This is a genomic window from Streptomyces qaidamensis (assembly GCF_001611795.1).
GTDB lineage: Bacteria > Actinomycetota > Actinomycetes > Streptomycetales > Streptomycetaceae > Streptomyces > Streptomyces qaidamensis.
Genome location: NZ_CP015098.1, coordinates 8,261,906 through 8,377,248, shown reverse-complemented (window position 1 = coordinate 8,377,248; position 115,343 = coordinate 8,261,906). Strand labels below are relative to the sequence as shown.

General features: G+C 68.5%; 92 protein-coding genes and 7 pseudogenes (2 of these 99 running past the window's edge). 47 read left to right on the top strand and 52 right to left on the bottom strand.

The genetic code is table 11. The features are described from left to right. From A4E84_RS36695 to A4E84_RS36675, 5 genes are all read right to left on the bottom strand, one after another. A protein-coding gene (locus tag A4E84_RS36695; RefSeq protein WP_062930677.1) for a carbohydrate ABC transporter permease crosses the window boundary here: on the bottom strand, positions 1-474 show its 5' portion. It extends 438 nt beyond the left edge of the window; 474 of the gene's 912 nt are visible here — the first part of the coding sequence; it begins with the start codon at positions 472-474; its stop codon lies off the left edge, out of view. Positions 475-505: 31 nt separating this feature from the next. Then, positions 506-2,566 (bottom strand): beta-galactosidase, encoded by a 2,061-nt coding sequence (locus tag A4E84_RS36690; RefSeq protein WP_062930676.1) that lies wholly within the window; start codon positions 2,564-2,566, stop codon positions 506-508. 58 nt (positions 2,567-2,624) lie between these two features. Beyond that, positions 2,625-3,947, bottom strand: a complete 1,323-nt coding sequence (locus A4E84_RS36685) for an ABC transporter substrate-binding protein (RefSeq protein ID WP_062930675.1) — start codon at positions 3,945-3,947, stop codon at positions 2,625-2,627. 549 nt (positions 3,948-4,496) lie between these two features. Continuing rightward, positions 4,497-5,525: a LacI family DNA-binding transcriptional regulator gene (locus tag A4E84_RS36680; RefSeq protein WP_062931774.1), complete on the bottom strand. Its 1,029-nt coding sequence runs from the start codon at positions 5,523-5,525 to the stop codon at positions 4,497-4,499. A gap of 273 nt (positions 5,526-5,798) precedes the next feature. Beyond that, the gene (locus A4E84_RS36675; RefSeq protein WP_159029665.1) at positions 5,799-7,598 is read right to left on the bottom strand and encodes an RICIN domain-containing protein; all 1,800 of its coding nucleotides are present in this window, start codon (positions 7,596-7,598) and stop codon (positions 5,799-5,801) included. 469 nt (positions 7,599-8,067) lie between these two features. On the opposite strand from A4E84_RS36675, the gene A4E84_RS36670 reads away from it, so the two are divergent. From A4E84_RS36670 to A4E84_RS45005, 7 genes and pseudogenes are all read left to right on the top strand, one after another. After that, positions 8,068-10,068, top strand: coding sequence for an RICIN domain-containing protein (locus tag A4E84_RS36670; RefSeq protein ID WP_079129266.1), 2,001 nt, complete (start codon positions 8,068-8,070; stop codon positions 10,066-10,068). An 89-nt stretch (positions 10,069-10,157) separates the two neighbouring features. Then, positions 10,158-11,873, top strand: coding sequence for a substrate-binding domain-containing protein (locus A4E84_RS36665; RefSeq protein WP_107308433.1), 1,716 nt, complete (start codon positions 10,158-10,160; stop codon positions 11,871-11,873). A 270-nt stretch (positions 11,874-12,143) separates the two neighbouring features. Beyond that, complete coding sequence (locus tag A4E84_RS36660) at positions 12,144-13,271, top strand: Gfo/Idh/MocA family protein (protein WP_062930672.1); 1,128 nt, start codon at positions 12,144-12,146, stop codon at positions 13,269-13,271. Next, the gene (locus tag A4E84_RS36655) at positions 13,264-14,187 is read left to right on the top strand and encodes a DUF6807 domain-containing protein (protein WP_062930671.1); all 924 of its coding nucleotides are present in this window, start codon (positions 13,264-13,266) and stop codon (positions 14,185-14,187) included. The genes A4E84_RS36660 and A4E84_RS36655 overlap by 8 nt, the downstream gene beginning before the upstream one ends. Continuing rightward, the gene (locus A4E84_RS36650) at positions 14,184-14,927 is read left to right on the top strand and encodes a cupin domain-containing protein (RefSeq protein WP_062930670.1); all 744 of its coding nucleotides are present in this window, start codon (positions 14,184-14,186) and stop codon (positions 14,925-14,927) included. Before A4E84_RS36655 ends, A4E84_RS36650 begins: the two co-directional genes overlap by 4 nt. 109 nt (positions 14,928-15,036) lie before the next feature. Next, complete coding sequence (locus A4E84_RS36645; RefSeq protein ID WP_063827536.1) at positions 15,037-16,527, top strand: glycoside hydrolase family 43 protein; 1,491 nt, start codon at positions 15,037-15,039, stop codon at positions 16,525-16,527. A gap of 473 nt (positions 16,528-17,000) precedes the next feature. Further along, positions 17,001-17,285, top strand: a pseudogene (locus A4E84_RS45005) (VOC family protein); the annotation flags it as partial. Between the two features lie 182 nt (positions 17,286-17,467). Here A4E84_RS45005 and A4E84_RS36640 read toward each other — a convergent pair. Next, positions 17,468-20,068 (bottom strand): cellulosome protein, encoded by a 2,601-nt coding sequence (locus A4E84_RS36640; RefSeq protein WP_062930669.1) that lies wholly within the window; start codon positions 20,066-20,068, stop codon positions 17,468-17,470. 43 nt (positions 20,069-20,111) lie between these two features. On the opposite strand from A4E84_RS36640, the gene A4E84_RS45000 reads away from it, so the two are divergent. Further along, positions 20,112-21,317 (top strand): TroA family protein, encoded by a 1,206-nt coding sequence (locus A4E84_RS45000; RefSeq protein ID WP_237305059.1) that lies wholly within the window; start codon positions 20,112-20,114, stop codon positions 21,315-21,317. On the opposite strand, the gene A4E84_RS36630 is transcribed toward A4E84_RS45000, so the two are convergent. Next, positions 21,307-22,488, bottom strand: a complete 1,182-nt coding sequence (locus A4E84_RS36630; RefSeq protein WP_159029664.1) for a TolB-like translocation protein — start codon at positions 22,486-22,488, stop codon at positions 21,307-21,309. The genes A4E84_RS45000 and A4E84_RS36630 overlap by 11 nt on opposite strands. A gap of 116 nt (positions 22,489-22,604) precedes the next feature. On the opposite strand from A4E84_RS36630, the gene A4E84_RS36625 reads away from it, so the two are divergent. After that, positions 22,605-23,192 (top strand): TetR/AcrR family transcriptional regulator, encoded by a 588-nt coding sequence (locus tag A4E84_RS36625; RefSeq protein ID WP_063827595.1) that lies wholly within the window; start codon positions 22,605-22,607, stop codon positions 23,190-23,192. A 431-nt stretch (positions 23,193-23,623) separates the two neighbouring features. On the opposite strand, the gene A4E84_RS36620 is transcribed toward A4E84_RS36625, so the two are convergent. Next, the gene (locus A4E84_RS36620) at positions 23,624-24,490 is read right to left on the bottom strand and encodes a GNAT family N-acetyltransferase (RefSeq protein WP_062930666.1); all 867 of its coding nucleotides are present in this window, start codon (positions 24,488-24,490) and stop codon (positions 23,624-23,626) included. 252 nt (positions 24,491-24,742) lie between these two features. Beyond that, positions 24,743-24,906: pseudogene (locus A4E84_RS44995) on the bottom strand (pirin family protein); the annotation flags it as partial. 460 nt (positions 24,907-25,366) lie between these two features. Here A4E84_RS44995 and A4E84_RS43145 point away from each other — a divergent pair. The 5 genes from A4E84_RS43145 (at position 25,367) to A4E84_RS36600 (ending at position 29,499) form a co-directional block, all read left to right on the top strand. Beyond that, on the top strand, positions 25,367-25,504 hold the full coding sequence (locus A4E84_RS43145; RefSeq protein ID WP_159029663.1) for a hypothetical protein: 138 nt from the start codon (positions 25,367-25,369) through the stop codon (positions 25,502-25,504). Positions 25,505-26,005: 501 nt separating this feature from the next. After that, complete coding sequence (locus A4E84_RS36615) at positions 26,006-26,647, top strand: ABC transporter ATP-binding protein (RefSeq protein ID WP_062931771.1); 642 nt, start codon at positions 26,006-26,008, stop codon at positions 26,645-26,647. 29 nt (positions 26,648-26,676) lie between these two features. Beyond that, positions 26,677-27,459 carry an ABC transporter permease gene (locus A4E84_RS36610; protein ID WP_159029662.1) on the top strand — a complete coding sequence of 261 codons (783 nt, stop codon included), beginning with the start codon at positions 26,677-26,679 and terminating at the stop codon, positions 27,457-27,459. 172 nt (positions 27,460-27,631) lie between these two features. After that, on the top strand, positions 27,632-28,213 hold the full coding sequence (locus tag A4E84_RS36605; protein WP_237305058.1) for a hypothetical protein: 582 nt from the start codon (positions 27,632-27,634) through the stop codon (positions 28,211-28,213). A gap of 5 nt (positions 28,214-28,218) precedes the next feature. Further along, positions 28,219-29,499: a wax ester/triacylglycerol synthase domain-containing protein gene (locus A4E84_RS36600; RefSeq protein WP_159029661.1), complete on the top strand. Its 1,281-nt coding sequence runs from the start codon at positions 28,219-28,221 to the stop codon at positions 29,497-29,499. 17 nt (positions 29,500-29,516) lie between these two features. Here A4E84_RS36600 and A4E84_RS36595 read toward each other — a convergent pair whose 3' ends face one another. From A4E84_RS36595 to A4E84_RS36585, 3 genes are all read right to left on the bottom strand, one after another. Beyond that, entirely contained in the window at positions 29,517-30,587 is a 1,071-nt protein-coding gene (locus A4E84_RS36595) for a polyprenyl synthetase family protein (protein WP_062930662.1), read from the bottom strand. Between the two features lie 91 nt (positions 30,588-30,678). Then, positions 30,679-31,755, bottom strand: a complete 1,077-nt coding sequence (locus tag A4E84_RS36590) for a polyprenyl synthetase family protein (RefSeq protein WP_062930661.1) — start codon at positions 31,753-31,755, stop codon at positions 30,679-30,681. Positions 31,756-32,015: 260 nt separating this feature from the next. Further along, entirely contained in the window at positions 32,016-33,479 is a 1,464-nt protein-coding gene (locus A4E84_RS36585) for a flavin-containing monooxygenase (protein ID WP_079129263.1), read from the bottom strand. A gap of 265 nt (positions 33,480-33,744) precedes the next feature. Between A4E84_RS36585 and A4E84_RS36580 the strand changes: the two genes are divergently transcribed. Beyond that, positions 33,745-34,203, top strand: a complete 459-nt coding sequence (locus A4E84_RS36580; protein ID WP_062930659.1) for a hypothetical protein — start codon at positions 33,745-33,747, stop codon at positions 34,201-34,203. A gap of 24 nt (positions 34,204-34,227) precedes the next feature. On the opposite strand, the pseudogene A4E84_RS43985 reads toward A4E84_RS36580, so the two are convergent. The 8 genes and pseudogenes from A4E84_RS43985 to A4E84_RS36540 all read right to left on the bottom strand — a co-directional run. Next, positions 34,228-34,414 (bottom strand): annotated as a pseudogene (locus A4E84_RS43985) (IS256 family transposase); the annotation flags it as partial. A 281-nt stretch (positions 34,415-34,695) separates the two neighbouring features. Next, a complete protein-coding gene (locus A4E84_RS36575; protein WP_062930658.1) occupies positions 34,696-35,709 on the bottom strand; it encodes a zinc-binding dehydrogenase in 1,014 nt (337 codons plus the stop codon). A 311-nt stretch (positions 35,710-36,020) separates the two neighbouring features. Beyond that, on the bottom strand, positions 36,021-37,052 hold the full coding sequence (locus A4E84_RS36570) for an NADP-dependent oxidoreductase (RefSeq protein WP_062930657.1): 1,032 nt from the start codon (positions 37,050-37,052) through the stop codon (positions 36,021-36,023). A 359-nt stretch (positions 37,053-37,411) separates the two neighbouring features. Further along, positions 37,412-38,983 carry a class I adenylate-forming enzyme family protein gene (locus tag A4E84_RS36560; protein ID WP_062930655.1) on the bottom strand — a complete coding sequence of 524 codons (1,572 nt, stop codon included), beginning with the start codon at positions 38,981-38,983 and terminating at the stop codon, positions 37,412-37,414. Between the two features lie 28 nt (positions 38,984-39,011). Beyond that, positions 39,012-40,319 (bottom strand): acyl-CoA dehydrogenase family protein, encoded by a 1,308-nt coding sequence (locus A4E84_RS36555; RefSeq protein ID WP_062930654.1) that lies wholly within the window; start codon positions 40,317-40,319, stop codon positions 39,012-39,014. A 17-nt stretch (positions 40,320-40,336) separates the two neighbouring features. Then, positions 40,337-41,185 carry an enoyl-CoA hydratase/isomerase family protein gene (locus A4E84_RS36550; protein ID WP_062930653.1) on the bottom strand — a complete coding sequence of 283 codons (849 nt, stop codon included), beginning with the start codon at positions 41,183-41,185 and terminating at the stop codon, positions 40,337-40,339. A 37-nt stretch (positions 41,186-41,222) separates the two neighbouring features. Further along, positions 41,223-42,449 (bottom strand): thiolase family protein, encoded by a 1,227-nt coding sequence (locus A4E84_RS36545; protein ID WP_079129262.1) that lies wholly within the window; start codon positions 42,447-42,449, stop codon positions 41,223-41,225. Then, positions 42,446-43,564, bottom strand: coding sequence for a saccharopine dehydrogenase family protein (locus tag A4E84_RS36540; protein WP_062930652.1), 1,119 nt, complete (start codon positions 43,562-43,564; stop codon positions 42,446-42,448). The genes A4E84_RS36545 and A4E84_RS36540 overlap by 4 nt, the downstream gene beginning before the upstream one ends. Before the next feature lie 226 nt (positions 43,565-43,790). Here A4E84_RS36540 and A4E84_RS36535 point away from each other — a divergent pair, with 226 nt between their 5' ends. Continuing rightward, positions 43,791-44,786, top strand: a complete 996-nt coding sequence (locus tag A4E84_RS36535) for a helix-turn-helix domain-containing protein (protein ID WP_237305057.1) — start codon at positions 43,791-43,793, stop codon at positions 44,784-44,786. Positions 44,787-45,188: 402 nt separating this feature from the next. Here A4E84_RS36535 and A4E84_RS36530 read toward each other — a convergent pair whose 3' ends face one another. After that, positions 45,189-45,653, bottom strand: a complete 465-nt coding sequence (locus A4E84_RS36530; protein ID WP_062930651.1) for a MarR family winged helix-turn-helix transcriptional regulator — start codon at positions 45,651-45,653, stop codon at positions 45,189-45,191. Between the two features lie 156 nt (positions 45,654-45,809). Here A4E84_RS36530 and A4E84_RS36525 point away from each other — a divergent pair, with 156 nt between their 5' ends. The 3 genes from A4E84_RS36525 (at position 45,810) to A4E84_RS36515 (ending at position 48,898) form a co-directional block, all read left to right on the top strand. Continuing rightward, positions 45,810-46,754 (top strand): NmrA/HSCARG family protein, encoded by a 945-nt coding sequence (locus tag A4E84_RS36525; protein ID WP_062930650.1) that lies wholly within the window; start codon positions 45,810-45,812, stop codon positions 46,752-46,754. A 212-nt stretch (positions 46,755-46,966) separates the two neighbouring features. Further along, positions 46,967-47,347 (top strand): DoxX family protein, encoded by a 381-nt coding sequence (locus A4E84_RS36520; protein WP_062930649.1) that lies wholly within the window; start codon positions 46,967-46,969, stop codon positions 47,345-47,347. A gap of 642 nt (positions 47,348-47,989) precedes the next feature. Then, a complete protein-coding gene (locus A4E84_RS36515) occupies positions 47,990-48,898 on the top strand; it encodes a pirin family protein (protein ID WP_062930648.1) in 909 nt (302 codons plus the stop codon). On the opposite strand, the gene A4E84_RS36510 is transcribed toward A4E84_RS36515, so the two are convergent. After that, entirely contained in the window at positions 48,819-49,343 is a 525-nt protein-coding gene (locus A4E84_RS36510; protein WP_062930647.1) for a DNA repair ATPase, read from the bottom strand. The genes A4E84_RS36515 and A4E84_RS36510 overlap by 80 nt on opposite strands. 152 nt (positions 49,344-49,495) lie before the next feature. Further along, complete coding sequence (locus tag A4E84_RS36505) at positions 49,496-50,716, bottom strand: PucR family transcriptional regulator (protein WP_159029660.1); 1,221 nt, start codon at positions 50,714-50,716, stop codon at positions 49,496-49,498. 220 nt (positions 50,717-50,936) lie between these two features. On the opposite strand from A4E84_RS36505, the pseudogene A4E84_RS36500 reads away from it, so the two are divergent. Next, a pseudogene (locus A4E84_RS36500) lies at positions 50,937-51,986 on the top strand (IS1380 family transposase); the annotation flags it as partial. A 465-nt stretch (positions 51,987-52,451) separates the two neighbouring features. Here A4E84_RS36500 and A4E84_RS36495 read toward each other — a convergent pair. Together A4E84_RS36495 and A4E84_RS36490 are read right to left on the bottom strand one after the other, a co-directional pair. Beyond that, positions 52,452-53,969: a long-chain-fatty-acid--CoA ligase gene (locus A4E84_RS36495; RefSeq protein ID WP_062930645.1), complete on the bottom strand. Its 1,518-nt coding sequence runs from the start codon at positions 53,967-53,969 to the stop codon at positions 52,452-52,454. A gap of 102 nt (positions 53,970-54,071) precedes the next feature. Further along, on the bottom strand, positions 54,072-54,983 hold the full coding sequence (locus A4E84_RS36490; protein ID WP_062930644.1) for an SMP-30/gluconolactonase/LRE family protein: 912 nt from the start codon (positions 54,981-54,983) through the stop codon (positions 54,072-54,074). Between the two features lie 206 nt (positions 54,984-55,189). Here A4E84_RS36490 and A4E84_RS36485 point away from each other — a divergent pair, with 206 nt between their 5' ends. Beyond that, positions 55,190-56,377: a PucR family transcriptional regulator gene (locus A4E84_RS36485; protein WP_159029659.1), complete on the top strand. Its 1,188-nt coding sequence runs from the start codon at positions 55,190-55,192 to the stop codon at positions 56,375-56,377. A 615-nt stretch (positions 56,378-56,992) separates the two neighbouring features. Here the strand turns inward: A4E84_RS36485 and A4E84_RS36480 are convergent. Next, positions 56,993-57,436 (bottom strand): nuclear transport factor 2 family protein, encoded by a 444-nt coding sequence (locus tag A4E84_RS36480; protein ID WP_079129260.1) that lies wholly within the window; start codon positions 57,434-57,436, stop codon positions 56,993-56,995. Positions 57,437-58,145: 709 nt separating this feature from the next. Here A4E84_RS36480 and A4E84_RS36475 point away from each other — a divergent pair. Together A4E84_RS36475 and A4E84_RS36470 are read left to right on the top strand one after the other, a co-directional pair. Next, on the top strand, positions 58,146-59,078 hold the full coding sequence (locus tag A4E84_RS36475) for an alpha/beta hydrolase (RefSeq protein WP_062930641.1): 933 nt from the start codon (positions 58,146-58,148) through the stop codon (positions 59,076-59,078). A 17-nt stretch (positions 59,079-59,095) separates the two neighbouring features. After that, positions 59,096-60,478: an amidohydrolase family protein gene (locus A4E84_RS36470; protein WP_062930640.1), complete on the top strand. Its 1,383-nt coding sequence runs from the start codon at positions 59,096-59,098 to the stop codon at positions 60,476-60,478. Between the two features lie 221 nt (positions 60,479-60,699). Here the strand turns inward: A4E84_RS36470 and A4E84_RS36465 are convergent, their stop codons facing one another. Beyond that, a complete protein-coding gene (locus A4E84_RS36465; protein ID WP_237305056.1) occupies positions 60,700-61,362 on the bottom strand; it encodes a helix-turn-helix domain-containing protein in 663 nt (220 codons plus the stop codon). 71 nt (positions 61,363-61,433) lie between these two features. Between A4E84_RS36465 and A4E84_RS36460 the strand changes: the two genes are divergently transcribed. Further along, entirely contained in the window at positions 61,434-62,219 is a 786-nt protein-coding gene (locus A4E84_RS36460) for an IclR family transcriptional regulator (protein WP_062930638.1), read from the top strand. 63 nt (positions 62,220-62,282) lie between these two features. Here the strand turns inward: A4E84_RS36460 and dmpG are convergent, their stop codons facing one another. The 5 genes from dmpG to A4E84_RS36435 are packed head-to-tail and all read right to left on the bottom strand — an operon-like array spanning position 62,283 to position 66,994. Beyond that, positions 62,283-63,305, bottom strand: coding sequence for a 4-hydroxy-2-oxovalerate aldolase (gene dmpG, locus A4E84_RS36455; RefSeq protein WP_062930637.1), 1,023 nt, complete (start codon positions 63,303-63,305; stop codon positions 62,283-62,285). Next, entirely contained in the window at positions 63,302-64,246 is a 945-nt protein-coding gene (locus A4E84_RS36450; protein WP_062931768.1) for an acetaldehyde dehydrogenase (acetylating), read from the bottom strand. The genes dmpG and A4E84_RS36450 overlap by 4 nt, the downstream gene beginning before the upstream one ends. Before the next feature lie 5 nt (positions 64,247-64,251). After that, positions 64,252-65,055, bottom strand: a complete 804-nt coding sequence (locus tag A4E84_RS36445) for a 2-keto-4-pentenoate hydratase (RefSeq protein WP_079129259.1) — start codon at positions 65,053-65,055, stop codon at positions 64,252-64,254. Continuing rightward, positions 65,052-65,999, bottom strand: a complete 948-nt coding sequence (locus A4E84_RS36440) for a 3-carboxyethylcatechol 2,3-dioxygenase (RefSeq protein WP_062930636.1) — start codon at positions 65,997-65,999, stop codon at positions 65,052-65,054. The genes A4E84_RS36445 and A4E84_RS36440 overlap by 4 nt, the downstream gene beginning before the upstream one ends. Beyond that, a complete protein-coding gene (locus A4E84_RS36435) occupies positions 65,996-66,994 on the bottom strand; it encodes a zinc-binding dehydrogenase (protein ID WP_062930635.1) in 999 nt (332 codons plus the stop codon). The genes A4E84_RS36440 and A4E84_RS36435 overlap by 4 nt, the downstream gene beginning before the upstream one ends. A 101-nt stretch (positions 66,995-67,095) precedes the next feature. Between A4E84_RS36435 and A4E84_RS36430 the strand changes: the two genes are divergently transcribed. The 10 genes from A4E84_RS36430 to A4E84_RS43795 all read left to right on the top strand — a co-directional run bounded on the left by A4E84_RS36430 (position 67,096) and on the right by A4E84_RS43795 (position 75,326). Then, on the top strand, positions 67,096-68,448 hold the full coding sequence (locus A4E84_RS36430; RefSeq protein ID WP_079129258.1) for an SRPBCC family protein: 1,353 nt from the start codon (positions 67,096-67,098) through the stop codon (positions 68,446-68,448). Continuing rightward, positions 68,445-68,786: a non-heme iron oxygenase ferredoxin subunit gene (locus A4E84_RS36425; protein WP_062930634.1), complete on the top strand. Its 342-nt coding sequence runs from the start codon at positions 68,445-68,447 to the stop codon at positions 68,784-68,786. Before A4E84_RS36430 ends, A4E84_RS36425 begins: the two co-directional genes overlap by 4 nt. Beyond that, complete coding sequence (locus tag A4E84_RS36420) at positions 68,783-69,979, top strand: NAD(P)/FAD-dependent oxidoreductase (protein ID WP_062930633.1); 1,197 nt, start codon at positions 68,783-68,785, stop codon at positions 69,977-69,979. The genes A4E84_RS36425 and A4E84_RS36420 overlap by 4 nt, the downstream gene beginning before the upstream one ends. A 59-nt stretch (positions 69,980-70,038) precedes the next feature. Further along, positions 70,039-70,614: a 3-phenylpropionate/cinnamic acid dioxygenase subunit beta gene (locus A4E84_RS42615; RefSeq protein ID WP_062930632.1), complete on the top strand. Its 576-nt coding sequence runs from the start codon at positions 70,039-70,041 to the stop codon at positions 70,612-70,614. Between the two features lie 12 nt (positions 70,615-70,626). Further along, on the top strand, positions 70,627-71,484 hold the full coding sequence (locus A4E84_RS42610) for an alpha/beta fold hydrolase (RefSeq protein WP_062930631.1): 858 nt from the start codon (positions 70,627-70,629) through the stop codon (positions 71,482-71,484). Further along, positions 71,481-72,317 (top strand): SDR family NAD(P)-dependent oxidoreductase, encoded by an 837-nt coding sequence (locus A4E84_RS36405; protein ID WP_062930630.1) that lies wholly within the window; start codon positions 71,481-71,483, stop codon positions 72,315-72,317. Before A4E84_RS42610 ends, A4E84_RS36405 begins: the two co-directional genes overlap by 4 nt. A 48-nt stretch (positions 72,318-72,365) precedes the next feature. Next, entirely contained in the window at positions 72,366-73,964 is a 1,599-nt protein-coding gene (locus A4E84_RS36400; RefSeq protein WP_237305055.1) for an acyl-CoA synthetase, read from the top strand. A 2-nt stretch (positions 73,965-73,966) separates the two neighbouring features. Then, on the top strand, positions 73,967-74,425 hold the full coding sequence (locus A4E84_RS36395) for a hypothetical protein (protein ID WP_062930629.1): 459 nt from the start codon (positions 73,967-73,969) through the stop codon (positions 74,423-74,425). Positions 74,426-74,584: 159 nt separating this feature from the next. Further along, complete coding sequence (locus tag A4E84_RS36390) at positions 74,585-74,965, top strand: MarR family winged helix-turn-helix transcriptional regulator (protein WP_213084220.1); 381 nt, start codon at positions 74,585-74,587, stop codon at positions 74,963-74,965. Positions 74,966-74,996: 31 nt separating this feature from the next. After that, positions 74,997-75,326, top strand: coding sequence for a hypothetical protein (locus A4E84_RS43795; protein WP_079129257.1), 330 nt, complete (start codon positions 74,997-74,999; stop codon positions 75,324-75,326). Positions 75,327-75,393: 67 nt separating this feature from the next. Here the strand turns inward: A4E84_RS43795 and A4E84_RS36380 are convergent, their stop codons facing one another. After that, positions 75,394-76,734: a carboxylesterase/lipase family protein gene (locus A4E84_RS36380; protein ID WP_079129256.1), complete on the bottom strand. Its 1,341-nt coding sequence runs from the start codon at positions 76,732-76,734 to the stop codon at positions 75,394-75,396. A gap of 104 nt (positions 76,735-76,838) precedes the next feature. Here A4E84_RS36380 and A4E84_RS36375 point away from each other — a divergent pair, with 104 nt between their 5' ends. Beyond that, entirely contained in the window at positions 76,839-77,456 is a 618-nt protein-coding gene (locus A4E84_RS36375; RefSeq protein ID WP_062930626.1) for a TetR/AcrR family transcriptional regulator, read from the top strand. Between the two features lie 415 nt (positions 77,457-77,871). Here the strand turns inward: A4E84_RS36375 and A4E84_RS36370 are convergent, their stop codons facing one another. Then, entirely contained in the window at positions 77,872-78,519 is a 648-nt protein-coding gene (locus A4E84_RS36370; protein ID WP_062930625.1) for a response regulator, read from the bottom strand. Then, positions 78,510-79,763, bottom strand: coding sequence for a sensor histidine kinase (locus A4E84_RS36365; RefSeq protein WP_062930624.1), 1,254 nt, complete (start codon positions 79,761-79,763; stop codon positions 78,510-78,512). The genes A4E84_RS36370 and A4E84_RS36365 overlap by 10 nt, the downstream gene beginning before the upstream one ends. Positions 79,764-80,224: 461 nt before the next feature. Between A4E84_RS36365 and A4E84_RS36360 the strand changes: the two genes are divergently transcribed. From A4E84_RS36360 to A4E84_RS43140, 3 genes are all read left to right on the top strand, one after another. Beyond that, complete coding sequence (locus tag A4E84_RS36360) at positions 80,225-81,169, top strand: ATP-binding cassette domain-containing protein (protein ID WP_062930623.1); 945 nt, start codon at positions 80,225-80,227, stop codon at positions 81,167-81,169. Then, positions 81,162-81,947: an ABC transporter permease gene (locus tag A4E84_RS36355; RefSeq protein ID WP_062930622.1), complete on the top strand. Its 786-nt coding sequence runs from the start codon at positions 81,162-81,164 to the stop codon at positions 81,945-81,947. The genes A4E84_RS36360 and A4E84_RS36355 overlap by 8 nt, the downstream gene beginning before the upstream one ends. A 243-nt stretch (positions 81,948-82,190) precedes the next feature. Further along, positions 82,191-82,781: a hypothetical protein gene (locus A4E84_RS43140; RefSeq protein WP_159029658.1), complete on the top strand. Its 591-nt coding sequence runs from the start codon at positions 82,191-82,193 to the stop codon at positions 82,779-82,781. On the opposite strand, the gene A4E84_RS45915 is transcribed toward A4E84_RS43140, so the two are convergent. Next, positions 82,739-83,125: a transposase family protein gene (locus A4E84_RS45915; protein WP_418082277.1), complete on the bottom strand. Its 387-nt coding sequence runs from the start codon at positions 83,123-83,125 to the stop codon at positions 82,739-82,741. The genes A4E84_RS43140 and A4E84_RS45915 overlap by 43 nt on opposite strands. Positions 83,126-83,709: 584 nt before the next feature. On the opposite strand from A4E84_RS45915, the gene A4E84_RS36350 reads away from it, so the two are divergent. Next, a complete protein-coding gene (locus A4E84_RS36350) occupies positions 83,710-84,162 on the top strand; it encodes a hypothetical protein (protein ID WP_062930621.1) in 453 nt (150 codons plus the stop codon). Between the two features lie 131 nt (positions 84,163-84,293). On the opposite strand, the gene A4E84_RS36345 is transcribed toward A4E84_RS36350, so the two are convergent. Further along, a complete protein-coding gene (locus A4E84_RS36345) occupies positions 84,294-85,322 on the bottom strand; it encodes a LacI family DNA-binding transcriptional regulator (RefSeq protein WP_335340848.1) in 1,029 nt (342 codons plus the stop codon). A 263-nt stretch (positions 85,323-85,585) separates the two neighbouring features. Between A4E84_RS36345 and A4E84_RS45555 the strand changes: the two are divergent. The 5 genes and pseudogenes from A4E84_RS45555 to A4E84_RS36325 form a co-directional block, all read left to right on the top strand. Continuing rightward, positions 85,586-85,951: pseudogene (locus A4E84_RS45555) on the top strand (rhamnogalacturonan endolyase family protein); the annotation flags it as partial. Positions 85,952-86,198: 247 nt separating this feature from the next. Next, a complete protein-coding gene (locus A4E84_RS44985) occupies positions 86,199-87,083 on the top strand; it encodes a rhamnogalacturonan lyase family protein (RefSeq protein WP_062930619.1) in 885 nt (294 codons plus the stop codon). Positions 87,084-87,426: 343 nt separating this feature from the next. Beyond that, positions 87,427-88,848 (top strand): ABC transporter substrate-binding protein, encoded by a 1,422-nt coding sequence (locus A4E84_RS36335; protein ID WP_159029657.1) that lies wholly within the window; start codon positions 87,427-87,429, stop codon positions 88,846-88,848. A gap of 8 nt (positions 88,849-88,856) precedes the next feature. Then, complete coding sequence (locus tag A4E84_RS36330) at positions 88,857-89,801, top strand: carbohydrate ABC transporter permease (protein ID WP_062931763.1); 945 nt, start codon at positions 88,857-88,859, stop codon at positions 89,799-89,801. Then, positions 89,798-90,691: a carbohydrate ABC transporter permease gene (locus tag A4E84_RS36325; RefSeq protein ID WP_062930617.1), complete on the top strand. Its 894-nt coding sequence runs from the start codon at positions 89,798-89,800 to the stop codon at positions 90,689-90,691. The genes A4E84_RS36330 and A4E84_RS36325 overlap by 4 nt, the downstream gene beginning before the upstream one ends. A gap of 184 nt (positions 90,692-90,875) precedes the next feature. Here the strand turns inward: A4E84_RS36325 and A4E84_RS45305 are convergent, their stop codons facing one another. From A4E84_RS45305 to A4E84_RS36265, 13 genes and pseudogenes are all read right to left on the bottom strand, one after another. After that, positions 90,876-92,279: a family 43 glycosylhydrolase gene (locus tag A4E84_RS45305; protein WP_062930616.1), complete on the bottom strand. Its 1,404-nt coding sequence runs from the start codon at positions 92,277-92,279 to the stop codon at positions 90,876-90,878. A 41-nt stretch (positions 92,280-92,320) separates the two neighbouring features. Next, on the bottom strand, positions 92,321-94,117 hold the full coding sequence (locus A4E84_RS44965; RefSeq protein WP_418082243.1) for a glycoside hydrolase family 30 beta sandwich domain-containing protein: 1,797 nt from the start codon (positions 94,115-94,117) through the stop codon (positions 92,321-92,323). Between the two features lie 7 nt (positions 94,118-94,124). After that, on the bottom strand, positions 94,125-95,558 hold the full coding sequence (locus A4E84_RS36310; RefSeq protein ID WP_079129253.1) for a non-reducing end alpha-L-arabinofuranosidase family hydrolase: 1,434 nt from the start codon (positions 95,556-95,558) through the stop codon (positions 94,125-94,127). Between the two features lie 5 nt (positions 95,559-95,563). Next, positions 95,564-96,997, bottom strand: coding sequence for a family 43 glycosylhydrolase (locus tag A4E84_RS36305; protein WP_062930615.1), 1,434 nt, complete (start codon positions 96,995-96,997; stop codon positions 95,564-95,566). Between the two features lie 28 nt (positions 96,998-97,025). After that, the gene (locus A4E84_RS36300; RefSeq protein ID WP_062930614.1) at positions 97,026-98,513 is read right to left on the bottom strand and encodes a family 43 glycosylhydrolase; all 1,488 of its coding nucleotides are present in this window, start codon (positions 98,511-98,513) and stop codon (positions 97,026-97,028) included. 96 nt (positions 98,514-98,609) lie between these two features. Then, positions 98,610-100,130 carry an RICIN domain-containing protein gene (locus tag A4E84_RS44955; protein ID WP_079129252.1) on the bottom strand — a complete coding sequence of 507 codons (1,521 nt, stop codon included), beginning with the start codon at positions 100,128-100,130 and terminating at the stop codon, positions 98,610-98,612. After that, positions 100,127-101,611 carry a GDSL-type esterase/lipase family protein gene (locus tag A4E84_RS43975; protein ID WP_237305054.1) on the bottom strand — a complete coding sequence of 495 codons (1,485 nt, stop codon included), beginning with the start codon at positions 101,609-101,611 and terminating at the stop codon, positions 100,127-100,129. The genes A4E84_RS44955 and A4E84_RS43975 overlap by 4 nt, the downstream gene beginning before the upstream one ends. Positions 101,612-101,678: 67 nt before the next feature. Then, positions 101,679-102,995: an RICIN domain-containing protein gene (locus A4E84_RS36285; RefSeq protein WP_062930611.1), complete on the bottom strand. Its 1,317-nt coding sequence runs from the start codon at positions 102,993-102,995 to the stop codon at positions 101,679-101,681. Positions 102,996-103,028: 33 nt separating this feature from the next. Next, entirely contained in the window at positions 103,029-103,664 is a 636-nt protein-coding gene (locus tag A4E84_RS36280) for a glycosyl hydrolase 53 family protein (protein ID WP_062930610.1), read from the bottom strand. 60 nt (positions 103,665-103,724) lie between these two features. Next, positions 103,725-104,132 (bottom strand): annotated as a pseudogene (locus tag A4E84_RS44950) (carbohydrate-binding protein); the annotation flags it as partial. Positions 104,133-104,774: 642 nt separating this feature from the next. After that, positions 104,775-105,563: pseudogene (locus tag A4E84_RS44945) on the bottom strand (family 43 glycosylhydrolase); the annotation flags it as partial. Positions 105,564-105,921: 358 nt separating this feature from the next. Next, on the bottom strand, positions 105,922-107,271 hold the full coding sequence (locus A4E84_RS36270; RefSeq protein ID WP_213084218.1) for a right-handed parallel beta-helix repeat-containing protein: 1,350 nt from the start codon (positions 107,269-107,271) through the stop codon (positions 105,922-105,924). A 448-nt stretch (positions 107,272-107,719) separates the two neighbouring features. Then, positions 107,720-108,448, bottom strand: coding sequence for a hypothetical protein (locus tag A4E84_RS36265; RefSeq protein WP_159029656.1), 729 nt, complete (start codon positions 108,446-108,448; stop codon positions 107,720-107,722). Between the two features lie 130 nt (positions 108,449-108,578). Here A4E84_RS36265 and A4E84_RS36260 point away from each other — a divergent pair, with 130 nt between their 5' ends. The 3 genes from A4E84_RS36260 (at position 108,579) to A4E84_RS36250 (ending at position 112,164) form a co-directional block, all read left to right on the top strand. Then, positions 108,579-109,166: a TetR/AcrR family transcriptional regulator gene (locus tag A4E84_RS36260; RefSeq protein WP_063827534.1), complete on the top strand. Its 588-nt coding sequence runs from the start codon at positions 108,579-108,581 to the stop codon at positions 109,164-109,166. 116 nt (positions 109,167-109,282) lie between these two features. After that, positions 109,283-110,758, top strand: a complete 1,476-nt coding sequence (locus A4E84_RS36255) for a glycoside hydrolase (RefSeq protein WP_062930607.1) — start codon at positions 109,283-109,285, stop codon at positions 110,756-110,758. A 17-nt stretch (positions 110,759-110,775) separates the two neighbouring features. Then, positions 110,776-112,164: a BNR repeat-containing protein gene (locus tag A4E84_RS36250; protein ID WP_062931759.1), complete on the top strand. Its 1,389-nt coding sequence runs from the start codon at positions 110,776-110,778 to the stop codon at positions 112,162-112,164. Positions 112,165-112,202: 38 nt separating this feature from the next. On the opposite strand, the gene A4E84_RS36245 is transcribed toward A4E84_RS36250, so the two are convergent. Then, positions 112,203-113,378, bottom strand: a complete 1,176-nt coding sequence (locus A4E84_RS36245) for a substrate-binding domain-containing protein (protein WP_107308427.1) — start codon at positions 113,376-113,378, stop codon at positions 112,203-112,205. 1,060 nt (positions 113,379-114,438) lie between these two features. Next, positions 114,439-115,343 carry the 3' portion of a pirin family protein gene (locus tag A4E84_RS36240; RefSeq protein ID WP_062930606.1) on the bottom strand. It continues 61 nt past the right edge of the window, so the window shows 905 of its 966 coding nt (coding positions 62-966); its start codon lies off the right edge, out of view — the gene reads right to left on this strand; its stop codon occupies positions 114,439-114,441.

Genomic DNA, 115,343 nt, shown 5'->3' with positions numbered 1-115,343 from the left:
GTTGGAGATCCAGCCGGGCCCGTCGATCCCGAACAGTCCGAGGAACTTGTTCACCAGACCATCGGTGCCGAAGACCTGTCGCCACAGGATGCCCACGGCGACCGAGGCACCGAGCAGCGACGGCAGGTAGTAGACGGACCGGTAGATCGCCAGCCCTTTGATGCCCCGGTTGAGGACCATCGCCAGGGCGAGGGCGACGGCCAGCAGCAACGGCACGCTGACGGCGACGTAGACGAAGGTCACGCTCAGGGATTGGCGCAACCGGGGGTCGTCGAGCATCTTGCTGTAGTTCTCGAACCCCACCCACTCGGGAGAACTCAGCAGGTTGTAGTCCGTCATCGAGAAGTACAGCGAGGCGATCATCGGGCCGAGCGTGACGCCGGCCATGCCGATGAACCACGGCAGAAGGAAGACCCAGGCGGCACGTTCTTCTTTTCTGGCCGCCTGGCTCACGGGTCTGCGGAGCACAGTCATCGTCCTCAGGTTCTTGGATCGGGGGCGGGGTTCAGTTGCCGCTCGGCGACGGCTCGGCGTGCTGTGACACGGCCCGGGAACTGCGCACGACGGCGACGTCCGCCGCGTCGAGGACGAGCGTCTCCCCCGCCTCCATGTGGCGTCCGGTGATCAGGTCGGTGCCGGAGCGGTCGAGGGTGACGGTCGTCTTGTCCTGGCGATGGTTCAGCAGGAACAAGTACGCGCTGGTTTCCGTCCGTCGCTCGGTGACCTCGACGCCGCGCGGAACGGCGTGCACCGGTCGCACTCCGGCATCGTCCAGCACGTGCCGCACCAGTGCCTCGAGGGCGTCGTCGTCCAGACGCGTGCCGAGGTACACGGCACGGCCCTGGCCGAGTTCGTGCTCGGTCACCGCGGCCTTGCCGGCGAGATGGCCCGTGCGGTAGACGGCGAGCGGGCGGGCGGTCTCCGTTTCAAGGTCGTCCTGCCACCCGGAGGCGGTCGCGAAGAAGCCGCTCAGCGCGGTGTGGCCGGCCGCCGCCTGGACCGGAACGGTGGCCTCGGCGGGCAGCGGGGAGAACTCCTGGACGTGCGCTCCGATGACCTCGCGCAGGGCACCGGGATATCCGCCTTCGACGATCCGGTCGTCCTCGTCGACGATCCCGGAGAAGTACGAGACGAGGAGATGGCCGCCGTCCTCGACGAACCTCCGTACGGCCGCGCTGTGCTGACGTGTCATCAGGTACTGGTTGGGGATGACCAGGACGCGGTACGGAGCCAGGTCGTCGTCGAGGGTGACGACGTCGACGGCGACTTGGCTGTTCCACAGGGCCCGGTAGTGCCGGGCCACGGTGTCCCGGTAGTCGAGGGTGTTGTCCGGGTGGGCGCAGCCTTCCACTGCCCACCAGTTCTGCCAGTCCCACACGATCGCGACCTGTGCGCCGGTCCGTGCCGTGGCGACCTCGTCGATGGTCCGCAGCTCGTTGCCGAGCGCCTTGACCTCCTGCCAGGTCCGGGTCTTCTCACCGCCGTGCGGGAGCATCGCCGAGTGGAACTTCTCCTGTCCCTGGCGTGAGGCGCGCCACTGGAAGAACATCACCGCGTCGGAGCCGTGTGCGACGGCCTGGTAGGAGCCCAGGCGCATCCGGCCGGGCTGTTTGACCTGGTTGGTCTTCCACTGGCTGACCGCGCCGGCCGCCTGTTCCATCAGCATCCAGGGCTGACCGCCGCGCAAGGAGCGCATCAGGTCGTACTGGAAGGCGGCGGTGACGAGCGAGTGGGGCTTGCCGGGGTCGGGGTAGCAGTCGAAGGCGACGACGTCGAGCTCCTTCGCCCACCTGCGGCTGTCGGTCAGCCGGCACTGGAAGAAGTTGGTGGTCGCCGGCACATCCGGCGTGATCGCGTGGAGCAGGTCACGCTCGGCCGTGACGAGTTCCAGCAGGTTGTCGGAGGTGAAGCGGGAGAAGTCCAACTCGCGGGAGGGATTGACGCTGCCGCGCACGGGCCCGGGCAGGTGCACCTGCGACCAGTCGCCGTAGCGCTGGCTCCAGAACGCCGTGCCCCACCGGTCATTGAGTTCGTCCAGCGTGCCGTACCGCTGCCGCAGCCACTCGCGGAAGCGGTCGTCGCACGTTCCGCAGAAACAGTCGGAGTGGTACTCGTTGCCGATGTGCCACATGGCCAGGCCCGGATGCTGCCCGTACCGCTCGGCCAGCTCGGTGGCGATACGCCGGCTGCGGTCGCGGTAGACCGGGGACGAGGGGCAGAAGTGGCCTCGGCTGCCGATACCGAGTCGCACTCCCTGCCGGTCCACCGGCAGCGTTTCGGGAAAGTCCGTGGCGAGCCACGGGGGTGGTGCGGCGTTCGGCGTCGCGAGGTTGACATGGATGCCGTTGGACCACAGCAGGTCCATGATCTCGTCGAGCCGGGAGAAGTCGAACCGGCCGTCGGCCGGCTCCAGCATGGCCCAGGAGAAGACGCCCAGGCTCACGAGCCGCACGCCTGCGGCTCGCATGAGCCGGACGTCCTCCTGCCACACCTCCCTCGGCCACTGCTCCGGGTTGTAGTCCCCGCCGTAGACGACTCCTGGCAGTCGACGGTGAAAGGTGGTCATGCGCGGATCGGGCACAGCGGGGTATCTCCTCTCGGAAAGGGCTCCTGCAAGCGGTCGCTCAGAGCTGGGACTTGATCTCCGAGATGAGCTTCTCGGCCGCCTTCTTTGGCGACAGGCGGTCGAACAGCACGTCCTCGTTGAGACGCTGGAAGATCTCGGGGACCGCAGGACCGGCCTTGGGGTTGGCCTTGTGCACCGGGGTCGGCTTCAGGGCGTTGGCACGCCCCAGGTAGTCGGCGATCCGCTTCTCCGCAGGAGACAACTCGGGCGTTATCGCCTTGAGCACGTCGGGGTTGACGGGCACACCACGGTCGAACTTCCCGATCTTGGCCGCCTCGGGTGAGTTGACCAGGAAGTCGAGCAGCTGCGCGGCCTCCTTGGGGTGTTCGGTCCGCGCGGAGGCGCCGTAGAAGACGCCGGGCTTGGTGTAGGCGCCGACCTGGGCGGCCCCGTCCTCACCGGGGAAGAGGAGCAGCTTGGTCGCGCGCCCGCTGGCGGTCTCGAGCGCGCCGAGCTGGGTGACGGACATCTCGGTCATGGCCGCCTTGTGCTGGGCGACCAGGTTCTGCTCGATACCGGCACCCGACGCCAGGGCCTCGACCGCGGCCTCCGGGCTGGTCGTGCCACCGCTGTCACGCAGCTTGAGGACCCATTCCCAGTAGCCGGCCATGTTCTTCTCGGTGAAACCGATCTCGCTGCCGTCCTCGGTCCACCAGTCCTCACCGTGCTGCCGCAGCCAGGGGCCCACCATGTTGGGGTAGAGAGGCAGCACACTGCCGACCAGCTTCGACTTCGACTCGGCTATGGCGGTGGCGGTCTTCACGTAGTCGTCCCACGACCACTTGGTGTCGTCCGGAACGGGCACACCGGCCTTCTTGAACGCCGCCGGGTCCACGGCGACACCGAACGCGCTGTCGCCGGCCGGGACGCCGTAGAGGCCGCCCTTCACGGTCGTCACGGCCATCGAGTTCGCAGGCAGCTTGTCGGTGTTCAGCACGTCCTTGACCTTCTTCAGGTCCATCAGCTGCCCGTTGTCGATGTAGGAGTACATGAACGGGTCGGTGATCTGCAGGACGTCGGGCATGTCACCGGCGGCGGCGCTGGTCGACAGCTTGTTCCAGTAGTCGTCCCAGTTGGAGTACTGGGGCTCGACGTCGATGTTCGGGTGCTCCTTCTCGAACAGCGCGATCATCTGCTTGGTCTGCTCGTGCCGGACGTCCGACCCCCACCAGTTGAACCGGATGACGGTCTTTCCGTTCTTACCGTTGCCTCCGGAAGAATCTCCTGCGCAGCCCGCGGACAGGACGAGGGCGAAGACCGAACAGGTCAGCGCGACCGCACGGCGTCGAGAGCGTCTGCTCGGACGGGACGAGTGGTTCATGGTGGGGCTCCTCTGCTGCCATCACTGGGCTGTGCGCCCAGACGGGGGAAACGCCGACTCAAGGAGCCGGCGCAGAACGCCGGCCGTCTCGCCGCATGGCGGCCAACTGCACATCTCGGCTGCTTTGCGGTCCGCGAAAGTTACTTGCGATCCGGTTGCCTGCCGCTGGCCCGGCTGATTGCGGAACCGGTTGGGCCGCAGCGGCTCAGACAGGGGTTTCTGTGAACGTGTGCTGGAGCCTTGGTTCGGTGTGCCGAGCTGCTCCGCAGGGTTGACCGCGAGCGTCGCGCCGAGTTGAGGGCTGTGTGCGTCAGCAATAGTGAACGTTCACGTGGTGAGCGTAGTAACCGGCCACATCTCGGTCAATAGTTCTCTACATAACACTTGGGCACTTCACGAGACTTCACCGGTTCCGGGCCGGTACGGGCGCGGAGCCGACCGCGCGGGAACATGCCGGGTCAGCGCGTTCCGCACGGTGCGGCGGGGGTTCGGGCGCTGCCGACCCACGAACGCCCGTTGACACGACGGCCGACTGATGGGGCCGACGCGCTACATGGTGTGGTTCGTCCTCGCCGGTCCGGACGACTCGCGCAGCACGAGGCGGCAGTCGAGGTCGAGACGCAGATCCGGTTCGGTCTCCTCGCGGATACGGGCGAGCAGGGCCCGCATGGCACGCCGGCCCATGGCCCCGCGGTCGAGATCCACGGTGGAGATGGACGGGTTGAAGTACGCGGTGAACTCCTGGTTGTCCCAGCCGAAGACGCTCACATCCTCCGGAACCCGCCACCCACGGTCCTGGAAGCCACGGATCACGCCCATGGCGACGTCGTCGTTGGCGGCGAGGACCGCGGTGACACCGGAGTCCGCCGACAGGCCCTGGGCCGCGTCGTATCCGGACCGCACGGACCAGTCACCGTCGATGACGGCGTAGTTCTCCAGGCCCCGCTCGGCGACCGTCCGCAGATAGACCTCGCGTCGCTTGCGTGCCGACATCCAGTCCGTGCTGCCGGCGACATGGACGAAACGCCGATGGCCCAGGGAGACGAGGTGGTCGATGATCATGGCGGCCGGCTCGCCGTCAGCCGTGATTCCGTGGGACCTCATCTGGTCGTCGTACTCGCCTATGACGACGGTCGGAGTGTGGTCCAGCCCCAGCTTCTCCAGGTCGCCGATGGGGGTGAAGGTCAGCACTCCTTCGGCCTGACCGGAGTCGAGCAGGGAGCGCACGCGGTCGCCCCTGACCCGTTCGTCGCCTTCCAGGCCGACGATGTCCAGCAGGTAACCGGCCGCCTGTGCCTCGGCGGACGCGCCCCGCAGGATCTGCGAGGGCACGAAGGTGGTCATGGCCGGCAGGACCACGGTGACGCGGTTGGACTTGCGGGTGCGCATCGACCGCGCCACCAGGTTGGGCCGGTAGTCGAGGTCGGCCACGGCCTGCTCGATGCGGGCCACCGTCTGCGGCTTCATGCCACCGTTGCCCCGCAGGAAGCGCGAGACGGTCTGATGCGACACCCCCGCGTGCGCCGCGACGTCGAGGATGGTGGGACGCTTTCTGGTCGGCGGCTTCGGCCGTTTCACGTCCCGCTCCGCTCTCTCCGGTCCCGCGTCCGCGTCCACCGTGCCGCCCCCCGCCGCATCTCCACGCCTCGCACGCCCATCGGTACTGTACTGCCGAGATCTCCATGGCAGGCCGGGCCCTTTCCTCTTGCCGTCTCACCGGAGCCGACCGCATCGGCCGGTCGAGCCCGGTTGTCACGCTGATCCTCCGGCCCGGCCGGCCGCATGGTCCCTGTCCGGGCCGTGCGGCCGGCCGCCGAGTCCGCCGTCTCCGGGCGGCACGCGTTCCTCATGTCAGACCTGCACAGTCCAGTGCTGGTTCGTGTGCGACTCGTCGTTCCAGCAGGTGTACTGCAGCAGCCGGGCACCGTCCGTCGTGAAGGCCCGGTCGACGTCGAGGCACTTGCCGGAGTGACGGGCGATGACTGCGACGTAGCCGGTGCCGGTGTCGCTCAGCCGCCACTGCTGGCTGGGGCGGCCGTCGCAGGTCTGCTGGACGATCGCGGCCGTGTTCGCCGTGGAGGAGCCGGCCACGTCCAGGCACAGTCCCGAGTGCCGGGAGAGGATCTGGAAGTAGCCCCCGCCGACTTCGTGCAGCTGCCACCGCTGGTCGTCGCCGTCCGAGCAGCCGGTCTGCTCGATCGCGGCCCCGGCCGCGGTCGAGGAGCCGACCGCCTCGGCGCACTTGCCGGAGTGCCGCGCCTTGAGCGTCGTCGTGTCGGCCAGCTGGGACAGTGTCGATGTGAGGACGGGCACGTAGAAGTCGGTCATGCCTGCGATGTTCGGGTGCGTCCCGGTGCCGCCACTGCCTGGGAAGGTGTTGACGAGGTTGTCGAACGTGTACGCCACCCGCTGGGCGTCAGCACGCGTGTCGAGGGTCGCGTCCGCGAAGACGTCGGCCACCGCGATGCCCCACTTCTGTGCGGCTTGCAGGTACACCTGCCGCAGGGCGAGTTGGGTGTCCCAGTCCCGCGAGCCCATTTTGTGCGCGGCCACGTACACGAGCTGGGCCGAGGGCCACTTCTGCCGCATCGTGCGGATGGTGGATTCGAGCGTTCCGGCGTACGTGCCGGTGTCGAACGTGGCGGGGTCCTGGGAGGCGCTGACGGTGCCGACCGTGTAGGTGTGGTTGTCGTGGATCTCGCCGGCGTCGTTCGTGCCGCCGTCGAAGACGACGAAGTCGGGCGCCTGCGCGTTGGCGTTCTGCACCTGGGTGAGGATCTGGTTGCCGGTCGGGCCCACGGTCGCACCGTTCACCGCGTACTTCGTCAGCGCCATGCCTTCACGTTCGGCGAGGAAGTTCATGAAGCTGCGGGAGTACTTGTGTCCCCAGACGATGCTGTCACCGAAGGCGTAGACGGACGAGCCGGTGAGGGATCCGTAGGCGGGGTTCGCGGGGCGGGTCAGGCGGAAGTTGTCGATGGACTGCACACCGGTGCCGTAGTAGTTGCAGGCCACGAACTTCGCCAGGTTGGTCCCCGTGATGGTTTTCGTGGCGGAGGCCAGCACGATCGGCGCGGCCTCCTTGCTGGTGATCGTGTACTGGACCTTGTGGAGGGTGAAGTCCAGGTGCAGATCGACCGTGTACCACTTGGTCCGGTCGAAGCTGATCTTGGTCCAAGTGGGATTGAGTGAGTCCGGGGCGGAGGCGGAGTCCGAGTCGGGTCCGGTCGCGGCGTAGCGGAGTTCCGCTGCGGTCGCGGCCAGCCCGAAGACGAGGTGTCCGGCGTCGTCGCGCAGTTCCAGACCGGTCTTCATCCCGGTACTGGTGATGGCCGTCTTCCAGTCGAACCGCAGGTCGAGCGTCTTCTCCTGGCTGATCGACGACGCGAACGGCCGCACCGACGTCGTGTAGTTGCCCATGCCCTTCGTGACCTCCAGTACGCCGTTGCCCAGGGCGGCCCCGACCGGGAAACCGAAGTTCGCGGGGGTTGTCTGAGCGTCGAACGTCTCGTTGATCAACGTCGCGCCCGGGGTTTCGGTGGCGGAGGCGCCCGGAGCTGTGAGGAAGGCCGCGAGGAGCAGGATGCCCGCGGTCAGGGAGCCGGCCCATCTTCGGGGCCGACGGCCCGTTCTGCGCATGACCGTATACACGTGATCTCCCTTGATCTCTGGTGATACCGACCGGTGCCCGGCGGGGAGGAAGGGGTCCGGCCGCGGCTCGGCCCGAGGGCGCACAGAAAAGCCGCGAAGTACCGGGAGCGATGAGGTGTCCGACAACAGCAGGGGCAACGTAGTGATCGTTCACCTGAGCGGTCAAGAGGTCTGCGGGTGATCGTTCACTTCGCAGGGATCTCAGCGGTATGACCGGAGCGGACCCGCTCTGGACTGCGGCGAAACTCTCCCCGTCCACACCATTGACACGCAAGCGTTACAGCCAGTCTTATGTGCGCCATCGTTGGTTTCGGCCAACATCTGATCGCCAGGGCTCCGCCATCGCCTGTCGGCTCGATCGCGCCGCGCCCGACACTCCCGCCTCGAAGGTGCCTGACGGGCACCGCCGAACCTTCAATCGTGATCGTTCACTATCCGGCAGAAGTCCCCCTGACACGGAGGTAGCGCAATGAAGTCGAACACCGGCCCTTGGTCGCGCCGCAGATTCCTCGCCACGAGCGGGGCGGCAGCCCTCGGGGGCATGGCGCTGAACCTCGTCGGCGGCCTGCCGAGGGCCGCCGCGGCCGGCAGTGTGGTGTCGTACGTCGACACCTCGAGGTCCACGTACGACAAGATCACCCTGATGGTGGACGACAAGCCCTTCTACCACAGCGGGGTCCAGTTCCGGTACGAGAAGCACAAGTACACGTTCGGCTGGACGGACGCGCAGCTGAAGCCGGTGCTCGGGATGATCCGCGACGACGGTTTCACCGTGGTGAACATACCGATCTGGTGGTCGCAGGTCGAAACCTCGAAGGACGTCTTCGACTGGACCGACATCGACAAGTACCTCGCCTGGTGCGGGGAGTTCGGCATCAAGCTGGAACTCCTGTGGTTCAGCCACGAATCGACCGGCTCCTCCCTCGCGGCCCGGATGCCGGCCTACGTGATGAACGACTACCAGGCCGTGGTGAGGTCCGACGGCACCAAGCTGACCCTGAACGGCAGCCCTCTCCTGGACAAGACCGATCCGAACATGCTCGCCAGGGAGAAGCACGTACTCGGTCAGCTCATGGCCCACATCGCGTCCGTCGACACCGCTCACACCCTCATCGGCGTCCAGGTGCTGAACGAACCGAACGTGGCGAAGCAGCAGGGCGGACAGTCCATCGACCGGAGCTACAGCACCTACAGCACCAACCTGTGGAACAGCGGCGGATACACCGACGCGACGAAGTTCCGCAAGGACGTGCTGCTGAACTACCTGACCCAACTGGGACAGGTGATCAAGCAGTCGAACCACTCGGTGTACACCCGGACCAACATCGCCGGCAGCGGGGACACGGTGCCGGTCGCCGAGAACGAGGTCCTCAGGAGCCAGGGAACGGCGACCATCGACTTCTTCGGGAAGGACCCGTACACCACGGGCCTCGACACGCTCTACAACTACGGCAGGGACGCCGTCTGGGCCCAGGGGAAGAACTTCCCCATGATCATGGAGAACTTCGGAGGGACCCCGGCAGCGGACGTCGAGAAGTTCAACGCGATCGCCGGCAACACCGCCCACAATCTGTACGCCGCCCTGGACCCGGACTCCAGCACGGGAAGCAGCAACCACGGCCTGTACAGCTACAACCCCACCACCAAGGTCGTCACCCGCAAGGCCGTCTCGGACAAGGTCGCCCGGCTCAACCACGTGCTGAACAAGATCCACAGGGACCTCGCCAGCAAGACTCCAGTGGAACGCGGCGGATCCAACCTGCAGACGTTCAACCGGAGCGCGACCGCCAGTACCACCACCACCAAGCCCGTGGGCGGCGCCGACATCACGTTCACGACGTCGAGCGGTGCGCAGGCATTCGGCGTCAGGCGCGGCGCGGCCGAGTTCGCCTTCACCACCACGACCCAGGCCACGTTCACGTTGCCGGGAACCATCGGCGTCGTACGGTCCGTAGAAGCCGGCCGGTACGACGCGAACGACAACTGGGTGAAGTCCGGCACCAAGGCGTACACCACCGTGTCCGGGAACACCGAGATCACCCTGGCGGCCGAAGAATGCGTGCGGGTCTCGTACCTCGTCAGCGGCGCCCGGTACAAGCTGAGGAACACGTCCTCGGGCAAGTACCTCGACACCGATGCGGACGGCGCGGTCATCCTCTCGTCCGGGACCGTCTACGACGACCAGGACTGGGTCGTCGCCAAGGACTCGTCCGGATCCTGGACCATCAGGAACGTGCGGACGGGACGCTTCTATCTGGAAGCCGGCGCCACCGGCAACAACGTCATATGGAACACCGGCACTGTCGCGGACGCCTCGCTCTGGAACCTGGAAGGGGTCGCGGCAGGCGGGCTGCGCGTCAGGAACACCCACACGGGAAGGGCCTACCTGTACGGGAATTCCGCGGGTGAGGCGAAGTGGAACACCGGAACGCAGGACGCGAGCACGGTCTGGGAGTTCCAGCCGAAGTAGCCGCCCCCGCCGTCCCCTCTCCCGCGAGCCCGGAAAGGCGATACACGCGGGAGAGGGACGGCGCAGGGTGCCCGTGTAATGATTGCTGCATGACTCAGGCCGACGTATTGCGGGCCCTGGACGCCAGGGCCGCCGGCCAGTGGGGTCTGGTGACCACCGCCCAGGCGAAGCTGGACGGTGTGCAAGGCGTCCAGCTCCTGCGGCTGGAGCGGTCCGGGGCGCTGGAGAGTGTCGGCCACGGGGTGTACCGCCTGGCCGCCTCTCCCCCGCCGGAGCACCTCAGGATCAAGGTCGCGTGGCTGCGGCTGGATCCCGGGATGCCGGCGCGGGACCGCCGGGCGGACACCCCCGGGGCGGGCGTCGTCTCCCACACCTCCGCGTGTGCGGTGCACGGCCTTGGGGGCCGGCCCGCCGACTTCGTGGAGCTGACGGTGTCGTCCCGCCGTACCACTCGTGACGAGACCGTCGTGCTGCACCGCGCCGCCTTGGACGCCGAGGACGTCACCGTCGTCGACGGGCTGCCCGTGACGACCGTGCCGCGTACCGTCGTCGACCTGCTTCAAGCCCGTGCCGACGCGGCCCGTACGGGCACGTTCGTCGCCGAAGCCGCCGCCCGTGGCCTCGTGCACGTCGACGACCTCGCGCCACGGGTCGCGGGCTTCGCCGGTGCCTACGCACTGCCCGCGGAGGCGTCCGGCGCGGAGCTGCTGGAGTTCCTGTGCGAGCAGGCGGGGCGCCCTCTGCGGGCGCGGAAGGCCGGTCGGCCCGCCGCGAAGGCCGCCGGTCCGGGGGCGGCCTCCACCCCGGAGAGGAAGCGGCCCACCATATGGGAGGTCGCCCAGCGGGCCGGCGTGTCGCACCAGACCGTGTCCCGGTTCCTGAAGAACGACAGCGGCATGAAGCCGACGACGCGAGCGAGGATCGAGCGTGCCGTCGCCGAGCTGGACTACCGGCCCAACCTCATGGCGCGGTCGATGCGCACGCAGCGGTCCCACCGGATCACCATCGTGCTGCCCGAGTTGAGCGGCTTCGTTCCGATCCCTCTGCTGAGGGGCGCCTCGGCCGCGGCGCACGAGGCCGGATACATGACCGACGTCGTCGGGCTGGAGGGCGGCGAGTCGCGGCGCGCCCGCAGCGTGGTGTCCCTGCTGGAGACCCGGCAGGCGGACGGGGTGCTTTCGCTGGTGCCGCTGGGGGATCTGGCAGGCGGCCAGGGCACCGGCCAGTGGCCCCTGGTGGTGCTGGGCGAGTACGACGACAACCTCCAGTCCCGGGGACGGCTGGCCGACGGACGGCCCGCCGAAGAGATCCTGCGTCACCTCGCGGACCAGGGGCACCGCCGGTTCCTCCACGTCGCCGGCTCGCAGGACTGGGCCTCGGCACGCAACCGGCGGGCGGTCTACGTGGAGGCGGTCGAGCGACTGGGCCTGGAGTCCTACGGCGTCGTCGACGGGGACTGGTCCGTGCGCTCCGGCTACGAGGCCGCGCGGGACCTGCCCGCCGATTCCGGCGTGACGGCCGTGCTGGCCGCCAACGACTATGTCGCCCTGGGGGTACTGCGCGGCTTCCAGGACCGCGGAACGCGGGTGCCCGAGGAGATGAGCGTCTTCGGCTGGGACGACGAGGAGTTCACCCGGTACTTCTCGCCGAGCATCTCGACGGTGCACATCAACAAGGAAGAGGTCGGCCGACAGTCGATGCTGTCGCTGCTCGCTCTTCTGCGCGGCGAACCCGAGCCGAAATCCGAGGTGACGGATCTGTTCCACCTCGTGCCGCGAGGGTCGAGCGGCCCGGTCAACCGCTGAATCGGGCCGGTGTTCCCGGTAGGGCGTCACGCAAAATGTGAACGATCACTACGCAACTCTTGACCCTGAAGGTGACCGTTCACTACGTTCGGGCTGCCGCCCTGTTCGTCTCGGCGAGAGCCCGTTCGCTCGACGGAGCCGTTCCCCTCGACCGCACGGTCACGCGTGCATGCCTTGGGCTGAGCAGGTCGAACCGAACTTCTTCGTCAGCGGTCGGCGAACCCCCGGTGCCGCGCCCAGGCACCGCCCGAGCTTCCACGAAAGAGCCACATGACTGAGTACAGCCAGCCCGCGCGGGTGGCGATCGTCGGTGCCGGAAACATCGCCGACGGCTGTCACATGCCCGCCGTCCAGGCCCAGAGCGGCGAGGCGACCGTCATCGCCGTGGTCGACGTCGACCTGCGGCGCGCCGAGGACTTCGCCGCCCGCTGGGGCATTCCCGCCGCCTACGACAGCCTCGACCGGATGCTCCGGGAGCAGCACCCGGACCTGGTCATCGTCTGCACGCCCCCGATCGCCCACGGCGAGGCCATCACCGCCTGTTTGGACGCCGGCGCGTCGGTGTGGTGCGAGAAACCCCCCACCCTCTCGGTCGCCGAGTACGACGCCGTCGCCGCCCACGAGCGCGAGGGCGGCCCCTACGTCTCCTACGTCTTCCAACACCGGTTCGGGTCCGCCGCCCGGGCCTTGCGGGAGCGCATCCGCACCGGCAGCCTCGGTGCTCCTCTGGTCGGTGTGTGCCACACCCTGTGGTACCGGGACGACGCCTACTTCGACGTCCCCTGGCGCGGCAAGTGGGAGACCGAAGGCGGCGGTCCCACCATGGGCCACGGCATCCACCAGATGGACCTCATGCTGGCCCTGATGGGGGAATGGACCGAAGTCCGCGCTGCCATGGGCACGTTGGCGCGGAACGTGGAGACCGAGGACGTCTCCATGGCGATGGTCCGCTTCGCCAATGGCGCCATGGTGTCCATGGTCAACAGCCTGCTCTCCCCCCGCGAGACCAGCTACCTGCGCTTCGACTTCCCCGAGGCCACGGTCGAGCTGTCCCACCTCTACGGCTACGACAACTCCCACTGGACGTGGACCCCCGCACCCCACCGGGCCGAGGCCACGGCTGCCGAGCTCGGGGCACCGCTCGACGACGAGGCCAGTTCGCACGCGGCGCAGCTGCGCGTGCTCCTGCGGTCGCTGCGCGCCGGGGAACGCCCCGAGGCCAGTGGTGACGACGGCCGCCGCGTCCTGGCGTTCATCGCCGCCCTGTACCAGTCGGCGACGACCGGACGTCCCGTCACCCCGGACATGGTCACGCCGGACAACCCCTTCTACCACTCGATGAGCGGTCGCCTCGCGGCCGCTCAGGACAACGCCGACAAGGAGAAGACCGGTGTCTGACACCCACTTCCGGATCGACCGCGACGACGCCGGGACCGAGTTCGTGGTGTCGGCCGCGGGCACGGAGCTCGCCACGTACGTCTACCGGCCGGACAGTCCTCTCGAGGAATCCCCCAAGCCGTATCTCTACCCGTTGAAGACCCTGTCCGGTGCGCCCGTGGGTGTCTACCGGCCCTGGGACCACCGCTGGCACAAGGGCCTGCAGATGACCTGGTCGCATCTGTCCGGCGACAACTTCTGGGGTGGGCCCACCTTCGAACAGGGCGCGCCCGGCCATGGCTACGTCTGGCGCGAGAACCACGGCCAGCAGGTGCACCGCGCCTTCGACCGGCAGGACGACAGCGGCAGCGAGGTGTCGGTCGTCCAGGTCCTGGACTGGTTCGCCTCCAATGACGAGGTGTGGATCGACGAGACCCGCACCCTGCGCTTCCACGGCGCCGACACCGGCGACGGTGTCTGGGCGCTGGACTTCATCAGCGCCCTGACCAACGTTCACCACGAGCCCCTGGAACTGGGCAGCCCCACCACACACGGCCGCCCGGGCGCCGGCTACACAGGACTGTTCTGGCGCGGACCTCGGGCCTGGACCGGCGCGGACGTCATCGCCGACGGGGGCCATGAAGGCGACGCCGTCATGGGCACCCAGGGCGCCTGGGCGGCCATCACCGGCGAGCACGACGAGATCGACGGCGGTGCCACCGTACTCGCCTACGCCGGTACCACCAGCGCCTCCGTCCCGGTGAAGTGGTTCGCCCGCAGCAGCGCCTTCGCCTGCCTCAACCCCTCGCCCGCCTTCGACACGGAGATCAAGCTGGAACCCGGTGAGACCCTGTCCCTGAGCCACCGCTTCGTGTTCATCGACCGCATGGTGGACCGCCGTGAACTCGAGCCGATCGCGCAGGAGTTCGCGCTGTGACCTCCTTCCCCGACTTCCCCGGAGCCGTGGGGCTCAGCCAGCTCGAGGTGTACCCCTGGCCCACGGCGGACGACGAACACGGCGGCTCGCCCCACATGCACCTCGCCTGCGCGGAGTGCTACGTCGTCGTCAGTGGCCGCGGCCGACTGGAAACCCTCAACCACCATGGGCACACGACGACCGAGCTTCACCCCGGAGACACGGTCTGGTTCACCCCGGGCACGATCCACCGCGCCATCAACGACGAAGATCTGCGCGTGATCGTCGTCATGCAGAACAGCGGCCTCCCCGAAGCAGGCGACGCGGTCATGACCTTCCCGTCCGAGTACCTCGCCCCCGAGACCTACCCGGACGCGGCCTCCCTCCTCGACGCCGACGGCAGCCCCAGCCCCGAGCGCGCGCAGGCCCGCAGGGACCTGGCCGTCGAGGGGTTCGGGGAGCTGACGCGGCAATGGCGGCGCGGCAATCGCTCGGCGTACGAGGAGTTCTGCACGGCAGCCGTGCGACTCGTCCAGCCACGACTGGACGCCTGGGAGGAGACGGTCAACGACGGTGCGCTGGCCGCCGCACAGGAGGCACTGCGGCAGATCAGCGCGCTACGGAGGGGCGACTTCAACCACCTGTCCGAAGCGGCCCTTTCGCGTATCGCCCAACCGCCCCGGCAGACCCTGGGTATGTGCGGTTTCCTGCGCGCCTACGACCCGGTCCGCCGGGCCGGCACCTCCGCCGCCCCTCAGTGACGCCCCCACCCCCGCTCGGTGCGCGTCGCGCACTGCCAAGCCGGTAGGTGGAGAGAGCATGTCCAACGGGTGCTGATGTGCCCGGGTTCGAACCAAGGAAGGCGTTTCGATGAGTTCGATGCTGCCGGAAGGCGATGGGAGCGCCGACGCGGCGACCACTCCGATCTTGTCAGGGATGTATCCCGATCCAACGGTATGCCGGGTCGGCGAGGACTTCTTCCTGGCGAATTCGTCGTTCGAGTACAGCCCTGGCGTCCCGATCTGGCATTCCCGGGACCTGGTGTCCTGGCGTCAGATCGGCAACGCCCTGACGAGGGACGATCAGTTCCCCGCGGGCCGGTCGCCGTCGAGCCGCGGCGTCTACGCCCCGACGCTGCGCCACCACGAGGGGCGGTTCTGGCTGATCACCACGAACATCGACGACGCTCGGGGTGGTCATCAGATCTACCACGCGACCGACCCGACCGGGCCGTGGTCCGCGCCGGTCTGCCTGACCGCACTCGACGGTATCGATCCGGACCTGGCCTGGGACGACGAAGGAACGTGCCTGGTCACCTACTGCTCGTGGTCCGAGACCGAGATCGGCATCAGACAGGTCGCGGTCGATCCGGAGCAGGGTGTGGTCCTCGAGCAGCCACGCTGGATCTGGCACGGCACCGGCCTGGCCCATTCCGAAGGGCCGCACCTGTACCGGCGGGGCGACTGGTGGTATCTGGTCATCGCCGAAGGCGGCACCGACCGGGGGCACGTGGTGTCGGTCGCACGCTCACGCAGCCCCCGAGGACCGTTCGAGGCCGCCGCGAACAATCCGGTCTTCACCCACCGCAGCACGGCTCATCCCGTCCAGAACGTCGGTCATGCCGATCTGGTCGAGCGCCCCGACGGGACGTGGGCAGCGGTGTATCTCGGCACACGGCCGCGAGGCCGCAGTCCGCGCTTCCACGTCAACGGGCGTGAGACGTTCCTCGCCGACGTCTCCTGGGTGGAGGACTGGCCACAGTTCGAGCCTGCGAGCCTACGCGTCCCCACCGGGCAGCGGGACTTCGAGGACGACCTCTCCTCGCCCGGACTGCATCTCAGGTGGGTTTCGCCGGGAGAGCGTCCCGACCGGTTCGTCCGCAGCGTGCCGGAAGGGGTGGTCGTGGGGCACGCACCGAGCGAGACCGGTGAGCCCTCGGGCCTGTTCACCCGGGTCGGCGGAGACCACTGGGAGGCCGACTTCCTCGTGGATCCGGGGGTGGGTGCGTTCACCGTCGCGCTACGGCTCGATGGTGCTCATTGGTACGGGCTGCGCGTCGCCGACGGCGAAGTCACGGCCGTCGCACGGATCGGACAGATCCAGACAGCTCTCGGCTCCCGCCCACTGCCCGACTCCCCTGTCACCCTCCGCATCCGTTCCACGGAGCCGACCTGGAACGGACCGGACGACATCGAACTGGGCATCGATGACGGAACCGGCACCGATGTCCTCGCCCGCCTGGACGGACGCTATCTCTCCACCGAAGTGGCGGGCGGGTTCACCGGGCGCTTGGTCGGTGTGTGGACCGAGTCTCGGGAGATCCTTGTCCGCCGGGTCCGGTTCGCCGAACAGCGTGCGTGAAACCGCCCCCGTGACGGACGTACTCTCCTCCCCCGGGTTCTGCCTCAGGAGGCGCCTTCCCGGTTCGGGATCCGGAACCGACATGGCCCAGGTGCTCATGGCGTCGAGGATGTCGCGCAGCCCCTCGCGGGCATCACGCTGAGCCGGCGGGTGCTTCTCCGAGTCCACTGCCGGATTCGGCGTGCCGCGCGGGATTGCGGTCTGCCGCGAGGCACGCACGTTCGCCGCGCAGCAGCACGCGGACCGTCACCGGGTATGTTCAGGAGGCCCGGCCGCACTGTCATGGTCCGGGCTTTCAGCGATCATGGAGTGCTCTAGTTCAAGCACATGCCACGGTTTCACGGCCACTGCGACGCGCGTTTCGCCGCCGGTGCGGACCGGATCCGAGGAGAACTTCCGGGAGCGGAGCGACCTTGGCGCCTCGGTGGCCGTCGACCCTCGTCCTGGAAAGATTCCTGTCCTGACACTTCCGGCTGTACCAGGATTCGCAGCCCGTCGCATGGATCGTGTCGTTCGCCGTGTCCGACGCGGACGCCGCCGCGCGGCAGGTGACGGCGGTCGGCGGGACGGTGCCGCTCGGGCCGATGGACGCGTGCGGCGTGGGCCGCTTCGCGGTGGCCGTCGCCCCGGCCGGTGCCGTCTTCCAGCTGTGGCAGGCGTGCGCCTTCCCGGGTGCCGGGCTGTTCAACGCGCCCGGCGCGCTGGGCTGGGTGGAGCTGCTCACCCGCGAACCCGAACGGGCCGTGGACTTCTGCACGGGGCGGGCGGCACCATGCTCAAGGCGTGTACCGGGCCGGCGACGAGGGCGAGGGCTGAGGCTCTACGGCTGTCGACGGTTGCGCGGCTCGCGCGGCGGAGCAGCTCGGCGATGCCCTCGACTCCTCGGCGTCCGCCGCGCCACCCCGCCGCCGCACGGTACTCGACGTGCTGTGATCCGCCCTCACGCCAGCGGAGTCACCGTCACCTGGTCGATGACCGGGGCGTTCGCGGAGCGCTGCCCGTGCGGGTTCGTGGTGACGCCGTCGAAGTCAAGGAGTTCGTCGGCGGTGAAGGTGACGGTGTTGGTGCCCCGCTTCAGGGTGACGGGGACGGAGAGGTCCCAGAAGTTGTTGAAGTGGAAGGTGGTGGGAAACAGGACCCGGCGCGGGGCGTGTCCGTCGACGGCGATGTCCACATGGCGGCAGATCGGGTCCGGGTTGTAGTGCGTGGCGGGCGCCTGCTCCCCGTTGGAGTAGCGGATCGTCAGCGCGTGCCGCCCCTCGCGCTCGGCCGTCACCGTCAGGGTGAGGGCGTTGTCCGGCCCGCCGCCGATCCCGTCCACCGCCTTGCCCCCGGTGGCGTACGGGTGGGCGCCGGTGACCCGCGCGGCACCGGTGAGGACGCCGGCCTCGGCGGGGTACGCGGTGACCGGCAGCAGCGCGCGCGACGGGCCGACCCGCAGCCGGTCCACGACGAGCCGGTCCGACGCCGCGGTGATCGTCACCTTGTTGACGCCTCCGGCCAGGAACAGCGCAACGGGGCCGCGGGCGACGCCCCCGACGTCCTCGCCGTTGACCGTCAGCCGGCCCTCCCCGGGGCCGAGCAGGTCGACGGTCACGGTCGCCTCGCCGTCGCCGTCCGCGTGCACCCAGAAGGTGACGGTGCCGCCCTTCGGCAGTACGGCGGCGCCGGGGCCCGAGACGCCGCGGTAGGCGTAGTCCACGCGGGCACCGCCGCCGAGGCAGGCGTATTCGGCCTCGTACAGGGCGGGTGCGGTGACGTGGTCGTCGCGCAGGGCCAGGTCGAGCTTGTCGATCACCGCGTCGCCCTCGGTGGCGCCGAGGTCGGGATCCTGCGCGGACAGGGTGATCCGGTGCCGGCCGGCGATCAGCTCCACGCGGGTGTCGGTGTGGCCCCACACCGCCCACTTGTAACCGAGCGGCAGCAGCAGCTCGCGGGGGTCCTCGCCGTCGACGCGCAGGAAGACGTTGGCGGGGCCCGGCTCACGCACCAGGTCGGCCTGGTTGTGGGAGTTGGCCTGGACCCTGACGTCGTACGTGCCATCCTGCGGAACCTCGACGTCGAAGGCGAGCACGCCGTCGGAGCCGGTGCGCAGGCCCCCCACGTGGTAACCGCCCGAGGTCGCGAACTGGTTGACGGCGGACGGTGATCCCTCGGGCCCGTTCTTCGAGTAGCCGCTGCCCGTGTACGTCGCGTCCTCGGCCTCGTACGTCCGCCGCCAGCCGACCGAGGGCGGCCTGAGCGGGGCTCCGTTGCCACCCGGCGAGAGGATCACGTGGTAGGCGGACATCTCGTCGAGGCCGGTCAGGTGAACGGTCGCCCTGCCGTCCAGGACGGGAAGTTCCTCGTCGCCGAGCCGCGGCGGCTGTGCGCAGGCGCCGAGCTGGCCCGTCCAGGGGATCTCCTCCAGCCGGACGTGGACGACCGTGCCGAGGACGTCCGGGTCGATGCCCTCGAAGACGAGCTCCACGGCCCCGCTCGTTCCGCCGAGCAGTGCCCTGGCCTGGCGCTTCTCCCGGTCGAGCGTGGCGAGACCCTGCAGTGTGTACTGCGTGTTGGGATGGGGCGCGGTGACCCGGACGGTGTTCCCGGTCATCCGGCCGTAGGCGTTGAACAGCCACCACTGGCCGTTGCCCTTGTTCGCCTCCACCACCGAGTCGTTGATGTTGCCGGCGATGTTCCAGTACGCCATGTCGGCGTCGACCTTGGACTCCTCGATCGCGGCGATCCACTGGACCATCTGCCCGGGCACGGAGAGGTGGTAGTTGTGCGCGTACTCGTTGATGTTGACGGGCAGCGGGCCGATGCCCAGCTCCCGCTCCATGGCGCGGTAGCGGGCGACGCTCGTACGCACCTCGGCCGGCGAGGACAGTTCGTGCCAGGTGATCACGTCGGGCAGGACGTCGTGGGCCTTGGCGAACTCCAGGAAGTCCCTGACTTCGGGGTGGAGGACGGAGGTGTTGGGACCGGCGATCCGTGCCCCTGGGTGCAGGCCCCTGATGAGGCGGCACGTGTGCTCCCAGGCCGCGAAGTAGTGCCGCGGGTCGTCGCGCCAGGAGACCCGGTCGTAGCTCCACTCCTCCGTGCCGAACATGTTGAGCTCGGGTTCGTTGAACGGCACGTACACGACGTGCGACTTGTGCGCGTCGAGCGCCAGTACCTGTTCGACCTGTCTTCGGATCCTCGCGGTGAAGTCGGCGAGCCGTTCCTCGCCCGTTGCGCCGGGCCACTCGTAGGGGAAGCCGCGGTAGATGTCCGTCATGTAGACGTAGACGTCCTTGCCACCGGACTCCACGAAGGCGGGGAGGACCTCCAGGGCGTCGGCGCCGGGGTGCTGGACGCCGTCCTGGGCCTTGGTCGCGAGCGTGCGGACGTACATGCCCTCGACGAGGACGCGGCTGGGCACACCGTCGCCGTACAGGCCGAAGAGCGAACCGCTCGCGCCGCCGTGGAAGGGGCCCGTCTCGGTGCCGAGGTCGATGGTTAGGGTCTCGGGGGCGTCGGCTGCCACTGCATCCAGCTTTCGTTCGAAATTTCGCATGCCAGTCGATGAATCGAACCGGTTCGCTAGAACGTAAGAGGACATGTCGACCACGTCAATGGTCTGCAGGCCCCCGAAACTTCCGAAACTCCGACCGGGGCGGCCACGCCCCCCAGGTCACCCGCTGCGCTCCGTCGACACCCTCGACTCCGAGGCACTGGCCGCGCTCGCCCCGGACGTGGTGCTCACCCAGGACCTGTGCGAGGTGCGCGCGGTCTCCTACAGCGGGGTGTCGGAGGCGGTCCGTGTCCTGGACGGCGGCGGGCCGAAGGTGCTGAGCCGGAGCCCCGCACCTTGGATGACGTGCTCGACTGTCTGGTGCGGGTGGGGGGCCTGCTGGGTGTTCGGGGCGTCGCCGAACAGCGCAGCCCGGCTGCGGAACCGGCTCGCGGCCGTACGGCGGCTGACCGCGGGGCGTCGGCGCGCCCGTGGGGTGGCCATCGAATGGCTCGATCCGCTGTGGCCGGCCGGGCACCGGGTGCCCGAACAGCTCGCCTGCGCGGGCGCTGAGCCGCTGCTCGCGGCGCCCGGCGAGCACACCAAGCCCATGGAGCGGGCGGCCGTACGCGCCGCCCGGCCGGACGTCGTCCTCGTGCTGCCGTGCGGCTTCAGCCCCGAGCGCACCCTGAGCGAACGCGAGTTGCTCACCTCGCTGCCGGGCTGGGACGAACTGCCCGCCGGGCGGGCCGGGGAGGTCTGGGTCCTGGATGGGCCTGCCCGTTTCAACCGGCCCGGGCCGCGTGTCGTGCGCGGTGCCGAGGTCCTCGCTCAGGTGCTGCACGGCGTGGCGGCCGGGGAGCCCGTGGGCGAGACTGAGGCGCGGCGGCGACGGCCCCGGCCGGCGCGCGAGCGGGTGCGGATGCGGTCATGTCTGCGTGGCCCCCTGCCTGGGTGCGGGCCGGCGGCCGGTCAGGTTGTGGCCGGTGAGCAGTGTCACCTGGGGCAGGCCGGTGCGGGGATGCTCGGTGACGTCCGCCTCGACGCGGTAGACGTCGGCCGGCAGGGCGGGAGCGAGGACGTCCCGTGGTGCGCCGTGGGCGACCACGCGTCCGGCCCGCATCGCGCAGAGGCGGTCGCAGGACGAGGCGGCGAGGTTGAGGTGGCGCAACGCGACCACGGCGGTGACTCCGAGGCGGCGGACGAGACGGAGCGCGTCGAGCTGGTGGCGCAGGTCGAGGTTTCCGACATTGCTTCGAGGTGGGCGAGCACGGACACGCTCAGTCGGCGCCAACGCCTCCTCATCTACTGAGGTCCATCAGGAGGATGCCGTCGCCCTCGCCCTCGGCACCGCCCTCCACTTTCAATCCGAAGGCCATTTGCGTGCCGTCGGGCGATACGACCGGGTTGTTGGCCCCGAAGCCCTTGTAGTGGTTGAACGTGGTCATCCGCTCGAACGTCCCGGAGCCATCCAGCGAAAGGCGCCAGATGTCGACCATGCCGGGGGACAGGGCGATGGCGAAGTCTCGCTCGACCATTGTGTAACGGCCGGCCGGGTCGGTGCCTTCCGCTTCGTCGAAGAGCAGCGAGGTCGGCGCGTAGTCCTTGATGGCGCCGGTGTCGAGGTTGACGCCCATGACCTGTCCGCCCTTGTGAAAGTAGGCGGAGAAGATCAGTTCGTCGTCGGGGTCGGCGTCCCCATCGGGCAGGGACCGGAAGTCCTGAGCCTCAACGGCGGGTGTGACCAGGGAGACATCGCGCTTGTCGAGGGCAACCGTCCGATCGGTGATCTCCGGCCTGCCGTTGCGGTAGACGATTCGACCCGTAAGGATCTTCGACTTGCCCACCAGGGCTTCGGTGATCACGTCCGGCATCTTGGTGAAGTCGATGGTCGACTGGTTCCACGCGATGCGGGTGGAACCAGATTGCTTGGACACCGCGACGCCCTCCCAGCAGCTCTCGCCGAGACGGACCGGGGCACGTGTGCCCAAAGGCCGCTGGAGCACCCACAGTTCGCCGCGGAAGCGGTCGCCCTCGGGGTCGTCGGCACTGCGCTCAGCCACCGCGCACATGACGATGTCGCCGTTGGTCAGGTGGTGCGCCCGTAGCACTCCCCCGTGGAGTGCAGACGTCGTGGTCAGATTGCGGCTCGCGCCGGTCGCCAGGTCGTATTCCCAGAGGTCACCGATCGGAGCGTCGAGGAAAGCAAGGCGCTTCCCGTCGGGAGACCAATCGGCCCGCTGCGGTGCGCCGCCGTTCGGAAGTTGGATGTCCAGCAGCCGGATGTGGTCGGGCAGATGGTCAACCGGTGAGCCGTCGAGGGTGCCCTTGTCCGGATCGAAGTTCAGCCCCGACCGCTGACTCGTAGCCACGACCGACGACGTGCTCGTGTCCGCTGCCTTGACCGGCAGTGCGTGAACCTGAACCGGCAGGCACGCCAGGACGAACGATCCCGCGAGCGTGGTTAAGTGACGGATTCTCATGTTTGGGCAGCCTGGCATGTCCACGACGTCAATGCAAGAACCTTCTTGCATTTCGCAAGAAGGTCACCTTGGCCCTGGGGCGCAGCGGCTCCCTCCGTCTCCTTACAATTGCACCCATGCCAGTGCCGACGCGGACGAGAATCCTTGACGCGGCGTGGGATCTGTTCCTGCGGCAAGGTTTCACCGGGACGACCGTGACGCAGATCGAGGCGGCCGCGGCCCTGTCGGCCGGGAGCGGCAGCTTCTATCGGCACTTCCGGTCGAAGAAGGAGGTGCTCCAAGCGGTCGTCGACCGCGAGGTCGACCGCGCCGACACCGAGCGGCAAACGGGCCCCGAGCCCGAGGAGACCGGAGGCGACGTGCGGATCGCGCTCGCGCTCGAGTTCGAACGCCGGCTCGCCAACCTGCGGCGGCTCCACCCGCTCATGGAGCTCGTCGCGCGCGAGCGCGACCATCTCGGAGCATCGGTCGACCATCTCGGCGAGCTCTTGGTCGCCCGCAACGTCAGTATCCGTTCGCAGCGCCTAGCCGGCTGGATGGCAGCCGGGGCGATCCCGACGCGCGACGCGGAGGCCCTCGCGGCGGTCATTACCTTCGCGCTCACCGGCTACCACCTGTCGGTCCGATTCTTCGGACACCAGCCCACCGGAGTCAGCGAGGAAGCCCTGATCACCACGCTCGTCGACCTCGTCGCAGGCGTATAGCACGCCACGCCGCCGTTCCATGAGGCAATGCCGGAAAGCCATGATGCATTCTGATTCGTCAAGCAGCTCTGCGGGTGGGCGTGTTCGTGGCGGTGAGCGGCCTCGTGGGGGCGGCTGCCACTGACTGTTCGGATGCGCTGGTAGTCCGCCGACAGCGCGGACTCGTCCTCCCCTGACGCCCGGTCCGGGGCCAGCCGCACCGCCACGGCCAGCTCGTCCCACTCGGCCCGCACCTCGGACAGCTGCTTGACCAGCTGCTCTTCGAGTTCATCCAGCTCCGCGCGGCGCGCGGTGATCCGCTCATACACCTCGGGGTGCACCATGCGCCGGAGCGTCCGAGCGCAACCCGAGACCGCGGATGAGGTACCGGCAACCCGCACCTGCCAGACGATCTACGCCCCAGACTGCCGCCTTGCCGAGCAGCCCCGGCGTCAGGCCGTCCGGATCCGGTCCCGCACCTCCGGCCGCACCTCGAACCCGGCCGCCTTGTACGTGGCGACGCCGCCGACGTTGGAACTCGGCGTGCACACACGTACGCTCGACGAGCCCATCTCCCGCAACGCGGCCGCCCCGGCCACGGTGATCGCCCGACCATAGCCGCGACCACGGTGGTTCTCGTGGACGCCCATCGGCTCGACGAGCCCCGGCTTCCCCGGGCCGGCCGACCACACCGTCACCACCGCCGCCACGCTGCCCCGGTCGTCATAGGCGCCCAGGCAGCGGGCGTCGGCGTAGAACGGTCCCGCCGACATCGCGTGCCAGTACTCGCGCGTAGGCCGAGAGGTGTTGAACGCCGACCGCAGGACGTCGGCGAAGTCCTGCGCCTGCTCCGGGCCGATCGACTCGATCCGCACGCCGGGGTCCTCCACCGGCTCGGTGAGGTCGCGGAAGAGCGGCGTCCACGGCTCGTCGACGCCCCAGCCCTCCTTGCTCAACAGGTCGTGAAGCAGCAGGCCCAGCGGCGCCTCGATGCACACCGCTCCTTCCCGCAGTACGCCGCGCTCAGGCAGCGACAAGTCCTCGACGAGCCGCCGCGCCAAGTCCTCATCCTGGAAAGTGTCCGGAGCGACCGTCATCCGCACCAGCGAAGGCGAGTCGAGCATCCCGACCGCGAGAATTCGCCCGTCCCGACTCCAGGTCCGGACCGCCGCGGCCGTCTCGGCCGTTCCGAACCGGTAGTTCCAGCCGATGTCCCCGGAATGCAACTGCATCGGTGCTTCGTCGTACTGCCACTCCCGCAGCGCGGCCATGGCCTCGCGTACCCCGTCGACGGTCGGCGTACCCAGCACAATCGTCATAGCCGGGATCAGACACTCCACCCCGAAGGTCCGCAACCGATTAACCGGGCCGACCGCTGCTCCCGCAGCGGCCCGACCAAGAGCTTCTGCTCCGCCCCTGCCGGACGATCTATACCTCAGACTGCCGCCCACGAGCCTGACAAGGCGTCAGCAAGGTCTGCATCAGGTCAGCAAGAGTCCTGCCGCAGCTGCCCAGGAGTTACCCGACCACCTCCCGCCACGCGGCCACCAACGCTGACCCGTTTCCGCAGGTCAGCGCACTCTTCCCCGCGGTTTCAACGGCACCGGCGGCAGCTCCGGCGCGGGCAGTGGAGCCCCGTCGTACCCCTTCACCTCGCCGAACCGCGACCCTGCCATCCAGCCCCGCCGCGCCTGTTCGATCTCCTCCTGCGTCCGCCCGACCAGTTCCAGAACATAGCGAATCCTGCGCGCAGCATCCGCGGTCGTGGTGGTCGAAGTGTCCCCACCCGTACAGGATTTGGTATCGGTCGGCGGCCGGGCGGCAGTTGGAGGAGTCCGGGTTCGCGGCACAGGATGCGGCCGTCGAGCGTTTGACGGAAATGCCGAGCTGTACGCGCAGCTGCAGGGCCAGGCCCCGCCCGGCTTCGGAGTGCCGGAGCCTGAGCCGGAGTCCGCGGTGTTTCACCGGATACGTCGCAGGGCCAAGGAGCCGAGCGAAGCTCAGAGAGCCCCCGACAGCCCGAAGCCCGGAAGCAGTTGGTAGGTCCACCGCAGGAATCCCGACCGGGTTACCCACTACGTGGACCTCGCGGCCGCCTACTGGCCGGCACCCCGGTCACCGCGATCGCTACCGACGGGGCCCTGGCACAGACGCAACGCCTCATCGACACCCTCCTCCAGGACCCCGGCCGCACGGTGCACTGGCCGCTGTACGGGCCGGCCGGAGTGCCTTTGGAGGTGGTGCTGGGCGACGTGAAGGCCCTGGCGACTCTGGTCCTCCACCACGCGGCGCCCGAGGAGCCGCCGCTCGCCGGGGTTCCCGGGAGTCCGTGATCGTCAACACGTCAGGCGATCAAGAGCGCAGGCAGCCACTCACAGCCAGCACGAGGGCACAATGGGACGAACCACACAGCCCTGCGCCCAGCCAATTCAGACCCGACGCCCGCTCGGGAAAGGCTGTGGGTCTCCGTGCTGCAAGTCCGGGCGAGCAAGGCCGCCGTGGCCCTGTCGCTACCACGTCCCCAGATATGGGCTCAGTGTGGGCTGCGGTGCGTCCAGAGAAGTGGTGAAGAGGGCGTGGCGCTGCCCGACGTGACTCCCCGGTCCGACCCATCTCGCCCTCGTCGAACGCACCCAATCAGCACCGAGCCGACGTGTATCCATTCGTGTCCTGTGGGCTGCCGTGATCGTTGCAGGACTGAGCCCGATCCAGGCATCGCCGGTCCTTGAGTGAGCTGGAGGACCGATGGAAGCCGAGAACGTGACTGCGTTCGGTCGGACAGAGGGCTCGAGAACTTCTGAGCCGGGGGGCGCAGCTATGTGGAGGGTGCAGTGGTGAGCTCGCTTGACCCGGTGCTGCGGGTGCGAGGTGTGCGGAAGGGCTACCGGCAGCGTCCTGTCCTGCGCGGAGTGTCGCTTGACCTTTCTGCGGGTCAACTGGTGGGCGTCGTCGGTGAGAACGGCGCCGGTAAGAGCACCCTGCTGCGCATCCTGGCCGGAGATCTCGTCGCTGATGGCGGTGTAGTGGAGCGGGCCGGCCTGCTGGGCTGTTGCCCGCAGGACACCGTGCTTCACCAGGCTTTCACCGTCGAGCAGCACTTGCAGTTCTTCCAGGCCGCCTACGGCATCAGCAGCCTGACCAGGTCCTTAGAGCTGTTGGAGCGGTTGAACTTCAGCGACTACCGGCACGAACGGGTGGGCGCGCTCAGCGGCGGCACACGCCAGAAACTCAACCTGGTCCTCGCCCTGATGCACGACCCTCAGGTGCTGCTCTTGGACGAGCCGTATCAGGGCTTCGACTGGGAGACCTACCTGCGGTTCTGGGATTTGGCAGCCGACTTGCGGGACCGGGGCTGCGCGGTACTGGTGGTCTCCCACCTTGCCTACGACGCCTCCCGCCTGGACACCCTGTACCGCCTTGAGGCTGGCGTACTGCAGGAGACGGAGCAGACCGAACCGGGGAGGGCAGCGGTATGACGCGGTGGTGGTCCTGCTTCCGTACGGCCTTGCGGTTCGCGCTGATCGAGCAGGCCCGTAACCGGCTGGCGCTGCTCATCGTGGTCTTGTTCGTGCCGCTGTGGACCACGCTGGCGTTCACGGTGGTGGAGTCTGCCCCCTTGCGGTTTCGGATTCGTCCGGTCGGCCGCACGGTGGTCATGGACGGCAACATCCTGCTCCAGATCAACGGTGCGCTGCAGGCCCTGTCGCTGGTCATCGCGTTCATGATGTTCGTCGCCACAGTCCGCTCCGCGCCGTTCGATCAGCGCCTGGTACGCGCTGGCTTTCCCCGGTCGGGTCTCGCGCTCGCCAAGTGCAGTGCGCTCCTTCTGGTCTCGGCCGTGGTCGCTGCCTACACCACCGCGTGGATGCATTTGTTCTGGCGGCCTGAGCAGCCCCTGGTGCTCGCCGCGGGTATGTTCACCGGCGCCCTGGTCTACGGCGGTATCGGGATGGTGCTGGCGGCCGTGGTGCGCAGCGAGCTGGCCGGCATGTTTCTCGCCATCATGATCAGTTCTATTGATCTGGTGCTGCAGAACCCGCTGATCAACCCGGACGCGGACAGTCTCGTGGTGCGTTTGCTGCCGGCCTACGCCGCGGTGCAGACCTCTGTGGCTGCCGCCGGTCTGCGGGTGGTGCCGGCCAGTTGTCTGCTGCTGGGGGGAGGCTGGGCGGTGGGCATAGCTGCGCTGGGCATTACCGTCTTCGCCGCCCGGACCCGCACCCGCCTCCCGCGCGCGGGGGCCAGGGCAGCGTCGACGGGCGTCGAGCATGCTGCGCCGGTGTCGTGACCGGCCCGGTGCGAGGGTCGTTTGGGCGATGAACGCCGCGCACGGCGACAGCGTGACCATGTGAGGGACGGGGGCTTTCAGGGTGCCGGACGACGAGGCTGCGGCTTCGGCTGCTTCACCGGTCGCATCAGCCGCGCCGCCCGGCCAAGGGCGCCTGGGGGTGCAGGAGTTGGTGCCTCGAACGGAGGCGCGCTGGGCGTGGCTGCTCAGTGACGGCGGCGAGCCCCGGAACTGGATGCTGCTCCTGGCCCCGCTGCTGGGCTGGCACGCCGACGGCTGGGCCGGCATCGGCTGGGGCGTGATCGCGGCGGTGTTCACCGCGGTGCTGCCTACGTTGATCCTTCGGTTCGGCGAGCACCGCCAGTACTGGGGAGACCGGCATGTGCGGCGGCGGCAGGACCGCATTGTGGCTGCCCCAGGGGTGATGGCCTCGGTCATCATCGGTACCGCACTGCTGTATGGGCTGGATGCTCCCGTCGAGGTGACGGCCCTGGTGGCGGCGATGGTCGCCGTTCTGCTCGCCCTGCTGGTGATCACCTTCTTCTGGAAGGTGTCGGTGCACTCCGCCGTCGCCTCCGGCGCCCTCGCCATTCTCGCAACGGTCTTCGGCCCCTGGTTGCTCGTGCTGGCTCCCGTGGTGGTGCTGATCGGCTGGTCCCGCATCCGGCTGCGCTGCCACACCGCCGGCCAGGTCAGCGTCGGGTTCCTCATCGGCGCGGCCGTCAGCTCACCCGTCTTCGACCTCGTGAGGTGATGGGCATGAACCCATTTCTGGCTCCCAGCCCCGCCGATCTCGTCCTGGTCAAGGCTGAAGAGCTTGCGGAGCATCCGGACGCCAACGCGAGGATCGGGGCAGTACTGCACCTGACCGGCGCTGTGCCCGATCTCGCCGGCCTGCGCGAGTACGTCACCGCCCATCTGGACGGCCTGCCCTGTCTGACGCACGTCCTGACCGGCAACGGACCGACCGCACGGTGGATGCCAGCGGACCCGGACATGACCCGGCACGTCCGCGCCCAGCACGCCGGCGGCGATCCGGAGGCTCTCGAGACGGCAGTGTGTCACGCGCTGAGAGAGCCGTGGCCGGAGGAAGCCCCGGCCTGGCGCATGATCCTTCTGCACGGTCACGTGCCCGACGGGTTCGCTCTGCTCTACCTCAGCCACCACGCCGTTCAGGACGGCGCCAACATCGTCGCGGTGCTGGATGCACTGTTCGGTCCGCGGGCGCTGCCTCACCAACTCCCTGCGCCCGCCCGGGACGCCTCCCGGCCCCCGCGGGCCGGCCTGCGCCAAACCGCCCGCAGCACCGTGAGCCTGCTGCGCCACGCGCGCCAGCACCGCCTGTGGCAATCGGCCTCGCATCCGCTGTCGAGCCGCCGCCACCTGCTGTGGGCCCAGGCTCCCTCCGCCGGTCTGCGCGCCGCGGCCCGCGACGGCGGGGCCAGCATCAACGATGTCTACCTCACCGCTGTGGTCCACGCGATCACCCAGTGGGCCAAGGACGCTTGGCCCCGCGCCACTGGCACGACGATCCCTGTGATGGTTCCCGTCAACGTGCGCACGCCCGACGAAGTCGCGGTCCCCGGCAACCGGCTGTTTCTGTCCCGGATCGATCTGCCCGGCGGCACCATGCCGGTGGAGCGGCGCCTGGCGCGCACGCGGGCCGTCACCTCTGTGCTGAAGTCCGCCGGACACAAGACGGTGCTGAGAGCGGCCCTCACCCGGCTTCCCCGACGACTGCTCCAGCTTCTCGTGGACGCGAGCACCGTCCCGGGCCGGCTCACCATCTGCGCCTCCTACCTCGTGGTGCGTCAGCCTCTGCACTACGGCGAGGCGGCAGTGCACCGCATCGACCCCATCATGTGCTGCCCGCCCGGCGTCCCCCTGGCCGTCGTGGCGGCGACGTACGAAGAGACCACCAGCGTCTCCTTCCGCATCGACACCGCCCTTCCCGGCGCCGACAGCCTTCCCGAACGCTGGCGCCAGGCCGTCACGGAGCTGACGCGCTCGGCCCCGCCACCCCAGGGCAGCACCCCGTAGGCGTCTGAACGGGCCGGTCACCGGGTGCGGTTGACGCTCCACAGCGGCAGGTGTTCGAAGAAGGTGACCGCTTCCTCCCGCCACCGTGACCGCCAGCCGGCGGCCACCTCGGTGGCCTGCTCCGCACAGCGGCGCATGTCCGCCTGCATCCTGCCCGGCACACCACGGCGCTCCCCGATCTCCCGAACGGCGGCGATGGTCTCCGTCAGGCAAGACGGATCGCCGAGCGCGGCCTCCACCACGCGACGCTCGGCGTCGTCGACGGCCGCCAGCAAGACACTGACCGTGTAGCTGTGCTTGCCGTCGCGGATGTCGGTGCCTGTCGGCTTGCCCATGACGGATGCGTCCCCGAACAGATCCAGGTAGTCGTCGCGCATCTGCCCGCAGATCCCCACCAGCCGCGCATACTCCCGCAGCTCCTTCTCGAAGAGCGCCGGCTGCTCGCCAGCGGCCAGGAGCCCGAGCTGCAGAGGCGCGAGAACCGAGTAGCGGGCGGACTTGTAGTCGGCCACGCAGTGCAGGACCTCCTCGCCCGGCGCGGCGGCGAAGTCGCGTTCCAGATCCACGATCTGGCCCACGAACGTGTCGGCCGCCGCCCGCGTCTGCACCTCGATCATCGCCTGCCGCACCGCCACAGGCACCTTCGCCTCCAGCAGCACCCGCAGCGACAGGGCGAGGGCAAGGTCCCCCGCGAGCACGGTCAGACCAAGGGCCGCCTGCGGCCGGGCAGGAAACCGCTCACGGTAGGCGTAGTAAGTGGACGGGCCGCCGCGGCGGGTGGGGCTGTCGTCGATGAGATCGTCGTGCACCAGGCCGTGAGTCTGCAGCAGCTCGACACTCAGCGCCGCAGCCTCCAGCCCCTCGACCGGCTCCTCCGTCACCAGACGCGCCGCCTCATGCAGCAAAACGACCCGCATCCGCTTCCCGCCCCGCAAGGACAACTCCCGCAGCAACCGCAGGCACTCCGGAGTGAAACGGCTGAACGACGGCGCACCCAGCCCGACGCTCAACGTGTCGAAGTACTCCTCGAAGAGCGTGTTGAACCAGCGCTCATATCCAGAGACACGATCGAGAACCTGCTCGGTCATCGCGAGTTCTTCCTGCTCGGGAGTCGGGTGACACCGCTGTAGACGTGCGACGATTGACGTTTGGTGCCCTAGGGCCGCGGTCGCAGCAGGGTCAGGAAGTGTACTGGGTGGCCTTGACCGCCAGCCCACGCAGAGCACGATCCGCGGACGGCGGGAAGCCGGCCCCGTCCAGGACGCGCAGGACGTGTTCGTAGCGGGAAGTGATCATCCGCTCGGTCTCCTCGCGCGCCCCCGTCGCGAACAGGATGTCCCGGATCTCCGCCGCGTCACGCTCCTCCAGGTCGGCCCGGCCCACCAGCCGATCAAGCCGCGCCCGCTGGACCAGGTCAGCATTCTGCAGGCCCAGGGCCAGCAGAACCGTCCGCTTGCCCTCCCGCAGGTCGCTCAGGCCCGGAGCGCATGCGCCGTCCGGGCTTCCGAAGACGTCCAGCAGGTCATCCCTCAGCTGGAACGCCTCCCCCAGCGGCAAGCCCAGCCCGGTGAAGACCTCCATCGTGGCGTCATCGGCCCCGGCGACAGCAGCCCCCAATTGCAGGGGCCGCTCGATCGTCGCGGTGGCGGTCTTGTAGCGGATGATCCGTAAGGCCGCCTCGACGTCATCAGCGCCACGGCCCGTGCCCATGACGTCCAGGTACTGCCCGTACATCACCTCTTCCAGCATCGCGTCATACAGCCCATGGACAAGCCGCTGCCGGCCGGACTCGATCGGAGCGGTGTGCAGCAGCTCCTGCGCCCACATCAGGGCCAGGTTGCCCACCAGCAACGCGCCGCCCGCACCCAGCCGCTCGGCCCGCTCGCCACCTCCCAGCCGGGCACGCATCACACGGTGGACCGCGGGCCGCCCGCGGCGGCTGGCCGAGTCGTCCATGATGTCGTCGTGGATGAGCGCGAAGGCCACGAACAATTCCAGCGACGCCGCCACCCGAACCGCCGATGTCACATCGCCATGGCCACCGGAGGCGTGCCAGCCCACCACGCACAAAAGCGCCCGGATCCGCTTCCCGCCGGCCGCCAGGAAGTCGCGCACGGTCTCCACCACCTCCGGCGGATGCCCCCGGCCGGCCGCCGCACGAACCTTCTCGGCCAAGAAGCTTTCAAGCACCGCATCAACCTGGCGCTGCACCGCGCACAGGTCGATCGCTTGCGCGTCGACCACACCCGACGTCACCACTCACCACTCCCAACCAGGGGAGCCAGCTTCATGCGGACGGACGACAATGGGCGATAGCTGTCCCCTGACTCAGGGCTCTGACGACAGCCGAGGCCGCTGACTGTCCGCGTCACCCATTTGGTCTGCATGATCCGTCCAACGACCCACACCGCTGAAGAGCACGCTCGGCGTGGTCACCTCCCTGACTTCGATCACCCACACTTGTGGGCGTTCCTCGGCAGCGGCTCGCCGAGCGTCGGGCCGCTCATGCTCTGCATTCATTTCGCCGAACTCGATCGAGTCAGGCCCGCGTAGCGGTGTGCCACTCCGCCGGGAAGCAGGTATTCGGCCAGCAGGTTGTCGGCGCGGCGGGATGGCAACCCCATGTCGTGCAGGAGTTCGTCCGCGCAGTGGATGTCGTAGGGGCCGAAGTCGTAGCCGCCGGAGCCTGGCAGTACCTGCTCCTGCCAGGCCAGGCGAGCGTCGATGGCCTCCCGCATCCCCTGCTCGTCCGGGGTGGTGCGCAGCGTCGCCCGGAAATGGCTGGTCAGCCAGTGCGCGGTGAGTTCCATGCCCATGATGTTGTTGAACACCTGCCGGAAACCGACGAACCCGAGCCGGTCGGCGCCGGGTGGCACGATGCCTCGGTAGAGCCGCAGCCGCCCGTCGTCATCGTGCACGCGCACGCTCGAGTCCAGGAACGGGAAGACTTTGTGGTGCCCTGTGGCGAACACGATGACGTCTGCCGCCACTTCCTCGCCGGTCGCCAGTCGGAGCCCCTTGTCGGTATATGCCTCGACGGCACTGACCTTGGGGGCGATCAGGCCGCGGCGGACGGCCCGCACGTAGCCGCGCGGCATCACTCCCGCGTGGGCCAGATGGAAGGGGAGCGCGTGAGCGGGCCGCAGTTGCCTCGGCAGCCGGTACAGCCCGGTGGAAAGCAGCACGTCGCGGGTGATGAGCCACCACAGAGCCCGCTTGACCCGCTCGTCGATGCGGTCGATCGGACGGACGCAGGCCGGATCGTGGTAGCGGGGCAGGAGCGCCTCACCGAGCCGGGTGAACAGGATCCACTTGTAGTTGACCAGACCGAGCAGGAACCGCTCGGGGATCATCCAGTTCACCTTGCGCTGCACGATCGTGGCTGAGGCCGCCTCGTGTGCGGCGCGGGTGATCAAGTCCAATGCGGACTTGCCGCCGCCCACGACGACCACGCGCCGGCCGGCGAATGTCCCGGCCCGCACCTCGTTGGAGTGCAGCACGGTCCTGCGGAACGACTCACGCCCGGGCAGCTCGGGCATTTGGGCATGATGATGAGCTCCACTGGCGACAACGACATAGTCGAATGTCTCGCGATGAACGTCCGCCGCCTTGTCCCCGGTGGGCCGGGAGTCGACCGACCAGCCGGAGGCGCCCACCCGCCCGGGCCCCTCCACCGGCCGGATGGAGATCACCTCGGTACCGGGCCGGACGCGGTCCAGCACACCGAAGGTCTCCGCGTACTTCTCCAGGTAGCGTTGCGTGTCCACCGCGCTGGCGAAGTGCAAGCGGTTGGGCAGGTCCGCGAACTCGAAGATGTGGAGCGCGGACTGGTTGGCCAGCCCGTCATAGCAGCCCTCTGATGACCAGATCCCGCCGACCTGCTGGTACTTGTCGAAGACCGTGACGTCGAAGCCGTTCTCCAGCAGCACCTTGGCGGCGACGATTCCCCCGGGGCCGGCCCCGACCACACACGCTCTCATCAGCTGTCACTCCCCATGGGCGATCGCCGTGTCCAGCTCGCTCATCATCCCGGTCGCGGGCCTCCCTGCCCAGGGCGCCCTCCGGTACCTGAGGCATCAGAAGCTGAACGAGCACGGCCACACCCCCGGGCACGACGTACGCGGTCAACGCCCACAGACGGAGACAGTCGCGCGCATCACGGTGCGTCAGAAACCTGGAACCGTATCCATTTGTCCCTGCGGCAGTCGGCGACAGGTGCCGTCTGGAGTCTGTAGCATCGCGGCTGTGCCCGACGTATGGATCGGTCTCGACGCCAATGCCCGGCGTAGGAACTGGTGGTGGACCGGCTTCCTGACCCTCATCTGCGCCGGCACAGCGGAGGCAACGGCACTGTCCGCGCCGGCCACGGAACGATGGTGGTGGGTTGCTGGCGTCGGCGTGTTCTGGCTGATCGCGCTCTTCTACATGGTCAACCGTGGATACGGACGCACGCTCCTCACGCCCAACGGGATGAAGTTCCGCACGTTCGTCAGTCGCAGATCGATCCGGTGGGACGAGATCACCCGGATTGAGAAGCGACGCCACCAAGCACGGAGTGGTGAGTGGTGGGATCTGTGCGCCGTCCGGGTTCATGGACGGTCACTCACGATTCCGGGTGCCTTCGCCAGCAGCCAGTGGGATGCCGACCTCGAGGAGCAGTTGGTGGTGATCCGCGAGTACTGGTCCCGCACGGTCGACGGCTGATGGCGCTCGGGCCGCGGTGGCTTCAGGCCGCTCCACGAGCAGGCCGCGTTCGAAGCGGGCTCCGGCGCGGACGAGGGCCACGAGGTGGGGTGCGTTGACGCCCTCCAGCGCGCCTGGGCGGACTCGACGAGCTTGAAGACCATGGCAAGCGCGCGGCCGCGCTGCCGGCACCCTTGGTGACCTTGGTCCTCAGTCGCACTGTCGCGAAGGTCGGGAGTTCACGTCGCAGCAACGGGAGGTACGGGAACCCCAGGAGTGGCGGTGACCGGGGGCACTGGTGCCGGAACACGAGAAACCACGGCCGGAGGGCCGTGGTTTCGTTCGCGGAACACGAGAGGGCGCATGGCGCCTGTGCGAGGTCAGGCCCGGTCGGTGGCTTGCTGAGAATTGGAGGACGCCCCATGTCACTCCGCCGGTGAACTGCCTGTGTAAACGGATGCTGGGCAGGCCAATATGAGGCTGGGGCCGGAACCAGTGAGGGCCTGGTGTGACTCAGGGCTTGAGGATCAGGCGTAGCGGGTTGCCCTCCTTCGTGTGCAGGCGCTCTACAGCGACGCTCGCCTTCTCCAGCGGCAGTACGTCGGTGATGGACCGGGAGAAGTCGAGCCGTCCGCCGCCCACGAGGTCCACGAGCTGCGGTACGGCGTCGAGCTTGGTGCCGAAGTGCCCGCGGATCTCGTGCTTCAGGTAGCTGAACATGGTGCTGTCGTTCACGACGAGCGGCCGGCCGGACAGTCCGGCCAGGATCAGGCGGCCTTCTGGCGCCAGGACGCTCAAGGCTTGCTCGTGCACGGGGGTGACGCCGGCGAAGTCGAACGCCGCGTTCAGAGCGCGTCCCTTGGTGACGGACAGTACCTGTTCCCTGAACGTGGGGTCGCCGGAGTCGAGGGCGAGGTCCGCACCGAGGTCCAGCGCCCGCCCTCGCGCGGCGGCAAGCGGGTCGACCGCGATGATCGGGAAGGCGCCGACGGCCCGCAGCAACTGCACGGCGTGGGCTCCCAGACCGCCCACGCCCCAGACACCGGCCGCCTCGCCCGGCCGGACGGCGGCGGTGCGTACGATGGCGTCCCACGGGGTCGACACGGCGTCGGGGATGATCGCCGCCTGCTCGAACGGAAGGGAGTCGGGCAGGGGGAACACGGACTCGACGCTCGCCAAGGCGTATTCGGCCCATCCGCCGTCGAAGTCCACCCCGCGGGTATGCATCTGACCGCCCCTGATGTCACCCGCCTGCAGAACCACCCGCTGGCCGAGGGTGAACTGAGTGACGCCGTCGCCGAGTTCGACGATCGTGCCGGAGACCTCGTGGCCGACGGTGACGGTGTCGCCCTGGAGGTGCGGAGGACGGCCGAGGGTGCCGTCGATGAGGTGGACGTCGGACATGCACACACCGGCCGCCGCAACCTCGATGAGCACGTGGCCGGGGCCGGGTGTCGGCCGGGGTACCTCCTCGATCGTCAGCGTGTGGGTGGGCAGGTGCAGGCGCGCAGCTCGCATGAGGGTCATGGATGTGTCTTTCCTCTGAAGGGTTTCCTCGCCGGTCCGATCGGACGACGGGTGACGGGAGGGAGCCGGATGGTGCGCAAGTGGCTCAGCCGTCGTGCGGGGCGCCGATGACCGCGCGGTCCCGCACGCGAGCTGGAACGAGGCGCCGTCGATGGCGCCGAAACGGTCGAGCACCGCGATCACGGCTGCCGCACCGTCGATGCCCGGCAGCGCCGGCCGATGGGTACTGCTCAGGCGGCGGGCGGCTTCGGCCCATGCCGCCCTCCGCGCCGGTGACCACCGTCACCGGTCGCTTGGTCCTGTCGTGCCACTCAGTCCGGGTCCGCCACCTTGAGGATCAGTTTGCCGGGCTGCTTGCCGGTGAACATCGTCGGCAGCAGGGCCGGGGCGTGCTCGAAGCCTTCGACAACGTGCTCCTCGACGTGCAGGCGGCCTTCCCTCACCCACTCTCCGAGCTGGGCCGCTCCCTCCGCGAGTCGGTCACGGTAGAAGAACAGCAGGATGCCCCGCACGGTGAGTTGGTAGGTGCAGATGCGCATGTAGTTGCTGGGGCCCTGCATCTTGACATCGCAGTAGCCCGATGACATGGCACCGCAGATCAGCACTCGTCCGAGCGGGTTCATGTGCAGCAGCATCGTGTCCAGCATGTCGCCGCCGACATTGTCGAAGTAGGCGTCGACGCCGTCCGGGCACAGCTCGCGCAGTCGTGCGTCGAGGTTGTCGGTCTTGTAGTCGATGGCCACGTCGCAACCGGTCTTCTCGACCACCCAGCGGCACTTCTCCTCTCCACCGGCTGTACCGATCACCCTCTTGGCACCGAGCGCCTTGGCGATCTGAACGGCCAGCGACCCGGTGGCCCCGGTCGCGGCCGACACGACCACGGTGTCGCCCGGCTTCACCTGAAGGCCGTCGGTGATGCCGAAGTAGGCGGTCAGTCCGCCGACGCCGAACACGCCGAGGTGCCAGGACAGTGGGTGGTCCGCAGGCGGCAGCACGCGCAGAGGCATGGGGCCGTCGCCGCGGGCGAGCACATAGTCCTGCCAGCTCAGGAAGCCCTCGACCAGGTCTCCCACCTGATAACCGGGGTCTCGTGAGGCGACGACCTGGCCGATTCCCATGGTCCGCATCGGCTCACCGATCCGGATCGGCTCCATGTAGCCGCCGTCGTCGGTCAGCCAGATTCGCTGGCTGGCGTCGTAGCCGAAGTACAGGGAGCGAACAAGCACTTCGCCGTCGGTGGGCACGGGGATGTCGGCTTCGTTGAACCGGAAGTCCTCGGCGGCGACAGCACCGACCGGGCGGCGTTCCAGCAGCCATTGGCGGTTGACGGTGGAAGGGGGCATGAGGTTCTCCTTGAGAGAGTCGCGGGCACAGGGGGTGGCTCCGGCCCAGGTCGTTACCGATCGCTTTGCGCGATCTCGTCGGACCCGGGGCTTGTCCGGTCAGGTAGCCGTGACCGCCATGCAGACGGAGGTGTGCGTCGAGTACGCCGTACCGGCCTCGGCGAGAAGGAAGCTCGGCGCGGCCCTGGTCGGGGACGTCCGAAGACTCGGTCGGGGCAATGGCACGGAGACGGGTCCCATGTCGGTGTGGAGAGTCGGACAGGCCACGACGCCTGGGCCGACGCAGGCGAGTTCCTCGGCAGCCGCCGTCACGCAGGCAGCCGACCCGCCGTACTCCTCGGGGACCCTCTGACCGTTCGCTAGATCTGCCGCTCGTGGCCGCGCCAGAACGGCTCACGGACGTCCTTCTTCAGGACCTTTCCATTGGCGCTGCGCGGCAGGACGTCCAGGAAGACGACCTGCTTGGGGGTCTTGATGCCGCCGAGCTGCGGCCGGCAGTACGCGATCAGCGCCTCCTCTGTCAGCTGGGCACCGGGGTTGAGCTCGACCACGGCGGTGACGGCCTCACCCCATTCCTCGTGCGGAACGCCGATGACGGCGCAGTCCTGCACGGCCGGATGGCTCCAGACGACCTGCTCGACCTCGCTCGGGTAGACGTTGAAGCCACCCGAGATGATCATGTCCTTCTTGCGGTCGGTGATGTGGAGGTAGCCCTCGGCGTCGAGGAATCCGACGTCTCCGGTGTGCAGCCACCCGTCGACGAGGGCCTCCGCGGTCTTGTCGGGGGCTTTGTAGTAGCCCTTCATGACCAGGTCGCCGCGCACGCAGATCTCACCCGTCTCGCCGGCGGGAAGGATCCTGCCGTCGTCGTCGAGGATCTCCACGCGCACCAGCGGAGCGGGGCGGCCTGCCGCCGACAGCCGGGAGTCGTCGGCGATCCTGCCGTCGGTGAAGTGCTCCTCGGGCCGCAGGAAGGCGATCGCGGCCGGTGCCTCCGTCTGCCCGTAGCCCTGGAACAGGACAGGGCCGAAGACCTCGATGGCCCGGCGCAGTTTCTCCGTCGACATGGGCGCGGAACCGTACATGAGGTACTTCAGTGAGGAGAAGTCCCGCTGCTCGATGCCGGGGATCTCCAGCAGCCGGTAGATCACGGTCGGGGGCAGGAAAAGCTCGGTGACGCGGTGCTTCTCCACCAGGTCGAGCAGCTGCACCGGATCCGGCCGGCTCATCACGACGACCGTGCCGCCGCGCGCCGTGCAGGGCAACGTGAGGGTGCCCGCCGTGTGCGTCATCGGTGCGGCGACGAGGTTCACGACGGGGTCGTCCTCCCGGTAGGAGGCGGCGAGCATCTGCTGCACGGCGCTGACGCTCAGACCCCGGTGCGTGTTCATCACTCCCTTGGGGGCGCCGGTCGTGCCGCCGGTCGGCATGATGCCGGCGACCGACGCCGGGGAGGGGGTGAAGTCGGGGCGGTCGGCAGCGGCGTCGCGGAGGAATTCCTCGAAGGTGACGGCGCCGGCGCTGGACGCGATGACCGCGTCGGAACCCAGCGAGACGACGGTGTGCAGCTCGTCCAGGTCGGGGCGCAGCTTCTCGACGACCGGCAGGAACGGCTCGTGGCAGAACAGCACCTCGCAGTCGAATCCCTTGAGCAGCCGCTGTATCTCCTCGGGCGGGCTGGCGGGGTTGACGGGAACCCACGCCAGCCCGGCCCGCCACAGTCCGAGGACACAGGCCCACGCGACCGGGTCGTTCCCGGCGAGCACCGCGCCCTTCGCCTCACGGCCGGTCGCCCGCTCCAGCAGGGCATGGGCCACGCGACACGAGAGCTCCCCGATCTCCTGGTACGTGAAGGACCTCTCGCCTGCGATGAACGCCACGCCGTCCGGGTTGGCTCGCCAGCCGCGATCGAAGAAGTCGGTCACTGCCATGGGGTGTTTCCTTTCGATCGTCCGCGGCTCATGGCCTGGCCCAGCCGGCGCGGTGCAGCAGCGCGGTGAGGTAGCCGAACTTCATGGTCAGCAGGTGGTTCTCGCCGTCCTCTATGCGGGCTGCCCGGGCGTCGCGGAAGAGCTTCTCCATCGGGTACTCGCGCGTGAGTCCGTAACCGCCGAACAGCTGCAGCGCCTCGTCGGCCACCTCGAAGGCGAGATCGGTGCAGGTCACCTTGGATCCGGCCGTGTAGTAGGGGTGCTTCTTCGGCGACAGGAAGGTGTAGTCGGTGGCCCGCCGGGAGACGGCGCGCATGGTCTCCAGCTTGCGGGCGATGGCGCCCAGCCGGTACTGCACCAGCTGGTGGTCGGCGAGCAGCGCGCCGCCCTGCCGCCGCTCGTGGCAGTACTCCAGCGCGTACTCGAAGGCCGCCCGGGCCAGCCCCGTCATGATCTGGCCCATGGCGACGCCGGCCGAGGACCAGGTCGACGCGTGACCGGGCCAGTAGTCGTCGCCGAGCGACAGGGCGAAGCGGGCGGGCACCTTCACGTCGTCGAAGTAGACCTCGCCCTGCGGCAGGGCTCGCTTGCCCAGCTTCTCCAGCGGCCTGCCCCGGCTGACCCCCGGCAGGTCGAGCGGCACGACGACCTCCACACCGCGCGGGTGGCCCTCCGCGTCGAAGAACCCCTCGCCGTAGTCGGCGGCGATCGTCAGGAGGCCGACCTGGGCGACCGGTCCGTTGGACACCCAGGCCGAGCTCTGCCCGCTGATCACGATCTCGCCGCCGGACACCCTCGCGGTCAGGTTGCCCTTGTTGCCCTGGCGGGCGGCGGCGTGCCGCTCCGCCGGGTACAGGCTCAGGCCGTCGGAGCCGCGGTCGGGCTGCGTGCCGATCCAGCAGCCGAGCCTGCCCTCGCACAGGTCGACCAGCTCCTGGTTGCCCGACCGCGCCGCCATCAGCCTGGGGAACGCTCCGGCCCCCAGGGAGACGGCCAGGCCGGCGTCGCCCCAGCCGAGTTCCTCGACGACAATGGCCTGCAGGCGGGCCAGGGCCTGGGGAGGCACCCCGTCGACCGTCGCGTCGAACTCGATGCCGGAGGCAGCCGCCGTCTTCAGGAACTGCCAGTACGGGGAGTCCGGGGCGACGACCTCCTCCGCGCTCAGCCGGTCGATCGCGATACCCGCCGGACGCATCACCTCGCGGGCGAACTGGTGCATCGCCTGCTGGACCGCGCGCTCGTCGTCGCCGAGCGGCGGCTCGAAGCCGGTCAGCTCCACGTGCGGCAGGCCGGGGCGCACCGCGGCGGAGACGTTCTCTTCGGTCTGCTGTGGCATGGTCAGCTCCCTCTCCGTCACTTGGCCGTGGTGAGGTCGCCCTGCGCCGCGATGGTGGCGGGCAGGTCCAGCTCGTGCTCGGCGTCCTGAAGAGCGGCGAACTTCTGCAGGTACTCCTGGACGGCGGGAATCACGAGCAGCGTCCGCATCGCGTTGTTCTCCACACCGAAGCCGGAGAACTGGGCGTCGACCGCTCTGTTGTAGACCTTGGTGAACACCTCGTTCACCGCCGCGACGGAGCCGGCGGAGCGGGCCGCGAGCCGCTGCGCGAGGTCGTCGACGTAGCCGCAGATGTCGTCTGCGGGCAGAGCGCGGTTGACGATGCCGTAGGCGGCCGCCTCCTCGCCGTCGAAGTCACGGGCGGACAGGATGACTTCGCGGGCACGGGCCGGACCGATCTGCAGGGCCAGGCGGGTGGTGCCTCCGCCGGCCGGGAGGAATCCGCCGGATGCCTCGGGGAAGCACAGGCGGCTCTCCAGAGTGGCGAAGCGCATGTGGGTGGCGAGGAGGAACTCCAGTCCGGCGCCGCGGCAGACGCCGTCGACCAGGCTGATGGTCACCTGCGGCAGCGCTTCCCACATGGTGGTGAGTGCCTGGACGACGTTGATGTCGTCGTACTTGCTCTGCGGCACGTCGGGGTCGCTCATCGTCCGGAACAGGTCGTTCAGGTCGAAGTGCGCGAGGAAGAACTCCGGGTTGGCGCTGCCGAAGACCACGACCGAGGTCTCGCGGTCGAACACGAGCTGTCCGGCCAGGTCGAACAGTTCGCCGACCATCTCGATCGTCATCAGGTTGATCGGTGCGTTGTCGAAGTCGACGTGGAGGATGCGGCCTTCGCGCCGCAGAGCGAGGGTCTTGTAGGTCATGGCGGGCTCCGTTCGGGGATGTCTCAACAGTTGGCGGTTACGCGCCGAGGACGGTGATCGCGGCTACGGCTTCCTCGCCGCCATACATGCCGCCCCCGTTCTCCGCCAGCGCGATGCGCGCGCCGGGGACCTGGCGGGCTCCGCTCTCACCGCGGAGCTGCTGCACCAGTTCGTGGATCTGCGCCAGGCCGGAGGCGCCCATGGGATGCCCCTTGGACTCCAGCCCGCCCGACGGGTTGACGGGGAGGAGTCCGCCCAGGGTGGTGGCGCCGGACGCGGCGAACGCGCCTCCGGTCCCGATCTCGCAGAATCCCAGCAGCTCCGTCTGGAGGAGCTCGCCGAACGCCGACGCGTCGTGCACCTCGGCGACGGACACGTCCTGCGGCCCGATCCCTGCCTGCTCGTACGCGTCCTGCGCCGCGAGCCTGCTGACCGAGTGCTCCCAGTCGGCCATGGAGCGCACGGTTCCGGTGCCGAGGACCGAGGACAGTACGCGGACGTGCCGGCTTCCCCCGAGGCGTGCCCGGCCCGCCTCGTTGCAGACGATCGCCGCGGCGGCGCCGTCGGTGAGGGGCGCGCACATCGGGACGGTCAGGGGTTCGGTGACCGTGCGCGCCGCGAGGATCTCGTCGGCCGACATGGCCTTGCGGAAGTGGGCGAGAGGGTTGGAGACCGCGTGTGCGTGGTTCTTCTCCGCGATCAGTGCCAGGTGCCGCTTCGTCGTGCCGAACGTCTTCATGTGCGATCGGGCGAGCGCCCCGTAGATGTCCATGAACATGCTGCGCGGCACGCCGGCGTCGTCGGGGACGTCGCCGCCGAGCTCGCGGAGCACCGCCCGTACGCCGTCGGGGTCGTGGACGTCCACGCCGCCGTCGAACAGGCCGAGCATCCTGCGCTTGTCGTCGACGTTGGTCTTCTCCACGCCGACCGCCAGCACCACGTCGGCGGCCCCGGAGCGGACGTGCAGGACGGCCTGGTGCAGGGCCGTCGCTCCCGTGGCGCACGCGTTCTCGACGTTGATCACGGGGATCCGCTCGAAGCCCATGCTGCGCAGCGCCATCTGGCCCGGGACGACCAGCTGGCCCTCCAGGACCGACTGGCAGGTGTTGCCGAAGTACGCCGCGTCCACGTCACCGAGCCGCCCGCCCGCGTCCTTGAGTGCCTCGGTGACGGCGTCCCTGGTCAGGTCCTTGACGGAGGCGTCCCGCCGGACACCGAAGGGGGTCATGCCGACGCCGGCGATCCACACCGGTGGCGCGCTCACGCCACGCTCTCCTCGGTGATGCGCGCGAAGCCGTAGGACTCCAGGGCGCCCATGAGCTCACGGTGACCGAGCAGCTCGGCCGGCGAGCGGAAACCGGTGCCGTGGTGAGTGGAGCCGAGCAGCCGGGAGGCCGCGTACGCCTGCATCAGGCCGGTCATCTGGTAGCCGGTGCTGCTGTGGATGACCACCCGCGCGGTGGCCGTGTTGCCCCGCGCCGTGCACCAGTCGATGGAGCGGTGGATCTGGCGGTTCTCACGGGGCGGGCTGCCCGGCGTCATGCCGGACGCCATCTTGTCCAGCACCGGGTACAGGGTCTCCTCCGGAAGCCATTGCAGGGACACCTTGAACAGGCGCTCCAGGTCGATGACCCGCTTGTAGATGTCCTCGTTCCGCATCGCGACGAACATGCGGCAGTTGCGCACCCGGCGGTCGTCCCGGAAGAACACCGGCATCGCGGTGCCGCCCCAGTTCAGCCCGGTGACGACATAGCCCGAACCGGGCACGACGAGGTCCTGGCGGGTCACCCGGTCGTACTTCTTCAGCCGGCCGTCCTCCAGGTAGTGGGCCTCCGCCCGCATCACGTCGAAGATCGACTGGGTGGAGCCGACCGTGGGGATGGCATTGGCGTACGAGCCGAGCTCCAGGGAGTCGACGCCGGGTGTCTCCAGGCAGATGCGGGCGGCGATGTCGTGCAGCGCGTACTGGATCGACATCGCGGACGAGGCGACTCGGCCGGCCTCGGCGAACCGCGGGCCCCACTCGTCGAGCAGGCGGAGGATGTGGGTCTGTTCACCGGCTGTGTCGAGGTAGTGGCAGCCGGCCCGGATCGCCGCCTCCACGACCGGGGCAGCGTAGCGCAGGAACGGGCCCACGACGTTGCACACGACGCTCCGGCCCTCGAACAGCCGGGTCAGGGACTCGACAGAGCCGTCCACCTCGGCGATCTCGTAGTCCGCGGTCTCGATCCCCGGGACCTTGTCCATGACTTCCTGGATCCGGGCCTTGTTCCGGCCGGCGGCCACGAAGGGGATGCTGTATTCACGCAGGTATTCGGCCACCAGTCGACCGGTGGATCCGCTGGCTCCGTAGAGGACGACCGGACGCAATTCGCTCACCGCTGGGTCCTTCCGTGGTGGCCGAGACTCCTCTCAGGAGGGCTCGGCGCGGGTGACGGTGAGGAGAACTCTGCGCAACGGGCGACGGCACCGCTTGTCCCAGAGCGCAACCCGGCTTGTACGTTCGTGCAGCCGGCCCCACTCCTCATGCCCCCCGGCACGGCCTCGCGGTCCGCAGGGCGGCACAGCCTGTTGCCCTCCCCGCGTGGCAGGAATGCACTGCACAATGGCGGTGGCACTGCTCGCGGAGGTGGTCGGGATGGTCGGTACCGGCACGTGGTCGACCGATGGACTGTCGCAGAACCGTGCGCCCGTCGCGTGGACGCGCAAGATGCCCGAGCTGCACCTCCCGTGGACGCTGACATTCCCCGAGCCCGACCGGTTCCGGGCCGCTGTCCGCTACCGCAGCCTGGACGAACTCACCGTCGCCGAGTTCCGGGGCGGACGCTACGCGGGCCGGAGGACCGACGACGCCGAGGGACGGCCTGCGCGCATCGGGGTGCTGATCAACCTCAGCGGCCGGCTGGTGTGCCGGTACGGGGACGGCGAGGTGGCCGTCGGCCCCCATGACCTGCTGGTGTGGGACAGCGACCTCGCGCGTGCCTTCGACGCGGTCGAGCCCCACCACGAGCTCTCCCTCCTGCTTCCGCGCGGCATGGTCCCGCAGGGGCTCGCGGCCGCGGCCGCCCGCGCCAGCGGCCCCGTGCCGGTCGGTGCGGGAGCCGGTCTGGCGGCGATCGCCGCCGATCAGCTACGCGCGATCGTCCGCGAGCTGGACCACCTCTCGGACGCGGGACTCGCCATCGCCTGCCAGAACTTCTTCGACACCCTGGACTCCGCGCTCGTACCCACCGTGGAGGCGTCCCCTTCTGCGAGCGCCCGCGCGGCCCTGCTGAACCGGGTCCGCCGCTACGTGGAGGAGCATCTCGACGACCCGGAGCTGTCCGCCTCGTCGGTCGCGGAAGCACTCGATGTCTCCGTGCGCACGCTGCACCTCGCGTTCGCCGGCACGGGCACGACGGTGGGGCGCTGGATCCGCGAGCGGCGCCTGAAAGTCTGTTACCGGGAACTCGCGCACGGATCCGGGGAGCGGACCGTCACGGACGTCGCCTTCCGGTGGGGTTTCAACGACGTGGCGCATTTCAGCCGGGTCTTCAAGCAGACGTACGGCATCACACCGAGCCGTGTCGTGGCGCTGGCGCGCCGCGCTTCGGCCGGCTGACCCCGAACCCGCGACGTGCCCGGCCGGGCAGCGCTCGGCAGCGGCCGGGCTCTTGGCACGACCGGAGCGCAGACGCATGGGGGCGGTCGGTGGGCATGCCGGTCCAGGGACGTGACACACCCGCCGGACGGGGTGGTTCGACGGCGAACAGGACCACGCACTCATCGGGCAGCTTGCCTTCCCCGAGCGGACGAATCCGCCAGCCTCCAGCACGGCCCGGGTGACCGTGTCGCTCTCGTCCGGTGCCGCGACGAACCGGCGGCAGCACGGGTCGGCGACGCATGGTCGTGGGCGCCGTACGGGCGGCAGGCGTGCGGCGGGTGGTGCGCGGCGCGGTGGACGTACAGCAGCACCGCAGGCCCCCGTCCGCCGAGGTCACCGGCCGTGCCACCCGTGCGAAGGTCACGGTGGCTCGTTGTCCAGTTGTTCGAGGATGAGGTTGGAGAGCCGTGCGAGGGTGGCGAGTTCGTCCGGGCCGAGGGCGTCGATGACCAGGCGGCGGACCGTGGCCACATGGTGGGGTGCGGCGGCCTCGATGGTTGTGCGGCCGGCCGGTGTGATGGCGACGAAGGCGCCGCGTCCGTCCTCGGCGCATTCTTCCCGGGCCACCAGGCCGCGTTTGGTCATCCTGGCGATCTGGTGGGACAGGCGGCTCTGTTCCCACTCGATGGTGTGGGCGAGGTCCTGGAATCGTTGCCGGCCGTCGGGGGTGTCGGTGAGGGCGACGAGGATCTGAAAGTCGGCGCCGGACAGTTTGTGCGCCTTCAGGTCACGCTCCAGCCTGGCCGAGAGTTTCTGGTGCAGGCGGATGAAGGCACGCCAGGCGTGCTGCTCGGCGGGGCTCAGCCATGCAGGTGTGTCGTTCATGCACAACGACTTTACCTGGGAGCTTGACACGTCATATACCTCTGCCTAACGTACATGACACATCATCTGACGCGTCATGCATCTTCGGGCGCCGAGGTAGATGATGTGACATGCAATGGGGGTGTGTCGCCCCCGACGAAAAAGAAGGAGAAGGCCGTGGCGGAGAAGAAAGTCATCGCGGTGGTCGGCGCGACCGGTTCCCAGGGCGGCGGGCTGGCCAGGGCGATCCTGGCCGACGCCGACGGTGGGTTCGCGGTGCGTGCGCTGACCCGTCACCCCGACTCGGACACCGCACGCGAACTCGCGGCCCTGGGCGCCGAGGTGGTGAAGGCCGACATCGGCGACCAGCGGAGCCTGACGGAGGCGTTCGACGGGGCGCACGGGGCGTTCCTGGTGACCAACTTCTGGGCGGACATGTCGCCCGAGCGGGAGAAGCAGGAGGCGGCAACCATGGCCCGGGCCGCCAAGGCCGCGGGCGTGGCCCATGTGATCTGGTCGACCCTGGAGGACACCCGCGACTACATCCCGCTCGACGACGAGCGCATGCCGACGCTGATGGGCAGCTACAAGGTGCCGCACTTCGATGCCAAGGCCGAGGCCAACCGGTTCTTCACCGACGCCGGGGTCCCGACCACCTTCCTGCAGACCACTTTCTACTGGGAGAACCTGCTCGGTCCGATGGCGCCGCGACGGGGAGACGACGGCCGGCTCGTGCTGGCCATGCCGATGGCCGACAGCCCGCTCGCCGGCATCGCCGTCGAAGACATCGGCAGGACCGCCTACGGCATCTTCCGCCGTGGCGGTGACCTCGTGGGCCGCACCGTGTCCATCGCGGGCGAGCACCTGACCGGCAAGCAGATGGCCGAGCAGCTCAGCGAGGCCCTGGGTGAAGACGTGGCGTACGTGCCGGTGCCCTTCGACGCGATGCGGGCGCAGCCGTTCCCCGCCGCCGCCGAGACGGGCAACATGTTCCAGTTCTACGCGGAAGTGCCCCAGTTCAACGCGGTCCGCGACCTCGACGTCGTCCGCGACCTGAACCCGCAACTGCAGACGTTCCAGCAGTGGCTGAACGCACACAAGCCCGCCTTCGCCGACGCCTGACGGGCGACCCGGCGGACCTCGTTCCCCGCACCTGACCCTCCAGGGCCCGGCGTTCCCGCTGAACGCCGCTCTCGTCCCGTCGCGACGGCTGCGGCTCACCCGACCTCGTAGCTGATCACGGCTGTTGGAGCCGAGGTCGCACCACCGGAGCACATCGGGACGCATCACGAGAACGTCGTGGCCCTGTCTGATACCCCCCTGATTGGTAACTCATGAACATCGTTTTGTGGATTCTGGCCGGCCTGCTCGCCGCGATCTTCCTGGGCGCCGGCGGCGCGAAGCTGGCCCAGCCGAAGGAGAAGCTCGTCGCCTCGCCGAACATGGCGTGGGCCGAGGACTTCTCTCCGGGCATGCTCAAGCTGATCGGCGCCTTGGAGGTGCTGGCCGCGGTCGGATTGATCCTGCCCGCCGCGCTGGACATCATCCCCGTCCTGGTGCCGCTGGCCGCCGTCGGTCTCGTGCTGGTGATGGCCGGGGCGGCGATAACCCACGCCAGACGCAAGGAGTCCAGCGCGATCGTGCCGAACCTCGTGCTGATCGTACTGGCCGGTGCGGTGGCATGGGGCCGCTTCGGCCCGTACTCCTTCGCCTGATCGCCACAGCGTCCGTACAGGAGTGCGCGCACTGCCCGCCATCACCGTCGAGGACGTCCTCGGCCTGCGCCGGCTGCCCACGCTCGCCCCTGTCAGGACCAGGATCCCCGCTGGCACCGGTGAGCCTGGGAACGCAATGGATCGCGGGTCGACCGAGGGTGTCGCACACCGTGCTGAACACGATGACGGCTTGTGCGGCTCCGCACCCGGCCGGAGGGGGCGCCGAGGCCGCGGTGGCGCGCGGGCGGGCGGGGGCGTCGTGGAGCCGGCCGAGTACCGAGAACCTCGTAGTCGGTCCGCGTCCAGGAACGTCAGGGAACTGGCTGAACGCGGACATCGCCTACGGCCCCCTCAAGGGCATGGCTCCGCACAAGTGCCGATCACACTGGGCCGGGACTTCGCCGGGATCGTCGAGGCCGTCGGTGAAGGCATCAGCGAGGTGGAGGTCGGCTGCCTGCCGTCTTCGGGGCCGCGCCGGCGGCCCCGAAGACAGGTTATGGCCCAGGCCGCACCGACGTCGTGCACCGGCCGTGCCCCGAGATCCTTGGGCGCGCGGCGAGGTCGCCCCGCAAGTCGCCTGAACCCGGCCCATCCCCCCTTCATCACTCCGTCTCCTTTCGAGCCGGGCACCAGGGAGCAACCATGACCGAACAGTTGACGGGTGAACGCACACTGACCCGCATCACCACCAAGCAGCAGCTGGGCCCCGACGCGCAGGTCGACGACAAGGCACTCGTCTTCGTGCCGACCGACCCGGCCCTGACCGACCCCTTCCTCGCCCTGGTCGAGGACTGGTTCTCCACCCCCGGCTTCGAGTGGCACCCCCACCGCGGCCTGGAGACCGTCACCACCGTCGTGGACGGCGTCCTGGAACACGGCGACAACCTCGGCCACACCGGGGCGCTGCAGGCCGGTGAGGTGCAGTGGATGACCGCCGGGCGCGGCATCATCCACCGTGAGCTCGCCTACCGCGACGAGCACGCACACGTGCTGCAGATGTGGCTCAATCTGCCCGCCGAGAAGAAGCTGACGCCGTCGCGCTACCAGGACCTGACCAAGGCCGCCATGCCACGCGTGCACGCGCCGGGTGTGACGATCGACGTCCACGCCGGCACCGTCGGCGGCGTCACCGGCGCGACCGACACCCATCACCCGGTGCAGGGCGTCGTCGCCACGCTTGACCCCGATGCCATCTACGACCTGCAAGTCCCCGCCGAACACCGGCTGTTCGCCCACGTCATGAACGGGCGCCTGCTGATCGGCGGCCGGGAACTGCACGCCGGGCAGACCGGCTGGTCCGACCCCGTCACGAGGAGGAGCGGGGACAACGGCGGTGCTCCGGCGGCCACCTCGCTGCACCTGGCGGCCGTCGACCCCGAACAGCCCGCCCGCGTCATGGTCTACAGCGGCACGCCCATCCACGAACCCGTCGCCATGGGCGGCCCGTTCGTCATGAACACCAAGCTGGAAATCACCAAGGCCTTCGCCGACTTCCACGCCGGCGCCTTCGGCCCGGTGCCCCGCCAGGCCCGCCTCGCCTACGACCGATGACCGGACATGTGCGATAGCGGGGGCGCAGCTCCGCCACTTCGCGTGCGCCCCCGCTGCACGGCCGGCCGGCGGTCGCCGGCTTGCGGCCTTGCCTGCTGTGTACGTCACCCCCGCTGGTCTGCGGGTCTGGCGGTTGCAGCCGGAAGCGGGCGGCGAGCTCCCGGTCGAAGGCGGGGTCGTCGAGCAGGCTCGGCACGGCGTCCTCAGGCGGCCGGTTCAGGTCGCGGTCGTACAGCGCGAAGACGTCACCCACCATCGTCTCCGGCTTGAGCGCGAGGAAGACGTTGCGGCCGAAGAGCAGTGTGTCGCCCACGGAGACGATGTCGCGCGGCACGCAGCTGCGCTCGGTGCGCAGCCGCTCGCTGCTCGTCAGCTCCAGCGGGGTGGAGCCGATCTCCTCGGTTCGGCGGGTGGCCGTCGTCAGGCGGCCGACCGGTGTGCTCACCTGCGACCGAGCGGTGCTCCGGCATCGTTGCCGCAGCACGCTTCTCGACAATGCTGCTGTGCGCGCCGAGACACCTCTGCCGCCCGGCGAACGGTCGATCGGGTACTTCCTGACGGTACGGCGGCGGGCGGAGACCGAGGCGGCGGTCTGGTTCAGTCGAGCCGCACGTTCAGCCAGTGCATCGCATCCAGCGCCAGACCCACGTTGGTGCCGTGCCGCGCGAGTGTCGTCGGGAGGAGCTGTTCGGCGCGGCGGACACGCTGCAGAACGGTGTTTCGATGCGTGTACAGCAGACGAGCCGTCTGTGACGCGTTGTACCGCTCCCGGATGAACACCCTCAGCGTCTGTCGCAGTTCGGCGGGGCCCGAGGCCAGGGGGCCGAGCGTCGTGTGGACGAATTCCCGAAGCCGGGCGCTTTCCGCGGCCAGAAGGAGCACGGCGGCGACATCGTCGTAGAAGACGATCCGCTGCTCGCCGTGGTCGCGGACCAGCCGCTGTGCTTCCAGTGCCCTGTGGTGGCTGCGTCTGAAGCCGTCCACCCCCTCGTCCCGCGGCCCGACGACGAGCCTCACGTCGGGGTGCTGTGCCGTGGCGGTTTCAAGGTCGTCCGGCGTCATGAGTGCCCGCGGCGTCACCCACAGCCAGAGCGACGACGTGCTGGCATGGACGAGAAGCTGATGCGCCGACTGGGTGAGTCGGCCGACGATGCCCGCGGCCTGCACGAGACGTGCGCGGTCCGCGAGTCGCGGCGGTGCGGAGACGATGACGCCCAGGTGGGAGGCCGACAGCGGGTATCGGAGGGCCTGCTCCAGGTGGTCCGTCGGCGCGGAGGAGCCTCCGAGCACGAGATTGACCAGTTCGAGCCGTCGAACCTGTGCGTCACCCGACAGGGCCGTGCGTTCCCTCTCGAGGAGGTCCAGCAGCGCGGCGGAGGTGTCCTCGACCCAGCGGGCGAGCGAACGGGAGACGTGGTCGAGAGCGGGCAGCAGGACCTCGGGCTCGTCGTGCAGTGAGAAGGCCAGCCGCATCCAGAGGGACCACATCGCCTGCTCACCGGCGCGATATGCCGTGCGGAGTGTCTTCTCCGTACCCCAGCGGAACCCTTCTCTCGCGACGCCGACGACCTGACTGCTCAAGGTGGGTGCGACCCGCAGCCGGGGGTGCTCGTACATCGACCGCGTCCAGTGGAGCGCGTTCTCCCGGGTCGCCTCGCCGAGCGCCTCGACAATGGACGGATCGGCAGCGAACCGGCCGCCCGCGGCGTCGACGACCGCCGCGTACACCGGCATGAGAATGCCCGGATCGGCGAGTATCGCTCTCGAGACGCCGCGAATGAGCTCCTCGGAGTCACCTCCGAGCGTGGTGCCAGTCACGGGCCTACTGTACTGACCTGTGCGCACTGCCCTGTTCGACGCCGATCCTGTGTGCAGACCACCATTCAACTCGCGAACCACGCCCGCAGAGGACTTTTAGCCTCGCTTTCACCAGGTGGGGTGTCCGAGGCTTGATCAAATAAGCGGATAGTACTCCTGACCTGCAACGATGGGACTTGTCTAGGGTCCTGTTGACTGCACGGAAAGAAGCACTCTCCAGGTGAAGAAGCGTATCGGGTCGTACCCGCGTGTCCGCATCGAGGGCGGCGGCCGGGCGGTGGTCTCGCAGGCCGGAGGCGTGCTGCTGGTCGAGACCGTCCGCAAAGCCGGCTTGGACACCGCGATATCAGCGGCGCTGACGTCGTGGCGGAAGGCTCGGGCGGTGCACGATCCGGGCAAGATCCTGCTGGACGTGGCCCCGGCGGTCGCACTGGGCGGGGACTGCCTCGCGGATGTCGCCATACTGCGGGCCGAGCCGGCCGTGTTCGGACCGGTGGCCTCCGACCCGACGGTCTCCCGCCTCATCGACACCCTCGCAGCCTCCGGGGAGAATGCCCTGCGAGCCATCCGTGCCGCGCTGGGCTGAAGTCCGCCGACATGTCTGGCGGTTGGCCGACCGGACAGCGCCTGATGCGGGCGGGACGGTGACCGTGGACCTCGACGGGGTGCTGGTGATCGCGCACTTGGACAAGGAGGACGCCGCACCCACGTGGAGGCGAACCTACGGCCACCACCCGCTGCGGGATTCGTCGACCACGGACCGGGCGGTACCGGTGAACCGGTCGCGGCCCTGCTCAGACCAGGCAACGCGGGATCGAGCACGGTGGCCGATCACATCACCGCCGCCCAACTGGCCCTGGCCCAGCTGCCGAAGAAGTACCGGCGCGGGCGCCGGCCCCTGATCCGCACCGACTCCGCGGGCGGCACCCACGACGTCGTCGCCTGGCTCGCCCGGCCGGGACGGTGGCTGTCCTGCTCGGTCGGCATGGTGATCACCGAGCAGGTCCACCAGCATGTGCTGCAGGTGCCGGCCTCGGTCTGGACACCGGCCGTCGAGGCGGACGTCGAGATCCGTGACGGGGCCTGGGTCGCCGAACTCACCGGCGACGTCCTGGACGGCTGGCCCGAAGGCATGCGGCTGATCGTCCGAAAGGAACGGCCGCACCCCGGGGCCCAGTTGCGGTTCACGGACGCGGACGGCATGCGGCTGACCTGTTTCGCTACCAACACCTCGGGCCGACCGATCGCCGAGCTTGAGCTCCGTCACCGTACAGGGCTGTGCCTCAGCTGTTGGAAGGGCTGGAACGAGTCGATCAAGCTGGAACGGTGTCGAGGAGGTCGGCTCCCGGGCACGCCCTGGACGGTCTGTCTGGCGGTCACCGGATCTGGGAACGACTCGGCGGCGGTGATCACCGAGCGGGCCATGAATCGCGACCGCCCCCAGGCTGTCCTTGTTATCGGTATCGCGGGAACGCCCGACTGTGTATTCGGGGCCACGCTGCCCACCACACCAGGCGGCACCAGTGTGCGGACGGTCATCTGACCTGAAGTGTCTTCAGATCAGATGGCGGCACCACATCCGGGATCACATCTGCGAGGCCCGGCGGGTGGCAGCGCAGTCGCCTCGATGTTTGGTCCGGCCTCATCGACGAAACCGGTGGGCCGAGCCGACACGCTGACCTGATCCAACGCCGGACATCACCACCTCGTCGAACAGCGTGACTGAGCGCCGCGGTCAGGAGCGCAGGTGTCGCTTGAGGATCTTGCCGGAGGGTCCCTTGGGCAGTTCGGACAGGAGCCGGATCTCCCGCGGGTACTTGTAGGCGGCCAGACGTTCCTTGCAGAACGCGATGATGTCCGCGCCGGAGACCTGCGTGCCCTGCTTCAGGGTGACGAACGCCAGCACCTCCTCGCCGAACTTCTCGTCGGGCTTGCCGACGACGGCCGCCTCGGCGACGGCGGGATGCTCGTAGAGGACCTCCTCCACCTCCCGGGGGTAGACGTTGTAGCCGCCCCGGATCACCAGGTCCTTCTTCCGGTCGACGATGAAGACATATCCGTCCTCGTCCCGACAACCCAGATCGCCGGTGCGGAACCAGCCGCCCCGGAGCGCTTCGGCCGTAGCCTCGGGCCTGTTGTGGTAGCCCTTGAAGATGTTGTGTCCCCGGATCACGATCTCTCCCACATGATCCCTGCCCGGCGGCAGCTCCTTGTCGGATTCGTCGACCACGCGCACCTCGACACCCCAGATCGGCTTGCCGACGGACAGCACCTTGCGCTGCTCGGCGCTCGTGTTGAAGGTGGTACAGCTGGCCGTCTCGGACAACCCGTAGCCCTCGAGGACGACCATGCCGGGGATCTTCTCCTCCAGGGCCCGGATCACCTCTCCGGGGATCGCGGAGCCACCCGAGATGCACCTGCGCAGGCTGGAGAGGTTCCGGGCGGTGACGTCGGCCCTGAGGAGCTCGACGTACATGGTCGGCACACCGTAGAAGTGCGTGCACCGGTGCTTGTCGATCGACTCCAGGACAGCGGTGGCCTCGAACCGTGGCAGCAGCACGAGCGTGCCGCCGCAGCGCACCGCCACGTTCAGGACACTGGACAGGCCGAAGACATGGAACAGCGGCAGCACCGCGACCCCGACGTCGTCGGGCCGGAAGCCGAGTACCTCCCCGACGATCGTGCAGTTCATGTAGAGCTGGAGGTGTGTCAGCTCCGCGCCCTTCGGTTTCCCGGTGGTGCCGCTGGTGTACAGCAGCACCGCGGTGTCGTAAGCGGTCGTCGGGTGGATCTCCCCCGTGTCCTCGGAGTACAGCTCGTCATAGTGCCTGGTACCACCCGGACGCAGGTCGCTTCCCGGGATGTTCACCACGAACGTCGTGATGCCGCCGACCAGGGCCGCGCCGCGGTGTGCCGCTTCGGCGGACTGCTCGAAGGTGACCAGGACCTTGGCGTCGCTGTCCTGCAGGTGGTAGGTGATCTCCGGCGCCGTGAGCAGCGGGTTCAGCGGCACCATCACCAGTCCGGCCTTGAGGATGCCGAAGTAGGTGAACAGGAACTGCGGCAGGTTCGGCAGTTGTACGGCCACCTTGTCACCCGGCTCCAAGCCGAGGCCCAGCAGGCCCGAGGCGACTCGGCCCGAGATCCTGTCCACCTCGGTGTATGTGAACGCCCTGTCGGCGAAGTGGATGAGAGGCCTGTCGGGGTTCATCCCGGCGGACTCACGGAGAGTGGTGGCGAGATTGAACGTCATGGCGGCGGGATTCACGGTCGGCTCGCAATCGGGGTCTGGCGGCTGCGCGATCTGAGGCCCGTGGGCGCCCGACGGCGCCGCGGGGGCCGGCCTCCGCGAGAGTCAGGGCTTGCCGCCGTGGGGGACGTCGACGCGGGTGGCCAGCAGCTGCGCCTCCCGTACCGGACGGCGCTCGTGCTCTAGGAACGACGGTGCCGCGCAGAGGAACAGGGTTCTGCCGTCGTCGCCGCCGAGCATGCAGGCGAACACGCCCGTACCACCGGTGGCGATCTCGTCGACGATCTCACCACCCTCCCGGACGCGGATGGCCCGGGCATGGATGGCGTCGGCGACCCAGATGGCGCCTTCGGCATCGGCACAGATTCCGTCCGGCACGACCTGGAGATGCCCCAGGGCCTCGGCGACGTTGTCGCTGCGCGGTGCCGGACCGAACTCCGCCCAGGGACGGCGGTTGGTCAGGCCCCCGTCCTCCGCGATGTCGAACGCCGTGAGCCGGTTGCCGAGGCTCTCGGCGACCACCAGGACGCCCTGCGGCAGGATGACCATGCCATTGGGGAACGCCAGATTGTCGGCCACCGTGCTTGCGGTGCCGTCCGGGTCGACCCGGACCAGGTTGGTCGGGCGGGCGGCACCGCCTCCCATGAGGTCGAAGCCGAAGTTGCCGACGTAGGCGCGGCCCTGGGCGTCCACGACCATGTCGTTGAGCTTCCACGGCACCAGGCCGGACAGATCGGCGTACTCGTCGAGCTGCCCCGACGCGTCGCGCACGAGCAGCCGGCGGTCGCGCGACGACGCGATGAGCAGCCGCCCGTCGGGCAGGAAGCCCAGGCCCGACGGCTCGTTCGACACCTCGGCGATCACCTCCGTGTCACCGCGGCCGTCAGTGGCCACCACCTGCTCGGTGTAGAAATCCGACACCCACAGCCGGCCCTCGTGCCAGCGGGGGCACTCCAGGAACGAGTAGTCCTCGAGCACGACCTTCAGTTCACGGGCAGCCCGATCGATGTCCGGCATCCTTCGTTCCTCCATAACTCGTCCGTCACGCCTGGACCGTCAGTCGTTCCAGCGGTTGGTGGGTCCGAGCATGAGGGAAGCCGAATCACGCGCCTATGGAGCCGTCACCAGAGTCGGTGCGTCCACCGTTGTGGAAATCTCCAAACACAGCCCTTGCTCCGCGACCGGTTTCTCCTTGCTCATTCACCTCGTTGTACGATTCACCAATGGGCGACGGATCCACCCGGCCGGTCCCTGCGGATCCGCGACACGGAGAACCCAGAGGGCGACTGATCGACTACGTATTCGCCGAGCGCGTGACATTGGCCGCTCGCTGCGTGGAAGGCATGCGCAGTGCCATCCCCGTCTACCAGTCGCTCGATCCTGACGATCTGACCCGAGCAAGCATTCGCAATATCGAACTTTTGTTCACTTCCGTTGCGCAGGGCCGGCCTCTGGAGCCGCAGGAGCTGACCGAGATCGCCGCGCACGGGAGGCGACGCGCGGAGATGGGCGTCTCGATCGACGACCTGCTGCGCAGCTGGCGGCTCAGCATCGGCACATTCACCGCGTCGATCAGGCAGTTCGCCCGCGAGCACGCCATCGCCGAACCGGTACTGCTGCAACTCGTCATCGACGCGCACACCCACTCCGACAGCGCCATGGTGGCTGCGGCGAGCGGACACCGCGAGGCCGAGCTCGAGATGGTGGGCAACGAGCGCCACAGGCGGGCAGACCTCGTCCGCGGTGTGCTGTACGGGACACTGAGCCCCGCCGACCTCCGAGTCCGCGCGCGGGCCTACGGGGTGGAGGTCACCGCGATATACCACGCCCTTCGAGCTCGCCCACGCGCAGGGCAGACCACCGCGAAACTGGAGCGCCACCTGGAGCTGTCCGGCATCCCCCACCACGGGCTGATCACGGTCATCGACGGCGACCTCGTCGGCTTCGTCGACCGGGCGCCGGGGCCCGATCTCCCCGGCTTCGTGGGTATCGGTCCGGCGAGCAGACTCGACAGGCTCGAAGAATCCTTCCGCAGCGCCACCCGTGCACTCGACACCGCCGCGGCCTTCGGTATGGAAGGTGTTCACGACTTGGAAAGCCTCGGCGTTCGCCCGGCGGTCGTAGCGGACCAGGAAGTCGGCGACATCCTCGTCCGGCGTTATGTCGAACCGCTCTCAACGCTTCCCCATGACATGGGAGACACGCTGGCCAGGACCGTCGAACGCTACCTCTCCAACGGCCGGCGAATCGATCCGACGGCCGAGGAGCTGGTCGTGCATCCCAACACACTGCGCTACCGCATCAGGCGGTTCGAAGACATCGCGCGGTGCGATCTGCGTGAGCCGGAAGCCGCGCTCGAAGTCTGGTGGGCTCTGCAGCGCCGGCGTCTCAACCCGGGTCCACCGGCATGATCCAGGAGTGATCATTCCTGGGGCGTTCGAGTGGTCCGGGGCTGGTCTGCGGTTTCGGGCACTGAGTATCCGCTGGGCGCCTATCGGCAAGCACAACACCACCCTCGCCCAACTCGCGGCAGGCTTCGGCATCTCCGTCGGAACCGCCCACGCCTAGTTGACCTCGCGCTTTCATGAAGCGTGGTGTCCGACGGGTGGTCAGACAAACGAAAAGTGCCTCTGACTAGCAATGCCGGTGAGTTGAGGGCATCAGTGCAGGCCAGGTGGGGTGTTTGGTGACTCTCAGTGTGTAGTGGACGTTACTGGGAGTGCGGGGCTGGTCCCGTTTTCTGACCTCGAAGGTGTCCTTGGACGGCCACTTGACGCGTTGGCACTGCCGGTTGCTCCGGGCTGGGAGGAGGGCGGCCAGGAGTTCGGTCACGGCCTCGTGGCGTGCGGTGCCCAGCGCGGTCACGTCGGCTGCGGCCTGGGCGGCGACGGCCAGCCGGGCGAGCTGCACGGTGACGGTGAAAGAGATCCGGTCGGGATCGATCCCGCCGTGTTCCGCGGCGTGTATCTGCGGCGGTCCGCCGACTCCGTCGGCGGACCGTCAGAAAGATCGAGGTTAGACGACCTTTAGACGTGGACTCTCATGGGGTCCCCTTGAGTGAAGACAATCTCGAGACGGACCTGCGTGAATCGCCAGCCGTCCTCTGTTCGTCGGGCGGTGACGTGAAACTTGCCACCAGCATCCTCGTGCTTCATCAGCTCCGCCGCATTCGGGAGGTGATACGCGATGACGTAGGCCACGCCCCTTGCCTCGTCTCCATCGAGGTCGACGTAAATCTGCCCAATGTGGTGATACGTCACCTCATAGGCGCGCCCGATAGTATTTCCAGGGGTGTCGACAATCGCTTTCCGACCGCGATGAATCTGCCCGCCGATCTCAAACACAGCATCGTCGGTGTACAGCGAATTTAATGCGTCGAAATTTGCGTCGTCGAGCGCTCGGTAATGCTCCTGAACAAGTTTTCGGACTTCCGACTCGTCAATCAGGCGCTGCAAATCTGCTTCATTCACCGATTACCTCCCATGCCACAAGTGCCATCACTCTTCGCCATGACCATACGTCCTGTTTACGCTTGGCGGTACTGTTTCCATTGTCACCAAGAGCGATCTTGACACCGTCGGGTCACCTGTGGACCCACTGAAATTCCCGCTGCTCAATTCTTGAGCGCATTGACGACGTCGCGCACGTGCGCGGCCCAGCCGTATGGAGAACTCGATTCCCTTACGGGGGATGAGGTGCTGAATACCGAGCTCGCGCAGTCATCGGCGCAAGTAGCCACTGCCGTACCCCCCGTCCGCGTAGAGCTTGGCGGGCCGTCTCCTGCACGGGCGGTCGACCCCGACCGGGCGGAAACCAGCGGCGACTGCCGCTAAGTGCACCCTGCTGTGGTCGCGAAGACGAGCGCGGCCGACGCCTCGCGATGCCCGTACCGACGCCGACCCGTCCGTCCGGTGCCATGCGCTTGCCACCGGACGCCATTCAAAACCGGCGGACGGAGCTGCGGAGCGTGGCTACTTCGCCGCCGCCCTGCGAAATCTGAGCCGGCCAGCGGCCAGGAGTCCAGATCACAAGTGCACAGTGCACTGCTCGCCCCCTGGTCAGTGTGCGTTGCAACATTGAGTACCGACGCCTCCGCGATGAGGATGTGCCGTGACCCTCCTGGGTGGCTGGCGACCGTGAGGCGCACGCCGGCCCGGTCAACGGCGATAGGAGTTCGTGATGGCTGACGCGGCGGTGTCCCGGCGGGATGTGCGGTTCCAGTCGGGCGACGGTGAGTGTGGTGGGTGGCTCTTCCTGCCCGCCGGCGCGGCGAACGACTCACCCGTGCCGATCGTCCTCTTGGGTCACGGCTTGGCCGGACTCAAGAGTCAGCGGCTCGACTCGTTCGCGCAGCGGTTCGCCGAGCGGGGGTACGCGGCCCTTGCCTTCGACTACCGTCACTTCGGCTCGAGTACCGGTGAGCCGCGGCAACTGGCCGATGTCGAAGAGCAGTTGGAGGACTGGCGCAGCGTTGTGGCGTATGCCCGGACTCTTGAGGGTGTCGATCCGCAGCGGGTGATCCTGTGGGGGACGTCGTTCGCCGGTGGACATGTGATCACCACGGCCGCGGGCGATCCCGGCATCGCCGCAGCGATAGCCCAGTGTCCGTTCTCCGACGGGCTGGCCGCCGCGAGGGCGATGCCGAAGAAGACGATCATGCGGCTCATGCGTGAGGCGCTCAAGGACCGGAAGGCGGCGAACCGGAATGAGCCGCCGGTGCGCGTGCCCATCGTGGGGCTTCCCGGTGACCTGGCGGTGATGACCTCGCCGGACTCGGTGAGTGGATTGCGGGCGATTTTCGAGGCGTCGGGCGAGCCGTTCGAGATCCCCGAGATTCCCGCCCGTTTCATGTTCCAGGTGCCGGTCTATCGGCCCGGCCGTGGGGCGTCCGAGGTGAAGGCGCCTCTGCTCGTCTGTGTGTGCGAGCGGGACAAGGTGACGCCGGCGCGCCAGACGGAGCAACTCGCCTCCCGTGCGGCGCGAGGGGAAGTCAAGCGTTACGACGCCAGCCACTTCGACATCTATGTGGGCGATTGGTTCGAGCGTGTCGTGGGCGATCAGATCGAGTTCCTCGAGCGGCACGTGCCCGTCGAGGCGACCGCCGTACGCTGAGCGAGCAGGAGCCAGACATGGAACCCTCGAGCACCCGTGTCGGTGAGGTGCTCGCCGGGCGCGCTGAGGACCCGCAGCGTTCGGCGATCCTGCGCCATGCCGAAGTCGTGACGATGGATCCGGACCGGCCGCGGTCGGAGCGGTCGGACGTGTTCATCCGGGGAAGCCGGATCGAGGCCGTCGGAGCGGATCTCGGCCACCTCGCCGATGAGAACACCGTCGTCGTGGATCTCACCGAGCACATCGTCCTCCCCGGATTCATCGACTGCCACGTTCACGCTTGGGAGGGGGTCTTCCGGGGTGCCGTGCCGGATGCGAGCTTCCCCGACTACATGGCTTTCGCGCACATGGCGTGCGCCCCGCTGATGACTCCGGACGAGATGCGGGTCGGGCAGCAACTCACCGCCGTCCAGGCCATCAACGCCGGCGTGACGACGATCGTCGACAACAGTCACAACGCGAAGTCCGTGGAGCACGCGCTCGCCGCTATGGACGGTCTCCGGTCGACGGGCATTCGGGCGGTCTTCGCCGTCGGGGCACCGGCCGTCGACACGGATCCGGAGAAGTTCCTGCGCACCTTCTCGGAACTGCGATCGGCATACCCGGACGACGACGAACTGCTGACCCTCCGCTTGTTCAGCCCGATGCCCTCGCGTGGAGTCTTCGAGTTCGCGCGAGCGACCGGTGTGGGCGTCTCAGCCGAGCTGGTCCTCGGAGTTCCCGTCCCCCAACTCGGGTTGCCTGCGGCCGTAGGCGACTTCTTCGGTGAGGGCCTGATCGGAGCCGACGACACGTTCAACCACTGCATCGGCGTGAGCGCGCGGCAGTGGTCGGAGTTGCGAGATGTGGGCGCGGGCGTGAACGTCACTCCGCGATCCGACCCTCACTTCGGTATCGGCCCCGCGTTCCCGGCCGTGCTCCAGGCGCAGGAGAGCGGCGCTGTCTTCGGCATCAGCTCGGACAACGAGGTCTGCTACGGACTGGACTTCTTCACCGAGATGCGGACGCTGCTGACACTCCAGCGCAGTGCCGCGTTCGCCCGGCTGAACTCCTCCTCGGGCGAGCAGGCGATCAGCCCGTTCGGCACACTCGACACGCTCCGGGCCGCCACGTCCGGGGGCGCGCCGAGCGCCGGCATGCCCGGTCGGCTCGGAATGCTCAAGGCGGGCCTGCCCGCCGACCTCATCGCGGTCAGCACCGAGCGGTTGCACCTGCGCCCTCGTGGCGACGCCGTCGGCACCGTCGTCAATTTCTGCACTACCAGCGACGTCGACGTCGTCTTCGTCAACGGCACACTCCGGAAATGGGGCGAGGGCATCATCGGCATCGACGTCGCCCGGACGATCGCGGAGGCAGAGCAGTGCCGGGAGCGTGTTCTCGGCGCAGTGAACGCGGTGTGAACAACAAGGGACAGGGACATCGCACTCCCCTGCGCTGGTCACGCACCTGGCGCCTTCCCAAGCTCGCCTCGCAGTCGTGGGGAAGCCGACCGGAGGCCCCACCGCATGGGGGCGACGGCCACGAGCTCCGCTGGAACTCACCGCGCCCCTCTGGGCTGGGCTCGACCGGAGTTCTGTCAGTACCCCGTCCCGTTCCTGACCGTGAGGGCGGGCCCTCGGCCTCACGCCGATGGCGGAACCACCCCTCCCTTCATGACGGTCGGACCGAACTGGCGGACCTGAGGGAGGGTGGTGACCACGTGGGCCACGACGCGTTCACTGAGGCAGACGTGGCGATGGGGTACGTCACCGGGGAAACGGACGAAGTCGCCGGCCGCCAGGTCCACCGCTTCGTTGAGCGGACCCGTGCGGAGCTTTCCGGTGATCACGTAGAGGTGATGCAGTGTGCCGGCGCTGTGTGCGGGGATCGGCTCGGGGTCCCGGTCGCCCCGTTCCAGGCGCAGGACGAGGGTACGTACGTAGCCGGAGCCGTAGGTCTCGTCCAGGAGGCGCTCGGTCCAGTTCGCCGCTTCGGACCACTCGCCCTCGCCCTGCCGCTGGACGTAGACCGGAGTGCCCCACTCCGTCAGCAGGCGGCGCGCGGGCACGTCCAGAGCGGTTCCCAGCAGCGACAGGGTCTCCACGGTGGGATTGCCCACACCCTGTTCGATCTTGGAGAGCGTCTGTTTCGACAGACCCGACCGGCGGGCCAGCTCGCCCAGGGACATCGCCCGCTCCAGCCGGAAGCGGCGCACGTTGCGGGCGACGAGCTCGTTCTCCCGGGCAAGGGTGTCACTTTTAATGTGCATGTCGTCATTATTGACGAACAGGCGACTGGCTCGCATCCTTGTCACGTAAAGCATGACAGGCGGTGCATTAAAAGTGACACCATTCCTCGAAGCCGAGGTGAACAACCATGACCGCAACCCTCGCCGGTTCCGCGCGTGACGACCGGGCCGCCGTCGACAAGGCCATCAGCCTCCTCGTCGCCCTCGGGGACAGGTCCAGCGGGGAATCCGGCGTCAGCGCACTCGCTCGGCGGGCTCAGATGAGCAAGTCGACCGCGTACCGCGTCCTCGGCATGCTGGAGCGCAACGGTGTGGTGGAGCGCGTCGGGACGGACTACCGGCTCGGTGAGCGCCTGCACCATCTGGGAAAGGCCGTCTACGCGCCCGGCTCCGAGAGCATCCGCGACGTGCTGCTGCCCTACCTGGCCGACCTGTACGAGGCGAGCCGGGAGACGGTGCACCTGGCGGTCCTGGACGGCCCGCACGTGGTGTACCTCGCCAAGCTCTACGGTCACCGGCCCGCGCCCGTGCCGTCCCGCATCGGTGGACGGCTGCCCGCCTACGCGACGGCGGTCGGCAAGGTCCTGCTCGCCTACGACTACGAGGCCGCGGAGCGGGTGTTGTCGCAGCCTCTGCGTTCCTACAGCGCGAGCACGATCACCGATCCCGACGAGTTGTCCGCCGAGTTGGACGGCATTCGCCGTACCGGTGTCGCCTTCGACAACGAGGAGTACCAGCCCGGACTGGCCTGCGTGGCGGTGCCGGTGCTGAACCGCGCCGGGCGAGCGGTCGCGGCCCTTTCGGTCGCCGGCCGGCTCGGCCAGATCGACACGCGACGGCTGAGCGTGCACGCCCGCCGGGTCGCCGCCGCCGCCTCGCAGGCAGCGGCGAGGGGGTTGGCCCGTACAGCATGACCCGTACCGCAGGAGGGGTGCCACCGCATGCGGTGGCACCCCTCCGTCGCGACCAGCTGCCGGTCAGGACGCCGCCGGAGCGGCCCGCAGCAGATCCAGCGCGATGTCGACGATCATGTCCTCCTGCCCGCCGACCAGTCCGCGCCTGCCCACCTCCAGCAGGATGGCGCGTACGTCGATGCCGTACTGCCGGGAGGCTGCCTCGGCGTGCCGGAGGAAACTGGAGTAGACGCCGGCGAAACCCAGGGTGAGCGTCTCGCGGTCGACCTGGACCGGACGGTCCTGCAGCGGTCGTACGAGATCGTCCGCCGCGTCCTGCAGGGCGAACAGGTCGCAGCCGTGCTTCCACTCGTTGAGGGTGGCGACGGCGACGAACGGTTCGATCGGGCAGTTGCCCGCCCCCGCGCCGTGTCCGGCGAGGGAGGCGTCCACCCTGGTGACCCCCTCCTCGACGGCGACGACCGAGTTGGCCACTGCCAGGGAGAGGTTCTGGTGGGCGTGGATGCCGATCTGGGTCTGAGGCCGCAGCGCGTCGCGGTAGGCGCGGACGCGTTCACGGACCCCGTCCATGGTGAGACGGCCTCCGGAGTCGGTGACGTACACGCAGTGGGCGCCGTAGGACTCCATCAGCCGTGCCTGCTCGGCCAGTTCCGGGGCCGGGGCCATGTGGCTGAGCATGAGGAAGCCGGAGACGTCCATGCCGAGGTCGCGGGCCGTGGCGATGTGTTGGGCGGAGACGTCGGCCTCGGTGCAGTGGGTGGCGATGCGGACCGAGCGGACACCGAGCGCGTAGGCCTGCTTCAGTTCGGCGATGGTGCCGATGCCGGGGAGCAGGAGCGTGGTGAGCGTGGCCCGTTCGAGGACCGAGGCGGCTGCTTCGATCCATTCCCAGTCCGTGTGGCTGCCGGCGCCGTAGTTGAGGGAGCCGCCGGCCAGGCCGTCGCCGTGGGCGACCTCGATGGCGTCCACGCCGGCCGCGTCCAGGGCGGCGACGATGCGCTGGACGTCGGCGGGGGCGATGCGGTGCCGTACGGCGTGCATGCCGTCCCGCAGGGTGACGTCCTGGATGTAGAGGCTGGTGGTCATGCGGATGCCCCCTGTCGTGCGTGCCGGGCGATGCGCTCGGCGGTGCGCAGGGCGGCCGAGGTCATGATGTCGAGGTTGCCCGCGTAGGCGGGGAGGTAGTGGGCGGCGCCCTCGACCTCCAGGAAGACCGAGACCTTGGTCGTCACCCGCGGTGCTTCGGCGGGCAGGAGGGTGTGGACCGGTTCGTCGGCCGGCACGGGCGTGAACTGGAGGTCCTGCTTGAGCCGGTAGCCGGGGACGTACTGGGCGACCTCGTCCACCATGGCGGTCACGGAGGCGCGGATGGCGTCGTGATCGGCGTCGCCGATGAGGCAGAACACCGTGTCCCGCATGATCAGCGGGGGCTCGGCGGGGTTGAGGACGATGATCGCCTTGCCGCGCGTGGCACCGCCGACGGTCTCGATCGCCGCGGAGGTGGTCTCGGTGAACTCGTCGATGTTGGCGCGGGTACCGGGCCCGGCCGACTTCGACGCGATGGAGGCGACGATCTCCGCGTACGGGACGGGGGTCGTACGTGCGACGGCGTGGACGATCGGAATGGTGGCCTGCCCGCCGCAGGTGACCATGTTGACGTCGGCGGCGTCCAGGTTGTCGTCGAGGTTGACCGCCGGGACGACGAAGGGGCCGACAGCCGCTGGGGTGAGGTCGACGAGCCGCTTGCCGAAGGGGGCGAGCCGGTCCGCGTTGGCGATGTGGGCCTTGGCCGAGGTGGCGTCGAAGACGATGTCGATCTCGTCGAAGCCGTCCATGCGGATCAGGCCGTCGACGCCTTCATGGGTGGTGGGCACCTTCAGACGGCGGGCCCGGGCGAGTCCGTCGGAGGCCGGGTCGATGCCGACCATCGCCGCCATCTCCAGTGTCTCCGAGAGACGGAGCACCTTGATCATCAGGTCGGTGCCGATGTTGCCGGAACCGATCACGGCCACTTTCGTCTTCTTCAGGGCGGTCATGACGGCTCCTTGTCGGTGAACGCGGCGGTGACGGTGCCCAGGGTGGAGATCTCCGCGAGGACGGTGACGCCTGGGGCGACGCTGACCATGGGGCCGAGCGCGCCGGAGAGGACGACCTGGCCGGCCCGCAACGGGTCGCCGTAGGCGCGCGCCGTACGGGCCAGCCACAGCAGGGCGTTCAGGGGATCGCCGAGACACGCGGTGCCGGTGCCCTCGGAGACGAGGACATCGTCCACGTACATCCGCATGGTCGCCTCACGGGGCTCGAACGCCTTGAGCGGGAGACGGGACTCGCCGAGGACGTACAGGCCGCTGGAGGCGTTGTCGGCGACCGTGTCCGTGATGGTGATGTCCCAGTCGGCGACGCGGCTGTCCACGATCTCCAGGGCGGGCACCGCGTAGGCGACCGCGGCGCGGACGGCGGCCAGGTCGAGATCGTCCCCGTCCAGGTCGGTGGCGAGGAGGAAGGCGATCTCCGCCTCGACTTTCGGCTGGAGCAGCCGTGCGGTGGGCACCGCGGCGAGGGCGGAGACGTCCATGTCGGCGAACAGGACGCCGAAGTCCGGCTGGTCGACGCCGAGTTGCTTCTGCACGGCCGGCGAGGTCAGGCCGATCTTCCGGCCGGTGCGGACGGCCCCGTCGGCCAGTCGGCGGGCGGTGAGACGGCGTTGGACCTCGTAGGCCGCGTCGATGTCGCCGGCGCCCAGCAGATCGCGGACCGGGGCGCAGGGTTCCCGCTCGAGTGCTGCAGTCGTCAGCCTGTCCGTCGCGAGGGTGATGGCTCGTTCGCGTTCGGTCATCGGTTCGGTTCCTGTTCTGCTGTGGTCACGGCGAAGCCCGCGATCCATTCGGGGATCGGTGCGTAGAAGCGGGAAGTCGTGCGGTACGAGCCGGTCGCCGCAAGGGACGCGAAGGCCGCGATCCAGGTGCGGACCTCGTGGGCCGAGCCACCGCCCTCGGCGCCCATCCACTCCACGGTCCAGGCGTCCACGTCGGTGAGCCGGCCGCTTTCCAGGGTGTCCAGGACGAGGTTGTCCCAGGCGGGGTTGATGGGCACCATGCGGGTCGAGCCGGCGGCGTAGTCGCGGCCTGCCTGGATCACCCGCTCCTCGCCCCGGGCCCGTTGCTCGGGTGTGGGCGGGTGCCCCTCGATGAGGGCGTCGGCGACCCGGGGCGGGGCGCCGTCGAGCACGGGGACGGGCGGGTCGTGGGAGAGCCCGCCGGAGCCGAGGAACAGCACACGGCGGTCCAGTACGGCGGCCGCTTCGCCGATCGCGGTCCCCAGTGCCCGGATACGGCTGACCGGGCCGAGCGGGGTGGCCACACCGTTCACGAACACCGGTACGACCGGCACCTTGTCGATGCCGCCGAAGAGGACTTCCAGCGGCTGGACGAAGCCGTGGTCGACGGTCATCCGGGCCGAGACGGTCAGGTCGACTCCTCGGTCGAGAACCCCGCGGGCCAGAGAGCGGGCGGCGTCGGTGTCGACGGAGAGGGCGCCGGCGGCGGAGCCGAAGTCGCCGACGGCGTTCGCCTCGGTGGCCAGGCAGAACGGAGGCATCTCCTTGTAGAAGAAGCCGTTGTAGTGGTCCGGGGCATACAGGACGACCAGGTCGGGGTCGAAGGCGCGGACGAAGGAGCGAGCCGTCTCGACGGCGTCCTCGACGGCCGCCAGGACGTCCGGGGCCGGGTCGTTCCTGCCGATGAGGGGAGAGTGGGACAGGCCGACGGCGGCGGCGGTCATCGCGGGGCTCCTTGCTCGTGCGGGGCGGGGGGATGGATGACGAGCTTGCCGGTGAGCCGCCCGTCGATCATGAGCTGGAAGCCCTTGTGGATCTCGTCCAGCGGCAGCGTGCGGTCGACGACCGGGCGCAGGCCGGTGGCGTCCATCAGCTTCAGCAGCGAGACCAGTTCGCCGCGGGTGCAGCCGGTCGAGCCGAGGAGGCGCTGCTGGAGATAGAAGATCCGGCCGAGGTCGGCGGGCGGGTTCTTCCCGCTGGTGGCTCCGGCGACGACGATCGTGCCGCCGGGACGCAGCGACTTCGTGGAGTGGGACCAGGTGGCCTCACCGACCGTCTCGATCACGACGTCCACGCGCTCGGGCAGCCGTTCGCCGGTGGGTACGGCCTTGCGCGCGCCCCAGGATTCGGCCTGCCGCCGCTTGTCCTCGCTGCGGCTGGTGGCGTACACGACGGCGCCCGCGGCCACGGCCAGCTTGATCGCGGCCGACGCGACGCCGCCCCCGGCCCCCTGGACGAGGACCCGGTCGCCCGCGCGGATTCCCGCCCGGGTGAAGAGCATGCGGTACGCGGTGCCCCAGGCGACCGGCAGACAGGCCGCCTCGTCGAAGGTGAGCCAGGACGGCTTGGGGATCAGGTTGCGGGTGGGGACGGCGAGGTATTCGGCGAACGCCCCGTGGTGCTGCTCCGACAGCAGAGCACGCCCGGGGTCCAGCGTCTCGTCGCCGAGACCGGCGTCCGGGTCGGCGATCACCGGGTGGACGAGCACCTCGTTGCCGTTCTCGTCATAGCCGGCCGCGTCGCAGCCGAGGACGATGGGCAGCCGCTCGGGCGGGTGACCGACGCCGCGCAGGGTCCACAGGTCGTGCATGTTGAGCGACGAGGAGACCACACGGACGGTCGACCAGCCGGGGCGGGGCTCAGGCTTGAGGATTTCCCCGAGGACGAGCCCCGACAGCGGATCGGTCGCGCTCTGGGAGATGGCGATGGCAGCAAGCATGCGTTGACGCTCCCCCGCGCCCGCCGCCTGCCGACAGCGCGCGTGCCGCCGTACGGAACGACGGATGGCACCCGGCCGCGGCGCTGCTGTTGCCTGGGCTCATGACCTCGACGATCGAACCTCAGGGCGCGGCCACGGCGGCCCCGCGCGGAGCGCTGCGGCGTCCGGCGGACCTGGCGCGGAACATCGACGTATCCGGGCTCGTCGACGCTGAGGGCGGGCTGCTGGATCGCGTCATCTTCACCGACGAGGAGCTGTACCGCCAGGAGCTGCGCCGCGTCTTCGCGCCGAGCTGGCTGTTCCTCGCGCACACCGACCAGTTCCACAAGCCCGGCGACTTCTTCACGACGTACATGGGCGAGGACCCGGTCATCGTGACGCTGGACCGTGACCGGCGTATCCGCGCCTACCTCAATTCCTGCCGGCACCGGGGTGCCCGCGTCTGCCGCGCCGACTTCGGCACCACCCGCAACTTCACCTGCACCTACCACGGCTGGTCGTACAACCTGGACGGTTCGCTGGTCAGCGTGCCCAACAAGGACGGCTACCCGGAGTCCTTCGAGACGGGGCAGTGGGGCCTCGTCGAGGTGCCGCACGTGCAGACGTACCACGGGCTGGTCTTCGGCACCTGGGATCCGGACCCGGTCCCGCTGCGGGAGTCGCTCGGCGACATGGCCTGGTACATGGACGCGATGCTCGACCACGACGACCAGGGGACGGTCGTCGTCGGCGGAGTCCACAAGTGGGTCCTGGAGGGCAACTGGAAGCTGGCCGCCGAGCAGTTCGCCACCGACTGGTACCACGTCAACATGAGTCACGCCTCGGCGCTCATGGTCCTCTCGCCGTCCGGCAGGAAGCCCAAGGACGAGGTCGTGCACCGTACCGGCCGCCAGTACGTGGACCCGAACGGGCACGGCGCCGGCTTCCCGGTCCATCCCAAGAACCGCTTCGACGCCCAGACCGTGCACGAGTGGACGGACTACGACGCGCTGCGGGAGCGGCTCGGCGAGGCCCGCGTCGAGGGACCGCTGACCACCGGACACGCCACCGTCTTCCCCAACTTCTCCTACCTGCCGGTCAACGGATCCATCCGGGTCTGGCACCCCAAGGGCCCCGACCGCATGGAGGTGTGGGCCTGGACCATCGTCGACAAGTCCATGCCCGAAGAGGTCCGTGAGGCCCAACGCCTGTACAACCTGCGGACGTTCGGACCCAGCGGGATCTTCGAGCAGGACGACGGTGAGAACTGGAGCGAGGTGCAGGCCATCTCGCACGGATTCATCACTGGCGGCGTCGCTCTCAACTACCAGATGGGCATGGGCAGCGAACGCGAGGACGGCCGCCACCCCGGCAGGACCAGCGAGCTCTACAGCGACGCCGCCGGCCGGGCCTTCTACGCACGCTGGCGCGAACTGATGAACACGCCCGCCTGGCACGAGGAGCACCACGCATGAGCAACGGCAGCGGTATTCGCGTAGCGGCCCTGGCCGACATCCCCCAGGGCGAGGGCATCGCCATCGACAAGGCGGTCACCGGCACCGCCGACGACATCGCCCTGCTGCGCGACACCGACGACAGTGTCTACGCGCTCGACGACACCTGTACCCACGAGACCGCCTCACTGGCCGATGGCTGGGTGGAGGGCGGATTCGTCGAATGCCCGCTGCACTCCAGCAAGTTCTGCCTGAAGAACGGCGAGGTCCAGGGCCTGCCCGCGACGAAGAACGCCTGCCCGCACCGCGTCGAGGTCCGTGACGGCGAGGTCTACCTCTTCCCCGGGGAGTCGCCGTGACCGAGCGTGTCGTCATCGTGGGCGGCGGCATCGCCGGCGTGAGCACGGCCGCCTCGCTGCGAGCGGGCGGCTTCGACGGTGATGTCACCCTCGTCGATTCGGGGGACTTCCCCTACGACCGTCCCCCGCTGTCGAAGGACTTCCTGACCGGCACGAAGGACGTCAAGGAGATCGCCCTCCAGCCTTCCCGGTGGTACGACGACCAGCGGGTACGGCTGATCAACCGGACGACGGTGACCGCGCTGAGGCCAGGGGACGGCGCCGTCGAGCTCGGCGACGGACGCCTGCTGCGCGCCGACCGTGTCGTGCTCGCGACGGGGGGTGCCGCCGCCCGCCTCCCGGTTCCGGGTGTCGGTGGCGAGCGCGTGCATGTCCTGCGCACGGCGGACGACGCCGACAGGTTGCGCCCGGCTCTCGCTCCCGGTGCCAGAGTGCTGGTCGTCGGCGCCGGGCTGATCGGTGCCGAGGTCGCCTCCACCGCCGTACGTCTCGGTTGCGAGGTCGTCCTCGTCGACCCGGTCGCCGTGCCGCTGGCCGCCGCGCTCGGCCCGGAGCTGGCCGCCTGGCTGCACGCACTGCACACCCGCCACCGGGTCACAGCCGTACAGGCCGCCGTGGAGTCCTTCGTCGACCGGCCCGAGGGCATCGAGGTCGGGCTCGGTGGAGTCACGCGGCTCTACGACGCGGTGGTGCTCGGTGTCGGCATGGTGCCGTGCACCGAGCTGGCGCGGGCGGCCGGGCTGGAGGTGGACCGCGGCATCATCGTCGACGAGCGTCACGTCACCTCGAATCCGGCGGTGCTCGCCGTCGGCGACCCTGCCCGGATGCGCCAAGTGCCCCGCACCGAGCACTGGGAAGCAGCCCAGCACGACGGTGCCAGGGCAGCGGCGACCCTCCTCGGCGCCCCGGACCCGGCGCCTGCCGCGCCCTGGTTCTGGACGGACCGGCACGGGCTCCACATCGAGGCCGTCGGGCACATGGAGGCAGCCGCGCAGACCGTCCTCAGGGGCTCCTACGACGACCCGTCCTTCGCCGTCTTCGGTCTGAGGGACGGGCTGGTCGTCGCGGCCGCCTCGGTCGACGACCCGGCCGCCGTCAGAGCCGCTCGCCGGCTGATCGACCGCCGTGTCCGCGTCGCCGCCGACCGGCTGGCCGACCCGGCCGTGAACCTGCGCGGCCTGCTGCGCGGCTGATGTGCCGCCAGACGGCACAGGCCATATCACCCGGGTCCGAGAAAGGATCGAATGACACCGTGAGCACAGGCACCGAGCAGATCCGGTCACGCGCGGGGGCACGCGCCGACCGAGACACCCACTTCGAGGTCGAGCAGTTCTACTACGAGGAGGCCGCCCTCCTCGACGACGGCCGCTACGCCGACTGGCTCGACCTGCTCGCCGACGATCTCGACTACTGGATGCCCACCCGCAGCAACCGGCTGCGCCGGCAGCAGGCGCTGTCCGTGGCCGCGCGGGGCGAGGCGGCCTTCTACGACGAGAGCAAGGAGAGCCTCGCCTGGCGCATCCGCCGGTTCGACTCCGGGATGGCCTGGGCCGAGGACCCTCCCTCCCGGACCCGGCATCTGGTCACCAACGTGATGGTCAGCCACATCGACCCCGCCGAGCACGACGGATTCACCGAGGACGACCTGTGGGTGCGCTCGGCCTTCCTCGTCTACCGCAACCGGCTGGAGCGCGAGGAGAACGTCTTCGCCGGCGGCCGCACGGACGTCCTGCGGCGCGTCGGGGACGGCGGGCTTCGGGTGGCCCGCCGGACCATCCTCCTGGACCAGAACATCCTCCAGGCGAAGAACCTCTCGACCTTTTTCTGATGGGACACCGCTGTGACCGACCTCGAACTCAAACACCACCGAGTAGCCACGTCCTTCGGTGAGATCGCCGTCACCGAGACCGGCGAGGGACCCGTGCTGGTGATGCTGCACGGCGGCGGCCCCGGCGCCTCCGGCGTCAGCAACTACCGTCAGAACCTCCCCGCCCTGGCCCGGCACTTCCGCGTCGTCCTGCCCGACCAGCCCGGCTTCGGCGCCAGTTACCGTCCCGGTGAGGCGGACCTGGAGACACGGTCCATCACCGAGATCACCACGGACGCGCTGTACCAGACCCTCGACTCGCTCGGCATCGACACCTTCCACCTGCTGGGCAACAGTCTCGGCGGCGCCGCAGCCCTCGCCATGGCCCAGCAGCGCCCGGAGCGTGTCACCCGGCTCGTGCTGATGGCCCCTGGCGGTGGCTGGCTCCCCTTCGGCCCGACTCCCACGGAAGGGCAGAAGGAGATGTTCCGCTACTACAACGGCGGCGGACCGAGCGAGAAGAAGATGGCGGCGTTCATCCGCACCATGGTCTTCGATCACAGGCAGTTCGGTGAGGACGTCGTCCGCGCCCGTTACGAGGCCTCGCTCGACGAAAGCCACATCGCCTTCTACCACCACTACAACGCGGCCTTCGGCAAGCGGGGTGGCATGGACCCCCTGTGGCGGGACCTGCACAAGATCAAGGCGCCCACGCTGCTGCTCTGGGGCCGCGACGACCGGACCATCACCCTCGAAGGTGCCCAGCTCATGCTCAAGCAGATCCGTGACGTGCAGCTGCACGTGTTCGGGCGGTGCGGCCACTGGGTGCAGCTGGAGCGGCAGCGCGAGTTCGACGCGCTGGTCACCGGCTTCCTCGGGGAGCGGTCATGACGGGCGGCTGGCTGGAGGGTGACGCGGCCCTGATCACCGGCGGCGGGTCGGGCATCGGTCGTGCCGTCGCCGAACGTTTCCTCGCCGAGGGCGCGTCGGTCACGATCCTGGGCCGCGACAAGAAACGGCTGGACGAGGTCGTACGCGATGCCGCCGACCCCTCGCGCATCCACGCCGTCGTGGCCGACGTGCGCGACTCCGGGAGTCTGCACCTCGCCGTCGCCGAGGCCGTCGACCGCTTCGGAAAGCTCGACACCCTCGTGGCGAACGCGGGGGTATGGGACTACCAGCGACAGCTCACCCGGCTCAGCGGTCAGGAACTGAACACGGCGTTCGACGAGATCTTCGCCGTCAACGTCAAGGGCTACGTCCTCGCTGCGGAGGCCGCGTGGCGCGAGCTGGTCAAGACGCGCGGAAGCATCGTCATGACGCTCTCCAACGCCTCCTTCTACGTCAACGGCGGCGGACCCCTCTACACGGCGAGCAAGCACGCCTGCCTGGGCCTGATGCGCGAACTCGCCTACGAGCTGGCACCCAAGGTCCGCGTCAACGGCGTGGCCTGCGGCGGCATGAACACCGACTTGCGAGGGCCACAGGGACTGGGGCTGGCCGACCGGTCGATCTCGGCGTCCTTCGCCAAGCAGGGCCCGGACACCCCGCCGCCGCCCATCCCGCTGCACGACTCCAGCACCGATCCACGTGACTTCACCGGGCCCTATGTGCTGCTCGCCTCCCGTGCCCAGAGCGGTCCGATCACCGGACACGCGATCAACGTCGACGGTGGCATAGGCGTACGCGGATTCGCCGGTGCCGCCGGCGGCGACCACCTCTGACGCCTGTTCTCCCGCGCTCGATTTCCGACGCTCAACGAGGAGCCGCTCGTGATCCCGCCATCAGCCACGACACCGCACCCATGCAACTCGGGCCTGAACGTGGACCTCAACCCGGCCGCCGCCGTCGCGTGCAACGCCCGCTTCCAGGGCGAATCCATCGCCGTCCGCTATCCGGGCGGCGACCTCACCTACACCCAGCTCGACGACAAGGCCGCCCGCCTGGCCACCGTCCTCGCAGACGGCGGCATCGGCGACGGAGACCGGGTCGCCCACCTCGGCCTCAACAGCAGTTCCTTTCTCGTCACGCTGCTCGCCGCGCACCGGCTGGGGGCCGTCTTCGTCCCGGTCAACTTCCGGCTGGCCGAGGCCGAGTTGGAGGCGGTGCTCGTCGGCAGCGGTGCCACCGCCCTCGTCTGCGAGGAGGGACACCGGGAAAGCGTCGACAAAGTACGCGACAAAACCGCCCTCGCGCGTTTCCTCCTGGTGGACGACGACTGCGAGGTGCCGACCGCTGGCGCATCGGGCTGGGAGCCATGGGCACCCCCCATCGCAGCCGCAGCGCCCACGGCTTCCATCGCCGTCAAGGGTGCCGATGACCCGGCCATCCTGATGTTCACCTCCGGCACCACCGGCACGCCCAAGGGTGTCGTCCTCACCCATGGAAACCTCTGGTGGAACTCCGTGAATGTCGAGCTCCGTCTCGACACACGTCGTGGCGACGTCACCTATGCCGCCGCTCCGCTGTTCCACATCGGTGCCCTGAACAGCTTCGTGCTCCGCACGCTGGTGCGTGGGGGCACGGTGGTGATCAGACGCGGGTTCGACCCGCAGACGTGTCTCGAAGACCTGGTCGCCCACCGGATCAACTCCATGTTCGGCGTCGCCCAGATGTTCGCCGCCCTGGCGAGACAACCCGGCCTGTTCGACGAGGACCTGAGCCATCTGCGGTCGATCGTGGTCGCGGGCGCGCCGGTGCCGCCCTCGCTCATCGAGTTCTACGCCCGGCAGGGCGTGTTGCTCCAGCAGGCGTGGGGGCTGACCGAGACCGCACCGTTCGCCACCCATCTGCCGGTCGAGCGCACCCTTGACAAGATCGGTTCCGCGGGCATCCCCATGCCGTTCACCGAAGTCCGGGTTGTCGACGCGGCCAGCAACACGCCCCTGCGGCCCGGGGAGCCGGGCGAGATCGTCGTCCGCGGCCCCAACGTCACCGCCGGCTACTGGAACACCCCGGAGGCGAACCGCGCGGCCTTCGACGAGGAGGGCTGGTTCCACTCGGGCGACATCGGCTACCTCGACGAGGACGGTTACCTGTATATCGTCGACCGGCTCAAGGACATGATCATCAGCGGGGGTGAGAACGTCTACCCGGCGGAGGTCGAGCGGGTGCTGGCCTCCATGCCGGGTGTGGTCGATGTCGCCGTCGTAGGGATTCCCGACGCGCAGTGGGGCGAGACCGTACAGGCCGTCATGAGCGTGGACGACACGGCGGCGATCACCCTGGAGGCCGTACACGAGTACGCGGCCGGACAGCTCGCCCGCTACAAGCTGCCCCGACGCCTGAGGATCGTGCCGGCTGTCCCCAGGAACGCCTCCGGAAAGCTGGACAAGGCCGGCGTCCGGCGGCTGGCCGACGAGGGGAACTGACGATGCTCACCGTCCCGGCCCTGCCCGCGCTCGACGTCCCCGGCCCCTGGCAGACCACCGTGGAGTCGTGGACGCGCTTCACGGGCAGTCTGCGCCTGCGCGGCCCGAACGGCGAGGCCGTCGTCGCAGTGGAACGCTGCGCTGCCGGCCGGCTCCGCGACGCCTATCCGGTCGGTGCCCGGGACGTGGAACTGCTGATCCACACCGGCCTGCGAGCCGAGAACCTGCCGGAAATCCTCCGGCCGCTGGTACGCGCCGTCCGGGCAGCAGATCCCGGCTGCCGCCGGGTGGTCTATGCCGTGACGGAGGGCGACCGGGCTGGTGTCGAGGCCGCTGAGGCGACCGGCTTCCGGTACGCCGTCGACGTCGATCTCCAGGACGAGCAGCTGAGCCTGCTGGTGGCCGAACCCGACTGGGTCACCGTCACGGACATGGACCTGGATCACGTACCGGGAACGTGACGAGCCGGGGCTTGGCTCGGCATCGGCAGATTCCGCAGTTGAGCGGCTGTTCCCGGTGCGGACGGGTCGCCTCGTCGCCCGGTCCTCCTCAGCCCTGGACGGGGGCAGGGCTCTGCATCCGGGCGAAGGGGCGGGGGACAACACCTGCGCTCGCTGGGCATGGCGGCGGCACACTATTCCCTGCTCATCGCCGTCCACGTCGATCCCGGCCTGGCCGGAGCGGAACTGGCCCGCCGCCTCAACGTCACCCCGCAGGCGGTGGCCCGCCTGGAGGGCCGGGGCCAACTGGAACGCCGGCCGCACCCGCGCCACCGACACGTGCAGGAACTCCACCTCACCGACGCCGGCCGCGACGCCCTGCGCAAGGCCGACTCCGTGATCGCGGAGATCGAACAGCAGATCACCGAGAAACTCGGCGCCAAGGACTCCACCCAACTGCAGGCGCTGCTCGGTCAGGTGACCGACGCGATACATCAGGTGCAACCCGCAGGCCCCCTCAGCAGACCGGTCACCCTGCGCAAAGACGGCACACCGGGGTGACCGCGCGAGCAGCCGGCACGTCACGATCACCTTGGACGAAAAAGCCCCGCGTCGTCACCGAACCAGCCTGAACCTGTCGAACGAGTCGTGGGAGCACCACATGCTCGGCCTGGAGCTGGCGGGTGCGATCCGCAGGGCCGGCCTGTATGCCGAACTCGAGGTGTCGACGGAAGACGGCTCCCGGCGCGGCGGCGTCATGGCTTCCTCGCCGGACGACAACCAGCGCATGGCGTGGAAGGGGCTCGCCCACTCTCGGCTTCGCTCGAGCGTGACCTGCCTGGGTGGCTTTGGCGATCGGATGGAAGCAGGCCACAGAGGCAGCATCGCCGGCGGCGCGCGGCGAGCTGTTCGGCTTCGGTGACCACTTCCTTTGACGGAGAGCCCCCCGGTTGAGCGGTCCTGCGTTCCGGCCGCACTGTCTGGTGCCCTCAGGGGTGCCAGTGGCGCACGGCGGGGGCGGCCGCCGTGAACGGCGGCCAGGGGGTGTCGGTGCTCGGGGTGCCGGTGCGGATGAAGCTGAGCCAGGCGGTGCGCAGGGCTCGGCCCAGGGTGTCGATGTCGTGCGGGTCGGCGCCGGCGAGCATCGGGGCGGTGGTCCAGTCGGCGTCGGTGCCGAACAGGAAGGGCAGTTCGATGCAGTGGGTGGCGCCGAAGAGGGAGGCGGGGGCGGCGTAGTCGAAGCGGTAGGTCCACACGCGGGCACCCGCCTCGGTCAGCCGGGCAGCCAGGCGGCGGGAGGGACGGTCGAAGAGGGCCGTACCCGCGACCCGTTCCACAGCGTCGGCAGTCGCCGCACCCAGTGCCGGGATGCGGCGCAGGCGGCGCAGCATCGGGTTCAGGGCGTAGAAGGCGCTCATCTCCCGCCCGGTGGTGCCGATGATGACGTCCAGACCTGGAGCTCGGCCTGCCAGACATGCGGCCCAGCGTGCTGCGTCCGGGAGCGGGCCGACTCCGGCGACCGGCCTGAACAAGGGGACCGCACGGAGCCCGAGTCTGCCTGCCGCTTCTCGCGCGAGCGCGGTCTGGGCGTCCAGGACATCGGCGACGGGGACGGTACGCGGGTCTGCGCCGAGCCGGGTGAGGAACCGTTCGGCAGCCTTCCGGGCGCTGCGGGCGCTCCCGAGGCCGAGAGCGGCGGGGGAACTTTGAACGACGGCCCGGCGGAACAGTCCCTCGGCGTCGGGCATGCCCAGCAGACACTGCACAGTGTGGGCGCCGGCGGACTGGCCGGCCACGGTCACCGCGTCCGGGTCGCCGCCGAACGCGGAGATGTTCTCGCGCACCCACCGCAGCGCGGCGAGCTGGTCGGCCAGGCCCAGATTGCCTTCGGAGATCCCCGGTGCGCGCAGATAGCCAAGCACGCCAAGCCGGTAACTGACGGAGACGACGACCACGTCTCCCTCGCGGGCGAGCCGGTGGCCACCGTAGAACTTCCAGGAACCGGCGCCCGAAACCCAGGCACCGCCGTGGAACCACACCAGCACCGGCCGGGACCGGTCGTCGACGCCGGGGGTGGTGATGGTCAGGTTCAAGCAGTCCTCGCCCTGTTCGTGCGGCTCGGGGACGCCCATCACCGGCTCCAGCCGGGACGGCCGCTGCGGGGCGATCGGGCCGTCGGCCGTGGCGTCCCTCTCTCCGCTCCAGGCGGGCACCGGGCGGGGCAGGCCGAACCGCTCGCAGGTGGCGTAGCGCACGCCTCGGAAGACGGTCGTACCGTCTTCGACCCGGCCACGCAGCACGCCGCTGGTGGTCTTCGCCGTGATGAGCATCAGCAGCCTCCGCAGGTCGCGTCCATCGCAAGTCGACTTGCGATAGAACCCAGTGAAGCTCGCCGTGGTGGTTTATCGCAAGTGCGCTTGCGATAATGGGAGGTATGACACCACCGCGCCCGGCCCCCGCGCACCGCCGTGGCGCGGCCGTACACCGAGCCGTCCTCAAGGCCACCACCGAACTCCTGGCCACCGAGGGCCTGGCGGGCACCCGTATCGCGGAGATCGCCGCCCGTGCCGGTGTGCACGAGACCTCGGTCTACCGGCGGTGGGGCACCCGGACCAACCTGATCCTCGAAGCCCTCTCGGACCGCCTGGACACGGAACTGCCCCTGCCTGACACCGGCTCCACGCACGAGGACCTGACCACCTTCTTCACCGCGCTCGCCGGGTTCCTCACCACGCCCACGGGCCAGTCGCTCGCCCGCCTCGCCCTCGCCGCAGCGGACGACGAGCCCCAGTCCGTCCAACTCCGCAACCAGTTCTGGACCGCCCGCCTGGACCGCGCCCGCATCCTCGTCCAACGCGGCATAGACCGCGGCGACCTCCCACCGGACAGCAACCCCGAGTTCCTCCTCGAAGCCCTGACCGGCCCCCTCCACCTGCGCATCATGCAACGCGACCAGCCCGCAGGGCACGCCTACGTGAGTCGACTCGTGGACCTGGTACTGGCCGGCGCCCGCTCAGCACCACCCGACAGCCACACCAGGTCAAACCGCTGAGGGAAAGAAGCAGAGCCATGCACGGGGCGTCGTATCCGATGTCGAAGACGATGAGGGTGTCGCGTCGCCCTCGCGCCACCGCCCGTCGGCGATCAGATCCCTGACGACGCGGCGCGCACCCGGACGGCGGCACCCATCATGGTCGGGCCGACGCTGATCCCCGACGACGACAGCCAGCCGATGGCACTGTTCGAGGAGCGCATCGTCCGTATCGACGCAGACACCGCTCGCCTGCGCTACTGACCGTACGAAGCCCTCAGCCAACACATGGTGTAACGCGGGATAACGTGAGCGGGAGACGGCCCAAACGACGAAACGACCCGGCGAGCGCGGTCACGCGCACCATCACCGCCGCCGGCGAGGCCTTCGCTCACGCTTCCGAGCACGACAAAGGCGGCATCCCCGCCATGGGCGCTCAGGAACGCAGGTAGGCCAGCACCGCGCGCACCCGGCGGTGGTGGTCGGTGTCCTCGACGTACAGGCCCAACTTGGCAAAGATGCTGCGGACGTGATTTTCCACCGCGCCGCCGCTCACCACGAGTTTGCGCGCGATGGCCTGGTTGGAGTGCCCCTCGGCCATGAGCGCGAGCACCTCCCGCTCCCGCGCGGTCAGCGCCGCCAGGGGGTCGTTGCCACGGCGCCGAACCATCAGCTGAGCCACTACCTGCGGATCGAACACCGTCCCCCCGGCGGCGACCCGCCGCAGCCCGTCAATGAACTCGTCGACGTCCACCACCCGGTCCTTCAGCAGGTAGCCCACGGCTCCCCTGGCGTCGGCCAGCAGATCCTCGGCATAGGAGACCTCCACATACTGCGACAGGATCAGCACCGGCGCACCGGGAACCCGCTTGCGTGCCGCAACCGCGGACTTCAGGCCCTCGTCGGTGAACGAGGGGGGCATCCGCACATCCACCACCGAGACGTCCGGGCGGTGCTCGACCATCGCAGAGACGAGGCTGTCGCCGTCGCCCACCTCGGCGACCACCTCGAACTCGAACTCCTCCAGCAGCCGGACCAGCCCTGAACGGATCAGCACGGCGTCGTCGGCGACCACTACCCGCACGGGACCTCCATCACCACCACCGTCGGGCCTCCCTCGGGGGAGTGCACCACGAAATCGCCCTCGACCGACCTGGCGCGGTCGGCCAGCCCCGTGAGGCCGTGCCCCTTGGCCAGGTGGGCGCCGCCGATGCCATTGTCGGACAGGGTCAGGATCAGCCGGTTCGCGGTCCGGGACAGGGTGAGGCGCGCGGAGTCGGCGCGGCTGTGCTTGGCGACGTTGGTCAAGGCTTCGGCGGCCACGAAGTACACGGTGTTCTCCACCGCGGCGGAGAAGCGGTCCGGGACCGGGGCGTCCAGCTCCACCGGCACCGGGCTGCGGGCCGCCAGGGACGCCAGGGCCTGGGCCAACCCGCGGTCGGTGAGCACCGGGGGCGCGATCCCGCGCGACAGCGTGCGTAGCTCCTCCAGGGTCTCCCGAGTCTCGGAAATGGCGCCCGTGATGGTGGCCTGTGCCGCGTTCGGGTCCTTGGCGAGCTGGCGCTGCGCCCGCGACAGCTCCATGGCCAGGTGCACGAGCCGCTGCTGGGGCCCGTCGTGGATATCGCGCTCCAGGCGCCGCATCGCGCCCGCCTCGGCCGAGGCGGCGGCGGCCCGCCCCTCGGACAGGTCAGCGATACGCTCGTGCAACTCGCCGACCGCCGTCAGCAGGACGCGCCCCAGGTTCGCCCTTGCCAGGGCGGCGCCGCGCACGACGAACGGCAGCGCGAGGGCGAACAGCACGCCGATCGTCACGTAGAACGCTGACGCAAACAGGTAGTTCTCCACCCCGACCAGCTTGGGAAGCTTCTGCAGGTTCTCGAGGCCCACCGCCTCGTGGATGATCCATCCGTACAGCGGCCAGGTGAGCGTGGACAGCGTCACCCACCACCACACCGCGGTGATCGCGAACATGATCACGGATACGGGAAGGATCACGATTCCGTACAGGAGGTCCAGCCAGTACTGGCCGCCGAAAAGCGGGGTGATGCTTCGCCGGAAGACACCGGATCCCGCGGCAGGCTTGTTGTACATCGGCCGAGCCACGGAATGGCCCAGGACTTCCGGCAGGGCGCGGCGCTCGACCTCGGCGAATCCGCGTGCGATCCGCAGGGCGAGCGCCAGGACCGGCAGTCCGATGCCGATGACCGACGTGACCACGCCGAGTCCCAGGACGGGGATGATCAGGGTCACGCTGATCAAGGCCAAGGGGAAGGTGGACAGCGAGTAGAGGGTGAAGGCGCCGACTCGGCGCGCTTTCGGGGGCATGCCCGCATATTAGGCGGTGGGTTGTCGGCGGATGATCCGACAAGCATGCCGGTTCGGGGTGGGGCCGGCGCTACCTCTGGCAACGGCGCGGTACCGGTGACGTGGCCGGGGCCGGCCCGTCACCGCGGCTCCGGCATCGGTGGGGATCGCATGAGGTGAAGGCGATCCAGCGCTCTTCGTTGTGCCGTTGAAGCCCACCTACCGGTGCGAGCCTGACAGTCCTCGGCCGACGGTGGTGCCTGCACCATCCCGCACTGGTGTGCGCGCGGGATGTCTGCTCCCCTGGCTCGACTCCTAGGTTGTTGCTGCCGGTCACGAGCGCGCCGGGCGGCGTGGCGCACCGGGGGCTGGATCGGGGCTCTGGCAGGTGCCTTCCCGAAGGTCCCGGGCCGACCACCGGCCGAGCCGGCCACATGACGACGAACGCCTTCACTCGTTCAAATTCTTCAGATAGGAACACCATGATCTCCGCGAAAGGCCTGCATAAGAGATACGAGAAGACGGTCGCGGTGGACGATCTGTCCTTCGAGGTCCGGCCAGGGGTGGTCACGGGCTTCCTCGGTCCCAATGGCTCGGGGAAGTCCACCACCATGCGGCTGATGCTCGGCCTCGACCACGGCGGGGGCGAGACCCTGTTCGACGGTGAGCGGTTCGCCTCGATCCGTCGGCCGATGAACCACGTCGGCACCCTGCTGGAGGCCAAGCAGTTCCACCCCACCCGCTCGGCCCGCAACCACCTGAAGATGCTCGCCTCCGCCAACGGCATCGCCAACGCCAGGATCGACCGGGTCCTGGACCTGGTCGGGCTCGGCTCGGCCAAGCGCAAGAAACCCAAGGGCTACTCGCTGGGCATGTCACAACGCCTCGGCCTGGCGCAGGCGCTGCTGGGCGACCCGCACACGCTGATGCTGGACGAGCCGACCAACGGCCTCGACCCGCACGGCATCCACTGGATGCGCGATCTGCTCAAGAGCCTGGCCGCCGAGGGCCGCACCATCTTCGTCTCCAGCCACCTGCTCTCGGAGATGCAGCTGATGGCCGACGAGCTGGTCGTCATCGGCCGCGGTCACATGATCTTCAACGGCGACGTCGACCAGTTCGTCCGCGAGTTCACCACGTCCACGGTGATCGTGCGCAGCCCCTTTGCCGACGCCTTCGTCCCCGCCCTCGAAGCCAAGGGCGCGAGCGTCACCAAGGGCGACGACGGCGAACTGGTCGTCTCGGAAGTGGAGATCGGCATGGTCGGGCACCTTGCCTTCACCGAGGGCATCGAGCTCACGGAGCTCTCCAGCCGCTCGGCCTCGCTCGAGGAGGCCTTCATGTCCGCCACCGGCGCCGCGGAGCAGTTCGTCGCCGAAAAGCCCATCCAGACCGCTCAGACCCCCGAAGGTGCCCAGAATGCTTGATGCGCTCAGATTCGAATGGACGCGGCTGCGCACGCTCCGCTCGACCTACTGGATGGTCTGCTCCGGTCTGGTGGCCTCCGCCGTGATCCCGCTGGTCCTTGGCCTCGGCGCCAGCGACGAGCCGCTCCATGCCGACGCCGTGAACCTCAGTGTCAACGGCGGGGCGAGTTTCGTGATCCCGTTCCTGGCGGTGTTCATGGCCGTGGTCGGTATCTTCGCGACCGGCCACGAGTACCGGCACGGCACGATCCAGCCGACCCTGACCGCGCTTCCGCAGCGCTCGCGCCTGCTCCTGGCGAAGATCCTGACCGTCACGGCGCTGACCGCCGTGGCCACGCTGGTGTCGATAGCGATCAACGCAACCCTGGTACTCGTGTTCTGGGGCGAGGTCCCGGGTCTGTTCGACGACCCCGTACGCTCGGCGCTGCTGGGATACCTGGCCTACAACCTCGTCTACGCACTGACCGGGCTCGGCCTGGGATTGCTGTTCCGCGGCGTGCCCTCGGCACTGGTGGTCATCTTCCTGATGCCGCTGATCATCGAGACCCTGATCGTCGGGCTCACCATGGTCCCGGCCCTGCAATGGCTGGCGCCGGCCGTGAAGTTCCTGCCGTTCACCGCCGGCGAGGAGCTGATGTTGACCAGCCCGGCGAACTTCGGTCCCGCAGCTCCGGACATCGACTTCTTCGACCGCTGGGCCTCGGGTGGCGTGTTCGCGGCCTTCGCAGCCCTGATCATCGGTGCCGCCTGGATCCAGTTCAAGAAGCGCGACGCGTAGTCCCACGACGACGAAGGGCCTGGAGCATCGCTCCGGGCCTGACGTCTGTGGTGGTACCAGCGGCGCGAGGCCAGACCGAGATGATGTCCGCCGGGGTCGGTGGTCCAGACGGTGCCGCCGAGGATCGTCCACGAGAACGTCGCCCGCGTCCGCGCGACCCTCGACCGGATCGAGAACCGCCGTCGACACCGGCGAGGTCGACATGGACGACGAACTCACCCGCCTCCTGCGGGGTGAATAGCAGTGGACAAGCGCTCCCCGACCGCGGAGCGCCACGCCGCCCTCGTCCGCACCGCTCTGCTCCAAACCGCGCCCCTTGGCATGCCCCTTCTCGAACTCGCCGCAGTATGCGGACTCAGCCGCCGGCAGACCCGCCGAGGGATCAGCATTCTCAAAGACGTCTGTGCTCAGAACGAACGGCCGCCCCTGGTGTGCACCATCCGCAACAACCTCGTGTGGTGGCACTACGGCCCCCACCACCCCAAGACGCAGAAGTCTGTGGAAGGCATCAACCAGCTGCACGCCTTCCACGCCAAGCGCTACCCGGGCAACTTCGCGCACCAGGAGGACCACGTCTACACCCTGGCCTTGGCGCGTTCGTCGTCGCCCAGAGTACGGTCGCGCAGGCCGGGGACGACCGCCGTCGCGTCTCGAAGCAGTGCCGAGGCCGTCATCGTCGTACCAGCGCAACATGCGAGCAGCGCTCATCACCACGAACCTTCGAACCAAGATCCGGACCATACCCGGGCCAGCCGTCCGCAGCTTGTGGCGATCGGAGCTGTTTTCGCTGGTCAAACTGCATCTGAGCCGTTTACCACCAGCAGACGAAGCTGAGGTTTCCTCGCCGGGCAACGTCCCCGTATCCGCCTCTTTCCTGTTCGGCGAGCCCATCTCCCCCGCAGTCGCCAGCCGGGCCGCCGGGCGCCCGAGGACCAGCGCGATCTTCTCCAGCGCCCGGTGCAGCGAAGCCGTGCGCCGGGCGAACCGCTCGGTGAGCCCGTCGACCTGCTCGAGAAGGTCCAGCGGTCACAGTCCCGGGCTGGGCATATGAACCGGCTCACCAGCAGGTCGATCACGGTCCGGTGCCCGGACACCGCCACGTCCGCCAAGCGCCGCCGGTACCCGCCGTGGACACGCCCCGACACCGTCCCGCACCCCGGACAAACGGCCTGCCGCATCGCGGTACGCGCCGAAAAGGTCATCACGCCCTCGTCCACCACAACCTCCTCCACCGTCAGCGTCGACAGATGGGAGAAGGCGGCCCAGAGCACGCTGAAGTCACACCAACACCCTTCCTTCCAGGCACCCGTGACGCCCAGTCACGGCTCCACAGAGAGTGGATCGGAACCCCCATCGGGAGTGTGCGAGCCCCTACCTGGCCCGGCATTCGCTGTTCCACGTGATGCAGTACAACCATCGACTTCGATGCGGTGCTGAACGTGCGGAAGCTGCTCGCGTGGATGGAGGCCACCGCGGAATGGGGCGCGCGCCAGGCGCTGCGCGACGACTCGAACGTGGACGCGGCGGCACGGCAGCGGTACGCATCGGAACTCAAGCGGTTCCTTCACGACCCGGGAGGCCAGCTTCTGAAGGGCACGATCACCGACCGACGCCCATACGGCGCCTTCATCTTCGCCTCCTTCCTCGAGGAGAGGCTCGCTGTCGAGGCGATCAGACGTACTTGGGAGCGGATCGACAACACCTGGTTCCCTGAGGCGGACGTGCAGATCACGGGGACCGTGCAGCAGACTACCGCCGCAGTATGGCCGCCGAACTGCGGGCCTTCTGGCTCGCCAACTACCAGTTGTGCGGCACGGCCACCAACGACGCGGACTACCGGGGCAGCTGGCACTACAGCGATCCGGATGTGGGAGCCTGGTGCGGCTTGCTGGCCGGCACGGGAAGTGACACCACCTTCCCAGCTGCCCGCCCCCAGCACGAGACCGTCGTTCTGCCTCCCGACGGCCGGGCGTCCGGGCAGGCCGTGATCCACGGGGGTGGTGCGTACTTCGTCGACCTGGTCGGGGACCGGGCGGCGGTCTGGAACTTCGCGGTCAAGGCGTTCCAGGGCGCGGGAGGCCAACTCCACGCCACCGTGGTGGCGTGGGATCTCCTGCCCCGTCGCTGCGGACCCGATGCGGGCATCCCCAGCCCGTCACCAGCACCTCCACTCGGGTCAGTCGGGAGCGCAGCGCGGGGTCGCCGAAATCGGTGACTACGCCCGCGGAGTCGATGTCGAGCAGCTCCCGCAGCCGGGCCAGCAGGTCCGGCGGGAAGAGCTGCGGCAGATTCGGTGCATCCATGGCGAACATGGCAGTGGGACGCCGGCTCATCGGGTGAACCCTTCTAGTCCGGGCCTGAGGCTTCGCCCACGTTGGGGCAGACCGAGTCGCGGACGACGATGTGCGTGCCCAGCAGGACGTGCTCGGAGGCCCCGGGTGTCTCGCTCTTCAGCGCGAGCCGCACGGCGGTGCGCCCCAGCTCCTCGTGCGGGATGTAAACGGTGGTGAGGTCGATGTCGGCGGCCGGGGGGAGGTCGTCGAATCCGACCATCGACACATCCTCCGGAATGCGCAGCCCGCGCTCTCGCAGCGCCTCGCGCGCGCCCGCGGCGATCAGGTCGTTGCTGGCGAAGACGGCGGTGAAGTCCCGTGGCCCTGCGTCGAGTCGCTCGCGCATCATGCGGTAGCCCTCGCGCCGCACCATTCTCGCGCCGTCGACCTCCAGCCCGGGATCATGCGGTACGCCGTGCGCGGCCAGGGCGGCACGGTAACCGGCGACCCGGCTCTCCGGCGTCGTGTACCCGGACCGCCGGCCGAGGAACAGGATGCGCTTGTGGCCCGCCGAGAGCAGGTGGCTGGTAGCGGCGAACGCGCCCCCGGTGTTGTCGTACTCGACCACGATGGCCGGTACGTCGGGGCCCAGCGGCGGGCGGCCGCACAGCACCAGCTGCGAGCCGGCCGCGGCCAGTGCGCGGGCATAGCCGGCCATGCGCTCGCGGTAGGCCTCGTCGGGGTTGACGTTTCCCACGAGAATGACCGCTTCGGCGTGCTCTTCGCGCATCAACTGGATCGCGGCCAGCTCGCGTTCGAGATCTCCGCCGGTGGTGCCGACAATGCAGAGCCGGCCCGCACGCGCGGCCTCCTCGTGTACCCCCTGCGCCACATGTGCGTAGTGCGGGGAGATGACGGAATTGACCACGATGGCCACGCTCTTGGGCCGCACACCCGCGAGTCCCCGGGCGTGGGCGTTGGGCACGTAGTCGAGTTCGCGCACGGCCCGCATGACCTTGCTGCGCGTGGCAGGGGCGTTGGGGTACGTACCGGAGAGGATGCGCGAGACGGTGGCGACCGAGACGCCGGCATGTCTGGCCACGTCCTTGATCGTCGCAGGGCGGGGCTTTCCGTCGCCGGAAGCGATCCGACGCGGCATCCGACCTCCCTGCATCCCGTTTTATTGCCTCAGCGTGTTAACCGTTTGAACTCGATGATGAGCCGATCGATGTGACACGTCAAGCACGAGAGAGGCGGGAACACACCGCTCTTGACATGCCCTCCTCACAGTGCTTGCATCGCGCCCCGTGTAAACGGTTCAACATGCGCTGAGACTCCGCACGTATACGAGCACGAGGACCTCCCATGGAGCACCGGCACAGACGTCGGAGCGGGTTACGCCGGGCAGGTTCCACCGCGGTGGCGGCGGCCGGGGCGATGATCCTCGTCGTCGGCCTCTCGCAGCTGGGCACCGCCTCCCCCGGCACCGGTACGGCTCAGGGCACGACCGCGGCGGCCGCGCGTCCGATGGAGAACCTGGGGCGCGGCGTGGTGGCCGTGCGCTCCGGCGAGAGCGACGTCCTGGTCTCCTGGCGGCTGCTCGGCCTGGACCCAGAGAACATCGGCTTCAACGTCTACCGCGCCACCGGCAACGGCGACTGGTCCCAAAACAACGACGACGTCCTCACCGATGGGACCAACTTCGTCGACTCCGGTGCCGACCTCTCGCAGTCCAACAGCTACCGGGTCACGCCCGTGGTCGACGGCAAAGAGGGCGAGCCCAGTGGCGCATTCACCTTGGACGGCGATGCCGTCGACGAACCGGTGGTCCGCGTCCCGCTGCGCGACGGCGGCCGGATCCAGTTCGTGTGGGTCGGCGACCTCACCGGCGACGGCGAGTACGACTACGTGATCGACCGCCAGACCTCCCCGCAGAGCATCGAGGCCGAGCGAAGGCGACTTCCTGTGGGAGGTCGACATGGGGCCGAACAGCACCGATCAGAACAACATCGAGGGCGGATCGGCCACGATCGACATCGGACACAACGACGGCGTCACCGTCTACGACTTCGACAGCGACGGCCGCTCCGAGGTCGCCGTGCGGATCGCCGACGGCGTCACCTTCAGCCACGACAACGACACCGAACAGTTCATCGCCATCCTCGACGGCCAGACCGGCGCACTTCGCTCGTCGGCCCCGGTCCCGACCGACTACATCTCGGACGGCCCGATGTACGCCCGGTTCGCCGCCTGCTATCTCGACGGCGAAACACCGAGCCTGGTCAGCTACATGAAGAACCGCGTCGGCAACGGCGGGTTCAACCTCATGGTCACTGCCTGGAGCTTCGACGGCAGCAACGTCGACATGCAGTGGAAGTGGCTGCGCAACCGGAACCACCCCGACGGGCACAACAGCCGCTGCCTCGACGTGGACAGCGACAGCGACAACGAGTTCGCCGAGATCGGGTTCGTCCTGGACGGTGACGGTTCACTGCTCTACTCGATGGGAGGCCAGGGCATCGTCCACGGTGACCGCTTCCACATCGCCGACATGGACCCGTCGCGACCGGGCCTGGAGGGATACGGCGTGCAGCAGGACCTCCCCAGCGGCCTGCACGAGTACTACCACGACGCCGCGACCGGCGAGCTCATCTGGGAGCACTACGGCTCCGTCGCGGACGTGGGGCGCGGCATGGCCGGTGACATCGACCCGAACCACGGACCGGGCCGTGCGGTCCGTGGACCGTCAGCAGCGCGCCGGTGCCGGGGTCGGGCGGCGTTCCGGTGGTTGCACACCATCGGTGATGAGCTCCCCGACCTCCTTGCCGCCATAGGCCTCAGGTTGCCGCGGCGAGGGCCCTGATCGCCGACCCGGGGCGTGCTTCGCGTTCGTAGAGGGCATCTGTGATGACCTGGCGCACGTCAAGACGGCCGCGAGTCTCACCACAGCCGCCGACACAGCGTGGCACCTGCTCACGCTTCTCCGCCCGGTTCCGCGCGATGAGCTGCTCTGCAGCTCCTCCCGTCACTTCACCGCCGGCAACGGGATCACATCGGTCGCCGCCACGGCGCTGCTGTACGGGGCCGGCCAACAGGCGCAAGCAATCGAAAGTTTAACCGTTTGTATTGACACTATTCGGGCGTGAGGCTAGCTTCCGAGTCCCAAATGTTAAATCGTTTCAACACGCCCTTCGAGTGGAGTGCTCGTGCCCCAGCTTCCCCGCCGCACCCAGCTGATCGGCGCCGCTCCGGCCGGCGCCGTGAGCCAGTTCCCCAGGCCGCCGGCAGGCCAACACATCAGCCGGCGCCGCTTCCTCACCAGTTCGGCGCTTGCGGCCGGTGGCGCGTTATCAGTGCCGCTGCTCGGAGCCTGCAACGCCAGCACGGAGTCCGGCGACGGCAAGACCGTCCTGACCGTTATGTACATGGCCAACGAACTGACGAAGGAGCAGATCGCCGACTTCGAGGCCAAGAACCCCGATATCAAGATCAGGTTTATTGCGCACGACGGCACCCGGCTCAACGCGATGCTCGCCTCGAACGAGCCACCGGACTTCGTGCGCGGGCCGGCCGTCGGCAGTGCGCGGACCAATGCACAGGGGTTGGCCACCGAGCTGGACCAGTACCTGGACAAGAGCAGCGTGTTGAACAAGGAAAGCCTGCTGCCTGTCAACGACAGCTTTCGGTGGGACGGCAAGCAGATCGGCAGTGGCCCGTACTACGGGCTCGTCAAGGACTGGAGCCAGGACGCGACGCTCTGGTACAACCGGGCGCTGTTCAAAGAGGCCAAGATCGAGCCGCTGAGCACGACCGAGCCGATCTCCTACGACGAGCTGTTGGAGATCGGGAAGAAGCTGACCAAGAAGAGCGGCGGCAAGACTCAGGTCTACGGCCTCGGCCTGGAATGGGCATGGAACCTGTACGCGCCGCTCTCGATGATGATTCTCCAGCAGGGCGGCGAGGTCTACAGCTCGGACCTGACCGAGACCGATATGACCACGCCGCAGGCCCTGCGAGCGCTGAAGTGGTACGTCGACTTCGCCAAGGCCGGCGTCGGTCCCACCTCCCTCGACCCGGCGCCGGACGGCGCAGACCTGTCGCTGTTCCTCGCCAAGCGGATGGCGATCACCCAAGACGGTTACTGGTACGGCGGCAATTTCGTCGAAGAGTCCGACGAGATCAAGAACAACATCGCGATGGCGCCTGCACCGGTGATGGGCGACAAGCGGATCAGTCCGACGTACGCGGGCTGGGGCGCCTACATCCCCGCGAAGGCCAAGCACAAGGACGAGGCCTGGAAGCTCATGGAGTACTTCATGGCCGGGAAGCCGTCGGAGGACCGGGCCAAGAGCGGCTGGGGCATTCCGGCCTTGAAATCGCAGCTGGAGATGATGCCTCAGGAGCTGCCGTACCAGAAGCAGGTCTATCAGACGCAGCAGGCCGAGTTGGAGTACGCCGAGCAACTGCCCGACTCTCCCTACATCGGCGGCGCCACCGCATGGGACCCCGTACTCAACAAGCACCTTCTGCGGGCCATCAAGAACGAGGTCACCGTCGAGGCCGCAGGCAAGGCGATCACCGATGAGATCAACAAGCTCTTGCAGCAAGGCAAGGACCAGATCGGCTAGTGACCGCCATGACAACGAAAGGGACCCGGCGACGCAGGAAAGGCTGGCAGCGGTATTCCAGCCGGACGTTCTACCTGTTCGCCTCGCCGTGGCTGCTCGGCTTCGCACTGCTCACGGCGCTACCGCTCGGCTACGCGTTGGCGATCAGCTTTACCAACTTCGACGGTCGCAGCCCACGTTGGCGCTGGGTGGGCTTGCGCAACTACACCGAACTCTTTGACGACGCGGATGTCCTCGCCAGCATGGTCCGCACCCTCGCGTTCACTGCGATCGCGGTGCCGATCATGGTGGCCGGCGGGCTCGGTCTGGCAGTGCTGCTCAACCAGCGGCTGAAGGCGGTCGGCCTGTTCCGGGCGATCTTCTTCCTGCCATCGGTCGTCCCGATGGTTGCCGCGGCCATCATGTGGAAGCTGATCTTCAACCGGGACGTCGGCATCCTCAACGAGATCCTCGATGTGATCAGCATCCCTCCGGTCACCTGGCTGGTCGACCCGAACGCGTTCTACGCGCTGGTCATCCTCATCCTGTGGGGACTCGGCGGCGGGATGGTGATCATGCTTGCCGCCCTGCAGGGCGTGCCGGCTGAACTGGAAGAGGCGGCGATCATCGACGGCGCCAACCGCTGGCAGGTGTTTTGGAACGTCACGGTTCCGATGATCTCGCCGGTCATCTTCTTCCAGGTGGTGACCGGCGTCATCTTCACCTTCCAGATCGTCATTCAGCCGCTGTTGCTGTCGCAGACGCGCGAGGTCGGCCAGGTGACTCACGTGCCGGAGAGCACCCACCTGTTCATGGTGCAGGTGTACGAGGAGTACTTCGCCAACAATCGCTACGGTTACGCCTCCGCGATGCTGTGGGTGTTCTTCCTGGTCATCCTGGTCGTCACGCTCATCGTGCTGCGGTCCAGCCGGCTGTGGGTGCATTACGAGGTCGACAGCGAGGCTGACCGATGACGCAGACCACCGCGGCCACGCCGCCCGCCGTCAGCACACCGCCGACTGCCCGGCGTCGGCGCCCACGCCGTCGGGGCAACGCGGCGCGCACCTACCTGATCCTGATGGCGCTCGCCGTGCTGTTCGCCGGCCCATTCGTGTGGCTTGTGCTTGCCGCGTTGAAGACCAAGGCGGAATGGGTGACGATCCCGGCGAACATCCTGCCGGAGGATCCACAGTGGGGGAACTTCACTCAGGCCCTCACCGAGATCAACTTCCTGGCGTACCTGGGGAATTCGGCGTTCCTGTCGTTCGTGTTCGCGACTCTTGTGACGTTGTCCAGTGCGGCGGTCGGGTTTGCCTTCGCCCGCCTGCGTGGGCGCGGCAAACGCCCGCTGTTCGTGCTGGTGCTGTCCACCATGATGCTGCCGCAGATCCTCACCCTGATCCCGACGTACGTGCTGTTCGCCAGGGTGGGACTGGTCAACACGTACTGGCCATGGGTGATGTGGGGCCTGGCGGCCTCGCCATTCCTGGTGTTCTTGTTCCGCCAGTTCTTCGCCGCCATCCCCGCCTCACTGGAGGAGGCGGCGATCATCGACGGGTGCGGGTACGGCCGGATCTTCGTGCAGATCTTCCTGCCGCTGTCCCGGCCCGTGCTGTTGACTTCCTTTGTGCTCTCGTTCACCTGGACCTGGGGCGATTGGATCGCCCCGGCCCTGTTCCTCGATCCCGACCAGACCACACTGTCGGTCGCTATCGCCTCGTTGTACGTCGACCCTCATGGCAACCCCGACGCCACGGTGCAGGCTGCCGCCGCCACCCTCTACGTGGTGCCCGTCCTGGTGATCTTCCTGTTCGCTCAGCGCTACTTCATCCGCGGCGTCGTCAGTTCGGGCTTGAAGGGATAAACCTCGATACGCCTGGTTCTGGCGGTCGCGGATGGCGCGACCGTCTGATCCACCGCATCCGCCGTGAACGCGACCGCGGCCCATGCCACGGCCGCCGCAAAGGCTTCACCGAGTCCGAAGACGCCCGCCTGCTGGACACTGCCCACCCGACCTCACGCCGCCGTACCCCCGCTGATGAAGATCCTTATACCGGGTCGACGCCGTCAATGGTCGGCACGACCGGTCGGATGCTGCCTTCGGCATTGAAGTACAGGCGGTCGATCATGGTTTCGCGGTGGGTGCCGTCGCCGTTCGGGATGGCGAAGCGGTGGTAGGCGATGTACCACTGGTCGGTGCCGGGGACCTGGACGACCGAGTGGTGACCGGTGGCCTTGATGCCTTGGCTCAGGTCTTTCTGGAGGATCGTCCCGACGCGGTTGCCCCAGGGCCCGGTCGGTGAGGAGCCGGTGGCGTAGGCGACCCGGTAGTCCTCTGAGCGGGTGTCGTTCTCCGACCACATGAAGTAGTACGTGTTGCCGCGCCTGGCGACGAAGCTGCCCTCGTTGTAGTTCGCTGGCCGGTAGGTGCGCACCTGCGAGGAGTTGAGCGAGACCATGTCGCTGTTCAGCGGCACCTGGTGCGAGGAGCCCTGGCCCCAGTACAGGTACGATCTGCCGTCGGCGTCGGTGAATACGGCCGGGTCGATCATCTGGCCCGCATAGGAGCCGGCCGGCACGAGCGGCTTGCCGAGGGCGTCGCGGAACGGGCCGGTGGGTGAGTCGGCCACCGCCACACCCAGGTGCTTGCGGGTGTCGCCGCTGGCGCGACCGGCCGAGAAGTAGAAGTAGTACTTGCCGTTCTTCTCGGCGATGCCCGGGGCCCAGGCCGAGTTGTCCGCCCACGCGATGTCGCTGTCGACGTCCAGGATCACGCCGTGGTCGGTCCAGTTGACCAGGTCCTTGGAGGAGAAGGCCCGGAACTGGGTGCCCGACCAGCCGGCGAAGCCGTCGGTGGTCGCGTAGAGGTAGTACGTGTCGCCGAACCGCACGATGTTGGGGTCGGCGAACAGTCCCGGGATCGCGGGGTTCGACACCGTGTTCAGCTCCCACTGCTGGTTGGTCCCGGTGGCGCAGGTCTGCTGCCGGAGGCGGGTGCCGTTGGCGGTCGAGGCGCCCGGGACCTCGAGGCATTTGCCGGAATGCCGCGCCATCAGCCGGGTGTGGCCGGTGCCGGTGTTCTCGATCTTCCACTGCTGGTTGGTCCTGGAGGAGCACGACCACTGGATGACCGCCGCGTTGTCGGCGGCAGAGGCACCCGAGACGTCCAGGCACTTGCCGGAGTGGCGGGCGGCGAGCTGCACATACCCGTTACCGAGGTCGCGGATGCGCCACAGCTGATTCAGCCCGTCATTGCACGTGTACTGGCCGACCTCGGCGCCGTCGGCCGTCGAGGCGCTGACGACGTCGGCGCACTTGCCCGAATGCCGGGCGATCAGCTCGACCGAGGTCCCGTCGGTCAGATGGTGGGCGGCCGCCGCCGGGGAGACGGTGGTGAGGGCCAACCCGAGGCCGAGTATGCCGGTGAGCGCCGTTCTGCCTGCCGTTCGCATGACAACTCCTGAAGGTGTGATCGGAGGAGTGCGTGTGCTGTTCAGCCCGGGGCGTGTTCGACGTAGTCGAGGTTGGGCAGACCGCCGGCGCCGGTGGGGTTGAAGCGCATGATGTTGCTGCCCTCGCCGACGTTGACGGTCAGCGTCTTCGAAATCCACCTGGACCATGCGCCCGTGCCCTCGAACGACACCTGCTGGACTCGCGTGCCGTTGACGATGAGATCCGCGGGCCGGGCCGTCGTGGTGCCATTGGCGAACCTGACCGCGATGGTGGCGGTGCCCGCGCTGGCCGCGTTCACGGTGAACTGTGCATAGGCGCCGGCGGCGTTGTCACCGTTGCAGAATCCGGTGCCCGAATAGCCGGGCCAGTCGGCGTCGATGGTGCCGCTGCACACCGCCGGCGCCGACTCCGCCTCGTACCGCGAGGCGGAGTCGCTGTCCCGCACGACGTAGGTGACGGCCGACCGCGCCGGCACGGTTGCGGTGAAGGCACCATTCGACACCGCAGTCGCGGGCTGGGCCGTCATGCTGTTGCCGCTGTTCGTGAGATAGGGCGTTGCCGTGCCGCCGCCGATCCCGGTGGTCTGCAAGGAGAACGTGACCTGGTTGGCGCTCGTGGCTGCATTGAGCGCGACCATGACCACGCTGCCGTCGGTGTTGCGGAAGGAGGAAATGCGCAGATTGCTGTCCGAGGTGGACGCTGCGATGCGCGTTGCGCCCGGACGGATGAACCGGCTGTAATTTGCCATCGCCCACAGCCGCTTGGACACGCGGTAGGCATCACCGTTGAGCTGGATGAAGCCGCGGGTGGTTCCGGTGGATGCGCCGTACCAGTACACATAGCCGTTGACGTTGCCACCGGTCAGCGCCGTGTGAATCTCGTTGGCCACCCGGTATCCGTCGTAGCCGCTGCCGTCGTCCCAGGCTTCGTTCCATGTAGTGCCGTCCGGTGACCACTCGGACATCCACGTCGGTTTCGATGTGGCCAGGCGTGTGCTCGGGTAGCTGCCGTACGAGTGCCCGGTGTGCAGGTCGACCAGGCCGCGTGCTGTGCTGTCGGCCTCGATTGCATTGGTGTAGGTCTTCTGCCCGTCCCAGCCGACCACATCGCAGCAGGCCATGTTCAGCCCATGGGTGTCCGCCATCGGCCCGAGGACTTTGCTGAACTCCACCGCTTGTGCCGGCGTCAGCCGCATCGACGAATAGCCGGTGGTCCAGTTCGGCTCGTTGGTGAATCCCAGATCGGTGATGGGGATCCCTTCCTGGGCGTAGAACTTGGTGAACTGCACCAGATAATTCGCGTAGGCGCGCCGCCAGTCGCCGCTGGCGCAGGTGGCGCCCGACAGCCCGCACAGCGTGCCGCCGTTGGTGTCGGTGCCGTTGGTCTTCATGTACCCCGGCGCACTCCATGCGTCGGCATAGAACCGGTTCACGCCGTAAGCCTTGGCCTGTTGCGCAAGCCAGACCTGACCGTCGTCATTGCCGTTCCACACGTAACGCGGTGTTGCGTTCGGACCACCGGGATTCACCGGCTGGATGGAGCCGCTGCCTGAGGCGATCCCGAGCCGCAGGATCGACAGCCCCGCACCGCTGGAACGCGACAACAGCAGGTCCAGGACCTCCTTTTGCTTCTGGTCCGACAGTCCCTGCGAGCCGTGCATGATGGCCCCGCGCCCGAAGAATTCGGAGAAACCGAAACCGTCAATCTTCTGGTACCCGACAGCGCCGTTGACGGTCACCGTTGCGGCCCCCGGAGCCCAGATCGAATTCCCGGCTCCGGCGGTGCCCGCGACTGCCGTGATCATCGCGACCACCACGGCGAGCAATCGACGTTTCATGACCACCTCAGCATGTCGAGTTCGTTTGGGTGAGCAGGCCGAGCCGCCACGGCAGCATGCTGTACGGGTCGCTGGCATTCGGGTCTTTGCCCTGGTACAGGTACTGCATTCCGCACGGGCTGATGGGCAGTGTCTGGTCGATGCCGTTACGGATCATCTCGCCATGGCTGATGTCGCGCGTCCACGGTGTGCCGCTGAAGGTCACGTTGGCCGCGCCGGCGAACGGGCCGGCCTCCGTCGCGGCCAGCGCCGTCCACGGTCCGGTGATGGCCGGAGCCGTCCACGAGCGGAAGTAGCGCTTGCCGCCGGAGCCGATCGCCTCGACGATCAGCAGATACTGCGAGCTCGACACACGGTATACGCTGGCCGCTTCCCACAACGGATATCGAGCGCTGTCCTGCATGGCGATGACGGTGTTGCCGAAGCCGTTGGGGAAGTTCGACAGTGAGGTCTCCGACCGGTAGAGGTGGCCGTTGTCGTCGGAGGAGAACAAGTGGCATTTTGCGTTGTCGCAGATCACCCAGAAGTCGACCCAGTAGCCGTTGCCGATGTTGTCCCTGATGATCTGCGGCATTCCGTTGGCGTAGAAGGGCTTCGGTGCGGTCCATGACCGCGGGTTGCTGATGTCGGACGTGGTCGAGTACGCCGCGTTCGATCCGGTCTGGAAGACGAGATACCACTTTTGCTGCGGCGCGAAGTAGAAGACCTGGGGCGCTGCTTTGTAGCCGCTGCCGATCGCGGTTCGGTCGAGGTAGCGCTGTGAGGCGGAATTCGCCTGCGACCAGTTGGTGAAGTTCAGATACACCATGCTGTACGCGCCACTTTGGTTGGTGGTCGTGGCGAAGACGTGATACCGGCCGTTGTGGTACACGACCGACGGGTCCTTGAGCGCGCGGATGTTGTGCGTCGCATCGGATTTCGGCGAGATGAGTATCCCGCTGGAGCTCCACTGGAAACTGCCCGGCAGCCCTCCCCCGAGACCGAAGTCCAGATAGTCGATGTTGGACAGTCCGGTGGAGGCAGCCGGGCTGAGCCGGACGGTGTGGTCGCCGGCGCTCACCGAAACCGTGACGGTTTTCGTCATCCAGGTCGACCAGGAACCGGTGGGCTCGAACGACACACTTTGGACGGCCACGCCGTCGACAAGAACGTGTGCCTGGCGCGCAGTTGTCCCACCGTTGGCGAAGCGTATGCCGAGCGTGGCCGTGCCCGCCGACGCCGCGTTCACGGTGAATTGCACGTGTGCACCGACTGCGTTGTTCGCGTTGCAGAAGCCGGTGCCGGAGAACCCGGACCAGTTCGCATCGATGGTGCCGACGCAACTGGCGGCGGCGCTCTCCGCCTCGTACCGCGTCGCCGCCGCGTACGCCGCATGGCCAGGTACCACAACGAGCGCACTGATGAGCAGGCTTGCGCCCGCGAGGGCTGACTTCAGTCGCATGCCGGCTACTCCAGGTAGAAGGTGGCGTCCGCGCGGTCGGTGGCGGTGCTCAACGGCTGCACGTGGAGCGCGTAGCTGTAGTGGCGCAGATAGCGGCCCGGGGCGCTGACCGACTCGAAGCTCACCGCGGCCGGGTCGGCCTGGCCGGCCTGCCGGGTGAAGCTCGCAGCGTTCTTGAACCCCGTCGTGCCGTCGTTCTTGTCCAGCCAGATCTCGTAGTTCCGGTTCCGCAGGTAGTAGCCGGGATGGCTGGTCGACTCCAGCGACGCCGTGCCGCTTCCGGCCAGCCCGGTGACGATGCGGAACTGCGACTCGGCCAGGTTCGCCATGTTCGCGTCGATCCGTCCGCGGAACGAGACCTGCCGGATGTACCGGTCCGGGAAGTTGTACGACCTGAACCGGTGCGGCGTGCCCCCGTCCGGCACCGGGATGCCGAAGTTCGGTGTGCCGTCGGCGTTCCAGTACAGCTTCTGGATTCGGGTCCGCCGGTTCGGGTCGTTCAGCGGATCGCCGCTGATGTCCCGGTAGCTGCGGTCGTGGTACACCAGCACGTCGCTCTGCCCGTCCTCGGAGACCGTGAACGAGTTGTGCCCCGGGCCGTACTGGCTCGTCGCGGCGTTGGACCTGAACACCGGCTGCTGCCTCTTGCTCCACGACGCCGGGCTCATCAGATTGCTGGACGCCGACGCGGTCAGCATCCCCAGGCAGTAGTTGCTGTCCGTGGCGCTGGCCGAGTAGGTCATGAACACCTTGCCGTTGCGGATGAGCACCGACGGGGCTTCGTTGACCTTGTGCCCGATGGTCTCCCATGACAGCGTCGGCACGCTCAGCCGTGCCGGAGTGCCGGAGATCGTCCACGGGTTGCTCATCGGCGCCAGGTAGAGGCTGCTGTTGTTGCCGATCGTCGGGTCCTGCTGGGCCCAGGACAGGTAGCGGGTGCCGTTGTGGGTGAACGTGGTCGCGTCCAGGGAGAACGTGTCCGCGTGGGTGACGATGCGCCCCTTCTCGACCCAGGCACCGGTGAACGGGTCGGGGCTGCTGTTCTCCAGCACCCACATCCGGATCCGCCAGATGTCGTTGCTGCGGCCCGCAGCGAAGTAGATGTACCACTTGCCGTTGATGGAGTGGATCTCCGGCGCCCAGATGTGCGCACCCATGTCACCGCTGGCGTGCTTGCGCCAGATCACCGACTCGCTCGCGTCGGCCAGCCCTTGCAGCGTCGCTGCCCGGCGCAGGATGATCCGGTCGTACTCCGGCGCCGTCGCGGTGTAGTAGTAGTAGCCGTCAATGTGCCGGAAGATGTGCGGGTCGGCCCGCCGTGCGATCAGCGAGTTGGTGTACGTCACCGCCGGTGACGCCCACGCCGCTGATCCGGTCAGCAGGGTCGCTGTGGCCGCCGCGCCCAGTGCGGGGACGGCGAGGAAAGTACGTCTGCGCATCGCTAACTCCTCAGACGGGGCTGACTCCTTAGACGGGCTGCAGCCGCCACTGCTGGCAGTTGTTGTTGAGCCACCTCCACTGCCGTACGGCGGATCCGTCGGCCGTGCCGCAGCCGGGCACGTCGGCGACCTTGCCGCTGTTGACGTTGACCAGCCGCACCCAGCCATCCTGATCGGTGACGATCATGCGGAATTTCTGGCAGTTGTTGTTCAGCCACGACCACTGCTGGATGTTGGTGCCGTCGGCGGAGCCGCAGGCGTCGACGTCGAGCGCCTTGCCGCTGCGGACGTTGACCAGCCGGCTGGTGTCGTTGGCCAGATCCCCGATGCGCCACTGCTGGTTGGTGCTGCCGGTGCAGCTGTACTGGATGACGTCCGCACCGTCGGCGCTGGAGGCGCCGGACACGTCGAGGCATTTGCCGCTGTGGCGGTTGACGATTCGGTATGCCGACGGCGTGGCCGCGGTCTCGCCCGCCGGGCCGGCGAGTGTTACGCCGGTTGCCACCGGAGTGCCGAGGTTCGGCGTCCCGTTCGCGTTCCAGGTGAACTTCTGCGCCCGGGTGGTCCGCGCGTTGCCGCAGCCGCCGTTGGAGGCCGAGTTCGCGTGGTAGACGATCCAGTTCTCGGTGCCGTCCGGGGAGGTGAAGAAGCCGTTGTGGGCCGGCCCGTAGACCCTGTTGGCGTCGTTGCGCTGGAAGATCGGGCTGGCCGCCTTGGTCCAAGACGAGGCGGCCAGCGGGTCGCCCCCGTCGTAGGTGAGCATGCCCAGCTTGTAGTCGGCGGTCTGGCACGAGCTGGCCGAGAAGGTGACGAAGGTCTGGCCGTCGCGCTGCAGCGCCACCGGCGCCTCGTTGACCGGCGCGCCGGACCGCTCCCAGGAGTTGGTCGGCTGCGAGATGACGCTGAACGTGCGGCTGGCGAGCGTGTGCGGGCCGCTCATCGGCGCGATCACCAGGCTCTGCTCACTGCCGCCCACGAACCCGCTGCCGAGCAGGTAGAGCGAGCCGTTGAGCCGCAGCACGCTGGCGTCGATGAGCCAGCCGCCCGGGGTGAGATTGGAGCCGGTGAGCGCGTTCTTGTACGTGTACGGGCCCATCGGGTCCGCACCGGCGCTCTCCAGCACATGGGTGCGCTGGCTGTCGCAGCAGTTGGCGCCGACCTGGCCGGCGGAGTAGTACAGGTACCACCGGCCGTCGATGAAGTGGATCTCGGGGGCCCAGAAGTTCGTCCCACGCGATGCCGTGCTGTCCTCCCAGACCTGCACGCTCGGCGCGGTGGCGAGTCCGGCCAGTGTCGGCGACTTGCGCATCAGCAGCTTGTTGGTGAACGTCGTCGTGATCAGGTAGTAGTTGCCGTTGTAGTACTCCAGCCAGGGATCGGCCCCCTTCTGGGACTTGATCGGATTGGTGTACGGGCGGCCAGGTGCGGCGGAGGCCGGCTGCACGACGCCGACGGACAGCGCCACCCACAGCGCCATCACCGCGGCAAGGAAGACGCGAGAGCGAGTACCGGACATGACGGAACCCTTTCGGCAGTGATCGTTTCAGTCCAGTGGTCATACGGGTGGGGCACTCGGCGTATCGAGCAGTCAGCGGCTCCACCGCAAGGCGGCTCAGCCCCAGCGCTGCAGGAGCCGGTCGTACTCGGCCTGGGTGACCGGCAGGACGGTGCCATGGCGCGGTCGGCCGGGCATGGTGTAGCTGGAAACGGGTGACCACTGCCGGGAGTTGAGGTCGGTGGTCGTGAACGGGACGTAGCCCCGCCCTCCGTACTCGTCGATGAACATGTACCAGCGCTCGTCGGTGTTCGACTTGAAGACCAACGGACCTTCGCCCTGGCTGATCGCGTTGTTCCCGAGGCACTCAGCGACGAACGAGTAGCTGCGGTTGAGGATGGTCGTCGACTTCTCCGCGAGGATGAACTTGCCGCATGAAGTCTGCGACGCGCTCCGCTCGTCCTTCGTGAAGCGGTAGTACGTGCTGTCGTGCTTGATCAGCGTCGAGTCGATCGTCGAGTAGCCCTTGTCGACCCAGACCTGTGGGGCGCTGAAGGTCCGGAAGTCGGATGTGGTGGCGTACATCATTCGGTTGTAGCTGCTGCCGGTGTGGTTCGGATCGCCGGCCGAGTACAGCTTCGACGCCCAGAACACGACGTACTGGCCGAGCTCCTCGTCGTAGTACGCCTCCGGGGCCCACGTGTTGCCGGCCGTGTCCGGTGAGACGCGTGCCAGGCGTGGCGCGCTCCAGCTCACCAGGTCGGTCGACTCCCAGACCACGATGGACTTGCTGCCCGTCCGCTGGACCTGGTCCCAGTTGCCGTTGCCGTACATCCGCAGGTCGGTGGCGATCTGGTAGAACTTGTCGCCCTGCGGCGAGCGGATGATGAACGGGTCGCGCACGCCGCGGGTGCCTACGGTCGAGGACAGCACGGGCCGCCCGCTGTTCAGCTGCCGCCACCGGGTCGGATCGTTGCCCTGGCTGAGCGCGAAGTAGACCTGCTCGCCGGCGGAGGTGTTCTCGCCGGTGAAGTAGGTGAAGAGATAGCCGGCGTACTTCGGGACCGGAGCCGCGTCGACCCGGACCAGTTGCCACTGCTGGTTGGCGGCGCCCGTGTCGGTGTATTGGGAGATCCGCGCGCCGTCGGCAGTGGAGCGCTCCCAGACGTCCAGCGCCTTGCCGCTGTTACGGTTGATGAGCTTGACGTATCCGCTGTCGGTGTCCACGACGCGGAATTGCTGGTTGGTGCCGCCGGTGTCGGTCCATTGGATGACGTTCGCGCCGTTCGCCGTGGACGCCGAGGAGACGTCCACCACCTTGCCGCTGCGCCGGGCCCGGAGCTTGTAGTAGCCGCTGCCGGAGTCGACGAACTGGAACTGCTGGGCGGCCCGGTCGGCGCGGGTCTGCTGCTGGACGGCGGCGCCGTCGGCGGTCGACTGGTCGACGATGCCGATTGCTTTGCCGCTGTGCCGCGCCACGAGCTGGTAGTACGCGCCCGGATCGATCACGGCCGCATTCGCCGACGGTCCCACGATCGCCGCGAGGCAGCTGGCGATCAGTGCGCCGACGAGGACGAATATCGTGCGGCGGCGTAACGGACGTCTCGGTGCGGCCGGTGCGTGGAAAGGCTGTCTCATGGAACCCTCCTGGGTTGCAGATAGCTGACCAGGGACAGGTTGTGTTCGCGGACCCCCTCGACGACCAGGTCCGCCATCCTTCCGGCGCCGTACTCGGAGAAGTGGGTGTTGTCCTTGTATCCGTCCTCCTCTTCGCGCAGGTAGAGCCTGGCGGAGGCGTTCGGACCCAGCGACTCCACCAGTTCCTTGCTCTTGGCGGTCAGGTCGATCACCGGCACGTTGAGCTGGGAGCCGACCCTGTGCGTCTCCGCCGGCAGGTCGGCGCCCACGCCGTTGACATGTCGCGCGGTGGGAGTGAGCCGGTTGCCGTCGAAGTGCCGCCGTACCGGTGGCGTGACGAGAACGGGGCTGCCGCCCCTTTCCCGCACCTGGTTGATCATGGTGGTGAGGTTGCTGCGGAACGCCGGTGCCGACGTGGACTTGTCGTTGTGTCCGAACTGGATGAGTACCAGGTCGCCCCTCCTGATCAGCGGCTTCATGGTGGGGAACAGCGCAGAGTTGCGCAGGAAGCTCCCCGAACTCTCGCCGGAGTCCCCGTAGTTGGCGATGGCCGCGCCCGCCGTCACATGCGTGGGCAGGATCTGCCCCCAGCCGGTCCACGGCGCGAGCATCTGGTCACATGTCGTGGAGTCCCCCGCCAGGTACACCACCAGGGGGTCGGTCGCCGCCTGCACCGTCAGGCCGGACAGCTGCGGCGCCTTTCCGGCGAAGGTGATGTCCAGTCCGGGCCTGCCCGTCCCGCCTTGGCCCGTCGGCTGGCCCTCCGGCTGCCGGACGTTGATGGTGAAGGTGTGCTGGATGATCGTGCCGGCCGCGGTGTCGACCGCGGGCAGGACGCGGCGGCGGGCCTCCACCGACATCGAGGTGTTGCCCGCTGCGGCGCCGTCGCCGATCCATGCGGTGACGGTGTAGTTGCCGGGAGCGACGTCGAAGTGGCAGACGATAGGCGCGCCACCGGAACACTGCGGCGGCCGGCCAGGCGGCTCGGGCGACGTGCCGGCCTCGACGTCGAGGTAGTCCACGTTGGGCAGACCGCCGGCGCTGGTCGGACTGAGCCGGATCGTGTTGCTGCCTGGATTCAGCCGCACGGCCGAGGTTTTCGTGGTCCAGCTGTTCCATCCGCCGGTGGGCTCGAATGACGTCGACAGCACGGTGACGCCGTTCACCATCACGGCGGCGGGGCGTGCCGTGGTGGAGCCGTTGGCGTATCGGATCGCCAGCGTCGCCGTACCTTCCTCAGTCGCGCTCACCGTGAACTGCGCGGCCGCGCCGACCTCGTTGTCGCCGTTGCAGAATCCGGTGCCGGAGTAGCCGTCGTGGTTCGACTCGATGAGCCCATCGCATGTGGCCGGCGCGGTTTCCGCCTCGTACCGGGGGGCCGCGGCGGACGCCACCGCGGGGCTGACTATGTGGCCGGCGCCGGCCAGTATTGCGGCAAGTACGGCAGTGAGCAGCGCTCCGCGCCGTCTGGCTAAAAGCATGATCGACCTCCAGAAGCGTGTGGTGGGGCGGTGCCGGATCGGATCATCGGCCCCGCCCCACCACACGTCAGACGCGGCGACGGGCGAAGCGCTGGTTGGCGTTGCCGGAGTAGGTGTACTGGGTGATGCGAGCGCTGTTGGCGGTGGAGTACTCCCAGACGTCCATGGCCAGGCCGGACTCCCGGTTGACGAGACTGATCACGTCACCGCCGTGGTCGACGACGCGCCACTGCTGGCCGGTGGCGCCGGAGTCGGTCTGCTGAACGATGTCCGCGCCGGTCGTGGTGCCCGCGGGCTGGAGGAACAGGCCACTGTGCCGGGCCTTGACGCGGACGTGGCCGGCGCCGGCGTCGACGAACTCGAACTGCTGGTTGGGGCGACTGTTGGCGGTGTACTGGACGAGCCGGGCGCCGGCGGCGGTGGAGGCCTCGTAGATGTCGGCGGCCTTGCCGCTGTGCTGGGCCACCAGGCTGTAGACGGCCGGGCCGCCGGGGGTGTCGCCGCCCAGCTGGGCTTCCCACCTGGTGTTGGACCCGGACGCGTCGGCCGGGAGGCGGTCCCGTGCGGCGGTGTCGCCGTACATGGTCCAGCGGGCCCAGTCGACGACGGTCCTGGGGAAGCGCTGGTCGCTCCAGAAGCTGGTGTGGCTGCCGCCGACGAAGGTGAGGAACGCCTTGGGCCAGGTGATCTCCGAGTACGCCTGCCGGGCCGAGGAGTACTGCGTGGTCGAGTCCCGGTCGCCGTGGACGAACAGGACCTTGGCGTTGACGGAGGAGGACGGGTTGCCCATGTCCACGCAGGACTGGGGGTTGGCGGAGACGATCCGGCTGTCGGGCCAGGAGGTCAGCAGACCGTGAGTGACCATGCCGCCCAGGGAGTGGCCCGAGACGCCGACGCCGATGCCGGTGTTGATGTGCCCGGCCAGCGGTCCGCTCGCGTTGAGCGCGAGGGTGTTGGTGAGGATCTGCGAGACGTCCTTGGAGGTGTTGCCGTTGTTGACGTCGTTGAAGTTGTGGTTGAAGTGCGGGGCGGGGACGACGAAGCCCGCCGAGGCCAGGGCCCGGATGATGAACAGGGAGTTCTGCGGGCTGCTTCCCAAGCCGTGGGTCATGTTGTACACGGGGAAGACCCCGCCTGCGACCGGGGCGTCCGTCACCGGGTTGCCGCCGGCGGTGCCGGTGGCCGGGTAGTAGACGTAGGTGGTGCACGGGCGGCTGCCGCGGGTCCAGTTGTACCGGCGCACGCCGACCGCGAACGGCGTGGTCGGCGCCGTGCCCAGCGGGCTGACGGCTGCCGGTGCCGGTCCCGTGCCGAGCAGTGACAGACCCACGCCCGTCGCCCCGACGGCGCTGATGCGCAGGAATGTGCGTCTTTGCATGGTCATGGATGGCTCCTTGAGTACGGGGAATGGGGGCGCTCAAGACCTGTTTGCCGCTTTGGGGACGACGTCGACGACCGCCGTGACCGGTCCCTTGCCGGTCATCCAGGTGACCGTCACCTCACCCGGCTTGTCGGTAGCGCCGGGCGGCAGCGGCTTCCAGCGGACGGGGACGCCGGTGATCGTGTCGTCGGCGGTGGTGAGCATGCGGATGGAGGAGGGCAGCCTCGGGGCGGCACCCACCACGGTGGCGGTGTAGACGGTGTCCTGGAGGATGTGCTTGGCGCGGCTGGCGTTGAAGACGTTGATGGACGCGTGCGGCTCCCACGTGTTCGCCAGTCCGGGCACGGCCCGGAACATCGGCTGGTAGCCGGCCGGCTCCCACACCAGGACACCTGAACCTCGGTTGTCGACCATGTCGTTGGCGGCCTGGAAGACCCGCTGGATGGCATCTGCCTGTCCCTGAATCGTGCGCGGGTACGGTGAGTTGGGCACCGGCGAGCCGTCGCCGCCCGAGGCGGGGTAGGCGGTTTCGGCGACGTCGACTTCGTAGTCGGGGTAGGTGGTGGCGATGGTGTTGAGGTTGTGATCCAGCGCCTCGGGCGTGCCATGCCACTCCGGGTACTTCTCCTGACCATGTGACGGTGTCGTGGTCCGAGGCAGGCGGTGCCGCACGCTCTGCCGGTCGGAGAGGAGACCGGCAGAGCGTGCAGCGGGTCAGGCAGCCGGGGCAGCGGCATCGAGGTAGTCGATGTTGGGTAGTCCGGCTGCCGTGGTCGGATCCAGCCGGATGGTGTTGCTGCCGGTGTTCAGCGGGACGGTCAGGGTCTTGGTCGTCCACGTCGTCCACGCGCCGGTGGACTCGAACGAAACTGTTCCCACCGTGGATCCGTTGACGACCAGGTTCGCCGGCCTCGCGCCGCTCGTGGAGCCATTGGCGAACCGGACCGCCACCGTCGCCGTACCAGCGGCCTGCGGGGCCACCGTGAACTGCGCGTAGGCCCCCGCGGCGGCCGTGCCGTTGCAGAACCCGGTACCGGAATAGCCCGCTTGGTTCGAGTCGATCGTGCCCTGGCACACCGCCGGCGCGGTCTCCGCCTCGTAACGCTGTCCCGACGGCGCGTCGGCAGAGGTCTTGACCAGTGAGAGCTGGTCGACGGTGACGCCGCCCGAACCCGACGCCCGCACGGTGACGGTGGCGGTCCCGCCGGGCAGCGCTATGCCGGTGAGCTCGCGTTTGGCCCAGCCGCTCGACGACGGGATGCCGAGGGTGCGTTGGCTGCCGTCGGCGCCGGTGATGACGACCTGTCCGGCGCTGCCCCGAGCGTGCAGGGACAGGGTGTAGGTGCCTGTGGGAACCGACGCGATCCGCTGCTCGACGCCGCCGCTGTTGCTCACCTGGAGAGCGAAGCGAGAGCCGTTCACACCACCGTTGACGTTGGTCACCGAACCGCCGAGGTTCCGCCATCCCCGCACACTGGAGACGATGATGCGGTCGGCCTGGATGTCCGGGTTGAGGATGTAGTTGTTCGCCGGCCCGACACGCCACTGTCCGGTGGTGGCGTTGAACTGCCACTGGCTCACCGAGTGGAACTGTGGCCTCGCGCCGGTCTTGGTGATCGGCACCCACTGGTTGTACCCGATGCCGTTCCAGGCGAAGTCGGCCCAGCGGTCGCCGGCGTAGATCACCGTGTTCTGCTTGGTGCCGTTGACCGTCACGAAGAACCCGGTCTGGGTCACGTGGCTGTAGTCCATCTCGGTGCCGGCAAGGACGTACTCGCTGCTGTAGGAGCCCTGGACGTTGCTGCTGGTCGACTCATTGACGTAGTTGACCGAGGTGTTCCAGCCGTGCAGGTCCGACGCCGCGTGGTAGTACTTGCCGTCGAGCTTGAACATGGCGTTGCCCTCGCGGCCGGCGCCGCGGCGGATCTCCACGCCTGGCTCGATCCGCAGCGAGTCGGACTCCCGGAACTTGGCCACGAAGCCGCGCGAGCGTCCTTCGCGGTTGGAGAAGATCAGGTAGTCCTTGCCGTTGTCGTCGGTGAAGACGGTCTGATCCCCGGTGCCGGTCGTGGGCGAGTTGGTGATCTGGGTCTGGAAGTAGCCGTAGTCGAAGGTGTCGGTGGGTGAGTCGCCCTGCAGCAGCAGAACGCCGTGCCCGCCCCTGCCCGTGTGCCACATCTGCACGGCGAGCACGTACTTGCCGGTGTTCTCGTTGTACGAGACGCCGAGCCGCCCGACCCAGCCCGCACCACCCAGGTTGGCGCCGCTGCCCACGCCGGTGGAACGCGTCGCGACGCGGTTCTCGAACTTCCAGTTCACCAGGTCCTTGGACGAGTACACGGGGATCGAGACGAAGCTGACGTTGCCGTCGTACTTCCTCGTCGGATTGGCCCGGTAGAGCTCGGCGCCGGTGTAGTGCACGCCGTACCAGTAGTAGGTGTCGCCGAACTTGAAGACCCCACCGCCCTGCGAATAGATGGGGTTGCCGCTGGTGTCGTTCCAGAACGTGTTGTTCGTGATGGTCTGGAACGTGCCCTCGTCAGCGGCCTTCAGATCGGCGGCGGCGGTCATCAGTGCCGTCTTCGCGGCGGCGACCTCCGACGTGGTGGCCGACGTGTCGCCGGCGACATCGGCCGCGGCGGTCAACGCCTTGGCGAAGGGCTTCCAGGAGTCAGCCGTGTACTTCGACGGAGTCCGGGTCCGGTACTCGGACACGATGTGCTTCAGGCCGCGCTCCTTCGCCGGTGCGGCAGCGGCACGCCGGTCCTGGACCTCCCTTTCCGGCGCCTGCGCCGTCAGTTTTTCCTTTACCGGTGCCTCCGCCGCAGCGGTGCCCGCCGAGAGCGGGGCCGCCAACGCAATGGATAACACCGCGGCGGCGGCCCACTTCCAGTACTTCGAGACAGCACGCGATCTGTGCCTCACGATGTCACCTTCCATCATTCTCAAAGGCGCCGAGATCCGGCGCACTTCCGTTGAAGGGCAGTCCCACGTCGGTTCCCTTGTCGATCAGGGCACTGTTCGCCGCGGGACGGAGGTGGGGCAGCACGGGCAGGCTTCCGTCGGTCTGGCGGGGCGCGTCCCAGCCGGACGTCGACACACTCCGGAACTGGGAGTCCGACAGGGGCACGCCGAGGTTGAAGGAGTTGTACGCGGCGTTCGTGCCGGTCATGTTCGACGTCGGCGTTCCGGTGTAGGCGATGTTGTTGCGCAGATTGCCCCGGCCGACGGCCGCGCCGCGCGAGTCGACTCCCAGCATGTTGAAGTTGGGGCGGTTGCCGTAGCCGGTGTTGTTGAAGAAGTCGTTGGCCACCGGGTGGTGGTTGGCATAGAAGCCGGCCGCCTTGTTGAGGAACGCCACCGAGGAGCGGACGGTGTGCTTCGGCGCGTTGGCTTCGTAGTCACCCCCGTAACCACCCGACTTGAAGCCGGCTCCGTTGCCGGAGGGCGTCGTCGTCCCCGGCACGTACCCATTGCGCCACGCCCACGAGTTCTCGATGATCACAGGCGAGTAGGTGGAGATGAGGTCGAACCCGTCATCGGCGTTCCACCACGCGCGGCACCCCCGGAACACGTTCGCCTGACGGCCGGCCGGCGTGTAATGCGCACCGAACCCGTCGGCGTTCTCTCCGGGCCCGTCATTGCTGCGCAGGTCGTAGTTGTCATGCGAGTCCGAGTTGAGGACGAGGTTGCCACCCCCGCCGTTGACGAACAGGCCGGTGCCCATGTGATGGTGGGTGTCGATCTGCTCGAAGATGTTGCTGCTGCCGGAAACCCATATCCCCCAGGACTCGGCGTTCCGGTTGTTGTTCTGCGGAACACCCTTGACTTCCAGCCCCCTGAGGTGGATCCAGCTGCCGGTGACGTTGAAGCCCTTGATACGGCAGTTGTCCGTCATCCGCGAGAAGTCGAAGACCGGCTTCTCGCCCGGATGCGCCCAGTACCGAATCGGGTTGCCCGAACTGCCGCTCTTGTTCAGGGTGATCGCGTCGACTCTGGCGGTCTGGCTCGAACAAGCGCTGTTCGCCCGGGCGTAGGCGTAGGTGCCGCCGCGGAAATAGACTGTGTCACCCGCCTTGGCGACGGCCTGCGCTCGGGCGATCGATGCCCACGGAGCGGCCTGCGTACCCGCTGCGCCGTCACTCCCGTTCGGAGCGACGTAGTAGGTGTTCCCTGCCGCCGCATCACTGGCGGACGTCGAGCTGGGAACCACCGTGATGGAGCCGACCGTGACCGCCGAGACCAGGAGGGCACGGGTGACGAACTTCGTGGTTCCCACAGCGGGTTGCCTGACCGCCATCGAGATCCTGATGGAACGTTTCATTGATCCTCCGGTGCATGGACAGGGCAGGTGATCACCGTCGGTCATGATTTCGTCGGCACGGCCCAGCCCGCCGGTGTGGTGAGGGGCGATCTTCGCCGCGGAGTGCGGCGCCGACCGGGAGAGTGATGGGAGTGCTCGGGCATTGGCACCGTTGTCTAAGACGTGTTGAAACGTTTACTACTGCCGGTGACGTGATCGTGTCAAGCGCTACGGTCGTCTTCGTTGTCGACCCAGGTGATGATCGCGCGGCGATCCGGTCCCAAGTTCCAGCGACCACGCAAACGCTTTAACCCACGCTCCTCAATGGCGATCGGGGACGCGCTGAGCCCTTGCCCGCTTCCGTGCGACTGCGACCGCGAGGCCGCGGACTCCAACGCACTCAGCATCCACCGCTATAAACGATTCAGTGGCGCAGCCAGGGGGCAACCCGCCGGTCGGCGATCTCTGGCATGCCGTTGCGGTAGACGATCCGGCCCGTCAGAATCTTCGACTTGCCGAACAGGGCGTCGACGATCACGTCCGGGCTGGTGAAGTCAATGGTCGACTGGTTCCATGCGATGCGGGTGGAACCAGGTTGCTTGGACACCGCGACGCCCTCCCAGCAACTCTCGCCGAGACGGACCGGGCCGCGTGTACCCAAAGGCCGCTGGAGCACCCACAGTTCGCCGCGGAAGCGGTCGTCCTCGGGGTCGTCGGCGCTGCGCTCGGCCACCGCGCACATGACGATGTCGCCGTTGGTCAGGTGGTGCGCCCGTAGCACTCCCCCATGGAGCGCAAAGATCTTGGTCAGGTTGCGGCTCGCGCCTGTCGCCAGGTCGTGCTGCCAGAGGTCACCGATCGGAGCGTCGAGGAAGGCGAGGCGCTTGCCATCGGGATACCAGTCGGCCCGTTGCGGTGCGCCGTCGTTCGGCAGCTGGATGTCCAGCAGCCGGATGTGGTCGGGCAGGTGGTCGACCGGTGAGCCGTCGAGGGTGCCCTTGTTCGGATCGAAGTCCAGCAGCGACTGCCGGCCTGCGGCGGCGGCCGAGGACGTGTTCTTGTCCGTGGCCCCGACCGGCTGTGCGTGCACCTGAATCAGCAGGCATGCCAGGGTGATTGATCCCGCGAGTATGCGCAAGTGACGGGTAGTCATATTCGGCAGCTTGGCAGTCCGACGGTGCCGGTGCCGGTGCCGGTGCCGGTGCAAGAATCTTCTTGCACCGCACGAAGAGCCCAGGCCCCGGCCCGAGGGCAGCCCTCCTCTTATCCTTACAATCGCACCTATGCCAGTGCCTACGCGGACGAGGATCCTTGACGCGGCGTGGGATCTGTTCCTACGGGAGGGATTCGCCGGGACGACGGTGACGCAGATCGAGGCGTCGGCGGGCCTGTCGGCCGGGAGCGGCAGCTTCTATCGGCACTTCCGGTCCAAGGGGGAGGTGCTCCAGGCGGTCGTCGACCGCGAGGTCGACCGCGCCGACGCCGAGCGGGAGACCGGCCCCGAGCCCGAGGAGACCGGAGGCGACGTGCGGGCCGCGCTCGCGCTCGAGTTCGAGCGCCGGCTCGGCAATCTGCGGCGGCTCCACCCGCTCACGGAGCTCGTCGCACGCGAGCGCGACCATCTCGGAGCATCGGTCGACCATCTCGGCGAGCTCTTGGTCGCCCGCAACGTCAGTATCCGTTCGCAGCGTCTGGCCGGCTGGATGGCAGCCGGGGCGATCCCGACGCGCGACGCGGAGGCCCTCGCGGCGGTCATTACCTTCGCGCTCACCGGCTACCACCTGTCGGTCCGATTCTTCGGACACCAGCCCGCCGGGGTCGGCGAGGAAGCCCTGATCACCACGCTGGTCGACCTTGTCGCAGGCGCTTAGCACGCGCCTTGCCTTCGTCGGTCGTTTCCGTTCGAGTTTGATTGTTTGAGTTCGCCTCCTGGACCGGGGCTACGCCATGCATTGAAGTGTCCTCACCACTTCACGAGGAGAGCGCCATGGACATACCGGCAAGAATCAACCGCCGGACCCTGCTCACCGCCGCCGGCGGAACGCTCGTGGCCGGAGCCCTCGGCACGGGCGTGGCGCGGGCCGACGCTACCGTGGGCATCAGTCCCGCCGCCGACCAGGGCGCCTGGGAAGGCTGGGGCACCTCCCTGGCATGGTGGGCCAATGTGTTCGGCGACCGGGATGACTTCGCCGACCTGTTCTTCTCCACCAAGACGGTGAGCTACAACGGCGCCTCGCTGCCCGGCCTCGGCATGAACATCGTCCGCTACAACCTCGGCGCGTGCAGCTGGAACGACGTCGGCGGCGCGCGCATGGTCGTGTCGCCCAACATCCCGCGGTTCAAGCAGATCGAGGGTTTCTGGCAGGACTGGCGCAACGAGGATCCGGCATCCTCGGCGTGGAACTGGAGCGCCGACGCCACGCAGCGCGCGATGCTGGTCAAGGCGACCCAGCGAGGCGCGATGAGCGAGCTGTTCGCCAACTCGCCGATGTGGTGGATGTGCAACAACCACAACCCGTCCGGCGCGGCCGACGGCGGCAACAACCTCCAGTCGTGGAATCACCGCCAGCACGCACTGCACCTGGCCGCCACCGCCCGCCGCGCCCGTGACCAGTGGGGCGTGAACTTCCGGACGGTGGAGCCGTTCAACGAGCCGTCGTCGAACTGGTGGAAGGCCGACGGCAAGCAGGAGGGCTGCCACATCGACGCGACGACGCAGCGCAGCGTCATCGCCCACCTGCGCACCGAGCTGGACCGGCTGGGCCTGGACGGGGTGGCGGTCGCGGCATCCGACGAGACGAGCTACGACCTCGCCCGCACCACCTGGAACAGCTTCGACTCGGCCACCAAGGGCCGGGTGCGCCAGGTCAACGTGCACGGCTACCAGGGCCTCAGCGGCCGCCGTGACCTGCTGGGCAACGACGTACGCGCGTCGGGCAAAATCCTGTGGAACTCCGAGCACGGTGACAACAACGGCACCGGCATGATGACGGCCCGCTGCCTGCTGATGGACTTCCGCTGGCTGAAGCCGACGGCCTGGTGCTACTGGCAGGTGATGGACCCGACGGCCGGCTGGGGCGCGATCCGCTACGACGGCAGCTCGGGGCAGGCCGGGGCCGTGGAGACGAAGCTGTACGTCCTGGCGCAGTTCACCCGGCACATCCGGCCCGGTATGCGGATCATCAACACGGGCGTGAATTACGCGGTGGCGGCGCACGACCCGGCCGCGCAGCGCCTGGTGGTCGTTGCCGCGAACAACGGTGCCGCGCAGACCCTGACCTTCAATCTCTCGGCGTTCGGTACGGTGCCGAACGGCACGGCCACCCGCTGGTCGACGCTGACCTCGGGATCCGGTGACCGGTACACCCGGCGCCAGGACCTCACGGTGAGCGGCAAGCTCGTACGCGTGCCGTTCGCGGCCGGCGCCGTACAGACGATCCAGGTGGACGGAGTGGTCCGGTGAAGAGCGTAGTGGCGGCGATGGTGCTCGCCGCCTCCGTGCTCCAGCCCCAACTGCAGCCCCAGCCGACCGTCGCACAGACGGGGCCGAGTGTGACCTTTCTGGCGGATACCGTGCTGGACCAGTCCGCGCTGTACTTCGTGTCGTACGACGGGCTGGTCAACAACAACGCGTTCCAGGACGCGCTGGTCACCTACAACGGGTACCAGTACGCGGCCTGGTATACCTCCAGCCGCAACGCCGTGATCGCGCGGCGTGCGCTGAGCGGGGGCGGCTGGGAGAAGGCCGTGCTGCCGCACCGGCTGAGCGTCAACGATTCGCACAACGTGATCTCGATCGGCATCTCGCCACAGGACGGCACCCTGCACGTCGCGATGGACACCCACAACACCCGGCTGTACTACACGAAGTCGGTGGCGGGGCTCGCCACCCAGCCCGGCTCACACCAGTGGTCGCCGTCGGTGTTCGGCACGGTGCAGCGGACTCTTGGGGGCGCCGAGCTGGGGAACATGACGTACCCGCAGTTCGTCGTGACGCCCGAGGGCGCGCTGCAGTTCAGCTACCGGACCGGCGGGTCGGGCAACGGCGTGAACGAGCTGGCCGAGTACACGGGCGGCAGCTGGCGGAAGCTGGGCGGGTGGTCGTCCGCGACCGGGAACTACACCGGGCCCAACGGTGTCGTCTCCACGACGCGAAACATGTACCTGCACGGTCTCACCTACGACCGGCGCGGGCGGCTGCACGCGGCGTTCACCTGGCGCGAGGGCAACACCAGGGTGCTGTGCAGCCCCGGCGGTCTGAGCAACCACGACACCGGCTACGTCTACAGCGACGACCGGGGCCGGACCTGGCGCAATGGCTCGGGCACGGTCGTCGGGACCACCGGCGGCACCCGGATCTCGGTCAACTCGCCGGGCCTGATCGCCGAACGCCTGGACCCGAACCACGGCCTGATGAACCAGGAGGGCCAAGGCGCGGACTCCGCCGGCACACCCCACGTCGTGATCAGCTACGTGCCGGGCAGGTTCACCCAGTGCGTCTCGAACTACGCACAGCAGCGCACCCAGTACGGCCGCACCTTCCATGTCGTGCGCAACGCGAACGGCACCTGGACCAAACGCGAGGTCCCGGTCCCACCGGGCAGCACGCAGCGCACAAAACTGGTCTTCGACCGCAACGACAACGCCTACCTGGTGATGCCGCGCGGCCGGATCGTCTCGGCGAGCAAGGCCGAAGGCTGGAAGGACTGGACCCTGGTCTTCGACCGGCCGTCGATGAACGCGTTCGGCGAGGTCAGCGTCGACACGTCCAGAGTGGCGGTGGACGGCGTCCTGTCGTTCCAGTACCAGCAGCGCTCGACCGGCACCACACCGTCGCCGATCCGGGTGGTCGACGTTCGCCTCGGCTGATCGTCAGCCGCGAGTCGATGGGCTCCGTCCCGCCGGAATCAACGCTGTCCTGGCAGCGAGCGGCGCGGCGCCGACCGCTTCGCGTTGCCGGGCAGCGGGTTCGGCGAGCCCGGCAGCGACGAGGCCCGGATCATCAGCTCCGGGAGGACAAGGGCCCGTTCGACGGGCCGACGGCTGCCCTCGAGGAGGCGTGCCACCAGCATCTCCACGGCCATACGGCCCACCAGCGCCTTCGGCGGCCGCACCGCCGTGATGGCCGGATCGGCGAGGTGGGCGACCTCGTCGTCGTAGCTGACGAGCGCCATGTCGTCGGGAACGCGGATCCCTCGCTCCGTCAGGTACTGGAGCAGCGAGATGGCATCGGGATCGCTGTGGACGATGAGTGCGGTGGTGCGTGAGCGGCGGCAGCCATCGAGGATGTCGCTGATGATCCCGCGGTGCCCGGGCATGCTGAGCGCGATGCTCTCACGTATCAGGAAGTCGTCGGGGAGGCCGAGCTCGCCGCAGACGCGGTGCCAGCCGACGGCGAGGTGAGCCGACGTGGGGCTGCCCTTGGACAGGACGAGCCCGAGGTTGCGGTGGCCGAGCGCATGCAGGTGCCGGACCGCCATCTCCAGGCCGAGCGCGTGGTCGCTGCGCACCCATTCCAGCTGGTGCGGCGTCGGGGTCCACTCGGGTGTCTTGCGCTCCACGAAGACGACGGGGATGGGCAACTTGCTGATCCAGTCGATCATTTCGTTCGTCTCGCGCGGGTCGGGGTCGTCCAGGTTCGGCGCCAGCAGCAACCCCTGCACCTGGCCCGATTCAGTCAGCCGGACGATTTGCCTGCGGTCCTCCGCCCGGTCGTAACTGGAGCCGCGCAGCTGCATGTTCACACCGTGCGCGGCCGCGGCGTTACGCGCGCCGCTGACGATCTGCGGCCAGTAGAAATCCAGCGAGGGGACCACCATCCCGAGCGTGAACGCGGGCGTCTTGAGCCGTCGTCGGCGCACCGGCTCCCGCTCCAGCGCCGACGGCAGCGTGGCCCCGCCGTGCACCCGGGTCAGCAGACCGCGATCGGCGAGGGCGGCGATGTCCCGCCGGATGGTCAGCTCGCTGACCGACAGCTCCCGGGCGAGATCGCGTACGCGAACGGCCCCGTGCAACCGAAGCTGGTCCATCAGCCTCTCCCGGCGCTGCAGGGCGAACGTTTGCTGCGTTCCGATGGACCTCATGGGTCGTCCCCTCCCGTTCGGTACGGAGCTGGGTGCCATGTTCGAGTCTGGTCGGATTATGTCGTATGTGTTCGAGCTCTGGTGGCTGCGAAGGAAACGTTGTCCACTACGGGCAGGTACGACGACGGGTCGATGGTCGCGGACCGAATCCACGGCGCAGGGCGCAGGGCACAGGGCACAGGGCACAGGGCACAGGGCACAGCTGGAATCATCGTGCTGAGTCCCGGCTGAGGTCGCCACAAGCGTCTGCCGAGCCACGAGTTCGGCTGTGCGGGCCTTCTTCTCTGGCGCTGCTCCGGCCCGCTGTGCCGGGATATGAGTCTGCTGCGGCTGGGCTGACGCCGGGGCATGACCTCCGACTCCGCACGATCTTGGACCAGCCTACGGGTTCACCACCACCGCCTCGATCCCAGATAGCCGGCGTCCGGGCAGGCAACCATCTGCGCCGTCAAGTCCCGCTCGCTCCCAATCGCTCGCACTGCAGTCGCAGCATGAAGCGAACCGACACCTCCAGACCAAGATCCGGACCATGTCCGGACCAGCTCCCGACCGAAGGCTGCGCCAACTACCGTTTTGCCTGGTCAGTGTGGACTCAGCTGCTGTACCACCAGCAGACGAAGAACTCGCTCGTCACTCTCCGGCCCAGCGCTTCTCGGACCGGACCCGAGCGGCGCTGCTGACAGACCGCGTGCCACCAGAAGTGTGTGGAATCTCCACAAGACGGCAGCCTGGGCGACACCGCCCTTCCGTAACACCTGACTCGACCGCCAGCCAGGTCGGCATCGGTCCGGACACCACCGAACCTGCAAACGCCTCCGCAAGCGCCGAAGCTGGGAAAAGAGCCCCTCACCCGAGCCTGACGAGGCGTCAGCAAAGTCAGCATTAGGTCAGCAAGAGTCCTGCCACAGCCGCCCACAGACAGCCACACCGTGGAATCGCCAACCGCACCGGCCTGAGCCAGCGGGCCGCTTGGACGCCTTCCGGCAAGCAGGTGGAAGATGGCGAGAATCACGCGACGGCCTTCCGCCCGGCGCCACCAACGCTGACGCGTTTCCGCAGGTCAGCGCACTCTTCCCCGCGGTTTCAACGGCACCGGCGGCAGCTCCGGTGCGGGCAGTGGAGCCCCGTCGTACCCCTTCACCTCGCCGAACCGCGACCCTTCCATCCAGTCCCGCCGCGCTTGTTCGATCTCCTCCTGCGTCCGCCCGATCCAGTTCCAGAACATGATCAGTTCCTCCTCGAACGGCTCGCCGCCCAGGAGCATCAGGTTCGCGTCCGACTCCGCCCGCAGGGGCAGTTCGCCGCGGCCGCAGCCGAGGTAGAGCATGGAACCGGGGAGGACGGGGACGCCGTCGACATGGGCCTCGCCGGACATGGACAGGACGGCGTACTCGAAGTCCGGCTCCAGGGGGAGACGTACGTCCGCGCCCTGGGTCAGGGCCAGGTCGGCGCCGACGATCGGGGTGTACGCCGTGCCGGGTGAGGTCGCGCCGTCGAGGTCGCCGAGGATCAGCGTGGCCGTGAGGCCGGGTGCGGTGACGACCGGCAGACCGGCGTGGTGCTCGAAGCGTGGCTCGGTGTGGCGGTGGCTGTCGGGGAGCGCGACCCAGAGCTGCGCGCCGTGCAGGAAACGGGCGTGCGAGCGCGGGCTCTCCTCCGAGTGACTGATGGCCCGGCCGGAGGTCATCAGGCCGAGTTCGCGCGGGCGGATCGTCTGAAGGCTGCCGGTGGAGTCGCGGTGCAGCACCTCTCCCTCGTGCAGCCAGCTCACAGTCTGCAGACCCATGTGGGGGTGCGGCGGCACCTGCATACCGGGCTCGTCGGCGATGTCGTCGGGACCGTAGTGGTCGACGAAACACCAGGCTCCGATCATCCGGCGGCCGAGGTTGGGCAGCAGCCGGCGGACCTCACTGGACTCGCCCAGCTTCACCCGGCGAGGGCTGAGGAGTTCACGCACCGGCTCCG

Excerpts from the sequence above, each read along its gene's own strand:
- A4E84_RS36445 (WP_079129259.1), bottom strand. The coding sequence starts at position 65,055 with ATGACCGAACGCGAACGAGCCATCACCCTCGCGACGGACAGGCTGACG.
- A4E84_RS36690 (WP_062930676.1), bottom strand. The coding sequence starts at position 2,566 with ATGACCACCTTTCACCGTCGACTGCCAGGAGTCGTCTACGGCGGGGAC.
- A4E84_RS36670 (WP_079129266.1), top strand. The coding sequence starts at position 8,068 with ATGAAGTCGAACACCGGCCCTTGGTCGCGCCGCAGATTCCTCGCCACG.
- A4E84_RS36390 (WP_213084220.1), top strand. The coding sequence starts at position 74,585 with ATGGCGGCGGCACACTATTCCCTGCTCATCGCCGTCCACGTCGATCCC.
- A4E84_RS36300 (WP_062930614.1), bottom strand. The coding sequence starts at position 98,513 with ATGTCCGGTACTCGCTCTCGCGTCTTCCTTGCCGCGGTGATGGCGCTG.
- A4E84_RS36460 (WP_062930638.1), top strand. The coding sequence starts at position 61,434 with ATGACCGCAACCCTCGCCGGTTCCGCGCGTGACGACCGGGCCGCCGTC.
- A4E84_RS44955 (WP_079129252.1), bottom strand. The coding sequence starts at position 100,130 with ATGAGACAGCCTTTCCACGCACCGGCCGCACCGAGACGTCCGTTACGC.
- A4E84_RS43975 (WP_237305054.1), bottom strand. The coding sequence starts at position 101,611 with ATGCTTTTAGCCAGACGGCGCGGAGCGCTGCTCACTGCCGTACTTGCC.
- A4E84_RS36630 (WP_159029664.1), bottom strand. The coding sequence starts at position 22,488 with ATGAGAATCCGTCACTTAACCACGCTCGCGGGATCGTTCGTCCTGGCG.
- A4E84_RS44985 (WP_062930619.1), top strand. The coding sequence starts at position 86,199 with ATGGGGCCGAACAGCACCGATCAGAACAACATCGAGGGCGGATCGGCC.
- A4E84_RS36485 (WP_159029659.1), top strand. The coding sequence starts at position 55,190 with ATGGGCGACGGATCCACCCGGCCGGTCCCTGCGGATCCGCGACACGGA.
- A4E84_RS36595 (WP_062930662.1), bottom strand. The coding sequence starts at position 30,587 with ATGACCGAGCAGGTTCTCGATCGTGTCTCTGGATATGAGCGCTGGTTC.
- A4E84_RS45000 (WP_237305059.1), top strand. The coding sequence starts at position 20,112 with ATGTCGACCACGTCAATGGTCTGCAGGCCCCCGAAACTTCCGAAACTC.
- A4E84_RS36490 (WP_062930644.1), bottom strand. The coding sequence starts at position 54,983 with ATGCCGGACATCGATCGGGCTGCCCGTGAACTGAAGGTCGTGCTCGAG.
- A4E84_RS36465 (WP_237305056.1), bottom strand. The coding sequence starts at position 61,362 with ATGCGAGCCAGTCGCCTGTTCGTCAATAATGACGACATGCACATTAAA.
- A4E84_RS36575 (WP_062930658.1), bottom strand. The coding sequence starts at position 35,709 with ATGACCCTCATGCGAGCTGCGCGCCTGCACCTGCCCACCCACACGCTG.
- A4E84_RS36685 (WP_062930675.1), bottom strand. The coding sequence starts at position 3,947 with ATGAACCACTCGTCCCGTCCGAGCAGACGCTCTCGACGCCGTGCGGTC.
- A4E84_RS36395 (WP_062930629.1), top strand. The coding sequence starts at position 73,967 with ATGCTCACCGTCCCGGCCCTGCCCGCGCTCGACGTCCCCGGCCCCTGG.
- A4E84_RS36260 (WP_063827534.1), top strand. The coding sequence starts at position 108,579 with ATGCCAGTGCCTACGCGGACGAGGATCCTTGACGCGGCGTGGGATCTG.
- A4E84_RS36620 (WP_062930666.1), bottom strand. The coding sequence starts at position 24,490 with ATGACGATTGTGCTGGGTACGCCGACCGTCGACGGGGTACGCGAGGCC.
- A4E84_RS36570 (WP_062930657.1), bottom strand. The coding sequence starts at position 37,052 with ATGCCCCCTTCCACCGTCAACCGCCAATGGCTGCTGGAACGCCGCCCG.
- A4E84_RS36470 (WP_062930640.1), top strand. The coding sequence starts at position 59,096 with ATGGAACCCTCGAGCACCCGTGTCGGTGAGGTGCTCGCCGGGCGCGCT.
- A4E84_RS36310 (WP_079129253.1), bottom strand. The coding sequence starts at position 95,558 with ATGCGACTGAAGTCAGCCCTCGCGGGCGCAAGCCTGCTCATCAGTGCG.
- A4E84_RS36405 (WP_062930630.1), top strand. The coding sequence starts at position 71,481 with ATGACGGGCGGCTGGCTGGAGGGTGACGCGGCCCTGATCACCGGCGGC.
- dmpG (WP_062930637.1), bottom strand. The coding sequence starts at position 63,305 with ATGACCACCAGCCTCTACATCCAGGACGTCACCCTGCGGGACGGCATG.
- A4E84_RS36550 (WP_062930653.1), bottom strand. The coding sequence starts at position 41,185 with ATGACCTACAAGACCCTCGCTCTGCGGCGCGAAGGCCGCATCCTCCAC.
- A4E84_RS36520 (WP_062930649.1), top strand. The coding sequence starts at position 46,967 with ATGAACATCGTTTTGTGGATTCTGGCCGGCCTGCTCGCCGCGATCTTC.
- A4E84_RS36660 (WP_062930672.1), top strand. The coding sequence starts at position 12,144 with ATGACTGAGTACAGCCAGCCCGCGCGGGTGGCGATCGTCGGTGCCGGA.
- A4E84_RS36285 (WP_062930611.1), bottom strand. The coding sequence starts at position 102,995 with ATGACCATGCAAAGACGCACATTCCTGCGCATCAGCGCCGTCGGGGCG.
- A4E84_RS36365 (WP_062930624.1), bottom strand. The coding sequence starts at position 79,763 with ATGCCCCCGAAAGCGCGCCGAGTCGGCGCCTTCACCCTCTACTCGCTG.
- A4E84_RS36325 (WP_062930617.1), top strand. The coding sequence starts at position 89,798 with ATGACGCAGACCACCGCGGCCACGCCGCCCGCCGTCAGCACACCGCCG.
- A4E84_RS45915 (WP_418082277.1), bottom strand. The coding sequence starts at position 83,125 with ATGCGGCAGGCCGTTTGTCCGGGGTGCGGGACGGTGTCGGGGCGTGTC.
- A4E84_RS36530 (WP_062930651.1), bottom strand. The coding sequence starts at position 45,653 with ATGAACGACACACCTGCATGGCTGAGCCCCGCCGAGCAGCACGCCTGG.
- A4E84_RS36265 (WP_159029656.1), bottom strand. The coding sequence starts at position 108,448 with ATGACTACCCGTCACTTGCGCATACTCGCGGGATCAATCACCCTGGCA.
- A4E84_RS36600 (WP_159029661.1), top strand. The coding sequence starts at position 28,219 with ATGAACCCATTTCTGGCTCCCAGCCCCGCCGATCTCGTCCTGGTCAAG.
- A4E84_RS36645 (WP_063827536.1), top strand. The coding sequence starts at position 15,037 with ATGAGTTCGATGCTGCCGGAAGGCGATGGGAGCGCCGACGCGGCGACC.
- A4E84_RS36360 (WP_062930623.1), top strand. The coding sequence starts at position 80,225 with ATGATCTCCGCGAAAGGCCTGCATAAGAGATACGAGAAGACGGTCGCG.
- A4E84_RS36475 (WP_062930641.1), top strand. The coding sequence starts at position 58,146 with ATGGCTGACGCGGCGGTGTCCCGGCGGGATGTGCGGTTCCAGTCGGGC.
- A4E84_RS36560 (WP_062930655.1), bottom strand. The coding sequence starts at position 38,983 with ATGGCAGTGACCGACTTCTTCGATCGCGGCTGGCGAGCCAACCCGGAC.
- A4E84_RS36380 (WP_079129256.1), bottom strand. The coding sequence starts at position 76,734 with ATGCTCATCACGGCGAAGACCACCAGCGGCGTGCTGCGTGGCCGGGTC.
- A4E84_RS36430 (WP_079129258.1), top strand. The coding sequence starts at position 67,096 with ATGACCTCGACGATCGAACCTCAGGGCGCGGCCACGGCGGCCCCGCGC.
- A4E84_RS36515 (WP_062930648.1), top strand. The coding sequence starts at position 47,990 with ATGACCGAACAGTTGACGGGTGAACGCACACTGACCCGCATCACCACC.
- A4E84_RS45305 (WP_062930616.1), bottom strand. The coding sequence starts at position 92,279 with ATGCGAACGGCAGGCAGAACGGCGCTCACCGGCATACTCGGCCTCGGG.
- A4E84_RS36640 (WP_062930669.1), bottom strand. The coding sequence starts at position 20,068 with ATGCGAAATTTCGAACGAAAGCTGGATGCAGTGGCAGCCGACGCCCCC.
- A4E84_RS36495 (WP_062930645.1), bottom strand. The coding sequence starts at position 53,969 with ATGACGTTCAATCTCGCCACCACTCTCCGTGAGTCCGCCGGGATGAAC.
- A4E84_RS36375 (WP_062930626.1), top strand. The coding sequence starts at position 76,839 with ATGACACCACCGCGCCCGGCCCCCGCGCACCGCCGTGGCGCGGCCGTA.
- A4E84_RS36330 (WP_062931763.1), top strand. The coding sequence starts at position 88,857 with ATGACAACGAAAGGGACCCGGCGACGCAGGAAAGGCTGGCAGCGGTAT.
- A4E84_RS36245 (WP_107308427.1), bottom strand. The coding sequence starts at position 113,378 with ATGAGGTCCATCGGAACGCAGCAAACGTTCGCCCTGCAGCGCCGGGAG.
- A4E84_RS36585 (WP_079129263.1), bottom strand. The coding sequence starts at position 33,479 with ATGAGAGCGTGTGTGGTCGGGGCCGGCCCCGGGGGAATCGTCGCCGCC.
- A4E84_RS36435 (WP_062930635.1), bottom strand. The coding sequence starts at position 66,994 with ATGCTTGCTGCCATCGCCATCTCCCAGAGCGCGACCGATCCGCTGTCG.
- A4E84_RS36355 (WP_062930622.1), top strand. The coding sequence starts at position 81,162 with ATGCTTGATGCGCTCAGATTCGAATGGACGCGGCTGCGCACGCTCCGC.
- A4E84_RS36555 (WP_062930654.1), bottom strand. The coding sequence starts at position 40,319 with ATGCCACAGCAGACCGAAGAGAACGTCTCCGCCGCGGTGCGCCCCGGC.
- A4E84_RS36535 (WP_237305057.1), top strand. The coding sequence starts at position 43,791 with ATGGCGGTGGCACTGCTCGCGGAGGTGGTCGGGATGGTCGGTACCGGC.
- A4E84_RS36305 (WP_062930615.1), bottom strand. The coding sequence starts at position 96,997 with ATGCGCAGACGTACTTTCCTCGCCGTCCCCGCACTGGGCGCGGCGGCC.
- A4E84_RS36440 (WP_062930636.1), bottom strand. The coding sequence starts at position 65,999 with ATGACCGCCGCCGCCGTCGGCCTGTCCCACTCTCCCCTCATCGGCAGG.
- A4E84_RS36250 (WP_062931759.1), top strand. The coding sequence starts at position 110,776 with ATGGTGCTCGCCGCCTCCGTGCTCCAGCCCCAACTGCAGCCCCAGCCG.
- A4E84_RS44965 (WP_418082243.1), bottom strand. The coding sequence starts at position 94,117 with ATGAAACGTCGATTGCTCGCCGTGGTGGTCGCGATGATCACGGCAGTC.
- A4E84_RS36425 (WP_062930634.1), top strand. The coding sequence starts at position 68,445 with ATGAGCAACGGCAGCGGTATTCGCGTAGCGGCCCTGGCCGACATCCCC.
- A4E84_RS36625 (WP_063827595.1), top strand. The coding sequence starts at position 22,605 with ATGCCAGTGCCGACGCGGACGAGAATCCTTGACGCGGCGTGGGATCTG.
- A4E84_RS36665 (WP_107308433.1), top strand. The coding sequence starts at position 10,158 with ATGACTCAGGCCGACGTATTGCGGGCCCTGGACGCCAGGGCCGCCGGC.
- A4E84_RS36350 (WP_062930621.1), top strand. The coding sequence starts at position 83,710 with ATGGCCGCCGAACTGCGGGCCTTCTGGCTCGCCAACTACCAGTTGTGC.
- A4E84_RS36255 (WP_062930607.1), top strand. The coding sequence starts at position 109,283 with ATGGACATACCGGCAAGAATCAACCGCCGGACCCTGCTCACCGCCGCC.